The following is a 110,986-nucleotide window of genomic DNA, read 5'->3' on the forward strand; positions in this document are numbered from 1 at the left end:
GTTCGGCGCCGAGCGGGTCAGTCGCTGGTTCGGCCGGGAGTAGACGCCCTAGSTGTACTGATCACGGACGTTAGGTACGGCGTGCCTGCTGGACGATGACGAAGACCTCCGGGTGAGGTGTGGAGCAACCACGCACCCACACCTGAATCACCACGGAGGTCTTCGTGTCCCACGCTAACGCTTGCCTGACCCCGAACGGGCGGCTCCGCTTGGCCCAGCTGATCGTCGACAAGAACTGGCCGCTTCGCCGAGCCGCTGAACGATGGAACTGCTCGGTCACGACCGCGCGCCGCTGGGCCAACCGATACCGGGAGCTGGGCCGCGACGGCCTGGTGGACCGGTCTTCGCGCCCGCACACCTCCCCGCGCCGGACCGCGACCAGACGTGAACGCCGCGTGATCGGGCTGCGGGTCTCACGGCGGTGGGGGCCAGCTCGGATCGCCTACCGGCTCGGCATGGCTGTCTCGACGGTGCACAAGATCCTGACCCGTTTCGGCTGCCCACCCCTGACCTGGACCGATCCCGCCACCGGCACCCGGATCCGTGGCCCCCAGATGAGCCGCCGGGCCACCAACGGCTACGTCCACGACGCTCCCGGTGACCTGATCCACGTCGACGTCAAGAAGCTCGGCCGGATCCCCGATGGCGGCGGCTGGCGCATCCACGGCCGCGGCTCGGCCCAAGACCTCCGCGTCAAGTCCATCCGTGAGAAGGCCGCTCGCGCCGGCGCGGCGGGCTCTCGTGGCTACGCCTACATCCACCACGCGGTCGACGACCACTCGCGCCTGGCCTACTCCGAGATCCACGCCGACGAGCGCAAAGAGACGGCCGTCGGGTTCTGGCGACGAGCCCGCGCCTGGTTCGCCGCCCACGGCATCACCATCAAAGCGGTGCTGACCGACAACGGCTCCTGCTACCGCTCCAAACTATGGGCCAAGACCCTCGCATCGGGCGGGATCAAGCACCGCCGGACCCGTCCTTACCGGCCCCAAACCAACGGGAAGGTCGAACGCTTCAACCGCACCCTGCTCGAAGAATGGGCCTACGCCTGCGAGTACCGCTCCGAGTCCGAACGCGCAGCCGCCTACCCCGCCTGGCTACACACCTACAATCACCACCGCGGCCACACCGCACTCCGCGGCAAGTCACCCATCCAGCTCGTGACCAACCTGCGTGGACAGAACANACCCCGCCTGGCTACACACCTACAATCACCACCGCGGCCACACCGCACTCCGCGGCAAGTCACCCATCCAGCTCGTGACCAACCTGCGTGGACAGAACACCTAGGGCAGCTCCAGGGAGTGGTCGGTGGCGGTGGTGCGCTCCCCCAGCTTCACCCCGACGACGCCGGCCATGATCAGCAGGCCGCCGACCAGCTGGATCGGGCGTGGCAGCTCGTCGAGCAGCAGCCAGGCGAACACGACGGCCGCGACGACCTCGAGCAGGGCCACGAACGACGCCAGGCGCGAGCCGAGGCGCCGACTCGCCGCGACGCCCGTCGTGTACGGCACCGCGGCGGTCACGACGCCCAGGACGACCAGCGGCACCCACCAGTCGACGTCGACGCCGGCGTACGCCACCGCGCTGGTCGAGGCCCTCATCGGCAGCAGGCCGACCAGCCCGGCGATCCCCAGCACGGCGGCCCCGACCAGCAGCCCGCAGGCCGCCAGCACCATGGGCGGCAGGCCGTTGTCCTCGTCGGCCGAGATCACGAAGAAGGTCGCCGCCCCGACCATCGCCGCCAGCGCCCAGGCCACACCGACCGGGTCCAGGCTGGCGCCGGACGCCAGGTCGAGGACCAGCACCAGGCCGACGGCCGCAACCGCCGCGCCCAGGAGGGTCAGCCGACCCGGACGTTGCCCGTGGCGGAGCCACATCCAGCAGACCACCGTCGCGGGCGCCGTGTACTCGATCAGCAGCGCCGGCCCGACCTGCATGTGCGCGACGGCCGAGAAGTAGCAGAACTGCGCGCCCGCGACGGCGAGGACGCCGTACAGCGTCACCAGCGCAGCGTTGCGGCGCAGCAGGTCCCAGCGCCCGCGCAGCGTGACCAGCCCGAACGGGAGCACGACGATCGCCGCGACCGAGATCCGGATCAGCACGATCGCCCCCGGGCTCCACCCGACGTCGAGCAGCGGTCGCGCCAGCGGCCCGGACAGCCCGAAGGTCACTGCGCAGACGATCGCGAAGCCGAGGCCGCTGGCGAGTCGGGAGCCCTGTGACGCGCTCGGCGTCAGGGCAGGCGTGTCGTCGGCGACTTTGCTCACGCTTCATGCTATCGGCGATATCTCTACGGACGTCGACCGGAGCCTGTAATCTGCAACCGTGCTTTTCACGGATGACACCGCGGTGATGCTGCAGGCTGCAGTAGTGCTGGTGAACTCCGCCGTCACGACGGACACGTTGACGACGATCGACGAGCTGGACCTCTGGTACGCCGAGTACATGCACACCAACCACCGCACCTCGGGTCCGGCCGAGCTCGAGAGCGTGCGAGCGGTGCGGCACATCCTCTACGAGCTGATGACGTCCGACCGGGACCGGACCGCCGAGCTGGTCAACGAGCTGCTCGCCTCGGCGGGCACGACGCCCCAGCTGGTCCGCCACGGCGAGTGGGACTGGCACCTGCACGGCGTCTCGGCGGACGCCGACCCGGCGACCCGGATCGTGGTCGACACCGCGATGGCGATGATCGACGTCGTCCGCGACGACCAGCTGTCCCGCTTCGGGATCTGCGCCGACGAGACCTGCACCGGGGTCGTGCTCGACCTCTCCCGCAACCGGTCCCGCCGCTTCTGCTCGACCGCCTGCGGCAACCGCAACGCGGTGGCGGCCTACCGGGCCCGCCAGGCGAAGGACTGACCTCCCTCCCCTGCTCCGCCCCCGGGAAATGCCCCGTGCGGGTCATGCCCGCCCGGTCCGCGACTGGCTAGCGTCTCCTCCGGGGGCACTCGGACCACCGACAGTGGGGATCTCGGAATGGGCGCAGGACCGGTCTACGCGGAACCGGAGCGTGAGCAGCAGCCGTCGCAGGACGTGATCGAGCCCGAGTCCGCCCCGGCCGCGCCGGTGCCGCTCGTCGTCGGTGCCGCGGACGACCGGGCCGAGGTCGACGCCGACCGGCGCGCCGACGACGCCCTCGCCCGCCTCGCACCACACCGCGAGCACGACCACGACCACGCCCACGGCGTACGCCGCTCCGCCCGGGCGCCGAGCGGCGCGATCGGGCTGGCCGGCGGCGCGCTCGACGGCGGCACCGAGCAGCGCCTGACCTCGCGCCTGGGCCGCGGCGGCGCGCTCGACGCCGGTGTCCGCCGGCGCATGGAGGGCGCCTTCGGGTCTTCCTTCGCCCACGTCAACGTGCACACCGACGGCGAGGCGGACGCGCTCTCGCGGCAGATGTCGGCGACTGCGTTCACGGTCGGCAACGACATGTTCTTCTCGCAGGGCGCCTACCGGCCCGGCGACGAGTCCGGCGAGCGGCTGATCGCCCACGAGCTCGCCCACGTCGAGCAGCAGGGCGCCGGTGCCCACCGGATGGTCCACCGCGCCGTCGGGTTCGAGTTCGAGACCAACGTGATCGTGAAGCGCCGACGCAACACCCTGCGCAAGCGCTTCGAGCCGTACGGCAAGACCGCCGTCCTCAAGCAGTACGACGGATTCCGGATGGAGGCCGACGAGCACTCCGACTACGGATCGGCGATCGAGTTCGTGGTCGACCCGCCGCTCGGCGAGGACCAGCGCGACAAGCTCGAGACGATCATGGAGCAGATGGTCGCCGACGTGGAGCGGATGCGCGCTGCGGCCGGGAAGAAGGCCGTGACGAAGGCCGACACGGCGTACAGCCAGGTCTTTCAGGAGAAGCACGACGAGTACCGCGAGGAGGAGAGCCGGCTCCAGGACGAGGGCAAGGACCGCGACGAGATCCTGGACGAGATCGGCACCTTCCAGGTGCCCGACCGCGACCCGAGCGTCGCGATGTCCGACACCGGCGTGAAGGGTGCTGATCCGAAGGCATGGATCCACCCCACGAGGAACGTGATCGCCAACCCGCAGGTCACCGGCGGCGTGGCCTTCGACAAGCTCCTCGACCTGATGGCCGAGATGGGACAGGCGGGCGACAAGACCGGACTGTCGGAGGAGCATGCGACCGGCGCCGAGGACCTGGACAAGGTGAGCGGGTCGACGAAGGGTCCGGCGATCTTCGCCGGGCGGGTCGAGACCGTGCCTGCACCGAAGAACCTCATGGGCACGCCGAGCAAGCAGCTGAAGGCGCTCGTGGCGATCCTCGCGATGTACGTGCACAACGGGAAGTTCGTGAGCACCCAGGACACTCCTCCGCTCAGCTACGCGAAGCTGCTCTCGGGATCCATGCTGATGCGCACCGACTTCGCGTCGATGTTCAACCGTCTCGACCAGATGGAACGCCAGGACGTCCGGATGGACCCCGACGCGTTCGCGGCCTGGGTCCTCGACGTCGCCGACCTCCCGGGCACCGAGGCCGCGAAGGTATACGAGCGAGGAATCCTCAAGGACTACCACGCCGGCCTCCAGGGCGGGATCGAGGACGCACCCGGCCTGCAGATCACCCGGGGGCAGTGGCTGTCGAGCATCGTCTTCGGGCAGGACATGCTTTCCGCCAAGAGCAACCCCGCGATCAAGGACAAGCTCGAGGGTCTGGGCCGGCTCGGCAACAAGTTCGACTCGGTCGGTGAGGGCGGCTTCGGGAAGCCCTCGGGCGTGATCATGGAGTTCCGCAACATGGCCCGAGCGGTCCCGGTCTCGAAGTGGACCGCACTCGCCACCTCGGTCTACGACTACCTGGTGAGCGTCAACGAGCGCGAGAAGGAGCGGGTCTGAGCAGCATCAGACCAGGAAGCGGCGCAGCACCTCGGTGAAGACCGCCGGCTGCTCGGAGTGCACCCAGTGCCCGGCTCCCTTGATCGTCACGCGCCGGTTGCGCGGGAACCAGTGGTCCATCGCGGCCACGAACTTCTCGCGCACGTAGCCCGAGTCCTGACCGTTGACCCACAGCGTCGGCCCGTCGTACGGCGGGGTGCCGGCGAGCTCCTCGTCCGGCCAGCCGCCGAGCCGGTCGATGTCGCGACCGAGCACGTCGAGGTTGGGCTGCCAGGCCCACCTCTCGCCCTCGTGGCGGAGGTTCTGCAGGAGGAAGCTGCGGATCGTCGGGTCCGGGACGGCGTCCTGGAGCGCCGCGTCCGCCTCGGCGCGGCGCTCGAGCCGGGTCAGGTCGACCGCCTGCATCGCCTCGATGTAGCCGGAGAACTCGCTGCGGGTTCGGTAGGCCACCGGCGAGACGTCGACGACACAGAGCCGCTCGACGAGCTCGGGGTGCCGCAGCGCGAGCACCATCGCGGCCTTGCCGCCCATTGAGTGGCCGACCAGCGCGACCGGGTCGTCGGCGCTGAAGAGCTCGGCGACCTGGTCGGCGACGTCGACGTAGTCGAAGCGGTCGCGCCAGGACGAGCGCCCGTGGTTGGGCATGTCGACCAGCAGCACCCGGTGGTCGGCGGCGATCGTCTTGGCGATGGACGTCCAGTTCTTGCCCTGGCCGAAGAGGCCGTGGCAGAAGGCCACCAGCGGCCCGCTCTCCCCGAGCGAGGTCGTGTGCAGGGCCATGCCGCGAGCCTAGATCAGCAGAAGCGGCGCACTCCGGTGGGGCTCAGGTCGCGATCCCGCAGCACGACCGCGAGCCGGTCGCCGTACTGCGCGCACGTGCGGCGGAAGTCGCGTGCGCGGTACTCGATCGCCAGCACGCGGTCGCCGTACGCGCGCACGTAGCTCCCGCACTCGCGGTAGCGGCCGCACTCCTCGGCGACCGCGAAGTCGTAGCCGATCCGCGTCCCGTCGAGGTCGGCGAGGTTCTTCTGCCCCGCCGCGAGGCCGGCTCGGTGCGCTCCTCGGACGAGCAGCCGGGCGTACGCGAGCGCCTGCCGACGCGTCAACAGGCCGCGGCTGCGGGTGAACGAGTCGAGGTTGTCGTACTCCACCGCGTCGTACCCGTCGCGGGCGCAGCCGCGGGTCCACCGTCCGACGATGTCGGCGAGGCGCTGCCGCTTGGGTGCGGTGCGTACGTCGAGCAGCTGCTCGCCCCAGGCCTCGTCGACGACCGGGCGCCCGTGGTCGCGCAGCACCAGGTCGGGGTGCCGCCGCCACAGTGCCCGCTCCCCCGGCTGGGTCTGGAAGCCGTTGACGTAGCAGACGTTGTAGCGACCAGGCACCGGCCGGGCCTCGCGGTCGCGCACCACGATGCCGACGTGCTCCGGCGTGGCGCGGACGCCGCCGAGCTGGTAGTCGACGTCCGTCCCGGTCGGCAGCGGCGGCGGCGGCGCCGCGGTCGAGGGTGCGGCGCCGAGCATCGTGACGACGAGCGTCAGCAGCAGGACCCGTCGCATCTCAGAAGTCGAAGCCGCCGAAGTCGCCGATGCCGTCGCCGAGGTCGCCGATCCCGTCCCCGATCGCGCCCAGGCCGTCGCCCATCATGTCGAAGCCGCCCAGGCCACCGAAGAGCATCCCGGCGAACATGATCTCCATCGGACCGAACGCGCCGAAGTAGCCTGCGGCGTACGGCTGGTAGGCGCGGCCACCCTCGTAGTACGGCACCCGCTGCGCGCCGACCATCACCATCCGGGAGTCGGGGTCGGCACCTGCGCGGACCCGCTCGGCGTCGAGCGCGCACGCGGGTACGTCGCGCGGGACCCCGGCCGGCGGCGACCAGAGGACGTCGGCCACGGACAGCCCGTGGCGCGGGTCGAAGAAGCACGCCGGCCGTCGGGCCGGCAACGGCTGGCCGTCCACCCGGGCACGCACGCAGGCGATCGCGTAGCGACCGTCGTCCAGGATCTGGGTGACGTGGCGGATGTCGTCGGGCTCGGCGATCGCCTCGACCGACGTCTTCGCTGACTCATAGGCGTCCAGCGCGCGCTGGTAGTCGGCGTTCGCGCCGGCATCCAGCTCGTGGCCGGCCAGGTCGCGGTCCAGCTCCTGGAGCTGCTCACCGAGCGCTGTCACGTCCTCGAAGGCCAGCTTGCGCACCGGCGCCAGCTCGGCCTCCGTGCGCTCCAGCTCGCGCTGCTTGGAGCGGCGCTGTGCAACCACCGCCGCAACGACGATGGCGGCCAGGACCAGGAGTACGACGATGCCCGTCATGACCTCAGCCTACGGAGATCGGCCAAGGCTCAGGCCGTCGCTGCCTCGGGCTCGTCGGCGGTCAGCGGCGCGGCGATGTCCTCCAGGGACTTGCCCTCCGCCTTGGTCCCGAGGAACGCCTGGATCACGCCGGCCACCACCATCAGCGCCGCGCCGACGAAGTAGCCGACCGCGATCTTGGTGATGTCGCCGCTCTCGGACGCACGGTCGATCAGCCATCCGAAGAAGAGCGGGCCGCTGATGCCACCCGCGGCCGTGCCGATCGCGTAGAAGAACGCGATGCACAGCGCCCGCGTCTCCATCGGGAAGACCTCGCTCGCGGTGAGGTACGCCGCGCTCGCGCCGGCCGAGGCGAAGAAGAAGATGATCGCGCCCATCAGCGTGAGGGTCACGGCGGTGACGCTGCCGAGGACGAGGCCCGTGGCGCCGAGCAGCACCCCCGAGAGGATGTAGGTGCCGGCGATCATCCGGACCCGGCCGACGGTGTCGAAGAGCCTGCTGAGCAGGAGCGCGCCGGCGAAGTTGCTGACGGCGAAGATCGCGAGGTACCAGCCGGTCTGCTTCACGTCGAGGAAGGTGGTCAGGGTGTCGCCGTACGTGAAGAAGAAGGCGTTGTAGAGGAAGGCCTGCCCGACGAAGAGCGCGAAGCAGACCAGCGTCCGCTTCGGGTAGAGCGTGAAGACGGTGCGGGCGATCTCGCCGATGCCGATCGTCGTGCGCTGGCGGATCGTGATCGTGTCGTGCACCGGGTCGAGGCCGTGGCCGCTCTCCTCCTCCACCGTGTGCTCGATGCTCTGCACGATCCGCTCGCCCTCGTCCTCGCGGCCGTGGATGAAGAGCCAGCGCGGGCTCTCCGGCACGTGCCGCCGCACGATGAGGATGCCGACCGCGAGGACGGCGCCGAGCCCGAAGGCGAGCCGCCAGCCCCAGGCGGGGTCGACGATGGTCGGGTCGAGCAGCGGGATCGTGAGCAGGGAGCCGAGTGCGGCGCCAACCCAGAACGAGCCGTTGATCGCGACGTCGACGCGGCCGCGGTACGTCGCGGGGATCAGCTCGTCGATGGCGGAGTTGATGGCGGCGTACTCACCGCCGATGCCCATGCCGGTCAGGAAGCGGGCGCAGAAGTACCACAGCGGCGTCATCGAGAACGCCGTCAGCACCGTGGCGACGATGTAGACGCCCAGGGTGATCAGGAAGAGCTTCTTGCGGCCGAACCGGTCGGTGAGCTGGCCGAAGAGCAGGGCGCCGATGCAGGCGCCGGCGACGTACACCGCGCCCGCCAGGCCGATGTCGAAGCTGCTCAGCCCGAGGCCGGTGTCGGACGGCTTCAGCGCCTCCGACATCGAGCCGACGATCGTGACCTCGAGCCCGTCGAGGATCCACACGGTCCCGAGGCCGATCACGACCATCCAGTGCCATCGTGCCCACGGCAGCCGGTCCAGGCGTGCCGGGATGTCCGTCGTGATGCGGCCGGTCTCCACTCCCATGCCGGGTGCGTACCCGTGCCAGGATCGGCGCATGCCTGCGACCCGGATCGAGACCTCCCGCACCATCGCGGCGCCCGCGACCGACATCTTCGCGCTGCTGTGCGACCCGCAGGGACACGTGGCGATCGACTCCTCGGGGATGCTGCAGGACGCGGAGGGCGAGCGGGTGGGAGCCGCCGGCGACACCTTCGTCATCCACATGGACCGCGAGTCGCTCAACGACTACCCCGAGATGGGCAGGTACGACGTGACCGTCACGATCCGCGACTTCGAGGCCGACCGCCTGATCTCCTGGACGGTCCTCGGCCGGATCAGGCCGCAGATCGGCCACGTCTACGGCTACCGGCTCGAGCCGGTCGACGACGGCACGCTCGTCACGTCGTTCTACGACTGGTCCGACATCGCCCCGGAGTGGCGCGACGCCGGCATCTTCCCGGTGCTGTCCGAGAACGCCTTGCGCGGCACCCTCGGCATCCTGGACCGGACCGTCCGGCGCGGCTATCCGCGCCCCTGAGCCACGGCACCGATCCGCGCTCAGGCGAGGCCCTCGAACGGCCTGACCTCGACCTTGCCGCGGCACGCCTTCGAACCGGCAGCCGCCAACCGGAGGGCGACGTCGAGGTCAGGCGCGTCGACGACCCAGAAGCCGCCGATGTACTCCTTGGTCTCCAGGTAGGGACCGTCCGTCATCACCGGAGCCTCTCCCTGGCCGTCGACGACGGTCGCCGTGCTCGCCGATCGCAGTCCGCCGCCGAAGACCCAGTAGCCGTCGGCCTTGAGCTGCTCGTTGAACGCGCCGGTCGCCGCGAACGCCTCCTCCATCTCCTCTCGCGATCCGTAGCTGCCGTACTCGCCCAGGTCGGCCGGGCCGTGGACGCTGAGCAGGTAGTGGGCCATCTCGTGCCTCCTTCGTCGCGGACGGTCCCGTCGACCGTCCCATGCCAGCTCCACGAACGGTGGGGCATGGATACGACACCACATGACCGATCCGCGGGCTGATGAGAAAAATCCGGCGGAGGTGTCGTACGGAGTACCTCCCCGTTCGTGGAAGTGGTGAGAGCAGGTCGCACCCCGCGGCCGCCACACAGATGGAGCAGCGACATGTCCACGACGTACTCCCCCACCAGCAGGACCAGCGCCACCCGGGCCACCCGGCGTCCGACCGTCTGGAGGCACGGCCTTGCGGCCTCGGTCGTCGCCTCGGTCGCCACCACCTCGCTCGCGGCGATCGCCTCGGCGGCCGGCGTCTCCTTCGCCGACAGCACCGGCGCGAGCATCCCGCTCGCCGGGTTCGCCCAGCTGACGTTGATGTTCTCGCTCCTCGGCGTCGGCCTCGCCGCCGTGATGGCGCGCCGCGCACGCCGGCCGCGGCGTACGTTCGTGCGCACCGCGATCGCCCTCACCGTGCTGTCCTACGTGCCCGACCTGGTCGTCGGGTTCGACGCCGCGTCCGCGGCGACGCTGATCGGCCTGCACACCGTGGCGGCCTGCATCGTCGTCCCGACCCTCGCGAGCCGGCTCGCGCGGCTATCCGCAGGCAACTGACTGACTGTACAGTTAGCGAATGGCGTCCACGATCCGCAAGACCCTGCCCGGGCCGGCGTACCACTCGGACGAGACGTACGCCGTCGACAAGGAGCGGGTCTTCTACCGCAACTGGGTCTACGTCGGGCGGGCCGAACGGGTCGCCCGGCCCGGGTCGTGGCTGCGCGTCGAGATCGCCGACGAGAGCATCCTCGTGGTCCGCGGCAAGGACGACCGGGTCCGGGGCTTCTACAACGTGTGCCGCCACCGCGGGTCCCGGATCTGCGACGACGAGAGCGGGGAGGTGCGCTCGCACCTGCGGTGCCCGTACCACGCGTGGGGCTACGCACTCGACGGCACGCTCGTCACGACGCCGATGATCGACAAGGACGAGATCGACCGGGAGTCGACCTCGCTGTGGCCGGTCCACGTCGAGGTCTGGGAGGGCTTCGTCTTCGTCAACCTCTCCCGCGAGACGCCGCGATCCCTCCACGACCACCTGGCCGACCAGCAGGACGACCCGCTGGGGCTGGCGAAGTTCGGCCTGTCCGAGCTGCGGATCGGCCACATCTCCGTCAACGACGTCCAGGCGAACTGGAAGATCGTCCTCGAGAACTACAACGAGTGCCTGCACTGCCCGACGATCCACCCCGAGCTGGTCGCCGTCGTGCCGGCGTACAAGAAGGGCAACATCTTCGACAGCGAGCGTGCGGACGGCGGGGTCTCGCTGGCCGACGGTCGCACGGCGATCGTCGACGACCCGCGACTGCGGCTGCCGCTGCTGCCGGGCTTCCACAAGGACGGCGACCCGGCGTCGTACTACGGGGCCGGGGTGTACCCGACGATGTTCCTCGACGTCGACGGGTCCAGCTGCCTGGCGACCGCCGTGTTCCCGACGGGCCCGCAGAGCTGCCGACTGGTGACGGAGTACCTCTTCAGCCCCGAGGCCATCGAGGACCCGGACTTCGACCCGTCGCCGATCCTCGAGTTCAACGAGCGGGTGACGCACCAGGACAACGAGGCGTGCGAGCGGGTCCAGCGCGGCGTGACGTCACGCGCCTTCGACCACGGCGTCTTCCCCGCCAAGGACTCCTGGGTCCACGGCTTCGACCAGCGCTACCTGCGCGACCTCGAGGACTGAGTCAGGGCCGGGGCCGAGGACGACCCGGGCGTCGAGTGCCAGGACTCCGGTCGGACCGGCCAGCACCGGGTTGAGCTCGAGCTCCGCCACCTCGGGGTGCGCGGCGGCCAGCACCGAGACCCGGGCGACCAGTCCGGCGAGCGCGTCCAGGTCGACCGCCGGCCGCCCACGGGCGCCGAGGAGCAGCGGCGCGCCCTGCAGCGACCGCAGCAGCGCGCGGGCAGCGTCGGGCGACACCGGCGCGATCGCGCACGCGGTGTCGGCGAGCACCTCGGCGAAGACCCCGCCGAGGCCGACCATGACGACCGGCCCGAACTTCGGGTCGAGGACGCTGCCCACGATGAGCTCCACGCCCTCGGCGAGATCGGCCATCTCCTCCACGGACACCGCCGGCGGCGCCAGCCGCCTCACCAGCTCGTCGTACGCCGTCCGCGCGGCCTCGCGGTCGGCGAGGCCGAGCACGACTCCCCCGCCGTCGGACTTGTGCAGCCGCCCGGTCGCCTTGAGCACGAGGGGGAAGCGCAGTCCGGACACCGCCGCCTCGAAGCCGGCGGCGTCGACGACGGACACGGCGGTCGGGAAGGCGACGCCGGCATCGGCGAGCAGCGCCCGCGCCGCGGCGTACGACGTGGACGTGACGGCCGGCGCGCGGTCCGGCAGCGGCTCGGCGAGACCGGCCCCGTCACGCTCGAGGAGCCCGGCCAGCACGGCGCAGGCGCGGTCGACGTCGCGGTGCACGGGGATGCCCGCCGCTCGGAGCACCGCAGCCGACGGGCTGTCGGGGTAGATGGTCTGCACGACCAGGGGCTTGCCCTGCGCCACGACCGCAGCCGCCATCTGCGCGGCGGCCGCGAGCTCCGGCCCGGTGAGGTTCGACTGCTCGGTCGAGTAGCCGCCGAAGAAGCCGGTCAGCAGCACGCCGTCGACCTGGTCCGACCCGAGCAGCAGCGCCACGCCGCGCGCGTAGCTCGCCGCGTCCTGCTCCCCCGCGCCGGCCAGGTCGACGGGGTTGGTCACCGTCGCCTGCGCCCACAGCGCCGACTCGAGCTCCGCGACCAGCTGCCCGGTCAGCGCCGGGGCACGCAGGCCGGCGGCCGCGAGCGCGTCGGCGGCCACGGCACCGTGTCCGCCACCGTCGGTCAGGATCGCGACCCGATCGCCGGTGATCCGTCGCGGCTCCCGCAGCGCGACCAGCAGGTCGGCCAGCTGGGTCGGGTGGTCCACCCGCCGCGCGCCGGCGGCCGCACAGGCGGCGTCGACGACCATCGTCGCGGTGGTCATCGAGCCTGTGTGCGACGCCGCGCTGCGGATCGCCGCCTCGGTGCGACCCGGCGCGAGCAGCACGAGCGGCTTGCCGGCGTCGCGCAGCGCCCGGGCCGCGTCGAGGAAGCCGCGACCGTCCACGACGTCCTCGGTGTAGACCGCGACCGCCGCCGTCCCGTCGTGGTCGACGCAGGCCAGCAGGAAGTCGACGAGGCCCAGGTCGGCCTGGTTGCCGAGCGAGACGAACCGCGAGACACCGAGCCCGCGATCGGCCAGCAGCCCGGCGAGGTCGAGCACCAGGTTGCCGCTCTGGCTGAGGACCGCGACGTCCCCCGACGGCAGCACGGCGTGGGCGAGCTGGAGGCCGGTCGAGGTGTCCACCACCCCGAGGCAGTTCGGGCCGAGCAGCACCGCGCCCGCGTCGCGGGCCACCGCCAGCGCCTCGGCCTCGAGCCGTGCCCCCTCGCCGCCCGCCTCGGAGAGTCCGGCGGTGATCCCGACGATCGCACGCGCCCCGGCGGCCACGGCATCGGTGACGGCCGCGACGAACCCGCTCGCCGGCACGCACACCACCGCGAGGTCCACGCGCACGTCGTGCGCGGCTGCGGCGGACTCAGCGGATGCGTACGTCGGGCGCCCGAGCACCTCGCCGCCACGGCGGTTGACGAGCAGCACCGTGCGGTCGCCCGGTGCGGCGAGCGCCCGCTGGCTGAGGACGTGCCCCCACTTGGCGGAGTCGGCGCTGGCGCCGACGATCGCGACGGTCCGGGGCGCGAAGAGGGCGTCCAGCGACCCCCGGGCCGCCGGCCCCGGCGACCCTTGACGCCTCACGCGGCCGACCCTAGCATCTGCTGACTGACTGACCAGTCAATCGAATGGGACCGTAGGTGGGAGGCCGCGTGACGGACAGCGGACGGCGTCCGGCGAACCAGCGCCAGCAGGCGGCGGCGGACGCCCGCGACAAGATCCTGGCCGCGGCTGCGGAGTGCATCGTCCGCGACGGCCTGGCCCAGGTCCGGATGGCCTCGATCGCCCGCACGGCCGGCGTGTCGAGCGGGCTGCTGCACTACCACTTCGACACCAAGGAGCAGCTCTTCGGCGAGGTGCTCACCTACTCCCACGCGGTGTCGGCCGAGCTCAACCAGCACGCCATGGCCAACGCCGGCGACCGGCCCGCGGAGCGGCTGTCGTCGTTCCTCGACCGGTGCCTGCCCAGCGACCACCAGCGAGCGGACGAGTGGCTGCTCTGGCAGGAGCTCGCGCTGCTCTGCATCCGCGACCCCCACCTGGCCAAGGTCGGCGCCGACCTCTACGAGGACCTCTACGGCACCGTGGCCGACATCGTCAGCGACGGGGTCGCCGCGGGCGTCTTCGCCACGGAGCTCGCTCCCCGGTTCGTGGCCGAGACGGCCATCGCCCTCACCGACGGGCTCGGCGCACGGGTCCTGGCGAGGGAGCCGGGCCTCGGCATCGCGGAGGCCCGCGCGGCGATCGCCGTCGCGATCGGCATCCTGGTCGGGCACGACGGGCCGCTGCCGGCCCCGGCGCCCTTCGACGGCCCCGCCGAAGGTGGAGCCGGGGCATGACCCCCCGCCCCGGCCCGGAGCTGCCCCGCCCGACACGGCGGGGCCTCCTGGCCGGCGGCCTGGCGCTGGGTGCATCTCTGGGCGCCTCGATGACGTTGCCCGGCTGCGCCTACATCCGCGACGACGTCCCCACCGACGCTCCCCTGCCCCCGTCGGCGAAGGCCGAGGTCGACGGCGACCTCGTCTACTTCAACTGGGCCGACTACCTGGCACCGAGCGTGCTCAAGGGCTTCCAGAGGGAGTACGGCGTCAAGATCATCGAGTCCAACTTCGACTCGATGGAGGGCATGTACGCCAAGCTCGCGGCCGGCAACCAGTACGACATCGTCTTCCCGATCGCCAAGTGGGTCGTCAAGCTCCGCCAGGAGGGCAAGCTCCGCTCCATCGACCCGGCCGAGCTGCGGAACGCCGACCAGGTCTTCTACTCCGGGTCCTACTTCAACGACCCGTGGTACGACGCCGGGTCGAAGGTCTCGGTCCCGTTCACCGTCTACAAGACCGGGGTCGGCTGGCGCACCGACAAGGTCTCAACGATGACGGACAGCTGGAAGGACCTCTGGAACGACGAGGCACGCGGACGCATCTTCACCCTCGACGACCAGGACGAGGCGCTCGCGATGGCCGCGCTGATCCTCGGCTACGACGTGAACACCGCGAAGCAGTCGGAGCTCGACGACATCAAGGACCTGCTGATCAGCCAGAAGGAGTACCTCCGCGCCTACTCCTCCGACGACATCAACAACATGACCAGCGGCGACGCGTGGATCCACCACATGTGGAGCGGGGACTTCCTCTACCTCCGCCAGGGCCTGGCCGACGACCCCACGCAGTTCGACTTCCAGGCGCCGAGCGAGGGTGTCCCGATCAACTCCGACGCCTACGCGATCCCCACGAACGCCCGGCACCCCGGCACGGCGATGCTCTTCATCGACTACCTGCTGCGGCCCGAGAACGCCGTCAAGAACATGAACTACCTCTACTACCCCTTCCCGGTGAAGGACGCGCTGCCGGCCTTCGCCGAGCTCGCGAAGGACGTGCCCGCCTGCAACGTCGAGATCTCCGACCTGGAGAACGAGAACGTCTTCCGGCTCCTCGGCACCGACGAGGTCCAGCGCCGCTCGGCCGTGTGGACCGAAGTGAAGGCGAGCTGAGATGGCCGTCCAGGAGGTCAGCCAGGAGGTCACCCCGGAGCGCGGCCGGCGGCCGCGATCCGCTCAGCGCACCTCGCTGTGGGGCTGGCTGCTCGCGCTGCCGACCGCCTGGATGGTCGCGTTCTTCGTCTCCAGCATGGCGATCATCGTGCTGCTCTCCTTCGGACGCACCACCAACGACGGCTACCCGGCCTTCGCGACCAGCACCGCCAACTACCGGGCGATCTGGAACGAGGTCTACCTCGAGCTGTTCCTGCGGTCCCTGACGTACGCCGTGGCGACCGTCGTCATCTCCGCCCTGATCGCCTATCCGGTCGCCTACACGATCGCCCTCCACGGCGGGCGCTACAAGAACGCACTCATCGCCGCGATCGTCGTCCCGTTCTTCGCCAGCTACCTGGTGCGGATGTATGCCTGGAAGGCGCTGCTCTCGGACGACGGCCTGGTCAACAGCGGGCTGCGCCGCTCCGGGCTGACCGACGGGATCACGTTCCTCAACACGCCGTACGCCGTGATCGGCGGCCTGGTCTACGGCTTCGTCGTCTTCATGATCCTGCCGGTCTACGCCTCCCTGGAGCGGCTCGACACCTCGCTCATCGAAGCCGGCAAGGACCTCTACCACGGCCCGGTCCGCACGTTCTTCAGCGTGACGCTGCCCGCCACGCGGGCCGGGTTGTACGGCGGGGTGCTGCTGGTGTTCCTTCCCGCACTGGGCGACTTCGTCAGCGCCCAGCTGCTCGGCGGGGCGAACACGTTCATGATGGGCAACCTCGTCCAGCAGCAGTTCGCCGAGGGGCAGAACTGGCCGCTGGGCTCCGCCCTGACCGTGGGCATGATGGCCGCCCTGACCGCCCTCATGGTGGTCTACCTGCGGGCCACGTCGACCCGCCGGCGGGAGGCGTAGCCATGGCCCGCGCCCGGAGGCTCGAGCGGAAGCCGGTGCTCGCCGTCATCGTGACGGCCGTCTTCTTCGCCTGGCTCTACCTGCCGATCCTGGCGGTCGCCCTCTTCAGCCTCAACGACAAGAAGTCGCTGTCGTCGTTCGGCGGCTTCAGCCTGCGCTGGTACGACGACCTGGTCCACAACACGGCGCTGCTCGACTCCCTGGTCGCGAGCCTGAAGATCGCGACGGTCGCCACCCTCGGCTCGCTCGTGCTCGGGACGATGCTCGCGCTCGGGCTCGAGCGGGTGACGTCGCGACGCGGCCGGGTGATCGGCGCCGTGACGCTGCTCCCGCTCGTCACCCCGGAGATCGTCACCGGTGTGGCCGCGCTGCTGCTCTTCACCGGGATCGGTCTCAAGCTGTCGATGACCACGGTCATCCTCGCGGAGATCACGTTCTCGATCGCCTACGTGACCGTCATCGTCCGGGGCCGCCTGGCCGGCATCGCCGGCGAGGTCGAGGAGGCAGCGCGCGACCTGGGCTGCACGCCCTCCCAGGCCGTCCGGCTGGTGACGCTCCCGACCCTGGTGCCGGCGCTGGTCGGCGCGGGACTGCTCGTCTTCGCGCTCGTCTTCGACGACTTCGTGCTCGCGTTCTTCACCACCGGCGTCGACCCGCAGCCGCTGCCGGTGCGCGTCTACTCGTCGATCCGCTTCGGGGTCTCCCCCGCCATCAACGCGATCGGCACCCTGATGCTGCTCGCCTCCGCCCTGCTGATCGTCGCCGCCCTGTGGGTCCCGCGGCTCTTCAACCGCGGCGGTGCGTCCAGCCTCGACCTGATCACCGGAGGTGACCAGCGGTGAGCACGCCCTCCGTCTCGTTGCGCGGCCTGACCAAGGACTTCGCCGGCGCGACCGTCGTCGACCACCTCGACCTCGACATCGCCCGTGGCGAGTTCTTCTCGTTGCTGGGGCCGTCGGGCTGCGGGAAGACCACGACGCTGCGGATGATCGCCGGCTTCAGCGACCCGACGTCCGGCACGATCCTCGTCGACGGCGAGGACGTGACCTGCACGCCGCCGCACAAGCGCGACGTCAACACGGTCTTCCAGAGCTACGCGCTCTTCGAGCACCTCGACGTCCGCGGCAACGTCGGCTTCGGCCTGCGCCGCAAGGGCCTCGACCGGCGCACCATCGACGCGCGCGTCTCCGAGATGCTGGAGCTCGTCGAGCTCGGCGACCGGCACAAGGAGCGGCCCAACCGGCTCTCCGGCGGTCAGCGCCAACGGGTCGCCCTGGCCCGGGCCCTCATCAACCAGCCGAAGGTGCTGCTGCTCGACGAACCGCTCGCGGCGCTCGACCTCAAGCTCCGCCACGCGATGCAGGCCGAGCTCAAGGCGATCCAGCGCGAGGTCGGCATCACCTTCCTCTTCGTCACCCACGACCAGGACGAGGCGCTCAGCATGAGCGACCGGGTCGCGATCATGAACGACGGCGTCATCGAGCAGTGCGGTGCACCCGAGGACGTCTACGAGCGGCCGAGCTCGGTCTTCGCGGCCGGCTTCATCGGCACCAGCAACCTGATGAGCGGCACCTGGACGGCCGGCTGCGTGTCCGTGGCCGACCTGTCGATCCCGGTGCCCGGCCACCAGGGCTCGGCCGAGGGCGACGCCGTCAGCGTGACCGTCCGCCCCGAGAAGATCTGGCTCAGCGAGCTCACCCCGCAGATGTTCCGGGTGAGCGGCACGATCGTCGCCACCAGCTACCACGGCGCGACGACCCAGTACGTCGTCTCGATCGGCCCCGACCTCAGCCTCACCGTGCTGGAGCAGAACCTCCCGCAGATGCGGGCCGACGACCGGTGGCACGCCGGCGACCGCGTCGAGGTCGGCTGGCTGCCCGAGCACACCGTGGTGCTCACGTGACCGACGTCGTCGTCGTCGGCGCCGGCCTCGCCGGGCTCGCCGCGGCCCGCGACCTGGAGGCCGGGGGTGCGCAGGTCACCGTCCTGGAGGCGCGGGCCCGGGTCGGCGGCCGGGTCGAGCAGGTCGAGCTGCCCGACGGCCGGCGCGTCCAGCTCGGTGGCGAGGTCGTCGGCAACGCCCACACCAGCTATCTCGGACTGGTCGCGGAGCTCGGCCTGACCCTCACCGCGTCGTACGTCGCGGAGCCCGGCGAGATCACCCGGCAGGTCCCCGGGTCGGTGGACGTCGGCGACTGGCCGTCCTGGTGCACCGACGCCGACCGGGCGTCGTACGACGAGGTCGAGCAGGCGCTCGCAAAGGTGCTCGCCTCGATCGACCCGGACGACCCGTGGTCGTGCCCCGACCTCGAGCGGCTCGACCGGCTCAGCGTCGGTGACTGGCTGCGGGAGGTGGGTGCGACGCCCGGGGTGCTGCGGCTGTGGGACCTCGTCCACCTCAGCCTGTCCGACGGCTCGATCGAGCGACAGAGCCTCTTCGCCTACGCCCGCAAGACCGTGGTCGGCGGCACGACCGGCAGCTACGACGTCGAGCAGTGGGAGAACCTCCGCGTGGCCGAGGGCTCGGCCACCGTCGCGCTGACGATGGCCGAGGCACTGCGCGACGTGCGCCTGTCGACCCCCGTGCGCCGGATCCGCATCGACCCGGCCGGCAGCGTCGTCACGACGCACACCGGCGAGGAGCTGCGGGCGGACGCCGTGGTCATCGCGGTGCCTGCGGGTCCGGCCCGGGACATCGACATCTCCGGCGTCAGCGACGCGCGGCTGACGTCGTTGCGGCGGCAACGGCACGCCTGGGCGGCCAAGTTCGTCGCGGCGTACGACGAGCCCTTCTGGCGCGCTCGCGGCCAGAACGCGCTCGCCGAGAGCGAGGGAACGCTCGGCTCGACCTGGCCGCAGCAGCACGGCGTCCTCTCGGCGCTGGTGCCACCCGAGCGGTACGCCGCGTTCGCGGCCACGGACCCGGAGACCCGGACCCGCGAGGCGCTCGACCAGGTCGCCGAGCTCTACGGCCCGCAGGCGACGACCCCGCTGCAGACCTGGACCCGGCTGTGGGGCACCGACCCCTGGACCCAGGGCTACGTCACGAACTGGCGTCCCGGCGACGTGTTGGCGGTCGGGCCGCTGCACGGCACCCACGAGCCGCCGTTCTACGTGTGCGGCTCCGACCAGTGGGTCGCCGGCTACATGGAGGGCGCGGTCCGCACCGGCCGGGGTGCGGCGGCGGCCGCACTCGCAGGGAAGTAGAGGGACGACGACATGGACTTCGGCCTGACCGACGAGCAGCGCAGCATCGTCGAGGTGACGCGCGCCTTCGTGGAGCGCGAGCTCTACCCCCACGAGGAGGAGGTCGAGCGCACCGGGGTGCTGCGCCCCGAGCTCGCGGCCCAGATCCGCGCGAAGGCGCTGGCGGCGGGGCTGTACGCCGCCAACATGCCCGAGGAGGTCGGCGGTGCCGGGCTCGACACGGTCACCTGGGTCCTCTACGAGAAGGAGCTCGGCAGGGCGAGCTATGCCCTGCACTACACCGGCGTCGTCCGCCCGTCGAACATCCTGCTCGCCGGCACCGAGGCGCAGCGCGAGCGCTACCTCTACCCGTGCGTGCGCGGCGAGAAGATCGACTGCCTGGCGATGACCGAGCCCGGCGCCGGGTCCGACATGCGCGGGATGCGCACCAAGGCGGTCCGTCAGGGCGACGACTGGGTCATCCGCGGGACCAAGCACTTCATCAGCCACGCCGACGAGGCCGACTTCGTGATCCTGGTAGCCGTCACCGGGGCCGACCACGCGGGGCGGCCGACGATGTCGACGTTCCTGGTCGACCTCGACACCCCCGGCCTGCACGTGCATCCCGGCTACCGGAACGTCTCGCACCGCGGCTACACCAACTCGATCCTCGAGTTCGACGACGTCCGGGTCGGTGCCGACGCGCTGCTGGGCGAGGAGGGCAAGGGCTTCGAGCTGGCGGGCACCTGGCTCGGCTCGACCCGGCTCCAGGTCGCCGCCTCCTGCCTCGGCCGCGCCGAGCGGGCGCTCGAGCTGTCGGTCCGGCAGGCAGCGACACGTGAGCAGTTCGGGCAGCCGATCGGGCGCTTCCAGGGCGTCGGCTTCAAGCTCGCCGACATGGCGACCGAGCTGCGTGCCGCCGAGCTGATGACGCTGCACGCCGCCTGGAAGCACGACCAGGGCACCGTCAACGACGCCGACATCGCCATGGCCAAGCTCAAGGCCACCGAGATGCTCGCGATGGTCTCCGACGAGGCGATCCAGATCCACGGCGGCATGGGGCTCATGGACGAGCTGCCCCTGGAGCGGATCTGGCGCGACGCGCGGATCGAGCGGATCTGGGACGGCACGTCGGAGATCCAGCGCCACATCATCGGCCGGTCGCTGCTGCGGCCGTGGGGAGCCTGACATGAGCGACACCCAGCAGAGCAGCAGCGTGACGACCCGGGTCGAGGACGGCGTCCTCGAGGTCACCCTGGACCGGCCGCCGGCCAACGCCATCGACCTGCCCACCAGCCGCGTGATGGGCGAGGTCTTCGCCGCCTTCCGGGACGACGCCGACCTGCGGGTGGCGATCGTGCGCACCGAGGGTGACAAGTTCTTCTGCGCCGGCTGGGACCTCAAGGCCGCGGCCGAGGGCGCCGCCGTTCAGGGCGAGTACGGCGTCGGCGGGTTCGGCGGGCTCCAGGAGCTGCCCGACCTCAACAAACCGGTGATCGCCGCCGTCCACGGCATGGCGGTCGGCGGTGGCTGGGAGCTGGCGCTGTCGTGCGACCTGGTCTACGCCTCCGAGGCCACCCGGTTCGGACTGCCGGAGATCAACGCCGGCACCCTGGCCGACGCCGCGACCATCAAGCTCCCGAAGCGGATGCCCTACCACGTCGCGATGGAGCTCCTCCTGACCGGACGCTGGATGCCGGCGAGCGAGGCCGCCCGGTGGGGCGTCGTCAACGAGGTGCTGGCCGACGAGGCCGCCGTACGCGCGCGAGCCTGGGAGACCGCGCGGCTGCTGGCCGCGGGGCCGCCGCTCGTCTTCGCCGCGATCAAGGAGACGGCCCGGGCCGCCGAGTCGCTGCGGTTCCAGGAGGCGATGGACCTCGTGACGTCGAGCGGCCTCCCGACCGTGGCGACGCTCTACGACTCCGAGGACGGCGTCGAGGGCTTCCGTGCCTTCGCCGAGAAACGACCGCCGGTCTGGAAGGGCCGCTGATGAAGGAGACACCGTGAACCGCAACGTCATGATCACCTGCGCGCTCACCGGCGCCGGCGACACCGTCGGCCGCTCCGAGCACGTGCCGGTGACCCCGGAGCAGATCGCCGAGTCGGGGATCGCCGCCGCCCGCGCCGGCGCCACGATCGTCCACGTGCACGTCCGCGATCCCGAGACCGGCGTGGGCTCGCGCGAGGTCGCCCTCTACCGCGAGGTGGTGGAGCGGATCCGTGCCTCGGACGTGGACGTCATCATCAACACCACCGCAGGCATGGGCGGCGACCTGGTGCTCGACCCGCACGACCCGACGACCTTCCTCGCGGGCACCGACCTGGTCAGTGGCGTCGACCGACTCCCCCACGTCGAGGAGCTCCTCCCCGACATCTGCACGCTCGACTGCGGCAGCCTCAACTTCGGGGAGGGCAGCCTGGTCTACGTGTCGACGCCCGACATGCTGCGCGAGGGAGCCAAGAAGATCCAGGAGCTCGGCGTGCGCTGCGAGATGGAGATCTTCGACACCGGGCACCTCTGGTTCGCCAAGACCCTGGTCGAGGAGGGCCTCATCGACGCGCCGGCGATGTACCAGCTCTGCATGGGCATCCCGTACGGCGCCCCTGCCGACCCGCAGACCCTGATGGCGATGGTGGCGCAGCTGCCGGAGGACGCCGTGTGGGCGTCGTTCGCCCTCGGCCCGATGCAGATGCCGTGGGTGGCGCAGTCGGTCCTGCTCGGCGGTCACGTGCGCGTCGGCCTGGAGGACAACCTCTACCTGGCCAAGGGCGTGAAGGCGACGAACGCCCAGCTCGTCGAGAGGGCGCGGACGATCGTGGAGTCCATGGGCGCCCACGTGGCCACCCCGGACGAGGGGCGCGAGATCCTCGCGTTGGGCAAGCGATGACCCGCGTCGCGCCGGACCAGGTCAGGACCGTCACCTGCATCGGCGCCGGAGTGATCGGTGGCGGGTGGGCGGCGTACTTCCTGGCCCGCGGGTACGACGTCGTCGCCTGGGACCCGGCCCCCGACGCCGAGGGCCGTCTGCGCCACGTCGTCGACGCGGCCTGGCCGGCCCTGACCGAGCTCGGCCTGGCGGACGGCGCGAGCCGCGACCGGCTCACCTACGAGCCCGACCTGGCGACGGCCCTGGCGGGCGCCGACTTCGTGCAGGAGAGTGCGCCCGAGGACCTCGACCTCAAGATCAGGCTCCTCGCGGACATCGACGCGGTGACGCCCGAGGGCGTCGTCATCTCCTCGTCGACGTCGGGCTACGGCATGAGTGAGATGCAGGGCAGCTGCTCGCACCCTGAGCGCACCGTCGTCGGACATCCGTTCAACCCGCCGTACCTGATCCCGCTGGTCGAGGTCGTCGGCGGCGAGGCCACCGACGCCGACGTCGTCGCGTGGACCGCCGCGTTCTACCGCGTGGCCGGGAAGTCGGTGATCGAGATGGACCGGGAGGTGCCCGGCTTCATCGCCAACCGGCTGCAGGAGGCGCTGTGGCGCGAGGCGCTGCACATGGTCGCCAACGGAGAGGCGACGGTCGAGCAGATCGACCAGTCGATCGTCGACGGCCCGGGCCTGCGCTGGGCGCTCCAGGGACCGATGCTGACCTTCCACCTGGCCGGCGGCCAGGGCGGCATGGCGCACATGCTCGACCACTTCGGACCGTCGCTGCTCTCTCCGTGGACCCGGCTGGAGGCGCCGGAGCTGACCACCGAGCTGCGCAACGAGGTGGTCGACGGCTGCGCGCGCGAGTCCGGCGACCGCACCATCGACGACCTCGTCGCCGAGCGGGACCGCGGTGTCGTCGCGATCCTGAGGATGCAGGGCGACAGGTGACCGCGCTCTGGCGAGAGCCGGTCCTCCCGGAGTGGATCGACTACAACGGCCATCTCTCCGAGGCCTACTACGTGCTCGTGTTCGGCCACGCCACCGATGCGGTGATGGATGCCGTGGGTCTGGGACCGGACTACCGGACGGCCCACGACGCCTCGCTCTACACGCTGGAGGCGCACGTGCGCTACCTCGACGAGGTCTCGCTCGGCGACGACCTCGAGGTGCGCTCGTCGGTCATCGGCGCCACGGGCAAGCTGCTCTGGCTCTGGCACGAGATGTACGCCGGCGGGAGGCTGCGGGCCACCGAGGAGGTCCTCGGCGTGCACGTGGTCGGCCGGGCCTCGGCGCCCTTCCCCGACGACATCGCCGCCCGCGTCAGGGCCGCATGCGTCGAGCCGCCCGACGAGGCCGGCGGCCGGATCCGGCCGCTCCCGCAGGGCTGAGCAGCGCTCGCGTCGCGACCCGACCGTCTAGGAGCAGGACGTGGGTCGCGTGGTGCCCGGGCGCAGGCAGGACTGGACGATCTTGGGCTTCTTGCCCGCGCGGACCGTCAGGGTGGTCGACCGGCCGATGGCCTTCGGCTTGGTCACCAGGACCACGACCTTGCTGCCCTGCCTCAGGCCGCGTGCCTTCCAGAGCTCGTTGCCGAAGGACCGGATCCCCTTCTTTACGCGCTTGACGACCTTCGTCTTGAACAGGCAGCCGCGACCCTGGCAGCGGATCGTGATCGTCTCGCCGCCACCCAGTCGTGACACGCTCACCTGGGTGATGACGGTCGTCGGTCCGCTCCGGTAGCGGAGCTTCGTGCGCGCGGCGAGCCGGGGGCTCCGCGACGCGAAGGTCGTGCCGGTGGTCGTGGTCGTGCCCTCGGCGTTCGTGGCGCGCACCCGCACGTGGTAGGTGGTGCCCGGCTTGAGGCCGGTCAGCCTGACGGCGACGTTCGTGGCGGCGGCGCTCGCGGGCACGACGTACGGGCCGGCGGTGCGTCCGTAGGCCGTCGTCGCGCCGTAGTCGAAGAACACCCGGGTCTCGTTGCCCCGGGGATCCACGACCGAGGACGCGGTCGCCGCCGTGGTGGTCGGGGCCTTCACCGCCGCCGCGGAGGCGCGCGGTGCCGCGTCGACGAACCGGAGCAGGCTCGCGTTGCGCTGGTCGGTCACGTAGAGCTCGCCGTCGGGTCCGTCCACGACCGCGTGCGGCTCGGTCGCGGGCAGGGCCTCGAAGCTGCTGGAGACCCCGTCGGCCGAGATGCGGACCAGGTTCGCGCTCGCCTGTCCCGCGACGTAGATCCTGCCGTCGCCGCTCGCGACGATGCCGTACGGGTTGGCCAGCGTGCCGCCGGTGAGCGGGATCTCCTGCGCCGACCCATTGTTCTGGCTGGCCGGGAAGCGGACCACCTTGCCGGTGTTCCACTCGGTCACCCACAGGTTCCCCGCGCCGTCTGCCGCGATCCCTTCCGGGCCCGAGCCGGTCGCGACCGTGATCGTGCTGTCGACGTTGAACGCGCCATCCAGGGAGAAGCGCCGGACCACGTCGCCCCCGAAGTCGGGCGCGAAGAGCTTGCCACTGGCGACGGCGAGGTCGTAGACCTCACCGCCGCCGGCGCTCACGTTCGTCACGCCGCCCAGGCCCGTGTCGGCCACCGAGCCGAGCTGGCTGCCGCCCCCGTTGCAGGTGCCGTCCGAGGGCAGGGAGTAGTACATGCGTCCGTCGCCACCGGACACCAGGGCCACCGGCCCGCACGTCGAGGGCCCCGTAGCGATGTCGTGGGCCGTCGGCGACGGCGCCGTCGCGTCGAACCAGGTCAGCTTGCGCGAGCCGGTGACGGCGACCCATACCCGCCCGCCCGGCCCGACAGCCACGGTCGACGGGGCGTCCCCGACCGCGAAGCGCTCCAGGAGTGCCCCGCTCGGCGACAGTCGAGCGACGGAGTCGTTGAACTCCTCGGCGACCCACAGGTTGCCGTCCGGCCCGAGAGCGATCCCGCTCCCTGCCGAGAGGAGCGGGAACGACGTCACCGATGCCCCCTGCGCGGGCGCGACGCCGGCGAGGAGCGGCACCACGAGGACGGTCACGACAAGGGCAGCCCACCGACGCATGGAGCGACCGTACGCCGCGGAGGCCGACGGGGATGCGAAAACGCCGCGCACGCGGATGACGGCTCCTATGCTGATCGGGACGGAGGGGCGCTCCCCGCGCCCACCACCTGTGGAGCCTCCATGTCAGACCACAAGCTGCTCCATCAGTCGGTTCCGGGTGCCGAGGCGGTCGAGGCTGCGACCGCGTCGAGTACAGGCCCCGCCGCGCCGGTCCCGCTCCCGGTCGTACGGCGCACCGACGACGATGTCGAGCGCGCGGCCGCGCGTCTGCGTGCTGCCCGAGGCCGGGGCAACGCAGGCCCGGGCGAGCTGGACAACCTGGCCAACTACAAGCTCGCCCCGGACCAGCAGGTGCCGAAGGCCGACGGCAGCAAGCCCGACGAGTACGCGGGCACGCCCAGCGGCAAGTTCTCGCCCGAGTCCAGCGCGACCAAACGGGCCGGGGTGGCGGCGGTCAAGGAGGGCGAGGCTCCGGACAAGAAGGCGCTCCACCAGCCCGTCGCCGACCTGGGCGAGATCTATGCCCACTGCTCCATGCTCGAGGCCGAGTTCAAGTACCAGGTGGAGCAGGTCGCCGCGAAGTCCAAGGGGAAGACCCAGTTCCGGCCCGGCGGGAAGATGAAGTCGCTCGACCGGACGATGGAGAAGGTGACGGCCGACTACAAGGGCGACATGTCGCGCATCGTCGACCTGACCGGCGGCTCGATCTCGTTCGACGATCCCAAGGACCTCGTCAAGTGCTACGGCACCATCGCCAAGAACCCGATGTTCCACCTGGTCCGGGTCAAGAACTCCCTCGTGAACGGCAAGGGCTACGGCGACATCAACCTGTCCATCGAGATGGGCGGCGCCGACATCGACATCTACGACGCTCGCGGGAAGGTCACCGGGAAGGAGCACTACGCCGGCTTCGTCATCGAGCTGCAGCTCCACCTGGCGCCGATCATCGGGGTCAAGGAGGCGGCCCACAAGCAGTACGAGAAGATGCGGACCCTCGACGCCGACAACAAGGTGGCGGGCAAGAAGGAGGACCGGTCCGACTGGAGCCCTGAGGACCGTACGGCGTACGAGGACCTGTTGAGCGAGATGGAAGGGCTCTACGGCAAGGCGTGGGAGACGCTCGGGAGCACCAAGGCGCTCAACCGGAAGCTCAAGGTGATCAAGCCCATGAGCCCGACGTAGCGGCGGTCCACGAACCTCTCACCTCAGCGGGTCGGTGGCCGATCTACGACCATGGCGCCGCGTCTCGGAGGCGTCGTCCACCGACGACCCCACGACGCGATCGATCGCGCCCTTCGAGAGGCCAGCCATGGTTGACACGACGCACCGCTCACCCCGCCCGCTCCAGTGGATCCGCGACCTCCGGCTCCGGACCAAGATCCTGCTGTCGCTCGGTCTCGTCGTCCTGGTGGCCGCGGGCGTCGGCGCCTTCTCGATCAACCGACTCGGCGCCGTGGGACACGACGCCGACGTGCTCTACGACAACGCGGCGGTGCCGCTGGCCGCGCTCGGCGACCTGCGCGACATGGAGGGCGACAACCGGGTCCTGGTCTGGCGCTACGTCGACGCGGCGACGCCGGCGGACCGGAAGGACGCCGCGCAGGAGATCGCGGACACCGACGGCGAGGCCGACGCCGCGGTCGCGGCGTACCTGGCCGCCCACGGCAGCAGCACCGACCGGCGCGCCCGGCTGATGAGTGACTTCCAGGACGCCTGGAGCCAGTGGAAGGACGTCCGCGACAACACCGTCTTCCCCCTGGCGGGGACCGATGCGGGTCGGCGTGCGGTCATCGACGCCCTCGACCCTCTCGACGACAGCTTCGCGGAGCCCCTCGACGAGCTCTACACGCAGGAGACCGCCGCGGCGAAGGCGCTCGCGGACGACGCGGACGCGATGCAGAACCGCTCGCGGACGCTGATCCTCGTGATCCTCGCCGTCGGCCTCGCGCTCGCCGTGAGCCTGAGCCTGTACGTCGCGGGGCTGATCGTCGGACCGCTCCGCCGGGTCTCGGCCGTGCTCGACGCCGTCGCGCAGGGCCGGCTGGACGAGCGGATCGAGGTCGACTCCGCCGACGAGGCCGGCCACATGGCCGAGTCGCTCAACAACGCCCTGGTCAAGCTGTCCGAGGCGATGGGCGCGATGGACCAGAACGCCCACTCCCTGGCCTCCGCCTCCGAGGAGCTCTCGTCCGTGTCCGGCCAGATGAGCGCCTCGGCCGCCCAGTCGTCCTCGCAGGCCGGCGTGGTGTCCGCGGCTGCCGACACGGTCTCGCGCAACGTGCAGACGGTCTCGACCGGCACCGAGGAGATGTCCGCGTCGATCCGGGAGATCGCCCAGAACGCGGCCGACGCGGCCGGGGTCGCGGCGCAGGCGGTGCGCGTCGCCGAGACCACCAACGAGGCCGTCGCCAAGCTCGGCGTCTCCTCGGCCGAGGTCGGCAGCGTCATCAAGGTGATCAACTCGATCGCCGAGCAGACCAACCTCCTGGCCCTCAACGCCACCATCGAGGCAGCCCGCGCCGGCGAGGCCGGCAAGGGCTTCGCCGTGGTCGCCAACGAGGTCAAGGAGCTCGCCCAGGAGACCGGCAAGGCGACCGAGGACATCGCCCGCCGGATCGACGCGATCCAGTCCGACACCGAGGCAGCCGTGTCCGCGATCGCCGAGATCTCTCAGATCATCGGCCAGATCAACGACACCCAGGCCACCATCGCCTCCGCCGTGGAGGAGCAGACCGCGACCACCAACGAGATGCGCCGCAACGTCGGCGACGCGGCGACCGGCTCCCACGACATCGCTGAGAACGTCACCGGCGTGGCGCAGGCCGCCTCGGAGACCCAGGCCGCCGCCGACAGCACCAACGCGGCCGCCGGCGAGCTCGCCGAGATGGCAGCCGAGATGCGCACCCTGGTCGGCCAGTTCAGCTACTGACCGACCGGGAGCGGGTCACCTCGCGCTGTAGTCCCGGAAGCCGCGCTTGGTCTTGCGGCCGAGGTAGCCGGCGGTGACCAGGTGCTCGAGCAGCGGGGCGGGAGCGAAGCCGGGCTCGCGGAACTCCAGGTAGAGCTCGCGCTGGATCGCCAGCGACACGTCGTTCCCGACGACGTCGAGGAGCTCGAACGGGCCCATCGGCAGCGCACAGCCCTGCTTCATCGCGGTGTCGATGTCGTCGGCGGTGGCGTAGTGCGCCTCGAGCATCCGCACCGCGTCGTTCAGGTACGGGAAGAGCAGCGCGTTGACGATGAAGCCCGCCCGGTCGGCGCAGGAGACGCCGACCTTGCCGACCTTCGCGACCAGCGCCTGGGTGGTCTCGGTGACGGCGTCGTCGGTCGAGACGGTGGAGACCACCTCGACCAGCTTCATGATCGGGGCCGGGTTGAAGAAGTGCATCCCGATGACGTCCTGCGGCCGCGACGTCGCCTTCGCGCAGGCGATGATCGGCAGGCTCGAGGTGGTGGTCGCCAGGATGGCTCCCTGCTTGCAGATCTCGTCGAGGTTCTCGAAGAGGGTCGTCTTCACGGCCAGGTCCTCGGCGATGGCCTCGACGACGATGTCGACGTCCTTCAGGTCGTCGAGCGAGGTCGAGCCGGTCAGGCGGGCGAGCACCTCGGCCTTCTTCTCCTCGGTCGAGCGGCCGCGCTGGATCTGCTTGTCGAAGCTCTTGGTGATCGCGCTGACCACGCCGTCGACCTTGTCCTGGCCGCGGCCGACGAAGAGCACGTCGTACCCGCTCTTGGCGAAGACCTCGATGATGCCGGTGGCCATCGTGCCGGTGCCGACCACGCCGACCAGCGTGATGTCGTGGCGCAGCTGCGGCTGCTCGTCGGCGGACGGCGTGCGGTCGTCGGCGACCACGACCGGGCTGTCCGGCGCCTCGTAGGTGTAGAAGCCGCGGCCGGTCTTGCGACCCAGCATCCCGGCGGTGACCATCTGCTTGAGGATCGGCGACGGCGCGTGCAGGCGGTCGCGGCCCTGCCGGTACATCGTCTCGAGGATCTCGTACGCCGTGTCGAGGCCGATCAGGTCCAACAGCGCCAGCGGGCCCATCGGGTAGCCGCAGCCGAAGCGCATGGCGGCGTCGATGTCCTCGCGGGTGGCGTAGCGGCCCTCGTACATCGAGACCGCGTGGTTGAGGTAGCCGAAGAGCAGCGTGTTGGCGATGAAGCCCGCCTTGTCGCCGCAGACGACCGGGGTCTTGCCGAGCGCCGCCATCAGGGCCTGGACGTCCGCGAGCACCTGCTCCTCGGTGACGACCGTGCGCACGATCTCGACGAGCTGCTGGACCGGCGCGGGGTTGAAGAAGTGGACGCCGATGACGCGCCCGGGGCTCGAGTTCGCCGTCGAGATCTCGGTGACCGACAGGCTGGACGTGTTCGTCGCGAGGATCGTGTCGGGACCGACGATCGCGTCGAGCTGGCGGAAGAGCGCCTTCTTGGTCTCCAGGGACTCGACGACCGCCTCGACGACCAGGTCGGCCGACGCGACGTCGTCCATCGACGTGCTGAAGGTGATCCGGCCGAGGAGCTCGGCCTGCTCCGACTCGGTCAGCTTCTCCTTCTTCACGGCGCGGGTCGTCGAGTGCTCGAGGTACTGGCGGCCCCGGTCCAGCGCGTCGGCGTCCTTCTCGACGCCCACCACGGCGTAGCCGTTGCGGGCGAACACCTCGGCGATGCCGGCACCCATGGTGCCCAGGCCGATGACGCCGATCGTGCTGAAGGTGCGGGACTGGGAGTCTGACTCTGCGGGCGAGGTCGTCATGCGGCGCATCGTGGCATGCCCACCGCGTGCTGACTATGGCGTAGTTCACTCACCAGTAACTTAACGATCCAATCGGGCCGCGCCGCTCGGTCCCGGAGCCGGGACCGGTAGATTCCCGGCCCGTGAGACTCGTCGTAGCCCAGTGCCAGGTCGACTACGCCGGGCGGCTGACCGCCCACCTCCCGATGGCCACCCGGGTCCTGATGATCAAGGCCGACGGCTCGGTGCTGGTGCACTCCGACGGCGGCTCCTACAAGCCGCTCAACTGGATGTCGCCGCCGTGCACCCTGCGGGAGGGCACCACCGAGGACGGCCAGGTCGAGTGGACGGTCACCAACCCGAAGACCGACGACACCCTCCGGATCCTGCTCGCCGAGATCTTCAGCGACTCGCAGCACGACCTCGGCGTCGACCCCGGCCTGCAGAAGGACGGTGTCGAGAAGCACCTGCAGGAGCTGCTCGCCGACCACCCCGCGACGCTGGCCCCCGGCCTGACACTGGTACGCCGCGAGTACCCCACCGCCATCGGCCCCGTCGACCTGATGTGCCGCGACGAGGCCGGCGCGTCCGTGGCCGTCGAGATCAAGCGCCGCGGCGACATCGACGGCGTCGAGCAGCTCACCCGCTACCTCGAGCTGCTCAACCGCGACCCGCTGCTCTCCCCCGTCCGCGGCATCTTCGCCGCCCAGGAGATCAAGCCCCAGGCCCGCGTCCTCGCCACCGACCGCGGCATCGCCTGCGCCGTCGTCGACTACGACGCCCTCCGCGGCCTCGACGACCCGAGCCACCGGCTCTTCTAGCCCGCCCGTTCGGGTAGTCCCTGACGAAACGGTCCTCAGGTCGGCCGGGACGGGACCATTCCGTCAGGGACTACACAAACGGACCCCAGCAAACCCCGCCCGCATGGCTCATGCCGTTCGGCCCGTACGGCGCGCAAAGTTAAGACATGGTGCGCACGCTCATCTCGGACGATCTTCGTCCGATGAGTACATCGGTCACGACCGACGTCCTCGGAGGGCACCTTGTGAACACCCGTCAGATCCGCCGCACCGCCGTACGCCTCGCGGGCGTGGTGGTGATCCTCGCCACCGCCGTCGCCGCTGCCGGCCCGGCCCCGGCGGCGGACCGGCGGGTCAACGCCCGCTCAGACTCCCCCACCTGGGCCGCCGGCACCGGGGTGCTGACGCTGGACTGGGGCGACCTCGACAAGACCCCTCAGGCCGCACGGGGCGACGTCGTCGTGATGCAGTCGTGGGAGTACCCCCGCATTCCCGAGCTGCGGCGCCGACACCCCGGCATCACGATCCTGATGTACAAGGACGCCTCGGCCGTGGTGAAGGAGGCCGAGTCCGCGACCGGCCGCTTCCCCGCCGGTATGGGCTACGACTGGGTCGCCGCGCACCACCCGTCCTGGTTCCTGCGCGACCGGGCCGGCCAGCAGCTCGAGTGGTCGGACTGGCGCGGGCTCTACCCGATGGACGTCGCGGACCCCGGCTACCAGCAGACCTGGTCGCAGAACGTGCTCGCTGAGCTGCGCCAGCACCGGTGGGACGGCGTGATGATGGACGACGTCCTCACGATCCTCAGCCACCCGACCGTCGCCGGTCGCGTCTCCACGCGCATCCCCGACGACGCGGCGCAGTACGCCGCCACCGGCTCGTTCCTGGCGCACGTCGCTCCCCAGATCCGTCGCGCCGGCTACCTCGCGGTGCCCAACGTGTCCCTGGAGTGGGACAACTGGCGCACCGCGCTGAGAGACTGGACGCCGTACGTCTCCGGCTGGGAGAACGAGCACTTCACCAACTGGCCCGGCACCTCGGAGCGGTTCGTCGGCGCGGACTGGCGCTGGAAGTTCGACGCCGCCCGCTGGCTGGCCGCCCGGCGCGTGCCGCTGCTCGCGGTCGGCTACGGCCCCGCCGACGACCGGGTCCGGCAGACCTACGAGCGCGCGACCTGGCTGCTGTCCTGGAACGGCCGGACCGGGGCCAGCGTCTACGTGCCCGACGAGACCGACTCCAGCCACTGGCTGCCGGCCTCGACCCGCAGCGTCGGCCGCCCCGCCGGCCCCGCGGTCGAGAACGCCGACGGCACCTGGAGCCGTCGCTTCACCCGCGGGATCGTCGTTGTCAACCCGACCGCCGCGTCCCGCCCGGTCACGCTGCGCACCAGCTACCGCCGCGGCGAGCGCAGCGTGCGCTCCGTGCGGCTGGCCCCGACGACGGCCGCCATCCTCGACAACCGGTAGCCCTCGTCCCGATCAAGCACTCTCGGTATGGGAGAGGATCAGCGGGTGAGGATCTTCCACATCGCGACCCTGGCCGACTGGACCGACGCACAGGCGTCCGGTGCCTACACGACCTCCACCCGCGGGGTGACGCTCGAGGAGGAGGGCTACCTCCACGCCAGTCGCGCCGACCAGTGGGAGGGCGTGCGGGCGGCGTTCTACGCCGACGTGACCGAGCCGCTGGTGCTGCTCGAGATCGAGACCGATCTCCTCGACGTACCCGTCGTCGAGGAGCGGCCCGCTCCGGACGTCACCGAGACGTTCCCGCACGTGTACGGCGCGCTCGACCCGGCCGCTGTCGTCACGGTCACACCGCTGTAGCGCCGCCCTGCGCCTCGTGCGGCAGCGCGACCCGCACGACCGTGCCCACCCCCAGCTCGCTCTGGAGGTCGATCCACCCGCCGTGCGCCTCGACGATCGCGCGCGCGATCGGCAGCCCGAGCCCGGCACCCGGCACCTGGTCGGCGATCGCGCGCGGCGAGCGGTAGAGGCGCTCGAAGAGCCGGTCCTGCTCCTCCGGCGACACCCCGATCCCGGTGTCGCGGACCTCGATGACGCCCATCGCGCCGTGGTCGGTGATGGCGATGTCGACCGTGCCGCCCGCCTTCGTGAACTTCAGGGCGTTGGTCACCACGTTCTCCAGCACCTGGACGACGCGGTGGAGGTCCCCGACGACCGGCGCCGTCTCGCCGCCGACGAACGTCAGCGTCAGGGCCCGCTCGCGCGCCGCGAGCCGCAGGTCGTCGGCCACGCGACGGCAGACCTCGTCGAGGTCGAGCGACTCGCGCAGCATCCGCAGCCGGTCGTCCTCGAGGAACGCCATCGTGAGCAGGTCGTTGACGAGCTGCAGCTCCCGCGAGGCGTTCCGCTCGATCACGTTGAGGAGCTTGCGCGCCCTGCGGCTCAGGTCGCCCTCGTCGAGGTCGGACATCAGCTCGGCGTACCCGATGATCGAGGTCAGCGGGGTGCGCAGCTCGTGCGAGACGGTGGCGATCACGTCGTCGCGCAGCCGCTGCGACTCGGCCTGCATCTGGAGCCGGTCGGTGACGTCGCGCAGCGCGACCGACACCAGCACGCCCTCGTCGGTCTGCAGCGGGGCCATCGACACCTCGACCGGCACGTCGTGGCCGTCGCGGTGGCGGACCGCGGCGCCCTGGTTGGACTGCATCGGGCGCACGTCCGGGGCCTGGAGGTACTCCTGGAACCACGACCCGTCGGAGTCGCGCCGGTCCTCGGGGGCGAGCAGCGTGATCGACTGCCCGACCAGCTCGCCGGCCGGGTAGCCGAACACCTCGGTGACCTGCTTGTTGGCCAGCACGATCGTGGTGGACGAGTCGATGATGACCATCGGGTCCGGCGTCGCCTCGAGCAGGTTGCGGAAGCGCTCCTCGTCCTGGGTGCGGGCGGTGATGTCCCGCACGGTGGCGGACACGTACTTCTCGCCGTCGACGTCGATCGGGGCGAGCGAGATCTCCGCCGGGAACTCGGTGCCGTCGCTGCGAGTGGCCGCCAGCCGGAGCAGCCCCATCGGGCGCGGGTTGGCGGCGGCGCCGTACCCCTCGCGTCGCCGCGGGTGGTTGCCGCGGACGCCGAGCGGCACCAGCACGTCCACCGACTTCCCGACGAGCTCCTCCGGCGGCGACCCGAAGACGGCGAGGCACTGCGGGTTGGCGCGCACGATCACGCCAGCGCTGTCCACGACGACCACGGCGTCGGGCGCTGTCTCGAAGACTCCACGGAAGAGGGCTCCCGCGTCGGGTTCCACGCGCTGAGGGTATCGGCTGGGTGACACTTCAACGACCGATCAGCGAGACCACCTCGTCGGCGACGCCCCAGCTGAGGGTGACGCCGGCGCCGCCGTGCCCGTAGCAGTGGACCACGTCACCGACCCGCTCGAGACGTACGGCGGGCCGCACCGGCCGCAGCCCGACCTTGTGCCGCAGCACCCGCGCGCCGCGCAGCTGCGGCACGAGCGCGGCCGCACGGCCGACGATCTCGGCCGCCGTCGCGGGCGACGGCGTGCGGCTCCAGTCGCCCTCGATGTCCGTGCCCCCGAGGACGATGTCGTGCTCCCTCGGCACGACGTACGTCGGGCCCGCGGAGTCGAGCCACCAGCGCTCGAGCCCCACCTGCTCGACGACCACGACCTGGCCGCGCACCGGCACGACGGTCCGGTCGGCGCCGAGCAGCCGGGCCCCGAGACCGGCGCAGTTCACGACCAGCCCGGTCGCCGGCAGTGCCGCGAGGTTGAGGCGCGTGATCGTGCCGCCGAGCGACTCGACCCGCGCCGCCAGCCACCCGAGGTAGACGCCCATGTCGGCGACCGGCGTCGTGAACGACCACCCGGCCGCCCAGCCCGCCGGGACGTCCCGGGTGTGCTGCAGCGCGGGCACCGCCGAGCACCACCACGGATCGGCCCGGTCGACGACCAGCACCTCGGTGCCCGGCACCATCCGGACCCCGGACTCGGGATCGGTGTCGGCGAGCGCGTCGAAGACGGCGTACGACGTGCGCGCCCACGCCGTGACCCGGTCCTGCGGGAGCGCGCGGTAGGGGTACCAGAGCGCGGCCGCCACGGCCGAGGTCGTCTCCCGCGGGAGGTCGCGGGCGACCACGTCGACCCGCAGGCCCGCCTCGAGCAGCCGGACCGCGCAGGTCAGGCCGACGACTCCCGCGCCGACCACGATCACCCGCTCGGCGAGACCTCCCGGGGCTGGCATGGGGAAAGTGTGGCCCACGGGGCGGCGCGGGCAAGGTCACATTCCGTCCCGGCGCCTTATTGACGTAGGTTCAACAGCGTGAGGCTGACCTTTCTCGGAGTCCTGACCGCACTGCTCTCCCCGGCGCTCGTCGCGGTCGTCGTCCCGACGCCCGCCGACGCCGCTCCCCCGCGGCTCGTGTCGCGCGCCGTCGTCCTCGACGTCGAGAACACCAACGCGACCAGCGCCCTGTGCGTGCCCGACAACCAGTCCTACCGCCTGCGGGCCCGCCTGGTCGGGCCGCCCCGCGCGATCCAGGGCCGCAGCGGACCGCTGCGGGTCAACGTGCTCGTGCACGACGAGGGCACCGGGAGCTGGTTCTGGCACCTGCGTGGGCGGGGCCTGGCCGGCTACGACTACGCCTCCCGCCTCGCCGCGCGCGGCGAGACCTCTCTCGTGATCGACCGGCTGGGGTACGGCGCCAGCGGGCGCCCGACCTCGACCTGCCTGGGCGCGCAGGCCGACATGCTCCACCAGGTCGTCCAGCACCTGCGCTCGGGGCGCTACGACTTCGCCGACGCGCGGCTCGGCAGCACGCCGGCGGCCGCCTCCGTCGTCACGCACGGACTCGGCGTGGGGGCGGCCATCGCCCAGGTCGAGGCGGCCACCTTCGACGACGTCGCCGGTCTGGTCCTGATGTCGTGGACCGACCGGACGGCGACCCAGCTCGCCCAGGAGGAGCTGGCCCGGCAGCGCGCCGCCTGCCTCACCGGATCCGCGACCGCGCCGGCCGCCGGCGCGGCGGAGCTCCGGCACCAGCTCTTCGCGGTGGCGCCCGCCCGCGTGCAACGGGCAGCGGTCGCCCGGCGCGCTGCGGTGCCCTGCGGCGACGTGCTCAGCCGGGCGCCGATGCGGCTGGCCTCCGGGCTCGGCGCCGCCCAGGTCGACGCACCGGTGCTGCTGCTCTACGGCGGCGCGGACGCGCTCACCCGTCCCGAGGCCCGCAGCGCCCAGGCCGCGGCGTACCCGACGAAGGTCACGACGCGCACCTTCGCGGGTGCCGGCAGCGCGCTCCCGCTGGAGCGTCCCGGCCCGGTCGCCGCGACCGTGCTGCGCTGGCTCCGGTAGGACTCAGGCGGTAGGACTCAGGCGCCGGCCTGGCGCGGGGCCGTCGGGTCGGCACCCTCGCCACCCTGCTCGCGGGCGACGTACTCCTCGATGTCCTCGACGTCGTCGAGGTTGCGCTTCACCACGGCCAGCAGGTCGCTCATCGTGGCGACCTCCTCGACCTGCTCCTTGATGAACCACTGCATGAACTGCTCGGAGGCGAAGTCGAACTCCTCGCGAGCGATCCGGAGCAGCGCGTTGATCTGGTCGGTGACCCGCTTCTCCTGGGCCAGCGCGAGCTCGACCGGCCCGACGACGTCCCCGAAGTCGCTGACCGGCGCCTCGACGGCGGGGATGGTCACGTCCGCGTCGGTGTCGAGGAGGTACTGCACCATCATCATCGCGTGGCCGCGCTCCTCGAGCGCCTGCGCGTAGAAGAAGGCGGCCATCTGCGGCATGGTCAGGGCGTCGTAGTAGATCGCGCACGTGAGGTACTGATTGTGCGCGGAGAGCTCGTTGCCGATCTGGACGTTGAGCTGGTCGACGAAACGGGGCGCGGCCACGGGGGCTCCTTGGTCAGAGGGCGGGGTCGGCGATGACGGTCGGTCAGGCTGCCTTCGCAAGCTTCTTCTTGGTGACCTTCTTGCCGTCGACCGTGACGAGCTTGCGCTTCTTGACCGTATACCCGTCGGGCAGGGTGCCTTCCTTCAGCATCCGCAGCGGGCAGCGCCCGCACTTCGACTTCGAGACGCAGCACTCCACCTTGGGGAGCTTGCGCACCTTCGACTTCTTGCCCACGCGCGGAACGGTAACACGGAGATAAGGGCAGGCTTACCTCAACGTGATCGGCGAGACACGTTCGTCGTTCCACCACGGCCACTATTCACTGTGTGTATAGTCCGCCGCATGAGCACCGCCCTCCCCCTCCTCGCCCTCCTCGAGCAGGAGCCGGCCCACGGCTACACCCTCAAGCAGCGCTACGACGACCGCTTCGCCCGCACCCGCCCGCTCGCGTTCGGCCAGGTGTACGCCGCCCTCTCCCGCTTCGAGACCAAGGGCTGGGCCGAGGTGACCGAGGTCGAGGTCGTCGACGGCCCGGAGCGCAAGCGCTACCGGATCACCGAGGACGGGGTCGAGGCGGTCACCGCCTGGGTCTACGCCCCTCATCAACCCACGGAGTTCGCGATGAGCAACCTCTACACGCGGGTCAGCGTGGCCCTGACCTCCGGCCGCTCGGCCGCCGAGGTGCTGGACCGACAGCGGGTGCAGCACCTGGCGCGGATGCGCGAGCTCACCACGCAGCGCAAGGAGGCCGACGCCGTGGCACAGCTCGCGATCACCTACGAGCTGGCGCACCTCGACGCGGACCTGCGCTGGATCGAGGAGGCCGGAGCCCGGCTGGAGGAGCTCCGATGAGGCCCGGACCGGCTGTCCTGGAGGCCCGCGGCCTCACCGTCCGGTACGGCGAGACCACGGCCGTCGACTCCGTCGACCTGGCGATCGCGCCCGGGTCGCGGACGGCGGTCATGGGCCCGTCGGGGTCTGGCAAGTCGACGCTCGTCCACGCCCTGGCCGGCGTGGTGCGGCCCGCCGCCGGTGAGATCTGGTTCGAGGACGTGCGGCTCGACCAGCTGAGCGAGTCCGAGCGCAGCCGACGGAGGCTGTCCCGGATGGGGATGGTCCTGCAGTTCGGCGACCTGGTCCCCGAGCTCACCGTGGTCGAGAACGTGATGCTGCCGCTGCAGGTCCTCGGCGAGCGGGCCCGGCCGGCCCGCGCGCGGGCGCTCGAGCTGCTCGACGCCCTCGGGGTCGCCGACCTGGCCGACCGGCGTACCGGAGCGGTCTCCGGCGGCCAGGTCCAGCGGGCGGCCGTCGCCCGGTCCTTGGTGCACGGCCCGGCCGTGGTGCTGGCTGACGAGCCCACGGGGGCGCTCGACAGCCTGACCGCGGAGCAGGTGCTGGACACGATGGTCTCGGTGACGGCCGCCGCCGGCGCAGCCCTGGTCGTGGTCACCCACGACCACGTGGTCGCCTCGCACCTCGACGACCTCGTCGTCGTCCGCGACGGCCGGGTCGCCGAGCGAGTGGTCGCGTGACGTCGCTGCGGCTCGGGCTGCGGCTCGCGATCACGCCCGCCGCCCGGCTGCGGACCGCGCTGCTGGCGGTCGCCGCGATGCTCGGGGCGGCCATCCTCCTCGTCACGTTCGCCGCCGGCCACCACCAGCTGGTCACCGCGACGACGTACCAGAACGAGATGCCGCGACTGGTCGCCGTGATCATCGCGGTCGTCGGGCTCCCCTGCGCCGTGCTGGTGGCGACGGTCGCCCGGCTCTCGGCCTCGCTGCGCGACCGCCGGCTGGCCAACCTCCGCCTGATCGGGCTGACCGCCAACCAGACCCGGCTGGTCGGGACCGGCGAGGCCGGCGGCGCCGCCCTCGTCGGCGCCGTCCTGGGCTGGGTCGTCTTCTGGCTGGTCCGGCCCCTGCTGCTCGGGCATGCCCCGGCCGGACCTGCCTGGGGCGAGTTCTTCGCGCCCACCCCGCTCGACCAGGTCCTCGTGGTCGTCGGCGTGCCGGCGCTCGCGATCCTCGCCAGCGTGGCGCCGGCGCGGTCCTCGGTCGACGACGCGCTCGCCATCACCCGTCGTGCGGACCGGCGCCCTCCGGGCTGGTGGCGCCTCCTCCCCCTCGTCGCCGGTGTCGCGCTCTGCCTGACGGTCGTGCTGTCCGAGCACCACGGCGACGAGATCTCGGACCAGCAGGTGGTCACCCTCTTCGGCGGCATCGGCCTGACGGCCGTCGGCATGCTCCTGGTGCTGCCGGTGCTCGTCCGGCTGCTGACCCGCCTCACCTCCGGCCGCGCGCTCGGCCCTGCCCAGCGGATCGCCGTGCGCCGGCTCGAGGCGCAGCCGGCGGGGGTCGCGCGCATCATCGCGGCCCTCCTGATCGGCCTGTTCCTCGCGACCGGCGCGCGCTTCGTGCTGGTCGCCTTCGAGAGCACCCCGCAGTACGCGACCCAGGCGCGCGACATCGAGCGCGGCCAGCGCGTCACCGTGCTCGCGTCCCGGGCCGAGGCACCGGACACGGCGGCGCGGCTCGCCGCCGTCGACGGCGTCCACGACGTCATCGACCTGCCGACCCTGTCCGTCGCCGGCACGGGGACCCAGGCGATCGTCGCCACCTGCGCCGACCTCGCCCGGCTCGATGCCGCGCTCAGCGACTGCCGCGACGGCGAGGCGATGTGGCTCGGCATCGACGAGAGCGACTTCATCACCGAGTACGCCGCCGACGCCGTGCGCGGCGGCCAGGTGACCTGGTCGACCGACACCGATGACGCGTCCGACGCCGAGGTCCCGGTCGTGCGGCTGCCGCTCGACCTCCCGACCATGTCGACGACCGGGGCGCACGCGTCCACCGACGCCCTCTCGCCGCTCTACGCCAGCGTGATCATCCCGCCGACGCTGGTGGGCGACCTGCCGAGCAGCACCCAGCACACCTTCCTGGTCGTCGGCGGGCCGGGTCGCGACCTCGGCACGCGCCTGGCCGCTGCCGGCTTCGCGGCCCAGGACGGTGGCTACTACGACGACTACGACTTCGTCGCGACGATGAGCTCGGTCATCTGGATCGTCGCGGGCGTCGTGCTCGCGGTGGGCCTGCTCGCCCTCACGGTGTCCACGATCGACCGCGGCGCCCAGCGTCGCAAGGAGGTCGTCGCGCTCCAGCTGGTCGGGCTCGGCCGGGGTGTGATCCGCCGGGCGCAGGGCCTCGAGACCGCCGTGCCCGTCGTCCTCGGCTCCGTGCTGGCCGTCGGCCTCGGCGCGCTGGCCGGCGCGACGTACCTCAGCCTCGACGAGAGCTCCACGATCCCGTGGGACCAGACGCTCGTCCTGGGACTGGTCGCGATCGCCGGCGGGGTCGGGGTCGCGCTGGTGTCGATGATCGCCTGCGCGCCGCGACTGCGTCCCGAGGAGATCCGCGCGGAGTAGGTGCGGTTTGTGCGGGCCTGCCCCGGGCATCACCCTCCCGTGACCACCTCTCCGGCGCCCGCACCCGCCCGGCCCTCAGCACCGGCGCCGGGCGCGGCCGCCGCAGTCGCCGGTGTCCTCTTCGGCCTCGCGGTCGTCCTCGGCGTGGTCGCCGTGGTCTACCTCGTCCTGGAGCTGTCCGGCGCTCCGGGCTCCACCGTCGTCTGCGGCAACCGGGACACCAGCATGGGCGAGTGCCTGCTCGCGTTGCAGGTGAGCCGCTCCCAGGCGATGCAGACGTGGAGCATCAGCCTCAGCCTGGTCGCCGGCTCCATGGCATCGGCCGGATCCGGCGCGGTCGCCCTGCTGGTCCTCCGGCGCCGCTGACCTCAGTCGAGACCGGCGACCAGCCGCCAGCCGTCGGCGTCCTTCTCCAGCTCGATCACGCCGCAGTTCGCGAGCGAGATCCCGAGACCCCGCGTCCGCGGCAGTCCTACGAGCTGCGGGAGCGTCGCGAGGATCGCGCCGCCGTGGCTGACCACCAGCACCGTCTCGCCCGGATGGGCATCGGCGGCCTCGTCGAGCACCGCGCCGACCCGCCGGACGAAGTCCGAGATCAGCTCTCCGCCGTCGATGCGGGTCGCGTCGTCCCCCGCCGCCCACTGCCGGAAGACGCCGCTGAAGTACTCCTGCTCGCCCGTCGTCGTGCCGGCGAGCGAGCCGACGCCGTACTCACGCAGGCCCTCGCGCACGACGACGTCGACCCCCAGCCCGGAGGCCGCGATCTCGGCCGTCTGGACGGCACGCGAGAGCGAGCTCGTCCAGACGCGCGCGATCCGCTCGCCCTTCAGCCGGTCCGCGAGCTCGGCCGCCTGACCACGGCCGAGCATCGTCAGGCTCCCGCCGTCGTCGGAGCACACCTCGGTCTCGTACTCCGCCTCGCCGTGGCGCGCCACGAGGATGCGCGCGGGGCACTGCAGAGAGGTCATCCGTCGAGACCGTTGGCCTTCCGGATCACGTCGACGATGCCGCCCATGATCTCGGTCAGCCCGTAGTCCTTCGGCGTGTAGACGGCCGCGACCCCGAGCTCGCGCAGCTTGCGGCCGTCGGAGTCCGGGATGATCCCGCCGACGATCACCGGCACGTCGGCCAGACCGGCCTCGCGCAGCCCGTCGAGGACGTCGGGCACCAGCTCCATGTGGGACCCGGAGAGGATCGAGAGGCCGATGCAGTGCACGTCCTCGGCGACGGCGGCGGCCACGATCTGCTCGGGCGTGAGCCGGATGCCCTGGTAGACGACCTCGAAGCCCGCGTCGCGCGCGCGTACGGCGACCTGCTCGGCGCCGTTGGAGTGGCCGTCGAGCCCGGGCTTGCCGACCAGCAGCCGCAGCCGACCGCCCAGCTCGTCGCCCGTCGCCCGGACCCGCTCGCGGACGGCCGTCAGCTCGGCCCCGGCCTCAGCGACGACGGCGCCGCTGACGCCGGTCGGGCCGCGGTACTCGCCGAAGACCTCGCGCAGGGTCGCCGCCCACTCTCCCGTGGTCGCGCCCGAGCGAGCCGCGGCGAGCGTCGGCGCCATCAGGTTGGCCTCGGTCTTGGCGGCGGCAGCGAGCGCGGCCAGCGCCTCGGCCACCTCGGTCTCGTCGCGCTGCGCCTTCCAGGCCTCGACGCTCGCCCGGGCGGTCTTCTCGGCCTCGGGGTCGGCGGCCATGATCGCGCCGTCCAGGTCGGCGGTCAGCGGGGACGGCTCGGTCGTCTCGTACTTGTTGACGCCCACGATGACCTCCTCGCCCGACTCGATCCGGGCCCGGCGGGCGGCGTGCGAGGAGACCAGCTCGGACTTCATGTACTCGACCGCCGCGATCGCACCGCCCATCGCCTGCACGCGGTCGATCTCGGCCTTCGCGCCCTCGACCAGCTCCGCGACCTTGGCCTCGATGACGTGCGAGCCGTCGAAGATGTCGTCGTACTCCAGCAGGTCGGACTCGAAGGCGAGCACCTGCTGCAGGCGCAGCGACCACTGCTGGTCCCACGGACGCGGCAGGCCGAGCGCCTCGTTCCACGCGGGCAGCTGGAGGGCGCGGGCGCGGGCGTTCTTGGAGAGCGTCACGCCGAGCATCTCCAGCACGATGCGCTGCACGTTGTTCTCCGGCTGGGCCTCGGTCAGGCCGAGCGAGTTGACCTGCACGCCGTAGCGGAAGCGGCGCATCTTGGGGTCCTGGACGCCGTACCGCTCGCGCGTGATCTCGTCCCACAGCTGGTCGAAGGCCCGCATCTTGCAGGTCTCCTCGACGAACCGCACGCCGGCGTTGACGAAGAACGAGATCCGGCCGACGACCTTCTCGAAGTCCTCGGCGTCGACCTGTCCGGCGTCCTTGACCTGGTCGAGCACGGCGATCGCGGTGCTCAGCGCGTAGGCGAGCTCCTGTGTCGGCGTCGCACCGGCCTCCTGCAGGTGGTAGCTGCAGATGTTGATCGGGTTCCACTTCGGGATCTGGTGGACCGTGTAGGCGATCATGTCGGCGATCAGCCGCATCGAGGCCTCGGGCGGGAACGCGTAGGTCCCGCGGGACAGGTACTCCTTGATGATGTCGTTCTGGGTGGTGCCGGCCAGCTGGGCGGCGACCTCCTCAGGCGTGCTGTCGGGGTTCTGCTCCTCGGCGACCACCTGGTACATCGCGAGCATCCACATCGCGACGGCGTTGATCGTCATCGAGGTGTTCATCTCGGTGAGCGGGATGTCCTCGAAGAGGCGCCGCATCTCGCCGAGGTGCGGGATCGGCACGCCGACCTTGCCGACCTCGCCGCGCGAGAGCGGGGAGTCGGGGTCGTAGCCGGTCTGCGTGGGCAGGTCGAAGGCGACCGAGAGCCCGGTCTGGCCCTTGGCGAGGTTGGTCCGGTACAGCGCGTTCGAGGCCGCGGCCGTCGAGTGGCCGGAGTAGGTGCGCATCAGCCACGGCCGGTCCTTGGCGTGGCTCGCGGCCGGGTGGGACTGCGGGTCGCTCATGGATCCGAGGGTAGGACGGCGACTACCGATTGGTAACCGCTGGCGCGTGTGGACAATCTGACATTGCGGCTGACATTGCGGCTGACGTTGCGGCCAGACGCTCAGGCCGACGCGGCGACCCGCTCCACCTCGACCATCCGGCTCATCCGGGTGAGCGTGAGCATGCGGCGTACGGACGGACCGCAGCCACGCAGCGTGAGGTGGTGCCCGGAGCGGGATGCCTGCCGGGTGGCGACCGCGAGCACCTTGAGTGCGGTCATGTCGATGGCGGTCACGTCGGTGAGGTCGATGACGACGTCCTCGTCGTGGCCGTGCAGGTGCTCGTAGATCGCGTTGCGGACCTCCCACGTGCTGCGCACGTCGAAGTCACCGCTGAGGAGGATGGTCGGACCGTCGGTCAGGATCTCCATCGGTGTTCCCCGTTTCTCGGGGCCCCCGCCCCGATCAGCCATCGCTTGGCCTGTCACCCACTATGACGCGCACAACACCCGGATGGTTGCCTCTGTTCCTCAACTTTCCCGTCGTGTCGCGTCCGTTGCGGACGTCACCGCCGTGCCCAGCGCGATCAGCAGCATGCCCGCGACCCCCTCGGGCGCGAAGATGTGGCCGATGTGCACGAGCCACGCGCCGGGCAGCAGCACCACCGCGACCGCACCCCGGGCGCCGTGGCGCCGGACCTGGTCGACCACCACGAGCGCGCAGGTGACGAGCAGGGCCCAGGAGCCGATCTCCCCCAGCGGCGTCCCGATCCGGAAGAGCAGGCTGACCGCCTCGGGTCGCGGCACCCCGGGGCCGAGCTCGTGGGTCACGTAGCCGGCGGCGACGCCGCTGATCACGTCGAGCGCGGTGTAGAAGGTGGCATAGACGTACGCCGCCAGCCGGACCGCCCAGGCGAGCGGGTCGGTCCGCCGGCCCATGAGCGCGGCGAGCGCAACACCGACGAGCGGGAAGGCCAGCAGCCCCGGCAGGTGCAGCGTGAACCACCGCCACGACGTGCCGTAGCTCAGGTGGTGGGGGTGCAGGAGCCCTGCCACCGCCAGCAGGAGCGCCGGCAGGGCGAGCAGGAGCGGCTGTGCGAAACGTCGCATGCGCATCGAGGCTACGTCGTACCGCGCGCCACTACCGTGGGCCCATGGTCAACCTCACCCGGATCTACACGCGCACCGGCGACGCCGGGGAGACCCGCCTCGGCGACATGAGCACCACCACCAAGACCGATCCGAGGCTCGCGGCCTACGCCGACGTCGACGAGGCCAACGCGCACCTCGGCCTCGCGCTCGCCCAGGGCGGGCTCGAGCCGGACGTCGTGCAGGTGCTGACCCGGATCCAGAACGACCTCTTCGACGTGGGGGCCGACTTCTGCACGCCGGTGGTCGCCGAGCCGGAGTACCCGCCACTGCGCATCGAGCAGGCGTACATCGACCGGCTCGAGGCGTGGTGCGACCAGTACAACGAGGAGCTGCCGACGTTGCGCTCGTTCATCCTGAACGGCGGCACCGAGGGCGCCGCGCTGCTGCACGTCGCGCGCACCGTCGTACGCCGGGCGGAGCGGTCCGCGTGGGCGGCGTACGAGGTGCACGGCGAGACCATGAACCTGCTCGCCGTGAAGTACCTCAACCGGCTCTCGGACCTGCTCTTCATCCTGGCCCGGCACGCCAACCGCGAGAACGGCGACGTCCTGTGGGTGCCGGGCGGCGAGCGGGACTAGGGGCACGTCTCTCAAGTCGGAGCGCCCGCTGCGCGGGCTTGAGCGATGCGCCCTAGCTGGCGACCTGCTCGACCTCGGGCCGGACCGGGCGGGCCGCGAAGACCGTGAGGGCCGCCGGGACCATCAGGCCGGCGATGACGAGCAGCGTCTCCAGCGTGCCGATGTGGTCGGCGAGCAGGCCGAGCAGCGGCGGCCCGGCGAGGAACGCCGTGTAGCCGATCGTCGAGACCACGCTGACCCGCCGAGCGGCGCGCAGCGGGTCGTCGGCGGCCGCGCTCATCCCGACCGGGAAGCCGAGCGAGGCGCCCAGGCCCCAGACGACGATGCCTGCGCCGACCAGCACCACGCTGTCGCCGAAGACGACCAGCACGATGCCGACGAACGCGGCCGCTGCGGAGCCCCACAGGACCGGCGCGCGGCCGTAGCGGTCGAGGAAGACCGGGCCGACAAGCCGGCCCACGAACATCGAGGACACGAAGAGCGTGAAGCCCGCGACGCCGACCCAGTGCCGGACGTCGTACCCGTCGATGAGCGCGAGCGAGAGCCAGTCGTTGGCGGCGCCCTCGGAGAGCGCGAAGGCCAGCACCATGACGCCGATCGCGAGGGTCCGCGGCTCGCGCCACGGGGAGCACTCCACGGCCTGCCGGTCCTCGTGGGTGACGACCGGCGGCAGGTAGGCACCGGCGGCCCACCAGGTGGCGAGCGCGGCGGCCGCCGCGAAGACCGGCACGTGCAGCAGCAGCGGTGCGTGCAGGGCGGCCATCGGGATGCCGATCGCCGCGCCGGTGAAGGAGCCGATGCTCCAGCCAGCGTGGAAGCGCGGCATCATCGTGCGCGCGAACCGGCGCTCCACCTCTGCTGCCTCGACGTTCATCGAGACGTCCCAGACCGCGATGCCGATGCCGTCGACGAAGAAGCCGACGACGGTCAGCGCCACCACGTCGGTGACGACGCCGGTCATCGCGACCAGCAGCCCGACGGCGACCAGCACCCCGCCGAGCCGGGTCACGGCCGTCGCGCCGATCCGGTCGATCAGGCGGCCCGTGAGCGGCAGCGCGATGACCGAGCCGATCGAGATCGCGAGCAGCAGCAGGCCGAGCGAGCCGTTGTCCAGGTCCAGCCCGCTGCGGATGTCGGGCAACCGCGAGACCATCGTGGCGAAGCAGAACCCGTTGAGCGCGAAGCTCAGGGCGACGGCGTTGCGGGTGTGGATGAGGGACGGCACGGCACCAGAATTCCGGATCGGGCGGCCATCTCCAAAACCCCGTCTTTACCGGTCCAGATCGTGGACAGGCCGGGGTCAGAACTCGTACGTCGTGCGCACCTCGCGCAGCCAGGCGGCGAACAGCGGGATCCGCCACTCCTCGGCCAGCGCGAGCGCCTTGTCCGCGTGGGTCGCGGCCAGGTCGCGCTCCCCCACGGCGGCCGCCGCGAGCGCCAGGTAGGCGTCGATCGGCCCCAGCGCGAGGTCCGAGCCCGCGCAGCAGCTGGTGCCGGCGTACGGCGCGAGCAGGTCGTAGGCGCCGGCGGCCAGGTCGCGCTCGCCGAGGTAGAGCGCCAGCTCGGCGCCGTGGCACCACGAGAGCACCGAGATGTCGTTGACGCGGTCGAGGGGTGCGCCGTGCTCGGCGTGGTAGGAGCGGGCCCGGTCGTGCTCGCCCGCTCGCCACAGGTAGACCGCGAGGCTCGCCGCGAACGGGAACGGCGTCTGCTCGAACTGCTCGAGCACGGGGACCATCTCGATTGAGCGTCCCTGCCACAGCCGCATCGCCAGCAGCGAGCTCAGCACGGACTCGTCGGCGTTGTTGTGCGAGATCTGGCCGGCGATCTGGCGGGTGTGCTCGACGAGCCGGTCGCACTCGTCGAACTCCCCCGCCATGGCGTGCCACGGCACGAGGATGCCGTCGAGGACGGTCTCGCCGAACGCGATCCGGAGCCGCTGGGTCTCCGCGCGCGCCAGGTCGACGGCGGCGAACATCTCCGCCGGGCGGCCCAGCTCGCTGAGCACCGCGGCACGCAGGCAGGCCGAGACGACGAAGCTGCGCTCCCGGCCCGTGCTCCGCGCCAGGTCGAGGGACTCCGTGACGAGCTCGAGGCGCTGGGTCGCCGTCTGCGGCAGCCACAGCGCCACGAAGACCGTCTGGCAGGCGTCCAGCAGCAGGGACGGGTCGTGCAGGCGGCGGGCCATGGCGAGGCCCTCGTCGCACAGCGCCTGCCGCTCGGCGTACGACGCGGTGTCCTGGATCTCGTTCGCGAGGGCGAGCATGGAGCGGCAGCGCAGCTCGCTGTCCTCCGCGGGCAGCCGGTCCAGGCTGCCGCGCAGGGCGCCGACCACCGTGTCGTTGGCGCTGCCGGGCGGGCCGGAGCGCCAGAGCACGTCCTGGGTGGTCGAGATCGCCGCCCGCGCGACCGCCTCGGGGTCGCGCATCAGCTTGCCGACCGCGATCGCCTCCTCGACCGCGCCGACGAGCTCGGGCAGCCGGGCGGCCCAGCGGTACTCCTCGATCAACGCCATCAGCACGGCGTACCGCTCGGCGTGGCCTGCCGTCGGGTCACCGTCGAGCGAGACGAGGGCGCTGCGCAGCAGCTCGGCGGCCTGGTCGTAGGCGTAGTAGCGACGGGCCTCGCCCGCGGCCACGACGGCGGCGCGCCAGGCGCGGTCGGCGTACGACGGCCCCGCGCCACGCCAGTGCCGGGCCGCCTCGCTCTCGCGGCCGGGCACACCGTCCAGCGCCTCGGCGGCCCGGGCGTGGGCGCGGGCCTGCCGGCTGACGCTCAGACCCGCCTGAAGGGTGTCGCGGACCAGCGCGTGCGCGAAGTAGTAGTGGTCGATGCCGTCCTCGCGCACCAGGCCGGCGGCCTGTGCCGGCTCGACCACGTCGATCAGGTCGTCCTCGTCGATGCCGGTGACGGCACCGAGTGTCGGGATGTCGAAGTCGCGGCCCAGCACCGCCGCGGAGCGCAGGGTGCTCACGGTCTGCTCCGGCAGCCGGAGCAGTCGCCGGTTGAGGACGTCGGCGACCGCCGTCGGCACGCCGTCGTCGGGGCCGCCCCCGTCCGGATCACCGCGGCCGGTCCGCTCCCCCGCCAGCCGGGCGATCTCGACGAGGAAGAACGGGTTGCCGTCGGTGCGGGTGTGCAGCTCGTCGGCCTGACCGCCGCTCAGCTCCCGGTGCGTCACCGAGGCGAAGACCTCGGCGGCCTCCGACGCGGGCAGGCCCACGAGCTCGACCCGGAGCGCGTGCATCCGGGCCAGGCCCTCGGCGACGTCGGCGAGCGCCCCGGTCGGCTCCGGGTGGAGGCGCCAGGTGCCGATCACCAGCAGCCGCGCGGTGTCGACGGACTCCGCGAGCAGGCGCAGCACCCGCAGCGTCGAGGTGTCGGCCCAGTGCAGGTCGTCGAGCACCACCAGCAGCGGCTCGTCCTGCGCCGCTGCACGGATCCCGCCGACGATCCGCTCCCAGGCCCGGAACTGGGCACCGTCGTCGGCCGGCTCGCCGCCGTCCTCGGCGAGCACGCTCATGCCGATGCCCTCGAGCACCGCCCGCCACGGCCAGAGGGGCGGCGCGCCGTCGTCCTGCGAGCACCGACCGACCAGCGCCCGTACCCCTCGGCGCCGGGCCTCGGCGACCAGCTCCGCCGCGAGCCGGGACTTGCCGATGCCCGGCTCACCCGTGAGCACGGCGTACGACGGGACGCCGGAGCTCGCCCGCTCCACGAGGGCGACCAGCGCGGCCAGGTCGTCGTCGCGACCGACCATCGGCCAGGGCGCGACCTGCTCGGCGACGGCCTCCTGGGGCGGGCGAGGCGGCTCCGGAGCGAGCGTCGGCGTCGGCGTCGGCGTCGGCGCATCGTCCGCGGGCGCGACCCACTCGAGTGCTCGGTCCTGCCGGAGCACCGCGGTCTGCAGCTCGCGCAGCTCGGCGGACGGCTCCAGGCCGAGCTCCTCGTCGAGGATGGCGCGCACCCGGGCCAGGACCTCGAGGGCGTCGGCCTGCCGCCCGCTGCGGGTGAGGGCGACCGCCCACAGGGCCCACAAGCGCTCGCGCAGCGGGTGGGCGGCGGTCAGCGACTCCAGCTCGGCGGAGATGGTCGCGTGCCGCCCGAGCGCGAGCTCGACGACGGCCCGGTCCTCGAGCGCCACCAGTCGCAGCTCGTCCAGGCGGGCACGCTCGGCGACGGCAGCATCGGCGTCGCCCAGCTCGCTGTACGGCGCACCGCGCCACAGCGCCAGCGCCTCGACGAGCGCCGCGGCCAGGTCCCGCAGCTCGGGTGCCGGGAGCGGCGAGCCGCCCCACGGCGGGTGCGGTTGCAGGGTGCGGTGGACGCGGGCGACGGCCTGCTCGAAGCGGTAGGCGTCCACGGCCTCGTCGGGCACCCGCAGCGCGTATCCGGGCGCCACCGTGACCAGCACGGTCGCCGGCGCCCGCCGTACGCGATCGGGCTCCATCACCCGCCGGAGCTGGGAGACGTAGGCCTGGAGGGTCGCGGTCACGCCGGGCGGCGCGTGGTCCTCCCACAGCAGGTCGACGATGCCATCGACCGAGACCGGCCACCCCCGCGACAGTGCCAGCGCGGCGACCAGCGCCCGCTGCTTGGGGGTGCCGAGGTCGACCGGCGCGCCGGCGAGCGAGACCTCGACCGGGCCCAGGACCGACAGGCCCAGCACCGACACCTCCACGGCGGAAGCGTAGAGCGAGGCGGGCGGGTGGCGCTCCCAGTCGGCTCAAAGTCGACTCCAAGTGGGCGGCGGCATGGTCATCCCACCGACCGAAGAACCCACACAGGAGTCACCACCACCATGACCATCGACGCCAACGCCGACCAGCGCAGCACCACCTCCACCCCCACCGCACTGCCCGCCGCCCACGCCCTCCGCGGCCTCATCGGCGGCCGTGTCCACCTGCCCGGCGACGCCGGGTACGACGCCGCCCGCCTCCCCTGGAACGTCGCCATCGACCAGCGCCCCGCCGCCGTCGCCGTGCCGCGCTCCGCGGCCGAGGTCGCCACGGTCGTCCGGGTCGCCGCCGAGGCGGGCCTCCGGGTCGCTCCGCAGAGCACCGGTCACAACGCCGGCCCGCTCGCCGCGCAGGGCCTCGACGACGTCGTCATCGTCCGCACGTCCGAGATGAACACCGCGATCGCCGACCCGGTCCGCGGGATCGTCCGCGTCGAGGGCGGCGCGATCTGGGAGCCGGCCGTCGACGCGGCCGCCGCCCACGGGCGGGCCGTCCTGCACGGCTCCTCCCCCGATGTCGGGATCGCCGGCTACAGCCTCGGCGGCGGCATCGGGTGGTACGCCCGCAAGCACGGCCTCGCCACCAACAGCATCACCGCCGTCGAGATCGTCCTCGCCGACGGCGAGCTGGTGCGCGCCGACGCCCACACCAACGCCGAGCTCTTCTGGGCCGTGCGCGGCGGTGGCGGCAGCTTCGGCGTCGTGACCGCCCTCGAGTTCAAGATGTTCGACATCGCGACGGCGTACGCCGGCATGATGATGTGGCCGCTCGCCGCCATCGAGCCGGTGCTGCGCGAGTGGGCCGCCTGGGCGCCGGGCGCACCGGACGAGGTCACCACGTCGTTCCGCGCCATGCGGCTGCCCGAGCTGCCCGACCTTCCGGACTTCCTGCGCGGCCAGCAGCTGGCCGTCATCGACGGCGCCGTCCTCGGCTCCGACGAGCGCGGCTGCGAGCTGCTCGCCGGCCTGCGTGCTCTGGACCCGTTCCTCGACACCTTCTCCCGGGTGCCCGCGAAGTCGCTGGTCCGTCTGCACATGGACCCGGAGGGCGGCGCCCCGTTCGCCTCGGACTCCGCGATGCTCGCGTCCTTCCCGGACGCCGCGGTCGACGCGTTCCTGGCCGAGGCCGGCCCGGACGCGCAGACGTCGCTGCTGATGGCCGAGCTGCGCCAGCTCGGCGGCGCGCTCGGCCGCCCGCACCAGGGCGGCGGCGTGCTGTCGCACCTCGACGCCCAGTTCGTCACCTTCGCCGGCGGCATGGCGATCACCCCGGAGATGGGCGCCCAGGCGCACGCCGACGCCGTCCGCTTCACCGAGGCGCTCGCGCCGTTCGCGAACGGCCGCGAGTACCTCAACTTCGCCGAGAACCCGGTCGACACCCGGGCGGCGTACGGCGCGGACGTGTGGACCCAGCTGACCGGCATCCGCAGCGCGGTCGACCCGCACGGCGTCTTCGCGGCCAACCACCCGGTGCCGCGGCTCTTCGAGGACGGGCAAGCGACCAGCGGCGTGCGAGCGTAGCGAGTACGGCGCGTGGGGTCGCGCAGGTTGAGCAAGCGCGTGGCCGAGCCTGCGAGGCCGCGACCGCGCGTCGAAACCCGGTGAGACAAGTAGGGCGGTGACCACGACGGTCACCGCCCTACTTCAGCTCAGAGGACGAGCTCGACCAACGATGCGATCTACGTGCGCGGGCCGCGGGTCCAGTCGGTGCCGGGCGGGCCGGACTCGAGCCAGGACTGGAAGCCCATCAGGGAGGCCGGCGACATGGCCAGCTCGATCGGGCCGCTCGGCGTCGTGCAGGACAGCACGACGTGCTCGGGGTAGAGCGACATCTGCTCGGCACCCTCGGGGGCCCGACTGCCGACGAAGGTGACCTCGGCACGCTGCAGCACCCGCTTGGGGCCCGGCCACAGCGAGAAGTAGCGGAACCACTCGAGCGACTCGCCCGAGTAGCGACCGAGCCCGAGAAGCCAACCGCGCCCGGCATGTTCCTGCCGGACGCGGTAGCTGAGCTCGAAGGTTCCGCCGTGGCGGGAGAGCAGGCGGCGACGGACGATCAGTCCGAGGCCGTAGAACAGGACGAGGACGAGCAGCACACCAGCGGCGTCAAGAAGCCACTGCCACACCGGCATCCATGACCTCCTGCTCGCTCCGTCACCGTGGGGTGCTCACCCTAGCGGCACCCCACAACGGATCGAACGCGGGTCAGGAAGCCTTCTCGGCCGCCAGGATCCGGACCTCGGCGCGCCGGGCCCGCTCCTCGCCGTCCTCGCCCTCGGACTGCGCTGACTCGAGCTCGGCCCGCGCGGCGGCGACGTCGATCTCGTGGGCCAGCGCAGCGAACTGGCTGAGGATCGAGACCCGGTTGTTGGCGACCGAGAGGAACCCGCCGTCGACCGCAGCGAACATCCGCTCGCCGTCGACGGGCTCGATCTCGACGACGCCGTCGACCAGCAGGGAGAGCACCGGCATGTGGTTGCGCAGCACGCCGATGTCGCCCTCTGCGGTCTTGGCGACCACCATCGTGGCCTGACCGGACCACACGGTCCGGTCGGCCGCGACGAGCTCGACCTGCAGCTGGTCGTCTGCCATCAGATGTTCTTCTGGATCTCGGACCACTTCTTCTCGACGTCGTCCAGACCGCCGCACATGAAGAAGGCCTGCTCGGCCACGTGGTCGTACTCGCCGTCAGCGATCTTGTTGAACGCCTCGATGGTCTCGCCGATGGAGACCGTCGAGCCCTCGATGCCGGTGAACTGCTTGGCGACGTAGGTGTTCTGCGACAGGAAGCGCTGGATCCGGCGGGCGCGGGACACGATGATCTTGTCCTCTTCGGACAGCTCGTCGACACCGAGGATCGCGATGATGTCCTGGAGCTCCTTGTTGCGCTGCAGGATCTGCTTGACGCGGATCGCGCAGTCGTAGTGAGCCTGCCCGATGTACTGGGCGTCCAGGATCCGCGACGTCGAGGTCAGCGGGTCCACGGCCGGGTAGATGCCCTGGGACGCGATGTCACGGGACAGCTCGGTCGTCGCGTCGAGGTGCGCGAACGTCGCAGCCGGGGCCGGGTCGGTGTAGTCGTCGGCCGGCACGTAGATCGCCTGCATCGAGGTGATCGAGTGACCACGCGTCGAGGTGATCCGCTCCTGGAGCGTGCCCATCTCGTCGGCGAGGTTGGGCTGGTAGCCCACCGCGGACGGCATCCGGCCCAGCAGGGTCGACACCTCGGAACCGGCCTGCGTGAACCGGAAGATGTTGTCGATGAAGAGCAGCACGTCCTGGCCCTGCACGTCGCGGAAGTACTCCGCCATCGTCAGCGCGGACAGGGCGACCCGCAGGCGGGTGCCCGGCGGCTCGTCCATCTGACCGAACACGAGGGCGGTCTGGCCGATGACGCCGGCCTCCTCCATCTCGACGATCAGGTCGTTGCCCTCACGGGTGCGCTCGCCGACACCGGCGAACACCGACACACCACCGTGGTCCTTCGCGACACGCGCGATCATCTCCTGGATGAGCACGGTCTTGCCGACGCCGGCACCACCGAACAGGCCGATCTTGCCGCCGAGGACGTACGGCGCGAGCAGGTCGATGACCTTGATGCCGGTCTCGAACATCTGGGTCTTGGACTCGAGCTGGTCGAAGGCCGGCGCCTTGCGGTGGATGCCCCACCGCTCCTTGACGTCGAGCGTCTCGCCCTCCTCGAGGTTCAGGCACTCGCCGAGGGTGTTGAACACCTTGCCGAGGGTGCCGTCGCCGACGGGGACCGTGATCGGGCCGCCGGTGTCGGTCACCTGGGCACCGCGGACCAGGCCGTCGGTCGGGCGCAGCGAGATGGCGCGGACCATGCCGTCGCCGATGTGCTGCGCGACCTCGAGCGAGAGCGTGGTGGTCTCGCCACCGAGCTCCAGCTGGGTCTCGAGCTTGTTGTACATCTCGGGCATCGAGTCCACGGGGAACTCGATGTCGACGACCGGGCCGATGACCCGGGCGATGCGGCCGACGCCAGCCGAGCCGGTCTCCGTGGTCTCTTCAACAGTGGCAGTCATGTCTCTCACTCACTCCCGGCGTTGGCGTCGGCCAGCGCGTTGACGCCACCGACGATCTCGCTGATTTCCTGGGTAATACCGGCCTGGCGGGCCTGGTTGGCGATCCGTGTGTACTTCTTGATGAGCTCGTCCGCGTTGTCCGTGGCCGACTTCATCGCCTTCTGACGGGCGGCGAGCTCGGACGCGGCGGCCTGCAGCAGCGCGAAGAAGATGCGGCTCTGGACGTACTGCGGCAGCAGCCCGTCGAGCACCGCCTCCGGCGAGGGCTCGAACTCGTAGAGCGGCAGCACCTCGCCGTTCGACGGCTTCTCCTCGCCCTCGACGACCTCGAGCGGCAGCAGCCGGATGTCGGTCGGCTCCTGGACGAGCATCGACTTGAACCGGGTGAAGACGACATGCACCTCGTCGACACCGCCGTCCTCGTCGAGGAAGGCGTCGATCAGGGTCTGCCCGATCTCGTGCGCGACCTCGAAGCTCGGCTGGTCGGAGAACCCGTTCCACGACTTCTTCACGGGGCGACCACGGAACTTGTAGTACGCCTCGCCCTTGCGACCGGCGATGTAGGTGTCGATCTCCTTGCCCTCGCCCCGGAGCTTCTCGGCGAGCCGCTCCGCCTCCTTGAGCACGCTCGAGGAGTAGGCGCCGGCGAGGCCACGGTCGCTGGTGACGATGAGCACGGCAGCCCGCTTGGACTCCTCGGGCTCACGGGTCAGCGGGTGGTCGACGTTGGAGTACGTCGCCACGGCCGAGACCGCCCTGGTCAGCTCGCGGGCGTACGGCGCTGCCGACTGCGCCCGCTGCTGCGCCTTGATGATCCGGGACGCGGCGATGAGCTCCATGGCGCGGGTGATCTTCTTCATCGACTCCGTCGACTTGATCCGCGCCCGGTACTCGCGCACCGATAGAGCCATGGGTCAGCCCCGCTTCTGCTTGACGATCTGCTCCTGCTCGACGTCCTCGTCCTCCAGGGCCTCGGCCTTCGGCTCGTTGCCGACCTTGATCGAGCCCCCGTCCGAGGTCTCGAACTGGTCCAGGAAGGAGTCGTAGGCACCCTCGAGGTCCGACGCGGTGTCGTCCTCGAACTTCTGGGTCTCCCGGATGGCGGAGAGGATGCCGTCGTGCGAGCGGCGCAGGTAGTCGATGAACTCGCGCTCGAAGCGCAGCACGTCGTCGGCCGGCACGCGGTCGAGGCGACCGGTGGTGCCGATCCACAGCGAGACGGTCATCTCCTCGAGCGGGTACGGCGAGTACGCCGGCTGGCGCAGCAGCGCCATCAGGCGCTGACCGCGGTCCAGCTGCTGGCGCGACGCGGCGTCGAGGTCGGACGCGAACATCGCGAAGGCCTCCATGGCGCGGAACTGCGCCAGGTCGACCTTGAGCGAGCCGGTGACGGCCTTCATCGCCTTGGTCATCGCCGCGCCGCCGACGCGCGACACCGAGATGCCGACGTCGATGGCGGGACGCTGGTTGGAGGCGAACAGGTCCGACTGCAGGAAGATCTGGCCGTCGGTGATCGAGATGACGTTGGTCGGGATGAACGCCGAGACGTCGTTGGCCTTGGTCTCGATGATCGGCAGGCCGGTCATCGAGCCCGCGCCCAGCTCGTCGGAGAGCTTCGCGCACCGCTCGAGCAGCCGGCTGTGCAGGTAGAAGACGTCACCCGGGTAGGCCTCGCGGCCCGGCGGGCGACGCAGCAGCAGCGACACGGCGCGGTAGGCCTCGGCCTGCTTGCTCAGGTCGTCGAAGACGATGAGGACGTGCTTGCCGTCGTACATCCACTGCTGGCCGATGGCCGAGCCGGTGTACGGCGCGAGGTACTTGAAGCCCGCGCTGTCCGAGGCCGGCGAGGCGACGATGGTGGTGTACTCCAGGGCGCCGGCCTCCTCGAGGGCGCCACGCACGGAGGCGATGGTCGAGCCCTTCTGGCCGATGGCGACGTAGATGCAGCGGACCTGCTTGGTCGGGTCGCCCGACTCCCAGTTCTGCTTCTGGTTGATGATCGTGTCGATCGCGATCGTCGTCTTGCCGGTCGCGCGGTCACCGATGATGAGCTGGCGCTGGCCGCGGCCGATCGGGGTCATCGAGTCGATGGCCTTGATGCCGGTGGCGAGCGGCTCGTGCACCGACTTGCGCTGCATCACGGTCGGCGCCTGGAGCTCGAGGGCCCGGCGGGTGTCGGACTCGATGTCGCCGAGGCCGTCGATCGGGTTGCCGAGCGGGTCCACGACGCGACCCATGAAGTTGTCGCCGACGGGGACCGAGAGGATCTCGCCGGTACGGCGGACCGTCTGGCCCTCCTCGATCTTGTCGAAGTCACCGAGGATGACGACGCCGATCTCGCGCGTGTCGAGGTTCAGGGCGATGCCCAGCGTGCCGTCCTCGAACTCCAGCAGCTCGTTGGCCATCGCCGAGGGCAGACCGGTCACCCGAGCAATGCCGTCGCCGGCGGTCGCGACCGTGCCGACCTCTTCCTTGCTCGCAGCCTCGGGCTGGTAGTCGGCGACGTACTTCTGCAGCGCGTCGCGGATCTCCTCCGGACGGATCGAAAGCTCCGTCATCTTCGTCCCTACTCTCTTGGTTCTCTACTGAAGTCTTCGGAATTGGGCGGTGGTCGAGACGGCCGGGCCGTCAGCCGACCAGCTTGCGCCGGGCGTCGTCGAGCCGGCTGGAGACGGTCCCGTCGATGACGTCGTCACCGATCTCGACCCGCATCCCACCGAGCACGCCGGGTTCGACGATCTCGTTGAGGTGGACCTGCTTGCCGTACTGCTGCGACAGGGCCGCGGCCAGCCGCTCCCGGTCCGCGTCGCTCAGCGACTTCACGACCCGCACCGTGGCCACGGCCTCGCCGCTGGCCTCGGCCGCGACCTGGCGGTACGTCGCGAGCGCACCGGTCAAGGTCCCGTAGGTGCCCCTGAGCGCCTGCGTGGCCAGGGCCAGCGTCGCCGGGAGCACCTTGCCGCCGAGCAGCGAGTCGAGCAGCGCGGCCTTGTCCTCGGTCGACCGGGCCGGGTTGGCCAGGCCGTCGCGCAGGTCGGGGTTGGCCACCAGCATCTGACCGAGCGCGAACAGCTCGTCGACCAGCGTGCTGGCGTCCGTGCCGACCGACGTCACCGCGGCGATCTCGCTGAGGCGCTCGACCGCGTTCGCGAGGTCGCGCGCCGACGTCCAGCGCCGTCCCGCCGCGCTGGTGACCAGCGCGAGGGTGGCGTCGTCGAGCTTGCCCGCGAAGACCTGCTGGACCAGACCCTTCTTGGCGTCGGCCGGCAGCGAAGCGTCGGTCGCGAACCGGCGCAGCGCCGGCTCGGACCGGAGCAGCGACGAGACGTTGTAGAGCTCCCGGGACACGCGCTCGGCGTGCTCCCCGGGGCGCAGCGCCTCGCCCAGCTCAGCGGCGAGCTCCCGGAGGGAGTCGGCCGATGCTCCACGCAGATCCATCAGCTGGCGCCTTCCAGCTCCGAGAGGAAGCGGTCGACCACGCGGCTCTGGCGAGCCTCGTCGTCGAGCGACTCCCCGACGATGCGGCCGGCCAGGGTCGTGGCGAGCGTGCCGACCTCACCGCGCAGGGACGCGGCCGCGGACTTGCGGTCGGCCTCGATCTGCGTGTGGGCGTGCTCGACGATCCGGGCCGCCTCGGCCTGGGCCTGCTCCCGCATCTCCGCGATGATCGCGGCGCCCTGCTCGCGGGCCTCCTCGCGGATGCGCGCCGCTTCGTGGCGCGCGTCGGTGATCTGGGCCTTGAACTCCTCCTCGGCCGCGCTGGCCTCGGACTTCGCCTCGTCCAGCTCGGCGAACTGCTCGCGGATCGCGTCCTGGCGAGCGGTCATCGCGCGGTTGATCGGCGGGATGACGTACTTCGCCAGGAGGAACAGCAGCAGCGCGAAAGCGAGGAGCTCGACGAAGAACGTGCCGTTGGGCACGAGGAAGTTGTCCGCCATGGGGGTGACCGCAAGGCTTGCCATCGATTAGTTCCTTTGCTTCTGACAGGTGAGGTGGGGCTCGGAGCCCTTCCTCACGCGCCGAGGACGAAGACGAACAGCGCCATGAAGGCGAGGTTGATGAAGAACATCGCCTCGACCAGGCCGACCGTCAGGAAGAAGATCGTCTGCAGGCGACCCTGCGCCTCGGGCTGGCGAGCCACACCCTCGATGTAGGACGAACCCGCGAGGCCGTCACCGATACCAGCACCGATGGCGCCACCGGCAAGGGCGATGCCACCGCCGACGAAGGCGCCGGCCAGCTTGACTGCGTCGGCGGTTGTCGTTGCGTCTGCCATGTCTCTCCTTGGTTACGCACCGGGGGTCCGGTGCCTCTTTCTTAAACTCTGGTCACGCCCGACCGGGATGGTCAGTGCGCTGGAACGGGAGCGGCCTCGTCGGCCGCGGCTGCGTCGGCAGCCTTCTTCCTGCGCTGCTCGTCCTCGTACTCCTCGTGCGTCTCGTGCTCCTCGTGGCCGGCACCGGCCATCGCGAAGTAGAGGACCGTGAGGAGCGCGAAGATGAAGGCCTGGATGACGCCGATGATCATGTCGAACGCCTTCCACAGGATGTTGGGCGCCCACATCGCGTAGAGCGGGATCAGCCCGATCAGCGCCAGCATGATGCCACCGGCGAAGATGTTGCCGAAGAGTCGCAGCGCGAGCGTGATCGGCTTGATCAGCTCCTCCAGGACGTTCAGCGGCGCGAGCACCGGGAACGGCTCGATGAAGTGCTTGAAGTAGCCCTTCACGCCCTTCTGACGGATGCCGTAGGTCCAGACGCTCACCATCGTCACGGCGGCGAGCGCGTAGGTCAGGTTGGTGTCCGCCGTCGGCGCCGGCAGCAGGTGCACGTCGTGACCGTTGATGGTCAGCTCCGTCGGCAGCAGCTCGAGCCAGTTGCAGAACAGGATGAAGAAGAAGAGCGAGATCGCCAGCGGGGCGACGTAGGGGTGCACGCGGCCCAGGTTGTCGTTGACCTGCTTGTTGACCTCGCCGACGACGAGCTCCCACAGGATCTGCGGCTTCGACGGCACGTGGTCGCTCGTGTCCTTGGTGAGGGCACGGGTGCCCCACCAGCCCAGGAGCAGGACCAGGACGCCGGCCACGATGGTGGAGATGATCGTGTCGATGTTGAACGTCATGCCGAGGAACTCGCGCTGGACGTGGTGGCCGATCTCGATGTCAGCCATCGGCAAGAGGCCGGTCATGGGTTCTTCAGCTCCTTCAGCAGCGGGATCGTGGTCATCACGAGAGCGATGAGCCGGAAGATGGCCAGGCCGAGCAGCAGCCCGATGCCGTCAGGCCAGAAGAGCACAGCGACGCCGACCGCGACCACCGTGAGCACGGTCAGGCGGATGACCGTCGAGACGACCATCTGGTTGCGGGTCGGCTGCGCGCCGGACGAGATCGTCCGGAGCAGCCAGTACTCGGTCGCGAGGTGGTTGACGAGGCCCAGGAAGATGCCGGCCGCGATGCAGACGGCCAGGCGCCACTCGCCCGCCGCGCCGGCGAGCCAGAAGCCGGCGACCATCAGGCCGAGGGCGACCAGCTCGATCTTGCGCTGATCCTTCAGGACCCGCCAGATCGATGCCTGGGTCGGGGGCTGGACGTCACTCATCGAGCTGCTCATCTCCGTCAGGCTCACCGGTGCTCACCCCCGGAGGGCAGCACGCACCCGCGCGACGAACGCGACGCAGCCGGCGAGGATCCCGAGGCCGATGCCGACCAGGACACCGACCGGGGCGCTGTCCGCGGCGTCGTCGACGAGGAGGCCGACGACCAGGCCGACGACGACACAGCCGGCGAGGAGACCACCGAGGCCGATGAGGTCGCGGCCGCGGAGTCCGGCGTCGGGGCCGGCGTCGGAACGCTCATCGACCATCCACCCAAGTCCCATTCCTCGGCACCGCCGGACTGCGCGAAACTACCACAGCCAGACAGGCCGAACCCGGGGGTGATCACCGGGGTCCGGATCGTCGCGGTCGTCATCGTCGGCGGCCGTTCTCTCGTGGCTGGTGCGGGCGGTGCTGGGGGGTGCTTGTGAAAACTAGCACAAGCGATCCGGGCGGTCGAAACCGCCCTTCTCCCGGGCACGAGGAGCAGTCTCTCAGGCGCCTTCGGGGAACGGGTGACCGGGGGTGCCCCCACCGTCCTCGCCGGTCCCGTCCCCGGTCCCTTCCTCCGCCAGCGGGCCGATCTCGGGGGGGTGGTGCAGCTTGGGCAGCAGGAAGGTCAGGGCAATCGTCACGGCGGCCATCGAGCCCACCGCGACCCAGGTCCAGGGCCGGTCGCTGTAGAGGCTCATCAGCACGGTCCCGAAGGCCACCAGGGCGGCCCAGAGGTACATGATCAGCACCGCCCGGCGGTGCGAGTGGCCGATCTCGAGGAGCCGGTGGTGCAGGTGCTGCTTGTCCGGGGCGAACGGCGAGCGCCCGGCGCGGGTACGGCGTACGACCGCGAGGACCAGGTCGGCGAGGGGCACGACCAGGACCAGGACCGGCAGCAGCAGCGGGAGCAGTGTCGGCACCAGGCTGGTCCCGCCCCCGGTGTCGCCGAGCTGGTCGGCGGAGAACTGCCCGGTGAGCGTGACGGCGCTCGCCGACAGCACCAGACCGATCAGCATCGAGCCGCTGTCGCCCATGAAGAGCCGCGCCTGGTGGAAGTTGTGCGGCAGGAAGCCGGCGCACGCACCGGCGAGGGACGCGCTGAGCAGGGCGCCGGTGGTCGCGAGCGTGAGGTCGTTGATGTTCGAGAGCTGGTAGCTGTAGACGAAGAACGCGAGCGCGCCGATGCCGACGATGCCGGCCGCGAGCCCGTCCAGGCCGTCGACGAAGTTGACCGCGTTGACGGTCGCCACCACCACGAAGCCGGTGAGCAGTGCCCCCTGCGCCGAGTCGATCGTGATCTGCACACCCCCGGGACCGGGGAAGAAGATGTACTGGATCCCGAAGGCGATCAGGAATCCGGCCGCCAGCACCTGACCGCCGAGCTTGGTGAGCGCGTCGAGCTCGAAGAGGTCGTCGAGGACGCCGACGGCGCAGATCAGGGCGCCCGCGATCAGCACCACTCCCGCGTCGCGGAAGACGAACGGGCCGCTGCGGGAGAGGAACGGGAGCTCGCGCGCCACGGCGTACGCCGCGACCAGGCCACCGAGCATCGCCAGGCCGCCGAGGTACGGGATCGGGACGGCGTGCACGTCCCGGTCGCGGACCTTCGCGACCGCGCCGGTGCGCAGCGCGATCTCGCGGGCGACGACGGTCAGCAGGTACGTCGTCGCCGCGGCGACGAGGAAGACGAGGAGGTACTCCCGCAAGGGCTCAGTCCTCGGTGGTCAGCGTGGCGCCGAGCGGCTCGAGGACGGCGTTCAGGGCCTCCAGGCTGAGGGCGCCCTGGCGGAGGACCCGGCCCTGCGGGCCGGTCACGTCGATGATCGTCGAGGCCTCGCCGCCCGGGGACGGACCGGCGTCGACCACGACGTCGACGTCCTCGCCCAGCATCTCGATCGCCTGGTCGGCGTCGGTGGCGGCCGGCATGCCGGTCTTGTTGGCGGAGCTGACGGCCAGCGGACCGGTGCGCTCGAGGATCTCGAGGGCGACCGGGTGGTCCGGCATCCGCACCGCGACCGTGCCACGGTTGTCGCCGAGGTCCCACTGGAGCGAGCTCTGCTGGTGGCAGACCAGCGTCAGGGGGCCCGGCCAGAACTCCTCGACCAGCGCCCGGGCGTAGCCGGGGACCCGGACGGCCAGGGCGTCGAGCGTCGTCGCCGAGCTGACCAGCACCGGTGGCGGCATGTCGCGACCGCGGCCCTTGGCGTCGAGCAGGCCCTGGACCGCGGCGGGGTCGAAGGCGTCCGCGCCGAGGCCGTACACGGTGTCGGTGGGCAGCACGACGAGCTCGCCCTGCTGCACCGCGATCGCGGCCGCCTCGACGGCAGCCTCGCGCTCCTCGTCGGTCCCGGTCGGGTAGCGCTCGCTCGTCACAGGCTCATCGTGCCAGTCGCGCGGTGGTGAAGCGTGCTCGACCTGCCAGGTCGGCGTGGTCGCGGACGTCGGTCCACCGGCCGGTCGCCGCGAAGACGGTCGGTGCCGACTCGCCCTGCACGTCGGCGTGCTCGAAGCCCACCACTCCCCCGGGCCGCAGCAGCACCGCCGCCCGCTGAGCCAGTACCCGGATCGCGTCCAGGCCGTCGGCGCCCGAGAAGAGCGCGAGGTGCGGGTCGTGGTCACGCGCCTCGGCCGCCACCGACTCCCACGCCTCGAGCGGGATGTACGGCGGGTTGCAGGTCAGCACGTCCACGGTGCCGGTCAGGTCGTCGAAGGCCGTCGCCATGTCGCCCTGGCGGAGGTCGACGCCGGTGCCGGCCAGGTTGCGCTCGGCCCACCGGTGGGCACCCTCGTCGAGCTCGACGGCGTGGACGGTCGCGCCCGGCACCTCGTCGGCGAGCGCCTTCGCGACGGCGCCTGATCCGGTGCACAGGTCGACGAGCACCGGTCGGTCCAGCGGGAGCGCCTGCTCGATCGCCCAGCCGGCCAGCAGCTCGGTCTCGGGGCGCGGCACGAAGACGCCCGGGCCGACGGCGAGCTCGACGTGGCGGAAGTACGCCGTGCCGGTCAGGTGCTGGAGCGGCTCCCTGGCCGCGCGGCGGGTGACCAGGACGTCGTACGCCCCCAGTGCCTCGGTGGGGACGTCGTCCAGCAGCGGCAGCCGCGACCGGGTCGTGCCGAGGACGTGGGCCAGCAGCTCGGCCGCGTCGTGCTCGGGGCTGGCGACCCCGGCGTCGCGGAGCCGGGCAGCGGCGCCAGCGAGCAGGTCGCGCGGCCTGGTCACTGCTCGAGCGCCTCGAGGCGGGCGGCGAGGTCGGCCTCGATGCACGAGTCGAGGACCGGCTGGAGGTCGCCGTCGAGCACCTGGTCGAGGTTGTAGGCCTTGTAGCCGGTGCGGTGGTCGGAGATCCGGTTCTCCGGGAAGTTGTAGGTGCGGATCCGCTCGGAGCGGTCGACGGTCCGGACCTGGCTGCGGCGGGCCTCGCCGGCCTCGGCGTCGGCCTTCTCCTGGGCCGCTGCGAGGATCCGGGCGCGCAGGATGCGCATCGCCTGCTCGCGGTTCTGGAGCTGGCTCTTCTCGTTCTGGCAGCTCGCCACGATCCCGGTCGGGACGTGCGTGATCCGGACGGCGGAGTCGGTGGTGTTGACGCTCTGCCCGCCGGGACCGCTGCTGCGGTAGACGTCGATGCGCAGGTCGTTCTCGTCGATCTGCACGTCGATCTGCTCGGCCTCCGGGAACACCAGCACCCCGGCCGCACTGGTGTGCACCCGCCCCTGGGACTCGGTCACGGGCACCCGCTGCACCCGGTGCACGCCGCCCTCGAACTTCAGCAGGGCGTACGGCGCGGTGCCGGGCTCCGACGCGCCCTTCGCCTTGACGGCGACGGTGACGGACTTGTAGCCGCCGAGGTCGGACTCGGCGGCGTCGAGGACCTCGACCTTCCAGCCGTGCGCCTCGGCGTACCGCGTGTACATGCGGAGCAGGTCGCCGGCGAACAGCGCCGACTCCTCCCCACCCTCGCCGGACTTCACCTCGAGGAGGGCGTCCTTGTCGTCGGCCTCGTCGCGTGGCACCAGCAGCCGGCGCAGCCGTTCCTCGGCGGCGTGCAGGCGGGGCACCAGCGCCTCGACCTCGTCGGCGAACGCTGCGTCCTCCGACGCGAGCTCACGGGCGGCGCCGAGGTCGTCACCGAGGGTCTGCCACTCCCGCCAGGCCGCGATGATCGAGGACAGCGCGGCGTAGCGCTGGTTGAGCTGCTTCGCGAGCCGGGCGTCGGCGTGCGTCTCGGGCGCGGCGAGCCGCGTCTCGAGCTCCTCGTGCTCGGCGAGCATGCCTTCGACGGCTTCGAACATCGGCTCTCCTGGCGTGGACGGTGGGACGGACAAATGACGAACGCCGGTCCCCGCACGTGGCGGGGACCGGCGCTCGGAGACAGCTACTTCTTGGCGTCAGCAGCCTTCTTGGCGTAGCGAGCCTCGAAGCGGGCGACGCGGCCGCCGGTGTCGAGGATCTTCTGCTTGCCGGTGTAGAACGGGTGGCACTGCGAGCAGACGTCGGCGTGGATCGTGCCGGAGGTCGCGGTGCTGCGGGTGGTGAACTGAGCGCCACAGGTGCAGGTCACCTGGGTCTCGGTGTAATCCGGGTGGATGTCCTTCTTCACGGTGTGTCCTCTCGATAGCCGCCGGGTCGCCTCGCTCCCTGCGAGGAGGCGTGAACCGGAGCCGACAGATGATTGTGTCACGGGTCAGAACGCTTGGGTAATCGACAACATTCCCGCTCAGCGAGCGTGCCGGGAGCGTGCCGGGAGGGGTGGCGGGAGCGTTACGGAGCGGGCTCGTGGGCCGGCTGGTCGCTGACCACGGAGAGCACCGCGGGAGGCGTCACGACGCTCAGCTGCGGAGGCGCGGCCTGCACGGGCAGGCGGACGGTCACCGTGGTGCCGACGCCCTCCTCGGAGTCGATCACGACCGCGCCGGCGTGCCGGTCGACGATGGTCTGCATGATCCGGACGCCGAGCCCGGTGCCGGCGATCTCGTTGGTGACCGCGTTCGACGCCCGGAAGAAGCGGGTGCCGAGCCGCTCGATCTCGCCGGCGGGGATGCCGATGCCGCGATCGGTCACCGCGACCTCGACCTGGCCGCGACCCGTCGTGATCGCGACGTCGACGATGCCGTCGTCGTGGCTGAACTTCACGGCGTTGCTCACCACGTTGAGGAACGCGCGGTGCAGCATCGCCCGGTCGGCCAGCACCGAGACGTCGACCTGGGGCGTCTTCACCCCGATCCGGATGCTGCGGCGGGCGGCGGTGATCTTCACGTCCATCACCACGTCGCGCACCAGGGCCGCGAGGTCGACCGGCTCCATCTGCTGGTTGCTGCCCTCGGCCCGCTGGAGGGTGAGCAGGTCGTCGATCAGCATCTTCAGGCGCGCGACGTTGCGGCGGGTCGCGTCGAGCATCCGCTCGTGCCGCGGCTCCATCTGGCCCTCGAACTCCTCGGCGACCAGCTCGAGGTAGCCGCTGATCGTCGTGAGCGGGGTCCGCAGCTCGTGGGAGACGTTCGCGACGAAGTCGTCCTTCGCGGTGTCGAGCGTGCGCAGCTCGCGCTGGATCCAGATCTCGACCGCGCGCGCCCGCGTCTGCGCGTCCGCGAGGTCGTTGAGGGCCTGGGCGACGGCCTGGACCTCCTTGGGCCCGGTCGCCGCGGCGCGGATGTCGTGGTCACCCCGGGCCATCCGCTGCACGACCTTCTCGAGGGCGAGGAACGGCGTGGACAGCTCGCCCAGCAGGCGCCGGCGCGAGCGGGTCAGGACGACGGCGGCGATCGCGGCGAGCAGCACGACGGCGAGGACCGTGCCCCGCAGCCGCAGCGCGACCCCGTCGCTCGCCGACCGCACGCGCCCGTCGAACGCTTCGGTCGTGGTCTGGTGCGCGGAGCGGATCGCGTCGAAGGCCGCGTTGCCCGCGCGAGCCTCCCGCGGTGTCACGCCGGCGCCGCCCTCGGCGGCCAGCCGTGGCTCGGCGTACCCGTCGATCCAGAGCTCGGCAACGCCCTCCTGGCGCTCGACCGCGGTCTCGAGCGACTTGTCGCCCGCCGCGAAGGAGCGGACCTCCTGCTCGTGCGCGCCGAGGCGGAGGGTGGCCTGCCGGTAGTCGTCGGCGGCGGCGGGCAGGCCCGTGCTCGACCACGACTCGGCGGCCGCCGACATGTCCGTCAGGTCCTGGTAGACGGCCTGGTTGGCGGCGGCGGCCGGCGCGAAGTCGTCGGTGAGGTCGCCGACGGCGACCGCGGAGACGACGACGCCGATCACGGCGACCGCGGTCGAGAGCGCGACGAGCAGGCCGATCCGTGCCAACACGGACGACACCACGCGCGCCACCGGACGACCGGACATGCTCCCGAACACCCCCCAGTGCTCATCTGGGGCGCGCCAAGCACCCCTCCCCGAGGAGCAGGCTACCTCCGCGTCGAGCGTCGGAGGCAGCTAACGGCCGCCCTTGCGACGACCTTGCGGGTACCTTGCGGGACCCCGTGCTCCGGCGTCCGCGTCAGGTGGTCGAGCGCGTGAGCAGCGCCTGGACCCGCGAGGCGAGCTCGCGCGGGCTGAACGGCTTGGTGATGTAGTCGTCGGCACCCGAGTCGAAGCCGGTCTCGACGTCGGACTCCTGCGCGCGCGCAGTGAGCAGGATGACGGGCAGGTCGGCCAGCGCCGGGTCGGCCCGGATCGCGCGGATGGCGTCCAGTCCGGACACACCGGGCATCATCACGTCGAGCACGGCGAGGTCGGGCCGCTCGGCCTGACAGGCCTCGATCGCCGCGGCACCGTCTGCGACGGCCACCACGTCGTGCCCGAGGGTCGAGAGCTTGAACTCGACGAGCTCGCGGATGTCGACGTCGTCGTCCGCGACCAGGATCCGAGCCACGCGGGTCCCCTTCCACTGTCATGTTGCGACCCGCTCGCAACGGCGCCGACTTGCGAGACACACCCTAGGCCACGTGTGCCAAGTCGGTGACGCCTGCTCCGCGGGTCTTCGCATCCGATCTGACTGCGTTGTCGGCGACCCGCCGGGACTCCGTCCCGTCTTCGCACCTCCGCCTTGCCAGATACGGCGCGAAAACCCGCTCGCGACGGCGCCGACTCGGCACACGTACCCTAGCCGCAGGCACGGCCGGATCGAGCATGACGGGCCACTCTCGTCTGGAGCGGCCCGTCTAGCGCCGTGCTCTACTCCTCCCGACCGGACACGGTCGGCGTGGTCTTCTGGACCTGCATGAGGAACTCGATGTTCGTCTGCGACTTCTTCAGGCGCTCGAGCAGCAGCTCCAGCGCCTGCTGCCCGTCGAGCGACGAGAGCACCCGGCGGAGCTTCCAGACGATGGCCAGCTCCTCCTTGCTCAGCAGCAGCTCCTCGCGGCGGGTGCCCGACTGGACGGCGTCGATCGCCGGGAACAGCCGCTTGTCCGCGAACTCGCGGCGCAGGCGGATCTCCATGTTGCCGGTGCCCTTGAACTCCTCGAAGATCACCTCGTCCATCTTCGAGCCGCTCTCGATGAGCGCGGTCGCGAGGATGGTCAGGGAGCCGCCGTTCTCGATGTTGCGCGCGGCGCCGAAGAACTTCTTCGGCGGGTAGAGCGCGGCCGAGTCGACGCCTCCGGAGAGGATCCGCCCGCTCGGGGGCGCGGCCAGGTTGTAGGCCCGGCCCAGGCGGGTGATGCCGTCGAGCAGCACGACGACGTCGTGGCCGAGCTCGACGAGCCGCTTGGCCCGCTCGATCGCCAGCTCCGCGACCGTCGTGTGGTCGGCCGGCGGCCGGTCGAACGTCGAGGAGATGACCTCGCCCTTGACCGAGCGCTCGAAGTCGGTGACCTCCTCGGGCCGCTCGTCCACCAGCACCACCATCAGGTGGCACTCGGGGTTGTTGGTGGTGATCGAGTTCGCGATCGACTGCAGGATCATCGTCTTGCCGGCCTTCGCCGGGGACACGATCAGTCCGCGCTGGCCCTTGCCGATCGGCGCCGCGATGTCGATGACCCGGCCGATCAGGTTGTCCGCGCCCGTCTCGAGGCGGAGCCGCTCGGAGGGGTAGAGCGGGGTCAGCTTGGAGAACTCGACGCGGTTCTTCGCGACCTCCGGGTCGGCGCCGTTGACGGCGTCGATGCGGACCATCGGGTTGAACTTCTCCTTGCGCTCCCCCTCACGGGGCTGGCGCACCTGACCGACGATGGCGTCGCCGCGGCGCAGCCCGAACTTGCGGACCATCGACAGCGACACGTAGACGTCGTCGGAGCTCGCCAGGTAGCCGCTGGTGCGGACGAACGCGTAGTTGTCGAGCACGTCGAGGATGCCGGCGGCCGGCACCAGGACGTCGTCCTCGAGGATCGTGGTGTCCGGCTCGTTGCGCTGGCCCCCGCTCGTGCCCGCGGGGCGCGCCACCCGGTCGCGGCCGCGGCGCCGGCGGTTGCGCCGGGTGCCGTCGCCCTCGCCGTCGTCGTCGCCCTGCTGGTCCTGCTGGTTCCGGTCCTGCTGGTTCCGGTCCTGCTGGTTCCGGTCCTGCTGGTTCCGGTCCTGCTGGTTCCGGTCCTGCTGGTTCTGCTGGTTCCGGTCCTGCTGGTTCTGCTGGTTCCGATCCTGGCGGCCCTGCTGGTTCCGATCCTGGTTGCCCTGCTTGCCCTGCGGCTGCTGGTCCTTCTCGGCCTTCTGGTCCTGCTTGCCCTGCTGGCTCTTGTCCTGCTGGCTCCGGTCCTGCTGGTTCCGGTCCTGCTGGTTGCCCTGCTTGGGCTCCTGCGGCTCGCGGTCCTGCTGGCGGTCCTGCTGGCGGTCCTGAGGCTGGCGGTCGCCCTGCTCCTGGCGGCGCTGCCGGGCCGGCTTGTCCTGCTGCTGCTTGTCCTGGGCCGGCTTGTCCTGCTGCTGCTTGTCCTGGGCCGGCTTGTCCTGCGGCTGCTTGTCCTGGGCCGGCTTGTCCTGGCGGGAGCCGCCGGACTGGTGCGCCTTGATGGCGTCCACGAGCTGGGCCTTCTTCATGGCCCCCGAGCCCGCGATGCCCATGCCGGCGGCCATCGACTTGAGGTCCGCGAGCAGCAGGGAGTTGAGCCCGCCACCGCGCTTCCTGGCGGGGGCCGCGCCTGCGGTGCCCGCGCCGGAGTCGTCAGTGGCTTCGATGGTGTCCGTCACGTGAGGTCCTTCCCACGTTCAGAGCCGATCCGACCTCCGGCCGGCGGCGTACTGGTCAATGCTCCCCCGCCCGCCGTGGCTCTCGGGTACGAAGCCACCGGGCGCTCGGGCGGCAGGAGGCCGCCACATCGCGAGGAAGAGGGTTGCACGGTGCCGGCGTCACGGCCGGCGGTGCCACGCCGAAGAACCCGGCGCGCTCTCAAGATACACCGCTCAGGCGAGGCTCGCGCCCTGGGTCTCGATCGCGAGCCGGTGTCCCGCCCACCCCGCGGGGCAGCGCGTCAGCAGCGCCTGCGCCCCCGCCGCGTCGACGAACGCCAGCACGGTGGGGCCGGCACCGGAGACGAGGGCGGGTACGCCGTCGGCACGCAGCCGGTCGACCAGGTCGAGGGAGGCCGGCATGGCCGGGCGGCGGTACTGCTGGTGCAGGTAGTCGCGGGTCGCGCGCAGCAGGTGCTCCGGCTGGCCCGCGAGGGCGGCGACCAGGAGCGCCGTGCGCCCGGCGTCGGCCGCGGCGTCCGCGTGCGGCACCTCGGCCGGGAGCAGCCCGCGGGCTACCTCGGTCGAGACCGGGTCGGGCGGCACGAAGACCACGGCCTCGACGCGCGGGTCTACCGGGGAGCCGACCGAGTAGAACTCGCCGTCCTCGTCGCGACCCGAGATCGTGAAGCCGCCGAAGAGCGCGGGGGCGACGTTGTCCGGGTGGCCCTCGAGCCGGGCGGCGAGCCGGAACAGGGCATCGTCGTCGGCCAGCAGCGACCCGCCGGCCACCAGACCGCGCGCCAGGACGACCCCGGCGACGATGGCCGCGGAGGAGGAGCCGAGGCCGCGTGCGTGCGGGATGACGTTGGCGCAGGAGAGCCGGAGCCCCGGCGGCTGGGCGCCCATCAGGTCGAACGCCGCCCGCATCGAGCGGACCACGAGGTGGGTCTCGTCGCGGGCGACCTCCTCGGAGCCGGCACCGATCACCTCGACCTCGAGACCGGAGTCGGTCACCTCGGCGACGAGCTCGTCACGCAGCGAGAGCGCGAGGCCCAGCGAGTCGAACCCGGGTCCGAGGTTGGCGGAGGTCGCGGGGACCGAGACCCGCACGGGGCCGTCGACGAAGGTCGGCATGCCGGTCTCAGGCGAGCCCGGCAGCGGCCGCGGCGGCCGCGACGTCGGCGTCGATGACCGTGTCGACGATCGGGCGACCGCTCTCGGCGAGGCCCTCGAGCGCCGTCGCGGTGTCCTTGAGCCCGTGCCCGGTCACGGTGATCGCGACCGTGCTGCCGCGGTACGACGTGCCACCGGCGAGCTCCTGGAGAAGCCCGGCGACGCCCGCTGCGGAGGCGGGCTCGACGAACACGCCGTCGCGGGCGGCGAGCTCGCGCTGGGCGGCGAGGATCTGGTCGTCGGTGACGGAGGCGAAGGCGCCCTCGGACTCGTCGCGCGCCGCCTCGGCGAGCTTCCACGACGCCGGGTTGCCGATCCGGATCGCGGTCGCCCGTGTCTCCGGGTCGGGGAACGGCTCGCCCGTGACCAGCGGCGCCGCGCCCTCGGCCTGGAAGCCGCGCATGACCGGCTTCTTGGTCGCCATCCCGGCGTCGGCGTACTGCGTGTAGCCGAGCCAGTACGCCGAGATGTTGCCGGCGTTGCCGACCGGCAGCAGGTGGTAGTCGGGGGCGTCGCCGAGGAAGTCGACGATCTCGAACGCCGCGGTCTTCTGCCCCTCGAGGCGCACCGGGTTGACCGAGTTCACCAGGGCCACCGGGTAGTCCCACGCGAGGCCCTTGGCGAGGCCCAGGCAGTCGTCGAAGTTGCCCCGCACCATGACGACCTGCGCGCCGTGCAGCAGCGCCTGCGCCATCTTGCCGGCGGCGATCTTGCCCTCGGGCACGAGCACCAGGGGCTTGAGGCCGGCCTTCGCGGCGTACGCCGCCATCGACGCGGACGTGTTGCCCGTCGACGCGCAGACCACGGCCTGGGCGCCGTCGTGCTTGGCCACCGAGATCGCGGCCGTCATGCCGCGGTCCTTGAACGAGCCGGTCGGGTTGTTGCCCTCGACCTTGAGCCAGACCTCGGCGCCGGTCAGGCCGGAGAGCCACTCCGAGAACACCAGCGGCGTGCCGCCCTCACGCAGCGTCACGGCGGGCGTGCCCTCGGGGATGTCGAGCAGCGGGCGGTACTCCTCGATCACGCCGCGCCACTGGTGGGTCGGGGTCGTCCGGGGGGCGTTCACTCGGCGACTCCTTCGACGCGCATGACCGACGTGACCTCGCGGACGATGTCCATCCCCTGCAGGGACGCCACCGTCGCGGCGAGCTGGGCGTCGGTCGACTCGTGCGAGACGACGACCAGCTGGGCGTCGGCGTCGCGGCCCTCCTGGCGGACGGTCTGGATCGAGACGCCGTGCTCGGCGAACGCCGTCGCGACCGCAGCGAGCACGCCGGCGCGGTCGGCGACGTCGATCGCGACGTGGTAGCGGGTGACGGTCTCCCCCATCGGCAGCACCGCGCGGTCGGCGTACGCCGACTCACCCGGTCCGCGCGTGTCCGCCAGGCGGTTGCGGGCGACGGTCACCAGGTCGCCGAGGACGGCGGACGCGGTCGGCGAGCCACCGGCGCCGGGACCGTAGAACATCAGCTGACCGGCGGCTTCGGACTCGACGAACACCGCGTTGTAGGCCTCCCGGACCGACGCCAGCGGGTGCGACCTCGGGATCATCGCCGGGTGCACGCGGACCGCGACGGCGCTCTGGCCGTCCTCGGTCTCGCGCAGCTCGCAGATGGCGAGCAGCTTGACGACGCTGTTCATCTCGCGCGCGGACTGGACGTCGGCCGCGGTGACCTCGGAGATGCCCTCGCGGTGCACGTCGGAGGCGGTGACCCGCGTGTGGAACGCGAGCGAGGCCAGGATGGCGGCCTTCGCGGCGGCATCGAAGCCCTCGACGTCGGCGGTGGGGTCGGCCTCGGCGTAGCCCAGCTCCTGGGCCTCCTCGAGCGCCTCAGCGAAGCCGGCACCGGAGGTGTCCATCTTGTCGAGGATGAAGTTGGTGGTGCCGTTGACGATGCCGAGCACCCGGGTGACCCGGTCGCCGGCCAGCGACTCGCGCAGTGGCCGCAGGATCGGGATGGCGCCGGCCACGGCCGCCTCGTAGTAGAGGTCGCGGCCGGCCTTGTGCGCGGCCTCGAAGAGCGTCGGGCCGTCCTCGGCGAGCAGCGCCTTGTTGGCGGTGACGACGGACTTGCCGTTCTCGAGCGCCGCCAGGATCAGCGACCGGGCCGGCTCGATGCCGCCGATCACCTCGACGACCAGGTCGACGTCCTCGCGGGCGACCAGCGCGGTCGCGTCGGTTGTCAGCAGCCCCTCCGGCACCTCGACGTCGCGCGGCGCGTCCAGCCGGCGTACGGCGACGCCGACCAGCTCCACCGGCGCGCCCACGCGCGCAGCCAGGTCACCGGACTGCTCGTCGAGCAGCCGCACCACCTGGGAGCCGACCGAGCCGCAGCCCAGCACCGCCACCCTGAGCTTGTCGCTCTCCATTACTGATCACCCATGTCCGTCGCCAACAGATCGTCCTCAGTCTCGCGGCGCACGACGACGCGCGCGACCCCGTCCCGCACCGCGACCACCGGGGGGCGCAGCGCGTGGTTGTAGTTGGAGGCCATCGACCGGCAGTACGCACCGGTCCCCGGCACGGCGAGGAGGTCTCCGGGGCGCACGTCGCCGGGGAGGAACTCGTCCTTCACCACGATGTCGCCGGCCTCGCAGTGCTTGCCGACGACCCGCGCCAGCACGGGCGTCGCCTCCGAGGCGCGCGAGGCGACCGTGCAGGAGTAGTCGGCGTCGTACAGCGCGGTGCGGATGTTGTCGCTCATGCCGCCGTCGACGGAGACGTAGGTGCGCACCGCGCCGCCGTCGAGGTGGACCTGCTTCACCGTGCCGACGGTGTAGACGGTGCACATCGCGGGCCCGACGATCGCGCGGCCGGGCTCGATCGACAGCCGCGGCTCCGGGATCCCCAGCGCGCGGCACTCGTGCTCGACGATCTTGCTCATCTCCGTCGCGAGCTGCGCGGGGTCGGCCGGGTCGTCCTGGGTCGTGTACGCGATGCCGAAGCCGCCGCCCAGGTCCATCTCGGGCAGCGTGACGCCGAGCTCAGCGCTGATCCGGGCCTGCAGCGCGAGCACCCGGCGCGCCGCGACCTCGAAGCCGGACGAGTCGAAGATCTGGCTGCCGATGTGGGAGTGCAGGCCGAGCAGCTCGATGCCGGGTGCGGCCTCGATCCGGCGAACCGCCTCGAAGGCGTCGCCGCTGCCGATCGAGAAGCCGAACTTCTGGTCCTCGTGCGCGGTCGCGATGTACTCGTGGGTGTGCGCCTCGACCCCCGCGGTCACGCGCACCATGACCCTCGCGGTCAGGCCGTCGGCGGTGATGGAGAGCAGCCGCTCGATCTCGTCGAACGAGTCGACCACGATCCGGCCGACGCCGACGTCGACCGCGCGGCGCAGCTCCATCAGCGACTTGTTGTTGCCGTGGTAGCCGATCCGCGCCGGGTCGAAGCCGGCCCGCAGCGCAACGCTCAGCTCGCCGTTGGAGCAGACGTCGAGGCTCAGCCCCTCCTCCGCCACCCACGACGCGACCGCGGTGCACAGGAACGCCTTGCCGGCGTAGAACACGTCGTACGCCGAGAACGCGTCGCGGAAGGCCCGGGCGCGGGACCGGAAGTCGGCCTCGTCGAGGACGTACGCCGGCGTGTTCACGTTCGCGACCAGCTCCGGGACGGCCAGGCCGCCGACGTGCAGCTCGCCGTCGACCTTGTGCGCGGTCTGCGACCACAGGTGCGGGACCAGCGCGTTCGGGTCGGCCGGCGGGCTCAGCCAGGCCGGCCCGCGCAGCGCTCCGGGCGCGTGCGCCCAGCCTGCCTCGTGCGACATCCGGTCACATCCGCTCGGGCGCGGAGACGCCGAGCAGGCCGAGACCGTTGGCGAGGACGGTGCGGGCGGCCACGACCAGGACCAGGCGCGCCTCGTTGAGCGCGGTGACCGGCTCGTCGCCCTGCGGGAGCATCCGGCACTCCTTGGTGTCGTACCACCGGTTGAAGATCGCCGTCGTGTCCTCGAGGTAGCGCGCGACCCGGTGCGGCTCGCGCAGCTCGGCGGCGCTGGCGACCACCCGCGGGAACTCGGCGAGCGCCCGGAGCAGCTCGCCCTCCTTCTCGTGCGAGAGCAGCGACGGGTCGAACCCGGTCGCCAGGTCGTCCGGCAGCGACATGCCGAGGTCGGCCGCGTTGGCCATCATCCGGCAGCTGCGGGCGTGGCCGTACTGCACGTAGTAGACGGGGTTGTCGTTGGACTGGCTCGCCCACAGGTCGAGGTCGATGTCGATGTTGGAGTCGGAGCTGTAGCGCGTCAGGGCGTAGCGCGCGGCGTCCACCCCGATCGCGTCGACCAGGTCGTCGATGGTGACGACGGTGCCGGCCCGCTTCGACATACGCATCGGTGCGCCGTCCTTGAGCAGGTTGACCATCTGGCCGATCAGGATCTCGAGGTTCTTGCCCGGCTCGTCGCCGAACGAGGCACACATCGCGTTCATCCGGCCGACGTAGCCGTGGTGGTCGGCGCCGAGCATGATCAGGCACCGGTCGAAGCCGCGCTCGCGCTTGTCGAGGTAGTACGCGAGGTCGCCGGAGAGGTACGCCGGCTCGCCGTTCGAGCGGACGATGACCCGGTCCTTGTCGTCGCCGAACTGCTCGGTGCGCAGCCAGAGCGCGCCGTCCTGCTCGTAGGTGTTGCCCAGCTCCGTCAGCCGGGCGATCGCCCGGTCGACGGCGCCGCTGCGGTGCAGGTTGTTCTCGTGGAAGTAGACGTCGAAGTCGACCCCGAACTCGTGCAGGCTCTTCTTGATCTCCTCGAACATCATCTCGACGCCCTCGGCGCGGAAGACCTCCTGCGCCTCGTCGTCGGTGAGGTCCTTGACCTGCGGCTCCTTGGCCACGACGGCGGCGGCGATCTCGTGGATGTAGTCGCCGCCGTACCCGTCCTCCGGTGCGGGCTCGCCCTTCGCGCTGGCCAGCAGCGACCGGCTGAACCGGTCGATCTGCGCGCCGTGGTCGTTGAAGTAGTACTCCCGGGTGACGTTCGCGCCGGTCGCCGTGAAGATCCGACCCAGGGCGTCGCCGACGGCAGCCCAGCGCACGCCGCCGATGTGGATCGGGCCGGTCGGGTTGGCGGAGACGAACTCGAGGTTGATCTTCTCGCCGGCGAACGCGTCGCTGCCGCCGTACGCCGCGCCGGCGGCCGCGATCTGTGCGGCGACCACACCCTGCGCACCCGCCGAGACGGTGATGTTGAGGAAGCCCGGACCCGCGATCTCGACCCCGGCGATGCCGTCGGTCTGCTCGAGCCGGGCCTGGACGAGGGTGGCGAGGTCGCGCGGGTTGAGCCCGGCCTTCTTGGCCAGCTGGAGCGCCACGTTGGTGGCGTAGTCGCCGTGTCCCTTCTGCCGGGGTCGCTCCACCGTCACCGTCGTGGGGACCCCGTCCGGCAGGGCGAGCGCGCCCTCGTCGGACAGGGTCGTCAGAACGTCGACGATCGCGGTGGAGAGCTGCTCGGGAGTCACCGGCCCAGGGTATCGGCGCGCCGCGTCCGCCCTCGCATCGATATCGGGCGTGGACGCCGCCATCCGGTTTCGCGGGCCGGGTGAGCGACCTGTAGTGTGACGCCGCAGCCCGCGGCCTCGTGCAGCGGGCGCATGCCTCCGTAGCTCAGGGGATAGAGCACCGGTTTCCGGTACCGGGTGCCGCAGGTTCGAATCCTGCCGGGGGCACGCACCAGACCTGGACGACCAGCACGGCCCAGCACGGCTCAGCAGTAGCCCAGCATCTCCGCGAGCGCTCGCCGCTCGCTCCGGTCCGCGGCGAGCGCCCAGTGCGACTTCACCGCGACCCAGCGCTCGGCGTACTCGCACTGGAACGCCTTCCGGGGCCGCCAGGCCGCGGGGTCGTCGTCGCCCTTCGCGGCGTTGGTCGGACCGTCGGCGGCCAGCAGCACGGAGAGGTCGTTGGCGAACCTGTGCCGCCGGGCGCCCGACCACGACGAGGCGCCGGAGCGCCACGCCTCGGCCAGGGGGACGACGTGGTCGATCTGGATCGCCTGCGCCTGGTGGAGGTCCTTGAGGTCGTCGAAGGTCAGGGTCCGGCCCGTGTAGGGATCGACCCACGTGCCGGCGAGGACGTCGTGGTCGCAGGCTCCCTGGCGCGCCACGGTCACCGTGTCCGCGACCACGTCGCGCAGCAGCACGTCGTCGCGCTGGTTGCAGCCGTTGCCGTCGGTGTCGGCCCACGGGGAGCCGAAGGCGTCCCGGTCGTAGGTCGGGACGTCCGGCCTGCGGGACGTCGCGGCCAGGTCGCGCAGCAGGTGGGCGGCCTCGGACGCCGACGGGAGGTCCGGCGTCGCCGGCGGGGCGGGTGGGTCTGTCGCGCCGGTCGAGCAGGCGGCGAGCAGGAGGCAGCCGAGGAGCCCGGCGACCGCCCTCAGCACCGCTCGAGCGTGGCGTCCTTGCGCGCTTCGTCGCCGAGCCGGCGGGCCTGGTCGACGTAGGGCAGGACCACGCTGGCTCCCCCGATGTCGCCGATGCCGCCCTGGACCACGCAGTTGGTGATCTTGCCCGGCTGCACCTGCGCCATCGCCTGGCCGAGCCGGAAGAGCTCGACCGGCGACAGGTCGGTGTGCATGTGCTGGAGGACGCTGAGCACGCCGTGCTCGATGAAGCCCGGCTTGGCAGCGTTGGCCCGCACCTTGGCCTGGATCCCGCGCAGCACCCGCTGCTGGTTGGCCGATCGGTCGAAGTCGCCGCGGATCAGGTCGTGCCGGATCCGGGAGAACGCCATCGCGTCGTACGGCGTGAGGTGGATGCGCCCCTTCGGGAAGCCCTTGGGCTTGAGGAAGTCGTCGCTGAACGCGACCGGGTTGTTGACCTCGATGCCGCCGATCTGGCGGACCATGTCCTCGAAGAAGCGGAACCTGCTGACGAACACGTAGTCGGGCTGGATGCCGACGAGGTTGCCGACCGTCTGTCCGAGGAGCTGCGGGCCGCCGTAGTAGAGGGACGCGTTGATCTTGTCCATGCCGTGCCCGGGGATCGACACGTAGGAATCGCGCGGGACGCCGATCGCGGCCGCGGCGCCGGTCTTGGTGTTCATGCCGACCAGCTGGAGCGCATCGCCGCGGGTGCGGGTCATCTGCTCGCCCGGCCGGGCGTCGGAGCCGACCGCCAGGATCCAGACCACGTCGGGGCTGATGTCGACCGCGTCGGCCTTCTCGACCTTGACCAGCTCGATGTCGGTGCTCTTCACGGCCGAGTCGGGCACCACCAGGGCCGCGAGCGCCAGCACCACACCGACCGTCAGCGTCCGCACCACCCGGGCCCTCATCGGGCGTCCTTCGTGACGTCGTACCCGAAGACCTGCCACCCGTGCGTGCCCTTCGTGAGGTAGAGACGCCCGGCGACCCGGACGTCCTTCGTCGTGTCGCCGCTGGTCGCGAAGCGCACCACCACGTGGGCGGTGACACCGACCGGCTTCTTCCGGACGCTCAGCACGTCGAGGACGACCTGGCGCTTCTCGGGCTCGACGGCGTCGATCGAGGCGCCGATGTCGCGGTTGCTCATCAGGTCGCCGTCGCGGCTGGCCGTGGCCCGCGCGCCGGCCGTGAAGCCCGGCCACGAGTCGCTGAAGTCGGTGCGCGGGTAGTCACCCGCGAGGTACGCCGCGTCGATCCAGCCGTCGACCACCTGCTGGACGTCATCGGCCAGGGCCGCGCGGCGAGCCGTCGGCAGCTTGCCGGCGAGCTTGCCGATGGAGACGTCGGTCACCACCTCGGGAGTCGCCGCGGAGGAGGAGGCCGTCGGGGTCGGGCCGTCCGCGTCAGGCTGGTCGTCGCTGCCGCTGCACCCGCCGGCCGCGAGGCACACCAGGACCACCGCCGCCACGCTCCACGAACCTCGCCTGGACCGTTGCCACATACTTCGAAACTCCCCACCGCCGGTGCCGATCGGAACGAAGTCTGCAACGTCAGGTTGTGGCCCGTGGCACACCACGCCGCAAACCCGCCACGTCGGTCTGCATTTGCTGGGGCGGGGGTCTAGCCTTGACGTCTGACAGTCCCCCGTGCACGTACCGGAAGAGGCGAATCAAACCGTGCCGCAGTCCCCTGGCAGCCAGTCCGAGCTCCCGTCCGCCGACTTCGGCGCCAACGAGTGGCTGGTCGAAGAGATGTACGACCAGTACCAGCGGGATCCGGGCAGCGTCGACCAGACGTGGGTGACCTACTTCAAGGCCAACGGTCACGGCAACGGCGCCAACGGCGCCAACGGCACGGCCACGGAGACCAAGCAGGCCGCGCCGGCGCCGGCGAAGCCCGCCGCGAAGCCGGCCCAGGAGCACGCCCCCGACCCGACCCCGACGCCCGCGCCGGTCGCCAAGCCGCGCCCCGAGAGCAAGGCCGCCGAGCCCGCCAAGGGCACCACCAGCCCGGTGCCGAAGGAGTCCCGCCCGGCCGCGCCCACCCCGGCCAAGGACGAGCCGACCTACACCGTGCTGCGTGGCGCTCCGGCCCGCACGGCCGCCAACATGGACATCTCCCTCACCGTGCCGACCGCGACGTCGGTCCGCTCGGTGCCGGTGAAGCTGCTCTGGGACAACCGGATCGTCATCAACAGCCACCTCGCCCGCGCCCGCGGCGGCAAGGTCTCGTTCACCCACATCATCGGCTACGCGCTGGTCAAGGCGCTGCGCGCGATGCCGTCGATGAACGTGGGCTTCGACACCGTCGACGGCAAGCCCAACCTGATCACCCCGGCCCACATCAACCTGGGCCTGGCCATCGACGTCCCGAAGCCGGACGGCTCGCGCACGCTCCTGGTGCCCAGCATCAAGGCCGCCGAGACGATGGACTTCGCGGCCTTCTGGACGGCGTACGAGGACATCGTCCGCAAGGCGCGCGACAACAAGCTCGGCGTCGAGGACTTCCAGGGCACCACCATCTCGCTGACCAACCCGGGCGGCATCGGCACCAGCCACTCCGTGCCCCGCCTGATGAAGGGCCAGGGCGCCATCATCGGCGTCGGCGCGATGGAGTACCCGCCCGAGTGGCAGGGCGCGTCGGCCGAGGCGATCTCGCGCAACGGCATCAGCAAGGTCATGACGCTGACCTCGACGTACGACCACCGGGTCATCCAGGGTGCGGGGTCGGGCGAGTTCCTCAAGCTCGTCCACGGGCTGCTGCTCGGCCAGGACGACTTCTACGACGAGATCTTCCGCTCGCTGCGGATCCCCTACCAGCCGATCCGCTGGAACGCCGACATCTCGACCTCGCACGACGACGAGATCTCCAAGCAGGCCCGGATCCTCGAGCTCATCCACGCCTACCGGGTGCGCGGCCACATGATGGCCGACACGGACCCCCTCGAGTACCGCCAGCGCAGCCACCCCGACCTCGAGGTCGAGTCGCACGGCCTGACGCTGTGGGACCTGGACCGCGAGTTCGCGACCGGCTCCTTCGGTGGCGAGGGCCGCCGCTTCATGAAGCTGCGCGACATCCTCAAGATCCTGCGTGACTCCTACTGCCGCACGACCGGCATCGAGTACATGCACATCATGGATCCCGACCAGCGTCGCTGGATCCAGGAGCGCGTCGAGCAGCCGCACACCAAGCCGCCCCGCGAGGAGCAGCTGCGGATCCTGCTCAAGCTCAACCAGGCCGAGGCGTTCGAGACCTTCCTGCAGACGAAGTTCGTCGGCCAGAAGCGCTTCTCCCTCGAGGGCGGCGAGACCACGGTCCCGGTCCTCGACGAGATCTGCGAGGCCGCGGCCGCCGCCGGGCTCGACGAGGTCGCGATCGGCATGGCCCACCGCGGCCGGCTCAACGTGCTCGCCAACATCGTCGGCAAGAAGTACAGCCAGATCTTCCGCGAGTTCGAGGGCAACATCGACCCGCGGACCGTCCAGGGCTCCGGCGACGTGAAGTACCACCTCGGCGCCGAGGGCGAGTTCGTCGCCGGCAACGGCGACGAGATCAAGGTCTCCGTCGCCGCGAACCCGTCGCACCTCGAGGCCGTCGACCCGGTGCTCGAGGGCATCGCCCGCGCCAAGCAGGACGTGCTCGACCGCGGCGCCGACTACCCGGTGCTGCCGCTGCTCGTCCACGGCGACGCGGCGTTCGCAGGACAGGGCGTGGTCGCCGAGACGCTCAACCTCTCGCAGCTGCGCGGCTACCGCACCGGCGGCACGATCCACCTGGTCGTCAACAACCAGGTCGGCTTCACGACCTCCCCCGGCTCGTCGCGCTCCTCGCTCTACTGCACCGACGTGGCCCGGATGGTCCAGGCGCCGATCTTCCACGTGAACGGCGACGACCCCGAGGCCTGCATCCGGGTCGCGCAGCTCGCGTTCGAGTACCGCCAGGCGTTCAACAAGGACGTCGTCATCGACCTCGTCTGCTACCGCCGCCGCGGTCACAACGAGGGCGACGACCCGTCGTACACGCAGCCCCTGATGTACGACCTCATCGAGCAGAAGCGCTCGGTCCGCAAGCTCTACACCGAGTCCCTGATCGGTCGTGGCGACATCACGATCGACGAGGCGGAGCAGGTGCTGCGCGACTACCAGCAGCAGCTGGAGCGGGTCTTCACCGAGGTCCGCGAGGCGAGCACGCAGCCGTCGGAGTGGACCACGGTGCCGGACTACCCGGACAAGCCCTCGGGCGAGACGCGGACCGCGGTCTCCGCCGAGGTGATGAAGCGGATCGCCGACGCCTACGTCACGCCGCCGGACGGCTTCACGGTGCACCCGAAGGTGATGCCCCAGCTGCAGCGCCGCTCCGCCGCGATCGCCGACGGCCCGATCGACTGGGGCACCGGCGAGATCCTCGCGTTCGGCTCGCTGCTGATGGACGGCCGCCCGGTCCGCCTGGCCGGCCAGGACTCGCGACGCGGCACCTTCGTGTCGCGCTTCGCGACGATCATCGACCGTCGCAACGCCGACGAGTGGACGCCGCTGAGCAACCTCACCGAGGACCAGGCGAAGTTCTACGTCTACGACTCGCTGCTGTCGGAGTACGCCGCGCTCGGGTTCGAGTACGGCTACTCGGTGGCCCGTCCCGAGGCCCTGGTGCTGTGGGAGGCGCAGTTCGGCGACTTCGTCAACGGCGCGCAGACCGTCATCGACGAGTTCATCAGCTCCGGCGAGAGCAAGTGGAACCAGCAGTCGGGCGTCGTCCTGCTGCTCCCCCACGGCTACGAGGGCCAGGGCGCCGACCACTCGTCGGCGCGCATCGAGCGGTTCATGACGATGGCCGCCGACGAGGCGTTCGTGGTCGCGCAGCCGAGCACCCCCGCGTCGTACTTCCACCTGCTGCGGCAGCACTCGCTCGGCGAGGAGCACAAGCCGATGATCGTCTTCACGCCGAAGTCGATGCTGAAGCGCAAGGAGGCGGCCTCGCAGCCGGCCGACTTCACCGAGGGCACCTTCAAGCCGTTCATCTCGGACGCCGCGGCCGACGCCGAGAAGGTCGACACGCTGCTGATCTGCTCGGGTCGCGTGACCTGGGACCTGATGGTCGAGCGCGCGAAGCGCGAGGACGGCGAGCGGTTCGCCATCGCCCGCGTCGAGCAGCTCTACCCGCGCCCGGAGGCCGAGATCCGCGAGGAGATCGCCCGCTACCCGCACCTGAAGGCGGTGCGCTGGGTGCAGGACGAGCCGCAGAACATGGGCCCGTGGCCGCACTACCAGCTCAACGTCTGGCCGCACGTCGACGCCCAGGTCGAGGTCGTCTCCCGCCCGGAGTCGTCCTCCCCCGCCGTCGGCACGGTCAAGCGGCACACCGAGGAGCAGAAGGACCTCGTGGCGCGAGCCTTCGCGTAGTCGGTCATGTACTTCACCGACCGCGGCATCGAGGAGCTCGAGAAGCGCCGGGGTGACGAGGAGGTCACCCTGGCGTGGCTCGCCGAGCAGCTCCAGGGGTTCGTCGACTCCCACCCGGAGTTCGAGACCGCCGTCGAGCGGTTCGCTACCTGGCTGGCCCGGCTCGACGACCCCGAGGACTGACGCCCGACATCAGCGGCGCTGCATCTCCCAGGCGAGCTCGATGGCCCGGCGTACGGCGGCGGGCTCGGCCTGGCCGAGGTAGGCCTCGACCTTGTGGTGCGCCTCCATCCGGGCGGCACGCCGAACGTGTCGGGGTGCGCGTCGAGCAGTCCCTCCCGCTCGCTGAGCGGGACGCGGATGACTGCCGTGCCGGCGTCGTCCAGCCGGACCACCAGGCGGTCGTGGACGTACCACGCGGGCCGCGCCGTCGTGCCCTTGCGCTTCACGCCGGCCAGGGACTCGGCGTACCGGCCCACCTCGTCCGGGGTCATGGCAGCAGCGTAGGACGTCCGGAGGTCAGGACCTCGGCGGCCAGTCCGGCGCGGTCGCCATCGGCCAGCTCTTCCGGTTCAGCCAGCGGTCGAGGAACGACGTGAGCTCGTCCCCGGTCACCCGCTCGGCGTACCGCTCGAACCCGGCGCGCGTGACGTTCGTGTCCGGGGTGCGCTGCGGCCACTGACGCACGATCCGCCAGAAGTCGCGGTCGCCGACCTTCTTGCGGAGGGTCTCGTACATCAGCGCCGTGCAGAAGTAGACGCAGTCGGTCGCGAACATCTCGGGGTCGTAGGCGCCCGGACCGCCCTGCTCCTCACGGGAGAACGAGTTCGACCCGCGGAACGCCTGGACCCAGTCGCGCCAGGTGATGTCGGTGTGCTCCGACGACCAGCGTGCCTCGAGGTACATCGCCATGCCCTCGTTCATCCAGAGGTCGCGCCAGTCCGAGGGCGTGACCGTGTCGCCCCACCACTGGTGCGCGAGCTCGTGGACCATCGTCTCGCGCGCCTCGATCGGGCGCCCCCAGGTCTGCCGGCCGAAGGTGACCAGGGTCTGCGTCTCCATGGCCGACGCCCCGGGGACGACCACGACACCGGCGCTCTCGAACGGGTACCGGCCGAGCCTGGCCTCCAGCCACCGCAGGTCGTCCGGGAGGTGACGCAGCGCCTTCAGGTAGTGGGCGACCTCGCCGCGTGGGAGCCAGTAGCTGAGCGGCAGGCCGTGCGGGCCGGTCGCGGTCCGGTGGGCGAAGGGACCCACCGCGAGGGTGACCAGGTAGCTCGCCGCCGGGTGCTCCAGGTGGAACCGGGTCGTCGTCTGCTTCGACGTACGCCGCTGCGACACGAGCCGCCCGTTGCTCACCCCGACCCACCCGCGAGGCGCCGTCACCCGGACGTCGTACAGCGCCTTGTCCGAGGGGTGGTCGTTGACGGGGTACCAGGTGAACGCGCCGTACGGCTCCTGCATGGTGCGCAGCTGTCCGTCCGCCGTGACGGCCATACCGATGCTCTGGAAGTCGCCGCGGGTCGTCGGCGCGGGCGTCGGTCGCGGCGTGCCGCGGTAGACGACGCGCACGTCGTAGCGCCGGTCGGCGACGACCGGGGAGTCGATGCGGAGGACGTCGCCGTCGTGGCTCGTCGTCGCCCGCTCACCGTCGACGGTCACCTCTGAGACGTGCAGCGCGCGGCCCAGGTCGAGCTGGAAGGACGGCGCACCGGTCGTCGCCCGGAGCCGGATGTCCGCCACCCCGCTCAGCGTCCGGCTGGCGCGCTGCCACGTCAGGTCGAGCGCGTAGTGCAGGGTGTCGACGCCCGGGTCGCCGTGGTCCGGGTAGTAGCTGTCCTCGCGCGGCGCCGAGAGGCCGGCGTCGTACGACGTGGCGCCAGCAGGCGCACCGAGGAGCGGGAGCACGAGTGCGGCCGCCAGGACGGCGGGCACCCAGCGGGCAGGACGAACAGGCACAGGAGGGCTCCCGAGATCGAGGGTCGGCGGCGATTCTCACACGCCTGCGCCGAGGGCGCGTGCGACTTCGGGGAAAGACCCGGGCGGCCCCCGGACGGCGACGTCCGCCTCAACCTGCGGACGCAGGCCGATCGATCACCAGCGTCGCGAACCCGCGCTCGACGAGGCGGGGCAGCGAGCCGCCCTCGTCGAGCCAGGTGACGGTGGCGGCCCGGAAGACGGCGAACCCGACCGCGGCGAGCGTGCGCGCCGCTGCGTCGCCGCCGAGCTCGCGCGCCACGACGTGCTCCCAGGACGCGAAGGTGTCGTAGAGCCGACCTCGGAGCACCGGCGAGGAGGCGGCGGCGCGCTGGCGCAGCTGCACCCGCTCCCGGTCCGTCTCGAAGCCGCGGGCGAGCCCGACGACCGCCTCCCGTACGACGGCCGGGCCGGTCAGCTCCGAGAGCTCGCGCATCCGGGCGCGCAGCTCGGCCTGGCGCTCCTCGCGCCCCATGTCGAGCACCTCGTCCTTGGTGGCGAAGTAGCGGAAGAACGTGCGCGCCGAGACACCGGCGTCGGCCGCGATCGCCTCGACGGACGTCTCGTCGTACCCGTCCGCCGCGAACCGCCGCAGCGCCGCGTCCGCGAGGGCCTCGCGGGTGCTCCGCTTGTGGACCTCGCGCCGCCCCCCAGCCGTCTCAGTCACCGGCGAGTGCCACCCGCAGCTCGGCACTCGTGTCCGGCCGCTCGCCGGGACGACCGCTGCGCAGCTCCACCCGGGACAGGGTCCCGGTGAACACGAACGGCGCCCGGTAGTCGGCGCAGACCGCGATCCCCCGGTCGCGGCCGACCAGCATGCCGGCCCCGGACGAGCCCAGGTTGGGGAAGAACAGCAGCCCCGGCAGCGGCGACTCCGCCACGTCGGACCCGTCGACGGCGAGCACCAGGCGCGGCTCGCGGCCCGGCTCGTAGCGCACGCTCAGCACGTGCTCCCCCGGCGGCACCGGGTCCGGTGCCGCCAGCCTCGTCGTCCGGTCCAGCATCGCGACGGTGGCGACCAGCCGTCCGTCGAGCAGGTACGTCGCCCAGCCGCCGTGCCGGTCGCCGATCGCCGTGATGACGCCCTCGGCGCCGCCGTCGGGTACGTCGACGTACGCCGTCAGCTCGAAGCCGCCCATCAGGGACGGGAGCTGGCTCTCCTGCACGGGGCCACCGCCCGGCGCGTAGGTCCCGGAGCCGGGCGGCGGGAACTCGCCGGGGTGCATGTGCGCCATCGAGCCCGGGAACTCGAAGAGCGGCAGCACCTGGTTGCGGCCGGCCTCGGCCCACCACAGCCCCTCCATCCGGCGGACCCGGTCGGGCTCCTCCTCGGCCAGGTCCCTAGCCTCGGAGAAGTCCTCGGCCAGGTGGAAGAGCGACCAGCGGTCGGTGTCGTGGTCGAAGCTGCCGGTGAGGTGCGCGCGCTCGTCGAACTGGTTGGCCACGTGGTCGGTGACCGCCATCCAGCCGTCCTCGTAGATCGCCCGGGAGCCGAACATCTCGAAGTACTGCACCAGCCGGTGCTCGGCCGCCTCGGGCTCGGCGAAGCTGGGCAGCAGCGAGGTGCCGTCGACCGGCTGCTGGGTCACCCCGTCGACGGTCTCCGGCACGGTGATGCCGGCGGCGTCGAGGACGGTCGCGTAGAGGTCGACCGCGTGCACGAACTGCTGGCGCACGCCGCCCGGCGCCGCCAGCCGGTCGCCCCAGCGGACCACGAGCGGGGTGCGGACCCCGCCGAGCCAGGCGTACCGCTTCCAGAGCCGCAGGGGCGCGTTGCCGGCCCACGCCCAGCCGTACGGGTAGTGGTTGTAGGCGTCGTGGGTGCCGATCTCGTCGATGCGGGCGATGGACTCCTCGACGTCCTCACCCATGCCGAGCCAGCCGGCCGCCTCGTTGAGCGTGCCCGTCGTGCCGCCCTCGGCGCTCGCGCCGTTGTCGGAGAGCAGCATCACGATCGTGTCGTCGGCGATGCCCCGCTCCTCGAGGTCGGCGAACAGCCGCCCGAGGTGGTGGTCGGTGTGCGTCACGAACCCGGCGAACACCTCCATGTAGCGGGCGAACAGCCGCCGCTGGTCGGCCGGCAGCTCCGCCCAGTCCGGGATCCACGACGGCCGCTCCGGGAGCACGGTGTCGGCCGGGATGATCCCCTCGGCGACCTGACGGTCGAAGGCCCGCTGGCGCCACGCCTCCCAGCCGTCGTCGAACTGCCCGACGTACGGCGTCACCCACTCGTCGGCGACCTGGTGCGGCGCGTGCGCGGCCCCCGGCGCGACGTACAGGAAGAACGGCTTGCGGGACTCCGCCTGCTGCTGGTCCTGGACCATCCGGATGGCCTGGTCGACCAGGTCCTCGGTGAGGTGGTACCCCTCCTCGGGGGTGTACGGCGGGTCGATGTGGGTGTTGTCGCGGACCAGCTCCGGCGCCCACTGGCTGGTCTCGGCGCCGAGGAAGCCGTAGTAGCGCTCGAAGCCCTGCCCGAGGGGCCAGCGGTCGAACGGGCCGGCGGCGGAGTACTCGTTCTTCGGGGCCAGGTGCCACTTGCCGACCGCCAGCGTGTTGTAGCCGTGGTCGCGCAGCACCCGGGCGAGGCTCGCGGCCGACCTCGGGATCCGGCCGGTGTAGCCGGGGAAGCCGAGCGCCGCCTCCTGCGTCACGCCCATGCCGACGGCGTGGTGGTTGCGGCCGGTGAGCAGCGCGGCCCGGGTCGCCGAGCAGACCGAGGTGACGTGGAAGCGGTTGTAGCGCAGCCCCTCGGCCGCGAGCCGGTCGATGTGGGGGGTCACGATCCCCGACCCGAAGCAGCCGAGCTGGGCGAAGCCGATGTCGTCCAGGACCACCATCAGCACGTTCGGGGCGTCGGGGCCGGGCGTCGGGTACGGCACGAACCGGGGCTCGGAGGTCGCGGCACGGGTGGTGATGCGCTGGGTCTGCATGACCGCATACTGTCACTCGACTGACACTTTCGTCTGCAGGTCCGGTACGGCAGGATGCCTCCCATGACGATCGAGTGGGTGGCGTCCCGCGACGCCGAGGTGACCTATCCCGCGGCACCGTGGGACATGGTCGGCCAGCTGTGGCTGTCGATCTTCAACCTGCGGGAGTCCGTCGACAGCCCCGCCGGGATCCGGCCGGCCGGCACGTACGGCGCCGCCTTCGTCTCCTACGAGCAGGGCAGCCCGCTGACCTACTCCGAGCTCCTCGTCGCCCGCCTGGTCGACGCCGGCACGTACGGCCGGTGCGTGTCGATCACCGACATCTGGGTCGACTCCCCCGCCTCGGTCGCCGGCGGGCGCGAGCTGTGGGCGATCCCGAAGGGCCTCTGCGACTTCGACCTCGACTCCAGCCACCGAGGTCCGCTCTCCTCGACCACCTGGTCCGCCTCGGCCGGCCGCCGACCGATCGCCAGCGCGTCGTTCACCGACGTGAGCCGGGCGATGTTCCGCATCCCGTTCAAGGGCACCACCTGGCAGCCCGGCATCGAGGACACCGACGGCGAGGAGCGCACCGCCGTGCTCCAGGGGTCGTCCAAGACGCTCCCGTGCCGCGGGCGCTGGGACTTCGCGGCCGACGGTCCCCTCGGCTGGATGCGCGGCGCCCGGCAGTTCGCGTCGTTCCGCCAGGCCGACTTCACGATGTCCTTCGGCTGAGTGTCGTTCGGCTAGTCGTGGTCCTCCGCATCGAGCCCGACGCAGACGTCGTACGCCGGATCGCCGCGATCGCGACCCGCCTGCCCGAGGTCGTCGAGGAGGACGCCTGGACCGGCGTGCGCTGGCGGGTGCGGACGCACACGTTCGCGCACGTGATGGTCGCCCAGGAGGGCTACGAGTCGGCCTACCGCGACATCACCGGCGACCCGGAGACACGCACCGTGCTCACCTTCCGCGCGAGCGGCGACGAGCTGCTCGCGCTGACCCATGCGGGCCTGCCGTTCTACAAGCCGCCGTGGTCGCCGACCATCGTCGGCATGGTCGTCGACGACGACACCGACTGGGCGGAGGTGGCTGAGCTGGTCACCGAGTCCTACCGCTTCCAGGCACCGCAGAAGCTGGTGCGCCTGCTCGACACCTAGCCTCCGGGCCGGACGGTCAGGTCGGGGATCGTGGCGTCGCGCGGCAGGTCGAGCACGTGCAGGATCGCGTCGGCGACGGTCTCCGGACGGATCCACGCCGCGGCGTCGTACGCCTTGCCCTCCTGCTCGTGCACCTTCTCCTGCATCGGGGTGGCGGTGCGGCCCGGGTAGACGGTCGTGACGCGCACGCCCGTGTCGACCTCCTCACCGCGCAGCGAGTCGGCCAGGGCACGCAGGCCGTGCTTGGAGGCGGCGTACGCCGACCACTGTGGGTGCGCCGTGAGGCCGGCGCCGGAGTTCACGAAGACCACCGTGCCGCGGCCGTGCCGCAGCGCGGGCAGCGCGACCCGGGTCAGGGTCGCCGGCGCGACCAGGTTGACCCGCAGCTGGGTGGCCCAGTCGTCCACGGAGAGCTCCGAGACCGGGCCGAGCTCCACGACGCCAGCGGCGTGCACGACCGAGTCGAGCGTCTCCGGGAGGGTCAGGGACTCGACGGACTCCGGCCGGGCGAGATCGGCGACGAGCACCTCGGCGCCCGGCAGGTCGGCGGCCAGCTCCTCGGCGCGCTCCTCGGACCGGGCGATGACGACGACCTCGTCGCCGCGCTCGAGCAGGCGGTGCGCGAGCACGGCGCCGATGCCCGAGCCCGCCCCCGTGACGAGATGGGTGGCCATCAGAGCGTGAACACGATCTTGCCGAACTGCTCGCCGCCGAGCATCGCCGCGAAGCCGTCGCGCGCCTCGGTCATCGGCAGGGTCCGGTCGATCAGCGGCCGGGCGCCGGTGGCGTCGAGCATGGACACCAGGCCGGCGAGCTCGTCGCTGGTGCCCATCGTCGAGCCGATGACGCTGAGCTGGAGGAAGAAGATGCGGGTCAGCTCGGCGTCGTCGAGGTTCGGCCCGGACGTCGTGCCCGACGTGATGATCCGGCCGCCGGGACGCAGCGCCCGGATGGAGTGCGACCAGGTGGCACGACCGACGGTCTCGATCACGGCGTCGACCTTCACCGGCAGCCGGGCGCCGGACTCGAAGGCGTCGTGCGCACCGAGCTCGAGCGCCCGCGCCCGCTTCGCCTCGTCGCGGCTGGTGACCAGCACCCGCAGGCCGGCGGCCCGCCCGAGCACGATCGCCGCGGTCGCGACGCCACCGCCGGCACCCTGGACGAGCACGGTCTCCCCTGCGCGCAGCTCGCCGCGCGTGAAGAGCATCCGGTACGCCGTGAGCCACGCGGTCGGCAGGCAGGCCGCCTCGGCGAAGGAGAGCGACGCCGGCTTCGGGACCACGTTGCGGCGAGGCACGGCGACCTTGTCGGCGAACGTGCCCTGGTAGCGCTCCGAGAGCAGCGACCGCTTCGGGTCCAGCGTCTCGTCCCCCGTCCACGACGGGTCGCTGATCACCGCGTGCACGACGACCTCGTTGCCGTCCTCGTCGAGACCGGCGGCGTCGCAGCCGAGGATCATCGGCAGGGCCTCCTCCCGGAGGCCGACGCCGCGCAGCGAGAACAGGTCGTGGTGGTTGAGCGACGCAGCCTTCACGCTCACGGTGGTCCACCCGTCGGGGACGTCCGGGTCGGGCCGCTCACCCACCTGGAGCGCGGTGAGCGGGTCGTCCTTCGAGAACTGGTCGGCGTAGACGGCGAACATCCCTCGAACCTACCGAGGACCTATCGGCGAGCGACACCGTCCCGGCGTGCGGCATCCGCCACAGCGCTCGCCACCGCCGGCCCGACGCGCGGGTCGAACGGCGACGGGATGACGTACTCCTCGGTGAGGGCGTCGCCGACCAGCCCCGCGATCGCCTCGGCCGCCGCCAGCTTCATCCCCTCGGTGATCGAGGTGGCGTGCGCGTCGAACGCACCCCGGAAGATGCCGGGGAAGGCGAGCACGTTGTTGATCTGGTTGGGGAAGTCCGAGCGGCCGGTGGCGACGACCCGGGCGTGGCGGTGCGCGACGTCCGGGTGCACCTCGGGGTTCGGGTTGGCCATCGCGAAGATGATCGCGTCCGGGGCCATCCGCGCGACGTCCTCCTCCGGGACGTTGCCGCCGGAGACGCCCAGGTAGGCGTCGGCGCCGTCCAGCACGTCGGCGAGCGTGCCCGTGCGACCCGTCCGGTCGGCCGTCAGCTCGGCCAGCTCGCGCTTGACCGGGGTCAGGTCGTTGCGCCCGGAGTGCACGACGCCCTTGCGGTCGGTGACCGCGAGGTCCTTGATGCCCGCCTCGAGCAGGATCTTGGCGATCGCGACACCGGCCGCACCGGCGCCCGAGATGACGACCCGGGTCGACTCCGGGTTGCGGCCGGTCAGCGCGAGCGCGTTCTTCAGTGCGGCGAGCGCGACGACGGCCGTCCCGTGCTGGTCGTCGTGGAAGACCGGGATGTCGAGGAGCTCCTTGAGGCGGTCCTCGATCTCGAAGCAGCGAGGCGCGGAGATGTCCTCGAGGTTGATGCCGCCGAAGCTGGGCGCGAGGCGGACGACCGTCTCGATGATCTCCTCGACGTCGGTCGTCGCCAGGCAGATCGGCACGCCGTCGACGCCGCCGAACTGCTTGAACAGCACGGCCTTGCCCTCCATCACCGGCATCGCCGCGGCCGGGCCGATGTCGCCCAGGCCCAGGACTGCGGTGCCGTCGGTCACGACGGCGACGGTGTTGGGGACCCAGGTGTAGTGCTGGGTCATCGACGGGTCCTCGGCGATCGCCTCGCAGACCCGGGCGACGCCCGGGGTGTAGGCGAGCGAGAGGTCGTCGGCGCCGGACAGCGCGACCGTCGCGCGTACCTCCATCTTGCCGCCCACGTGCAGGTCGAAGACCGGGTCGCCGGAGAAGGGGTGCGAAGCAGACATGGAGGAGCTTTCGATCGAGACGTGCGGGCAGGCAGCTTGACGTGCGGTGGGGTCCGGATCGGAGCGCGGGGTGGTGCGCGAGTCGATCGACGGGCCTCGGGGGTTCTCCCTCTCCGCCAGTCTGGCACAGCCTCAGAAGCGGCGGGGTCGCGGCCAGACCCTGGCCACGGTGACAGCGATCACGTCCGCGTCGGCGACCGGTCCACGGTGCCGGGAGTCGACGCCCTCGTCCGGGTTGTCGCTCAGCAGCCACCAGGCCGCCGAGCCCGTTCGCGTCGTACGACGCTCGGTGGCGCGCTTCACGGCGACGGTGCCGTCGGGGAGGCGGGCGACCACGAGGTCGCCCGGCACCACCGTCTGCCGGTAGGCGACGAGCAGCCGGTCGCCGTCCTGGAGGGTCGGGGTCATCGATCGCCCAGTGACCAGGGCGAATCCCCACCGCGACATACGGGTAGTGTCGCAGTGCTAGCCCCAGACAACCGAAGAGAAGACGAGAGGACCCGCATGTTCGCGAAGCTGTTCGCCCCCACTCTCGAGGTATCCGCTCACTGCGACCTCCCCTGCGGCGTCTACGACCCCGCGCAGGCCCGCATCGAGGCCGAGTCGATCAAGGCGATCATCGCCAAGGTCGCCGACAACGACGACCCCGACTTCCGCACCCGGGCGATCCTGATCAAGGAGCAGCGCTCCGAGCTGGTCAAGCACCACCTCTGGGTGCTGTGGACCGACTACTTCAAGCCCCCGCACTTCGAGAAGTACCCGCAGCTGCACACCCTCGTCAACGAGGCGACGAAGCTCGCGGGCGCCAGTGGCACCAAGGGCGAGCTGGACGCGGCCAAGGCCGACGAGCTGCTCGCCAAGATCGACGAGATCGCTGAGATCTTCTGGGAGACCAAGAAGGCCTGAGCTCGCTCAGCCCTTCTAGGGCGGCACTCCAGACCGAGTTAGTGGGACCAGTTCCCCGGGTACGAACACCCGCGGGGACTGGTCCCGCTACTGTTTCCGGACCGGTCTCGGACCCCCACCAGACCCGAGCACAAGGACGACACATGGCATCGATCGGCGCGACTTCCGGCCCGAGCGCGAGCGAGGAGGCCAGCAAGGCGGACGTCGAGCTGCGCGTGCCCGCTGACCGGGCCTACGCGTCCGTGCTCCGTACGACGACAGCCGGCCTGGCCGCACGCCTGGACTTCCCGATCGACGACATCGAGGACCTGCGGATCGCCGTCGGCGAGGCGTGCGCGATGGTCCTCGGCGAGGCGGTGGCCGGCACCGACCTGGTGTGCCGCTTCTACCAGCAGCCCGGGGAGCTCACGGTGAGCGTCACCGGCACCGTCGACGGCGCCATCGAGCCCGACGAGGACAGCTTCGCCTGGCAGGTCCTCACGACGCTCGCGACCAGCGCCCGCGCCGACTCGAGCGACTCGACGTTCACCGTCTCCCTGTCCATGGCGTCCTCGGTGGGGGGACCGTGACGTCGCTCCAGGAGCATGGTCACTGACATGACGGTCTCGGACGACGGGCTGGAAGACTCCCTCACCGGGATCGACCTGACCCGACACCGCAGCGCCCAGCTGTTCGTCGCGCTCCGCGACGAGGAGGCGTCCGAGGCGAGCCGCGCCGCAGCGCGCGAGAGCCTGGTGCACCTCCACCTGCCGCTCGTCGAGCACTGCGCCCGCCGGTTCCGCAACCGCGGCGAGCCGCTCGAGGACCTCGTCCAGGTCGGCACCATCGGCCTGATCAAGTCGGTCGACCGCTTCGACACCGACCGCGGCGTCGAGTTCTCGACCTACGCGACGCCGACGATCATCGGTGAGATCAAGCGCTACTTCCGCGACAAGGGCTGGGCGATCCGGGTGCCGCGGCGGCTCCAGGAGCTGCGCATGCAGATCGGTACGGCGAGCGCGGAGCTCACCCAGAGCCTGGGCCGCTCCCCCACGCCGCGCGAGCTCGCCGAGGCGATCGGCTGCACCGTCGAGGAGATCGTCGAGGGCATCGAGTCGAGCAACGCCTACTCCACGCTGTCGCTCGACGCGAGCGACGACAGCGACGACGGCGCCGCCACCATGCTGGACGCGATCGGGGTCGACGACGAGGGCCTCGAGCACGTCGAGATCCGCGAGTCGATCAAGCCGCTGCTGGACCGCCTGGCACCGCGCGAGAAGAAGATCCTGCTCCTGCGCTTCTTCAAGAACATGACGCAGTCGCAGATCGCCGAGGAGATCGGCGTCTCCCAGATGCACGTCTCCCGACTGCTCAACCGGACTCTCGAGCAGCTCCGCACCTCGCTCGAGGAGCAGAGCTAGCGGTCTCTCCCGGTCAGTCCGGGACCGAGTTCTGCTCGCCGTCGTCGGCGAGCGCGGCCAGGCTGGCGGGGTGGATGACGCCGACCAGCACGAGCGCGGCGACCACGGCGATGGCGACGGCCACCCCGGTGGTGTCGCCGCCGCGGAAGCTCCACGCCACGCCGAGGCCGATCAGCTGCGTCAGCACCACCGGGCTCCGCGCCCAGGACTGCCCGCGGACCAGCGACCAGGCGCAGAGCAGCAGCCCCGCGCCGTACGCCGCGAAGAAGATGCTCGTGGTCGCACCCATGGCGACCCGGTCGGCGTCGAGGTTGGCGACCTCCAGGACGGCGAACGCGAGGAGCAGCAGTCCCTCGACGGCGACCAGCGACGCGGCGACGATCAGCGGCGCCGGGCGGTTGGGGGACGGGCGTAGGCTCACCCGTGCAGCCTAGAAGAGCCTGGCAACGACCCCGACGGCAGCCGCCCGCACCACGCGGCTGTGACGGACAAGACCATGTCAAGGGGTTGTTTAACGGTCAAAATGTTGCCAGTCTTGACGCAGTGCTCGACGACGAGCCGGTTTCGTCATGCCCATGGTGCTGACGGCCGCTACCCACTGTCGACCTCCCCTGATCATCGATGAAAGAAGGCCCCCGAGCCATGGATTGGCGCCACCGTTCTGCGTGCCTCGACGAGGATCCGGAACTGTTCTTCCCGATCGGCAACACCGGTCCGGCCATCCTCCAGATCGAGGAGGCCAAGCAGGTGTGCCGACGCTGCGAGGTGCGCGAGCAGTGCCTCGCGTGGGCGCTGGAGGCCGGACAGGACCACGGCGTGTGGGGTGGCCTGAGCGAGGACGAGCGGCGCGCCCTGAAGCGCCGCAACGCCCGCGCCCGCGTGCGCACGGCCTGAGGGACCGACTACCTGAAGGACCGACTACTCGACCGGTAGGTCGAGCGCTGCCCGCGTGCCCGCACCGTCGGGCCGGGGTCCCAGCTCCAGCTGGCCGCCGAGCTCGGACTCGACGAGCGTCCGCACGATCGACAGGCCCAGGCTGCTCGAGTCGTCCAGGTCGAAGCCGTCCGGGAGGCCGCGCCCGTCGTCGTCCACGGTGACGTGCAGGCGACCGACGAGCCGCTGCGCGCTGAGCACGATCTGGCCGCTCAGGTCGGCGACGTCGGGGTCGTAGCCGTGCTCCACGGCGTTCTGGAGCAGCTCGGTCAGCACCATCGCCAGCGCTGTCGCCGACTCGGAGGGCAGCACGCCGAAGGTGCCGGTACGTCGGACCCGCACGCGGCTCCCGAGCGCGCTCACGTCGGTCACCATCCGGCCGAGCGGGTCGATGATGTCGTCGAAGTCCACCTGCTCCTCGACCGCCTGGCTGAGGATCTCGTGGACGATGGCGATCGACCCGACCCGGCGCACCGCCTCCTCCAGGGCGAGCCGGGCCGACTCGTTGTCCATCCGGCGGGCCTGGAGCCGCAGCAGCGCGGCCACGGTCTGGAGGTTGTTCTTCACCCGGTGGTGGATCTCGCGGATCGTGGCGTCCTTGGTGACCAGCTCGCGGTCGCGCCGGCGCAGGTCGGTGACGTCGCGGACGAGCACCAGCGCGCCGATGTGGTCGCCCTGCGGCCGCAGTGGGATGGCCCGCACGATCAGGGACACCCCGTCCGTGCCGATCTCGGTGTCGCGGTGGGCGCGGCCGCCGAGCACGGCACTGAGCGTCTCCTCGTCGGGCCGGCGCCGCGGTGGCACCAGCTCACGGGTCGTCTCCGCGAGGGACAGCCCGGTCAGGTCGCCGGAGAGCCCGAGCCGCCGGAAGACCGAGAGCCCGTTGGGGCTGGCGTAGACGACGCGGCCGGCCGCGTCGACGCGCAGGAACCCGTCGCCGACGCGCGGGGTGTCGGCGTGGTCGCTGCGCTGGCCGGACGCCGGGAAGTAGCCGTGGGCGATCATCTGCGTCAGGTCTGCGGCCGACTGCAGGTAGGACAGCTCCAGGCGGCTGGGGGTGCGTACGCCGAGCAGGTTGGTGTTGCGCGCGACCACCGCGATCACCCGGCCGGCGCGGCGCACCGGGATGGTCTCCACCCGCACCGGCACGTCGTCGCGCCACTCCGGGTCGCCCTCGCGGACCAGCCGCCCCTCGGCGTACGCCGCGTCGATCAGGGGCCGCCGGCCGACCGGGACGAAGGTGCCGATCACGTCGTCGATGTAGGCCGTCGGACCGGTCGTCGGCCGCATCTGCCCGGCCGCCCAGAACCCCTTGCCCTCCCGGTCGGGCAGCCACAGCACCAGGTCGGCGAAGGACAGGTCGGCGATGATCTGCCAGTCCGCCTGGAGCAGCTGGAGCCACGCGACGTCGTCCGCGTCGAGCTCCGTGTGGCTGCGCACCAGGTCAGTGAGGGAGGGCACGGTCGCAAGGGTAGAACCGGCGGGACCGGCACTGGACGTCAGACCAGGCTTTGGCAGGATGGCCCCCATGTCCGGGTCATACTGGCGGAACGTTCACGCCGAGGGTCTCGCGGTCCCCTCCGACCGCCCGCTCCACGAGCTGACCGCTGAGCTCACCCGGATGCTCGGGGACCCCGACCCGGCCCTGCGCGACGGCACGGCGTACCCCGCCCTGATGACCTGGATCGAGCGCGGGGTGTACGACGACCTGCTCGCCGGGCTCGGCGACGGGATGGCCGCCGGGCTGCTGGTGGGCATCGGCGAGCGCGACACCGACAGCGTCTTCCGCCGCAGCTTCTCGGCCCTCGTGCTGGGCGAGTGCATCGCCCGCGACAACCGGCGACCGCTGCTGCCGGGCGGCAAGATCCTGGAGTGGGGCGACCGGCTGACGACCTGGCTGCTGCGCGAGCGGGACCTGCGCGGCTTCGTCCCCGGCAAGGGCTGGGCGCACGCCGTCTCGCACGCGGCCGACACGATGGCGATCCTGGCCCACTCGCCGCACCTGGCCACCCCCGAGCTGACCGTGCTCCTCGACGTCATCGCCGACCGGCTGCTGCTGCCGGTCGACCGTCTCTTCAGCAGCGGAGAGGCCGACCGGCTGGCCTTCGCGACGGTGGCGATCCTGCGCCGCAACGTGGTGCCGCTGCGCGTCCTCGAGCCCTGGATCGCGCGGATCGCCGCAGCCGCCGGCACCCGCTCGACCTACGACGACCGGGACCCCTACCTCGCCGGCGGCAACGCCGAGGCGTTCCTGCGCGCGCTCTACCTGCAGCTGTCGCTGGGTGCCCGCCCGCCTCAGGTGCGCTCCGACCTGCTGCTCGTCGTGGTGGACGCACTCAAGGGCACCAACCACGCCTACCTGGTCACTACTGGGGAGTGACTACGGGTGAGTAACGTTCGGGCATGCCCGAAACCGAACTGACCGGCCACGCCGGCGAGCTCGCCGTCGCCGTCGCCCGCGCCCACGGCGTGGAGACGATGTTCACGCTCTCCGGTGCGCACGTCTTCCCGATGTACGACGGGGCGGTCAAGGCCGCGGACCCGATCACGCTGCTCGACGTACGCCACGAGCAGACGGCGGCCTTCGCCGCCGAGGCGACCGGCAAGCTGACCCGGGTGCCCGGACTGGCCGTGCTGACCGCCGGTCCCGGCGTGACCAACGGTCTGAGCGCGGTCGCACAGGCGCAGTTCGCGGGCTCGCCGATGGTCGTCGTCGGCGGCCGCGCGCCGCAGGGCCGGTGGGGCACCGGCGCCCTCCAGGAGCTCGACCAGCCGCCGATCTTCGCGCCCGTCTCCAAGCTCGCGCGCACCATCCCGACCGCCGGCGAGGTGCTTGACGGCATGCACGACGCGTTCGTCACCGCGGGCTCCTCGCACCGCGGGCCGGTCTTCGTCGACGTCCCCATGGACGAGCTCTTCAACAGCGCCACTGGCACGGTGCCGACAATCGGGCCGCTGCGCGGTGCCGACCCGGACCCCGACGCGGTGACCGCGATCGCCGGGCTGCTCGCCGCGGCGAGCCGGCCGGTGCTGATCCTCGGCACCGACGTGTGGGCCGACCACGCGGAGGAGGCGGCGCTGCGCTTCGTCGAGTCCGCCGGTGTCCCCACGATCACCAACGGCATGGGCCGCGGCGTCGTGCCAGGAGGCCACCCGCTGCTGGTCACCAAGGCGCGCAGCCAGGCGCTGAAGGGCGCCGACCTGGTGGTCGTCGTCGGCACGCCCCTGGACTTCCGGCTCGGGTACGGCGTCTTCGGCGAGGCGCGCGTCGTGCACGTCGCCGACTCCCCCGGCCAGGTGTCGACGCATGCCGAGCTCGCGGGCTCCGTGTCGGGCGACCTGTCCTCGGTCTTCGACGGGCTGCTCGCCGCCCTGGGCGGCCACGACTGGTCGACGTGGGTCGTCGACCTGCAGGCCGGCGTCGCTGCTGCGATCGAGCGCGATGCCGCACTGCTCGGCGCCGAGGCCGACCCGATCCACCCCGCCCGCATCTACGGCGAGCTGCTGCCCCGGCTCGCCGAGGACGCGGTCGTGATCGGCGACGGCGGCGACTTCGTCAGCTTCGCCGGCAAGTTCGTCGAGCCGAAGCGGCCCGGCGGCTGGCTCGACCCCGGGCCCTACGGGTGCCTCGGTGCCGGGCTCGGCGCCGCCATCGCCGCTCGGATCGCCCGACCCTCCTCGCAGGTCGTGCTGCTCCTCGGCGACGGCGCCGCCGGCTTCTCGCTGATGGACGTCGACACCCTGGTCCGGCACAACCTGCCGGTCGTCATGGTGATGGGCAACAACTCCGCCTGGGGCCTGGAGAAGGGCCCGATGCAGATGCTCTACGGCTACGACGTGATCGCCGACCTCGCCCCGCGCACGGCGTACGACGAGGTCGTGCGCGCGCTCGGCGGCGCCGGCGAGACGGTGACCGACCCCCGCCAGATCGGCCCGGCCCTGGACCGCGCCTTCGCCTCGGGCGTGCCCTACCTGGTCAACGTGATCACCGACGTCGAGGCCGTCTACCCGCGGGCCAGCTTCGGTGTCTGAGCGCCACGCCGTCGCGGTCCGGCGCGCCCGGCCCGAGGACCTCGAGGCGGTCGGCGAGATCACGGTGGCGGCGTACGCGGAGTTCACCGAGGGCCCCGAGGACGGCTACATCGCCCTGCTGGGCGACGCCGCCCGGCGCGACCGCGAGGCCGAGCTGTGGGTCGCGGAGATCGACGGCGTCGTGGTCGGCAGCGTGACCATCGCGCCGCTCGGCTCGGCGTGGCGCGAGATCGCCGCGGACGACGAGGGTGAGTTCCGGATGCTGTCGGTCTCCCCGACCGCGCGCAGGCGCGGCGTGGGCGACGCGCTCGCGCGCCTGGTCGACGACCACTTCCGCGACCTCGGGTGTCGCGGCATCGTGCTGTCCAGCCTCGCGCAGATGACCTCGGCGCACCGGATCTACGAGCGGCTGGGCTACCACCGGGTGCCCGAGCGGGACTGGTCACCGGCTCCCGGCGTCGACCTGCTCGCCTTCGCGAAGGAGCTGTAGTGGACGCGACCCTGAGCTTCACGGTCACCGACGAGGACACCGCGATCGCCGTCGGCTCCGGCTCGCTGCCGGTGCTGGGCACGCCGCGGCTGCTGGCGTGGTGCGAGGCGGCGACCTGCGCCGCGATCGAGCCGTCGCTCCCGGCCGGGGCGACGAGCGTCGGCACCCGCGTCGAGCTGGAGCACCTGGCTGCCAGCGCGGTCGGGCAGCAGGTCGAGGTGACCGCCTCCTCGACGTACGTCGACGGACGGCTGCACCGCTTCACCGTCGCCGCCCGCAACCTGGTGGACGGTGCGGGCGGGAAGGTCGTCGCCACCGGCGAGGTCACCCGCGTCGTCGTCGACGTCGAGCGGTTCCTGAGCCGGATTTCACCTCAGCCCTGACGTTTGAGAGGATGGTCGTTGGCCCCCGGGCCAGACTCGTCTCGATCAGGAGGAACACCATGGGCAAGACCGGCCGCAAGCGCCGCGCTCGCAAGAAGAAGGGCGCGAACCACGGCAAGCGCCCCAACGCCTGAGCGCAGCATCATCGACTGATCCCTCGAACCGCCCGGTTCGGGGGATCTTTCGCATCTCCGGGGTGCGACATGGTGGCGCCATGGTGGTCCTCGTCCCTCGACAGATCCGGATGACCGGCATGACCGGGTCGGTCCCCTACTACGGTGGCCGCTTCACGCCCCGCCAGGCGTACGCCGCGTCGCACCCGCCGCCGCGGGCACCGGCCGCACCGCCGCCGGCGGACCCTCAGGCGAGCCTGGCCGCGCTCGACCGGCTGCTGGCCGAGGGTGTCATCACCGCGCAGGAGCACGACGACCTGCGCGCCCGAATCGCAGGCCGATGAGCGCTCCCGTGCAGGTCCTCGTCGTCGGCTTCGAGGAGCCGTCGTTCTCCGGAGCCGTGGTCGCGGAGCTGGACCGGCTGCGCGACGCCGGCGTGGTCCGGCTCGTCGACGTCCTGCTGGTGCGCCGGGACGAGGACGGCACGTTCGACACCCTTCCGGCTCCGGAGGGAGCAGACCCGGGACTCGGCGAGATCGTCGCGAGGGTCCTCGGCACCGAGGACGGCGACACCGTCGACGGCGCGTCCTGGTCGCTCAGTGACGCCGTGCCACCGGGCGGCCTGGCCGCTGTCGCGCTCCTGGAGCACCTGTGGGCGGAGCCGCTGGTCGGCGCGATCAGCGCCGCAGGGGGCCAGCCGCTCGCCGAGCTCTGGCTCCCACCCGAGGACCGGGCTCGTCTCTAGGGATCAGCCCTCGGTGACCTGGATCTGGACCTGGACCTCGCGGATCCGGAAGAGCACCCGCTCGCGCAGGTCGTCGGGCGCCACCTCGGCGCAGGAGCGCGCGACCACCGACTTCACGGTGCGCTGCAGGTCGTACTTCTCCAGGCACGGGTTGCAGGTGTCGAGGTGCACGCGGACCGCGGAGCAGTCCGCCTCGTCGAGCTCGTTGTCGATGAAGTAGACGATCCGGTCGAGGAACTCGGCGCAGTCGGCTGCCGACGGCTCGCTGCCCGTCGGGTGCGGGTGGTCGTGGCTCATGACCCGTTCCCCTCGCGTCCGACGGTGAGCAGGTCGTTGTCGCGCACGTAGTCCGAGAGCAGGTCGCGCAGCTGGCGCCGGCCCCGGTGCAGCCGGGACATGACGGTGCCGATCGGGGTGTCCATGATCTCGGCGATCTCCTTGTAGGCGAAGCCCTCGACGTCGGCGAGGTAGACCGCGAGCCGGAACTCCTCGGGCAAACGCTGCAGCGCGTCCTTCACCTCGGAGTCGGGCAGGTGCTCGAGCGCCTCGGTCTCGGCGGACCGGAGCCCGGTCGAGGCGTGCGACTCGGCGCGGTGGAGCTGCCAGTCCTCGACGTCCTCGGACATCGACTGCTGCGGCTGCCGCTGCTTCTTGCGGTAGTTGTTGATGAACGTGTTGGTCAGGATGCGGTAGAGCCAGGCCTTGAGGTTGGTGCCGGGCCGGAACTGGTGGAAGGAGGAGTACGCCTTGGCGTAGGTCTCCTGCACCAGGTCCTCCGCGTCCGCCGGGTTGCGGGTCATCCGCATGGCGGCGGAGTAGAGCTGGTCGAGGAAGGGCAGCGCCTCCCGCTCGAAGCGAGCAGAGCGGTCGGCCTCGGACTCGGTCGCCACATCGATGGATGCGGGGTCGACCTCGGGGTCCAGGGTGGGTACGACGGCCTCTGGGGTCGTCTCAACAGGGTCAGTCATCGTCTCCCAGACTAGCCCCGTGGGGCGTTCAAGCACGGCCTGCATGGTGGAAGAACGCGACGGGCCCCCTGCTCATTCCCCTCGGGCAGCGCCGCCGGCGACCTCGCGCACGATCCACTCCAGCGTGGACTCGACGATGATCCCCATCGCCTCCGCCTCGGTCAGCCCCGAGCTCTTCGGCACCTTGAAGCCGTGGTCGGCGGCCGGCACGACGGCCAGGTCGAGGTCGGTCGGGAACTCCTCGGGGCGCCCGAACGTGTCCCGCTCCCCCTGGACGACCAGCGTCGGCACCCGGGCTGCGCGCAGCTCGGGCAGCCGCGACTTCTCGGGCTTGCCGGGCGGATGCAGGGGGAACGCCAGCGCGAGGCAGCCCGACGCGCCCAGCTGCTTGGCGCAGCGCGCGGCCGAGCGGGCGCCGGCCGACCGGCCACCCACGACCAGCGGGGTCCGCGTCTTGAGCGCGTTCGCGGCGGCGACCAGCCCCGCGTCGAGCGTCGCCGGCGGCGTGGCCACCTTGCGCCCGGCGACCTTCCACGGCTGCTCCAGCAGCACCACGGTCACGCCGTTGCGGGGCAGGTCCGCGCCGAGCGCGGCCAGGTCGCGGCTGTCGATGCCGCCGCCGGCCCCGTGGCTGAGCAGCAGGGTCGCGACCGCGCCGCGCGCCCGTCGTACGACGAGGCGCGCCTCGCCGTGCGGGGTGTCGATCCGGCGCTCCTCCGCGGTGACCATCAGGACCCTTCCAGCGGCAGGGGCTCGAGCAGCTCCGGCCCGTTGTTGCGGACGTTGCTGACCAGCGTCGAGACCGGGTAGGCCTCGAGCCGCCCGGGCGCCGCCGGGACCAGGAGGCCGACGTCGCCGCCGACCCGGGGGTCGAGCCAGTCGGCCCAGCGGTCCCGCTCGACCATCAGCGGCATCCGGTCGTGGATGTGGCCGACGGAGTCCTCGGCCTCGGTCGTGATCACCGTGCAGGTCCAGCGGAAGCGGTCCGGGTCGTCCTCGGCCTTGTCGGGGTCGCGCCAGATCTCGTACAGCCCGGCCATCGCGAGCACGCCGTGGTCCTGCGGCCGGATGAAGAAGGGCTGCTTGCGCGGCTTGCCCGACTTCGTCAGGTCGTCGGTCGGGTACCACTCGAAGTAGCCGTCGGCCGGGAGCAGGCAGCGCCGGGCAGCGAAGGCCCGCTTGTAGGCCGGCTTCTCGGCCACCGTCTCCATCCGGGCGTTGATCATCCGGTTGCCGATCGAGGCCTCCTTGGCCCACGACGGGATCAGACCCCAGGTCAGGACACGGAGCTGGCGCTGCGGCGGCTCCAGGCTGTCCTTGCTGGGCGGCCTCTCCACGACGGCGTACACCTCCTTGGTGGGCGCCACGTTGTAGTCGGCCTCGAGGGCGTCCTGGATCCGGCTCTCCACGATGTCGAACTCGTCGACGAGGTCCTCCGGGCGCCGACTCGACGCGTAGCGGCCGCACATGCGGGCCACTCTAGAGGGGCCGTCGGACAGCGATGCTCAGATGCGGGTGAGCTCGTCCAGGAGGTCGGCGACGGCGGCGTCGGAGACGGGCAGCCCCTCGATCCAGACCCGGGGCCGCGGCGGGGCGCCGGTCTCCAGCATCCGCATCAACAGGTCCAGGCGCCGGGCCAGGCGGTCGTCGCGGTCGACGAGGACCACCACGCGCCCGGGGGCGACGTGCCCGATGGTCTCCCGGCCGGGGAAGACCCCGCGAACGACAGCCCCGAGCTGCGCGTCCTCCATCGCACGGGCGAGTGGCTCGCCGAGCTGCTCGGCGTCGTGCGCAGCGTCGGCGACCACGACGACCAGGGCGTGCGTCTCGGCCGCAGGACCGGCCCGGTGCACGTCGCCGATGCAGGTCCGCAGGTGCGCGAGGCTGGCCAGCCCGGTCAGCGGGTCGGCGCACCCGAGCCCGTGCACGTAGCCGAGGGTCGCGTCGCTCCAGGCCACCGCGAGCGCCCGGAGCTCGGCGTGCTCCGGCTCGGACCCGCGGACCAGGCGCCACGCGGTGGCGAGGTCGTCCAGGGCCTCGGCGAGCGAGACACCGTCACGGGCGAGCACCCCGCCGAGCACCTCGCAGGCAGGGACCGAACCCGATCCCGAAGCAAGGGCTTCCCCCACTGCCTCGAAGCGCGGCGGCAGTGCCGCTCTCTGCTCCGAGGACAGTTCCCGCCCTGCTTCGGGATCGCCCGTGGTCGAGCTACGCCTGCGCGTTGCCATCCAGTCCACGGTGGCTCCCCCTTGGTTCCGGTCTGCCGGCGATGAGACGCCGGTCACCGGGCGGCATGACGCGGCTTCTCGCGATTCGCAGAAATCTTTTCGGGAGCGGGCGCGTCGCCTTTCGCGCGCTCGCGCGTTGGGCAGACGTGGGCCCCTCCGTCTCGACCCTCGACGAGCGCAGCGACGCCGAGCTGATCTCGGCCGTCCGCGCCGGGGACGTCGCGGCGTACGGCGAGCTCTTCGCCCGCCACGTCGACGCCGCCCGACGGCTGGGCCGCCAGCTCGTGCCGGGCCCCGACGTCGACGACCTGGTCTCCGAGGCCTTCACCAAGGTGCTCGGCGTCCTCCAGCGCGGCGGCGGCCCCGACCTGGCGTTCCGCGCCTACCTGCTGACCGCTGTCCGCCGGGTGCACGTCGACCGGATCCGGGCGGCTTCGCGGCTGCACACGACCGACGACCTGACGCCGTTCGACCCCGGAGTGCCGTTCCGCGACACCGCCGTCGAGGGCTTCGAGAGCGCGGCGGCCGCGCGTGCGTTCGCCTCGCTTCCGGAGCGGTGGCAGCTGGTCCTGTGGCACACCGAGGTGGAGGAGCAGAAGCCGGCCGAGGTCGCGCCCCTGCTGGGCATGACCCCGAACGCCGTCTCGGCCCTCGCCTACCGCGCTCGCGAGGGGCTGCGGCAGGCCTACCTGTCGATGCACGCGGGCGACCTCGACGACGACGCCTGCGAGCGGACCCGCGCCGAGCTCGGCGCCTACGTGCGTGGTGGCCTCTCCCGGCGCGACGCGACGCGCGTCGAGCAGCACCTGCAGGAGTGCCGTGCCTGCACCGCGCTCTACCTCGAGCTCATCGAGGTCAACTCCAACCTCCGCGCCCTGCTGGCCCCGCTCCTGCTGGGCGGTGCCGCGGCGGCGTACGTCGCAGCCGGCGGCGCCACCGCGACGGGCGTCGCTCACGGCGTCCTGCTGCTGCTCGGCCGGGGTCGCGACGCCGTCCTCGCCCACGGCCCCACGGCAGCGGTGGCCGGCGCTGCCGCGGCGGCGGTCGTCGCGGGCTCGGTGATCACGTTCAACCAGGACCGCGACGGCCGACCCAGCGCCGACGACGCCCCGTCGATCAGCGGCCCCTCCGTCGCGGGATCGCCGTCCACCCGACCGGGCGACGACCGGCCGGTGCGCCGCAAGGGTGCCGACACGGGGCAGCCCACCGGCGCGCAGGCGACCCCGAGCGCGCCGGCCGGGAGCGCGGCCCCGGACGCCGCAGCCCCGGACGCCCCGCCCGCCGGTTCGACCGGCGCGCCCACGACCGGTCCCTCGGCCGGGCCCACGGTGGCCCCGGCGCCCCCACCGACCCTGGCCCCCAGCCAGCCGCCGGCCCCGTCGCCGACACAGCCGTCGACGCCGTCGCTGGTCGACCTGACCGCCCGCGTCTCGGCCGGGCCCGACGGTCTCGGGGTCGGCCTCGGCCTCGGGCTGGGGGGCGTCACCGTCGTCCCGGACACCACGGTGGGAGTGCCGTTGCCGCCGGTGGGGTAAACACGAGTCATGACCGTCAGCAGACTCATCGCCCGCCCGATGCTCGCGTCGATCTTCGTGGTCGGCGCCGCGACCGCCCTCAAGAACGCCACCGGAACCGCGGCCAAGGCCGACCCGGTCACCTCCCGTCTCGTGCCGCTGGCAAAGAAGGCCGGGATCCCGCTGCCGGAGGACCCCGAGACCCTCGTCAAGCTCAACGCCGGCGTGCAGATCGCCGCCGGGCTCGCGCTCGCCACCGGTCGCGCTCCGCGGCTCTCGGCGGCCGTGCTCGCCGCGTCGCTCGTCCCCACCACGGCAGCCGGACACCGCTTCTGGGAGTCCGAGGACGACGCCACCCGCACCCAGCAGCGGCTGCACTTCTTCAAGAACGTCTCGCTCGTCGGCGGCCTGATCATCGCCGCGGGCGACACCGAGGGTCGGCCGGGCGTCGCCTGGCGGGCCCGCCACGGCGTCCGCGACGCGCGCCGCGAGGCCAAGCGCCTGGCCCACGACGCCCGCCGTGAGGCGAAGCTGGCCCGGGCCCGCATCGGCTGAGCCCGACGCCACTAGGGTTGCCGGTGTGACCGACGTACGTGACCCCTGGCCGGCGCCGCGCGCCGCCCACCCCGTCGACGCGGTCGTGTCGCTGCCCGGCAGCAAGTCGCTCACCAACCGCGCGCTGGTGCTGGCGTCGGTCGCCGACGGCCCCTCCGTCGTACGACGGGCGCTGCGCTCGCGCGACACGACGCTGATGGCGCAGGCGCTGACCTCGCTCGGCGCCGTCGTCGACACCTCCGGCGACGACTGGGTCGTCACGCCGGCCGCGTTCGCCGGCGACGCCACCGTGGACTGCGGCCTGGCCGGCACCGTCATGCGCTTCGTGCCGCCGGTGGCCGGGCTGTCGACGGGCACGGTCGCCTTCGACGGCGACCCGCACATGCGCACGCGGCCGATCGGCGAGATCCTCGGCGCCCTGCGCACCCTCGGCGTCCAGGTCGACGGCGACGCGCTGCCGTTCGCGGTCCGCGGGTCGGGCGCCGTACGCGGAGGCACGGTCGTGGTCGATGCGTCGTCGTCGTCCCAGTTCATCTCCGCCCTGCTGCTCGCGGGTGCCCGGTACGACGAGGGCGTCGACGTGCGCCACGACGGCAAGCCCGTGCCCTCGCTCCCCCACATCGACATGACGGTCGCGATGCTGCGCGAGCACGGCGTCGAGGTCGACGACGCCGACGCCAACCGCTGGGCGGTCGCTCCCGGCACGATCAAGGCCGTCGACCACCTCATCGAGCCCGACCTCTCGAACGCCGCGCCGTTCCTGGCCCTGGCGGCGGTCTCCGGCGGCACCGTGACGGTGCGCGACTGGCCGCGGTCCACGACGCAGCCCGGGGACTCGCTGCGCGACATCCTGACGACGATGGGCTGCGAGGTCGAGCTGGGCGATGACGGGCTGCGCGTGACGGGCAGCGGCACGCTGCTCGGCATCGACGCCGACCTGCACGACGTCGGTGAGCTGACGCCGGCGATCGCGGCCCTCTGCGCGCTGGCCGACGGGCCCTCCCACCTGCGCGGGATCGCGCACATCCGCGGCCACGAGACCGACCGGCTCGCCGCCCTGGCGACCGAGCTGAGCGGCCTCGGTGCCGACGTCACCGAGCACCCGGACGGCCTGAGCATCGAGCCCGCTCCCCTGCGGTCCGGCGTGTTCCACACCTACGCCGACCACCGGATGGCGCACGCCGGCGTGATCATCGCCGCCGCCGTCGACGGCGTGCTGGTGGAGAACATCGAGACGACCGGCAAGACGTTCCCCGACTTCGCGGGCTTCTGGTCGGGACTCATCACCTCATGACCGGCCGGTACTCCGACCAGGACGTCGAGCACTACGACCGTCCGCGTCGACGTACCCGCCCCCGCACCAAGGACCGGCCCACCTACGACGACGCGGTCGACGCCGTCGTCGTCACTGTCGACCGGGGCCGCTACACGCTGCTCCTCGACGGTCACAAGGTGATGGCGATGAAGGCGCGGCCCCTGGGCCGCAAGGGCGTCGTGGTCGGCGACCGGGTCCGGGTGGTCGGCGACACCACCGGGGACGACGGGTCGCTGGCGCGGATCGTCGAGGTGCACGAGCGCGCGACGACGCTGCGTCGTACGGCGGACGACGACGACCCGGTCGAGCGCGTCATCGTCTCCAACGCCGACCAGCTCGTCGTCGTCACCGCCCTCGCCGACCCCGAGCCCCAGCCCCGGCTGATCGACCGCGCCCTGGTGGCGGCGTACGACGCGGGCATGCAGCCGCTGCTGTGCCTGACGAAGGCCGACCTGGCGGACCCCGAGACCCTGCTGGTGACCTACCGCTCGCTGGGGGTCCCCTGGGTGGTCACGCAGCTCAAGGGGCCGGGCGGCGGCGACCTGGCCGAGCTCCGCGAGCGGCTGGACGGCCGGACCAGCGTGCTCGTGGGCTCCAGCGGCGTCGGCAAGTCCACCCTGGTCAACGCGCTGGTGCCGACCGCCTCCCGCGACGTCGGGCACGTCAACGCGGTGACCGGGCGCGGCCGGCACACGTCGACGTCGGCCTTCATGCTCGAGCTGCCCGGCCAGGACGACGGACCGAGCGCGGGGTGGATCATCGACACGCCCGGCATCCGCTCGTTCGGGCTCGCGCACGTCGAGCCGGAGCACCTGATCGAGGCGTTCCCCGACCTCGACGAGATGACCGAGGACTGCCCGCGCGGCTGCACCCACGGCGCCGACGAGCCCGAGTGCGGGCTCGACGAGGCGGTCGAGGCCGGCACGGCCGACCCGCTGCGGGTGGAGTCGTTCCGGCGGCTGCTGGCCGCCCGGAGCGAGCCCGCCTACTGACACCCGTCCGGGGACGCTCCCGATATCCGGTGGCGGCCGACCGAGGCAGGCGTCAGGGTCGGGGCATGACCGACACCAGCACGGGTCCGAGCAGCGACTACTGGGACGCCGAGACCGCCGCGGCGTACGACGAGAGCTCGGCCTTCATGTTCGAGCCGTCCGTGCTCGACCCGACCGTCGACCTGCTCGCCGCGCTGGCGGGGGGCGGGCGCGCCCTCGAGCTGGCCATCGGGACCGGCCGGGTGGCGCTCCCCCTCATCGACCGCGGCGTCGCGGTGGACGGCATCGAGCTGTCCCAGCCGATGGTGGACGAGCTGCACCGCAAGCGGTCCGACGTGCCCGTCGTGGTCGGCGACATGGCGACCGCCGTCGCACCGGGCGAGGACTACTCCCTCGTCTACGTCGTGTGGAACAGCCTCGGCAACCTGCGCACCCAGGCCGAGCAGGTCGCGTGCTTCCGCAACGCCGCTCGTCACCTCAGGCCGGGCGGGCGCTTCGTGGTCGAGCTCTGGATCCCAGGAATCCGGCGATTCCCGCCCGGCCAGGCCGCCGTCCCGTTCCACGTCGGCGAGCGCCACGTCGGGTTCGACACCTACGACATGGCCACCCAGCAGGGCACGTCGCACCACTACACGCGTCAGCCCGACGGCACCGTGGCCTACGGAGCCAGCAACTTCCGCTACGCCTGGCCGGCCGAGCTCGACCTGATGGCCCAGCTCGCCGGTCTCGAGCCGGAGCGTCGTACGGCGGACTGGGCGGGCGCACCCTTCACGAACGACAGCGAGAGCCACGTGTCGGTGTGGCGCAAGCCCCAGACCGTGGGAGACGTGCCCTAGGGTGCGACTCCTTATCCGGCGCCGTCGCGAGCGGGGTTTCGCGCCGTATCTGGCAAGGCGGAGGTGCGATGGCGGGCCGGAGGCCCGTCGAGTCGCCGACAACGCCGCCAGATCGGATGTGAAAGCCCGCGTAGCAGGCGCTTCCGGATAAGGAGACGTGCCCTAGCCCCACACCGCGCGGGCGCCGGCCTCGCCGGTCAGGAAGACCAGGACCAGCGTCGCGATCGCGGCGACGCCCAGCAGCACGTCGAGCACGACCCGCAGCGCGCCGGTGCGCGTCGCGAACCACCCGGCCGCCAGGGCGATGACGCCGAAGGCGATCGTCACCCAGAGCAGCTGACGGGCGCGGTCCTCGTGGGTCTGGACCTGCGGGCTGGTGCGCAGCTCGGGCTTGTGCTGCAGGAAGTTGTTGCCGGTGAGGTAGGCCGCGACGATCGACGCGGTCGCGACCAGGGCCAGCGCCACCATCGGCCAGCGCAGCTTGACGCGCCACCTCGGCACGAGGAACGCGAGTGCGGTGAGGGCGGCGATCGGGCCGAAGATGACCGCTGCGTGCACCACGAGGGGGTGCAACGGGAGTCCGTTGATCTCCATAGGTGAAGGTTGCACCACGTTCATGAGAGTCGATGAGAATAGTGTGAGGTCGTGCCGACGAATTCCACGGACTACACCGACGACCTGCGCCTCGCGCACGTCCTGGCCGACGACGCCGACTCGATCAGCGAGAGCCGCTTCAAGGCGCTCGACCTGCACGTGATGAGCAAGCCGGACCTCACGCCCGTCACCGACGCCGACCAGGCCGTCGAGGAGAGCATCCGCCGGACGCTGTCCCGGGCCCGCTCACGAGACGCGATCACCGGCGAGGAGCAGGGCTCCACCGGGCACAGCCAGCGGCGCTGGATCATCGACCCGATCGACGGCACCAAGAACTTCGTGCGCGGCGTGCCCGTGTGGGCCACCCTGATCTCCCTCGTCGTCGACGACGAGGTCGTCCTCGGCGTCGTCTCCGCGCCGCTGCTCCAGCGCCGCTGGTGGGCGTCGAAGGGCAACGGCGCCTGGACCGGCCGGTCCCTGCTCAAGGCGACCCGCTGCCAGGTCTCCGACGTACGCCGGCTCGAGGACGCCTCGCTGTCCTACTCCTCCCTCTCGGGCTGGGACGAGCGGGACCGGCTCGACGACTTCGAGTCGCTGATGCGTCGCTGCTGGCGCACCCGGGCGTACGGCGACTTCTGGTCCTACATGCTGCTCGCCGAAGGCGCCGTCGACCTGGCCGCCGAGCCCGAGCTCGAGGTCTACGACATGGCCGCGCTCGACATCATCGTGCGCGAGGCGGGCGGACGGTTCACGTCGCTGGACGGCACCGACGGGCCGTTCGGCGGCAACGCGCTCGCCTCGAACGGACACCTCCACGAGGCCGCGCTGTCCTTCCTCGGCTCGCTCCCCGATGACGACGACGACCCCGACTCGCGCCGGTCGGGGCCGGGCTCGGTGTCCGACCTGCGCGCGCACCGCCGCGACTGAGACCTCTGTACGTGTGACCGGGCTCACGAGTACCGTCGGTGCATGCGGATCGGTGACGTTCTCAGTGCCAAGGCCTCCCAGGAGGTCGTGACGATCAGCCCCGACGCGGGCGTGCGCGAGCTGGTCGCCAAGCTCGCCGAGCACAACGTGGGCGCACTGATCGTCAGCGCCGACGGCGCCGCGCTCGACGGCATCGTCAGCGAGCGCGACGTGGTCCGTCACCTGCACAGCGACGGGACCGTCGTGAACAACACGGTCGCCGCGATTATGACCGCGGTCGTCGCGACGTGCGACAAGGACACCGAGGTCGACGAGCTCATGAAGCTGATGACCGAGCGCCGGATCCGCCACGTCCCCGTGGTCCACGACGACCGCCTGATCGGGATCATCAGCATCGGCGACGTCGTCAAGCACCGCATCGACCAGCTGGAGTTCGAGCGCGACCAGCTCGACAGCTACGTGCACCAGACCTGAGCTGGGAGACGTGAGCCCGGCCGGCGGGCTCAGCCGTCGCGCTCGGCGAGCACCAGCGCGAGGTCGTCGTTCATGCCGCCGGCGTACGCCGTGACGTGGGCGACCAGCCGGTCCACCGCCTCCTGGACGGTGCCGTCCGCGAGCTCGTCGGCGTAGTCGTCGAGCGGGAAGAACTCGCCGCTGTCGTCACGTGCCTCGACCAGGCCGTCGGTGTAGAACAGCATCCGCGCGCCTCGGGGCCACGGGTGCTCGCTGATCGTCGGCAGCGACCCCATGCCCAGCGGCACGGTCGGCTCACCGGTGTCGACCTCGGTCGCCGACCCCTCCCGCACCAGCAGCGGCGGGTGGTGCCCGCAGTTGGCAGCGTGACGCGATCCCCCTGGAACTGCCCGACGATCGCGGTCACGAACTCCTCGTCGTCGAGCATCCGGCCCATGGTCGCGTCGATCTGCCGCGCCATCGCCGCCGGGTCGGGCTCGGTGAACGCCGCCGCCCGGAACGCGCCGAGCACCGCCGTCGCCGTCTGCACGGCCTCGAGCCCCTTGCCACGCACGTCGCCGACGATGACGCGCACGCCGAACGGCGTCTCCGCGACCTCGTACAGGTCGCCCCCGACCATCGCCTCGGCGGTGGCCGAGACGTAGCGAGCGGCGAGGCCGACCGAGCCGATGACGGTCGGGATGCTCCGCAGCACCGCACGCTGCGCGGTCTCCGCGATCACGGTCATCCGCTGGAGCCGGTCCTCGCGGCGCTCGCGGAGGGCGGCGTTCTGCACCGCGACCAGGCCGAGGACCGCGCACAGCAGGATCCTGGTGAACCAGTCGAACGTCCCGCCGTTGCCCAACCAGGTTGCGGACAGGAAGGCGCACGCGACCGCAGCACCGGCGACCACCGCCGTACGCCGCGCGGAGGTCAGCAGGCTCGCGACGATCGCGGAGCCGGCGAAGATCGCGATCAGCTGGGCCGGGGTCGTCATCGAGAGCAGGACCAGGACGGCCAGCACGCCGAACCCGACGACGAGGCCGAGGTCGGAGCCGCGCCGGGGAGAGGTCACCCGCTCATCCTTCCAGGCCGGGCGGCCGATCGGTGACTTCGGGGTGTCCTAGGGTGGTGGTCATGGACAAGCCCGAGATCGAGTTCCCCGACTTCGACCCGCCCGCCGACCTCGTCATCACCGAGATCACCGAGGGCTCCGGCGAGGAGGCTGCGGCCGGCTCGAACGTCTCCGTGCACTACGTCGGCGTCGCCCACTCGACGGGCGAGGAGTTCGACGCGTCGTACAACCGCGGCGCCCCGCTGCAGTTCCGCCTCGGCATCGGTCAGGTCATCGCCGGCTGGGACCAGGGCGTGCAGGGCATGAAGGTCGGCGGTCGTCGTCAGCTCGTGATCCCGCCGCACCTGGGGTACGGCGACCGCGGCGCCGGGGCCGTCATCAAGCCCGGCGAGACGCTG

Annotated in this window: 113 protein-coding genes, 1 tRNA gene and 1 pseudogene (1 of these 115 cut by a window edge); 53 read left to right on the forward strand and 62 right to left on the reverse strand. The window is 71.7% G+C overall.

Annotation, left to right across the window (positions count from 1 at the left end):
• Positions 1–164 precede the first annotated feature (164 nt).
• A partial coding sequence (locus tag ASC77_RS26065; RefSeq protein WP_156391076.1) for an IS481 family transposase occupies positions 165–1,185 on the forward strand: 1,021 nt, incomplete at its 3' end.
• 101 nt (positions 1,186–1,286) lie between these two features.
• Here the strand turns inward: ASC77_RS26065 and ASC77_RS08085 are convergent.
• Positions 1,287–2,270, reverse strand: coding sequence for an EamA family transporter (locus ASC77_RS08085; protein ID WP_056150886.1), 984 nt, complete (start codon positions 2,268–2,270; stop codon positions 1,287–1,289).
• A 58-nt stretch (positions 2,271–2,328) separates the two neighbouring features.
• Between ASC77_RS08085 and ASC77_RS08090 the strand changes: the two genes are divergently transcribed.
• The gene (locus tag ASC77_RS08090; RefSeq protein ID WP_056150888.1) at positions 2,329–2,865 is read left to right on the forward strand and encodes a CGNR zinc finger domain-containing protein; all 537 of its coding nucleotides are present in this window, start codon (positions 2,329–2,331) and stop codon (positions 2,863–2,865) included.
• A 117-nt stretch (positions 2,866–2,982) separates the two neighbouring features.
• Positions 2,983–4,863, forward strand: a complete 1,881-nt coding sequence (locus ASC77_RS08095; RefSeq protein WP_056150890.1) for a DUF4157 domain-containing protein — start codon at positions 2,983–2,985, stop codon at positions 4,861–4,863.
• 6 nt (positions 4,864–4,869) lie between these two features.
• Here the strand turns inward: ASC77_RS08095 and ASC77_RS08100 are convergent, their stop codons facing one another.
• The 4 genes from ASC77_RS08100 to ASC77_RS08115 are packed head-to-tail and all read right to left on the reverse strand — an operon-like array spanning position 4,870 to position 8,660.
• A complete protein-coding gene (locus ASC77_RS08100; RefSeq protein ID WP_056150893.1) occupies positions 4,870–5,643 on the reverse strand; it encodes an alpha/beta fold hydrolase in 774 nt (257 codons plus the stop codon).
• Between the two features lie 14 nt (positions 5,644–5,657).
• On the reverse strand, positions 5,658–6,419 hold the full coding sequence (locus ASC77_RS08105; protein WP_056150894.1) for an endo alpha-1,4 polygalactosaminidase: 762 nt from the start codon (positions 6,417–6,419) through the stop codon (positions 5,658–5,660).
• 1 nt (position 6,420) lies between these two features.
• Entirely contained in the window at positions 6,421–7,173 is a 753-nt protein-coding gene (locus tag ASC77_RS08110) for a hypothetical protein (protein ID WP_056150896.1), read from the reverse strand.
• A 29-nt stretch (positions 7,174–7,202) separates the two neighbouring features.
• The gene (locus ASC77_RS08115; RefSeq protein ID WP_056150899.1) at positions 7,203–8,660 is read right to left on the reverse strand and encodes an MFS transporter; all 1,458 of its coding nucleotides are present in this window, start codon (positions 8,658–8,660) and stop codon (positions 7,203–7,205) included.
• 31 nt (positions 8,661–8,691) lie between these two features.
• Here ASC77_RS08115 and ASC77_RS08120 point away from each other — a divergent pair, with 31 nt between their 5' ends.
• A complete protein-coding gene (locus ASC77_RS08120; protein WP_056150902.1) occupies positions 8,692–9,174 on the forward strand; it encodes an SRPBCC family protein in 483 nt (160 codons plus the stop codon).
• A gap of 20 nt (positions 9,175–9,194) precedes the next feature.
• On the opposite strand, the gene ASC77_RS08125 is transcribed toward ASC77_RS08120, so the two are convergent.
• Positions 9,195–9,557 carry a YciI family protein gene (locus ASC77_RS08125; RefSeq protein ID WP_056150904.1) on the reverse strand — a complete coding sequence of 121 codons (363 nt, stop codon included), beginning with the start codon at positions 9,555–9,557 and terminating at the stop codon, positions 9,195–9,197.
• Positions 9,558–9,761: 204 nt separating this feature from the next.
• Here ASC77_RS08125 and ASC77_RS08130 point away from each other — a divergent pair, with 204 nt between their 5' ends.
• On the forward strand, positions 9,762–10,205 hold the full coding sequence (locus ASC77_RS08130) for a DUF6069 family protein (protein WP_056150906.1): 444 nt from the start codon (positions 9,762–9,764) through the stop codon (positions 10,203–10,205).
• Between the two features lie 19 nt (positions 10,206–10,224).
• Positions 10,225–11,325: an aromatic ring-hydroxylating oxygenase subunit alpha gene (locus ASC77_RS08135; protein ID WP_056150908.1), complete on the forward strand. Its 1,101-nt coding sequence runs from the start codon at positions 10,225–10,227 to the stop codon at positions 11,323–11,325.
• Here the strand turns inward: ASC77_RS08135 and ASC77_RS08140 are convergent.
• On the reverse strand, positions 11,236–13,419 hold the full coding sequence (locus tag ASC77_RS08140; protein WP_056150911.1) for an acetate--CoA ligase family protein: 2,184 nt from the start codon (positions 13,417–13,419) through the stop codon (positions 11,236–11,238). The two genes, ASC77_RS08135 and ASC77_RS08140, sit on opposite strands and share 90 nt — an antisense overlap.
• Positions 13,420–13,487: 68 nt before the next feature.
• On the opposite strand from ASC77_RS08140, the gene ASC77_RS08145 reads away from it, so the two are divergent.
• The 11 genes from ASC77_RS08145 to ASC77_RS08195 are packed head-to-tail and all read left to right on the forward strand — an operon-like array spanning position 13,488 to position 23,681.
• Positions 13,488–14,174, forward strand: coding sequence for a TetR/AcrR family transcriptional regulator (locus ASC77_RS08145; RefSeq protein WP_056150913.1), 687 nt, complete (start codon positions 13,488–13,490; stop codon positions 14,172–14,174).
• Complete coding sequence (locus ASC77_RS08150) at positions 14,171–15,325, forward strand: spermidine/putrescine ABC transporter substrate-binding protein (protein ID WP_082574583.1); 1,155 nt, start codon at positions 14,171–14,173, stop codon at positions 15,323–15,325. The genes ASC77_RS08145 and ASC77_RS08150 overlap by 4 nt, the downstream gene beginning before the upstream one ends.
• A 1-nt stretch (position 15,326) precedes the next feature.
• Entirely contained in the window at positions 15,327–16,229 is a 903-nt protein-coding gene (locus tag ASC77_RS08155; RefSeq protein WP_056150916.1) for an ABC transporter permease, read from the forward strand.
• Positions 16,230–16,231: 2 nt separating this feature from the next.
• Complete coding sequence (locus ASC77_RS08160; RefSeq protein ID WP_056150917.1) at positions 16,232–17,071, forward strand: ABC transporter permease; 840 nt, start codon at positions 16,232–16,234, stop codon at positions 17,069–17,071.
• Complete coding sequence (locus ASC77_RS08165; protein WP_056150919.1) at positions 17,068–18,132, forward strand: ABC transporter ATP-binding protein; 1,065 nt, start codon at positions 17,068–17,070, stop codon at positions 18,130–18,132. The genes ASC77_RS08160 and ASC77_RS08165 overlap by 4 nt, the downstream gene beginning before the upstream one ends.
• Entirely contained in the window at positions 18,129–19,436 is a 1,308-nt protein-coding gene (locus tag ASC77_RS08170) for a flavin monoamine oxidase family protein (protein ID WP_056150921.1), read from the forward strand. Before ASC77_RS08165 ends, ASC77_RS08170 begins: the two co-directional genes overlap by 4 nt.
• 12 nt (positions 19,437–19,448) lie before the next feature.
• Complete coding sequence (locus ASC77_RS08175; protein ID WP_056150923.1) at positions 19,449–20,603, forward strand: acyl-CoA dehydrogenase family protein; 1,155 nt, start codon at positions 19,449–19,451, stop codon at positions 20,601–20,603.
• A 1-nt stretch (position 20,604) separates the two neighbouring features.
• Positions 20,605–21,405, forward strand: a complete 801-nt coding sequence (locus tag ASC77_RS08180; RefSeq protein WP_056150925.1) for an enoyl-CoA hydratase-related protein — start codon at positions 20,605–20,607, stop codon at positions 21,403–21,405.
• A 13-nt stretch (positions 21,406–21,418) separates the two neighbouring features.
• Complete coding sequence (locus tag ASC77_RS08185) at positions 21,419–22,303, forward strand: 3-keto-5-aminohexanoate cleavage protein (protein ID WP_056150927.1); 885 nt, start codon at positions 21,419–21,421, stop codon at positions 22,301–22,303.
• Complete coding sequence (locus ASC77_RS08190; RefSeq protein WP_056150930.1) at positions 22,300–23,241, forward strand: 3-hydroxyacyl-CoA dehydrogenase NAD-binding domain-containing protein; 942 nt, start codon at positions 22,300–22,302, stop codon at positions 23,239–23,241. Before ASC77_RS08185 ends, ASC77_RS08190 begins: the two co-directional genes overlap by 4 nt.
• Positions 23,238–23,681 carry a thioesterase family protein gene (locus ASC77_RS08195; protein ID WP_056150932.1) on the forward strand — a complete coding sequence of 148 codons (444 nt, stop codon included), beginning with the start codon at positions 23,238–23,240 and terminating at the stop codon, positions 23,679–23,681. Before ASC77_RS08190 ends, ASC77_RS08195 begins: the two co-directional genes overlap by 4 nt.
• A gap of 27 nt (positions 23,682–23,708) precedes the next feature.
• Here ASC77_RS08195 and ASC77_RS08200 read toward each other — a convergent pair whose 3' ends face one another.
• Complete coding sequence (locus tag ASC77_RS08200; protein WP_156390998.1) at positions 23,709–25,337, reverse strand: hypothetical protein; 1,629 nt, start codon at positions 25,335–25,337, stop codon at positions 23,709–23,711.
• 120 nt (positions 25,338–25,457) lie between these two features.
• On the opposite strand from ASC77_RS08200, the gene ASC77_RS08205 reads away from it, so the two are divergent.
• Entirely contained in the window at positions 25,458–26,519 is a 1,062-nt protein-coding gene (locus tag ASC77_RS08205) for a hypothetical protein (protein WP_056150936.1), read from the forward strand.
• Positions 26,520–26,646: 127 nt separating this feature from the next.
• A complete protein-coding gene (locus ASC77_RS08210) occupies positions 26,647–28,266 on the forward strand; it encodes a methyl-accepting chemotaxis protein (RefSeq protein WP_056150938.1) in 1,620 nt (539 codons plus the stop codon).
• A 15-nt stretch (positions 28,267–28,281) separates the two neighbouring features.
• Here ASC77_RS08210 and ASC77_RS08215 read toward each other — a convergent pair whose 3' ends face one another.
• A complete protein-coding gene (locus ASC77_RS08215; protein ID WP_235547545.1) occupies positions 28,282–30,093 on the reverse strand; it encodes a 3-hydroxyacyl-CoA dehydrogenase family protein in 1,812 nt (603 codons plus the stop codon).
• 122 nt (positions 30,094–30,215) lie between these two features.
• Here ASC77_RS08215 and nucS point away from each other — a divergent pair, with 122 nt between their 5' ends.
• From nucS to ASC77_RS08230, 3 genes are all read left to right on the forward strand, one after another.
• Complete coding sequence (nucS, locus tag ASC77_RS08220; RefSeq protein WP_056150942.1) at positions 30,216–30,893, forward strand: endonuclease NucS; 678 nt, start codon at positions 30,216–30,218, stop codon at positions 30,891–30,893.
• Between the two features lie 182 nt (positions 30,894–31,075).
• Positions 31,076–32,338 (forward strand): putative glycoside hydrolase, encoded by a 1,263-nt coding sequence (locus ASC77_RS08225; RefSeq protein ID WP_162249808.1) that lies wholly within the window; start codon positions 31,076–31,078, stop codon positions 32,336–32,338.
• A 45-nt stretch (positions 32,339–32,383) separates the two neighbouring features.
• Positions 32,384–32,698, forward strand: a complete 315-nt coding sequence (locus ASC77_RS08230) for a DUF952 domain-containing protein (RefSeq protein ID WP_200944939.1) — start codon at positions 32,384–32,386, stop codon at positions 32,696–32,698.
• On the opposite strand, the gene ASC77_RS08235 is transcribed toward ASC77_RS08230, so the two are convergent.
• Together ASC77_RS08235 and ASC77_RS08240 are read right to left on the reverse strand one after the other, a co-directional pair.
• The gene (locus tag ASC77_RS08235) at positions 32,685–34,142 is read right to left on the reverse strand and encodes a PAS domain S-box protein (protein ID WP_056150948.1); all 1,458 of its coding nucleotides are present in this window, start codon (positions 34,140–34,142) and stop codon (positions 32,685–32,687) included. The two genes, ASC77_RS08230 and ASC77_RS08235, sit on opposite strands and share 14 nt — an antisense overlap.
• A 28-nt stretch (positions 34,143–34,170) precedes the next feature.
• The gene (locus ASC77_RS08240; RefSeq protein ID WP_056150950.1) at positions 34,171–35,097 is read right to left on the reverse strand and encodes an FAD-dependent oxidoreductase; all 927 of its coding nucleotides are present in this window, start codon (positions 35,095–35,097) and stop codon (positions 34,171–34,173) included.
• A gap of 78 nt (positions 35,098–35,175) precedes the next feature.
• Here ASC77_RS08240 and ASC77_RS08245 point away from each other — a divergent pair, with 78 nt between their 5' ends.
• Positions 35,176–36,204, forward strand: coding sequence for an alpha/beta fold hydrolase (locus ASC77_RS08245; protein ID WP_056150952.1), 1,029 nt, complete (start codon positions 35,176–35,178; stop codon positions 36,202–36,204).
• 17 nt (positions 36,205–36,221) lie between these two features.
• On the opposite strand, the gene ASC77_RS08250 is transcribed toward ASC77_RS08245, so the two are convergent.
• The gene (locus tag ASC77_RS08250) at positions 36,222–36,746 is read right to left on the reverse strand and encodes a ferritin (RefSeq protein WP_056150954.1); all 525 of its coding nucleotides are present in this window, start codon (positions 36,744–36,746) and stop codon (positions 36,222–36,224) included.
• Between the two features lie 43 nt (positions 36,747–36,789).
• Positions 36,790–36,981, reverse strand: a complete 192-nt coding sequence (locus tag ASC77_RS08255) for a hypothetical protein (protein WP_056150956.1) — start codon at positions 36,979–36,981, stop codon at positions 36,790–36,792.
• A 108-nt stretch (positions 36,982–37,089) separates the two neighbouring features.
• Here ASC77_RS08255 and ASC77_RS08260 point away from each other — a divergent pair, with 108 nt between their 5' ends.
• Genes ASC77_RS08260 through ASC77_RS08275 form a run of 4 tightly spaced genes read left to right on the forward strand, consistent with a single transcriptional unit; the run spans position 37,090 to position 40,534 of the window.
• On the forward strand, positions 37,090–37,599 hold the full coding sequence (locus ASC77_RS08260; RefSeq protein ID WP_056150958.1) for a PadR family transcriptional regulator: 510 nt from the start codon (positions 37,090–37,092) through the stop codon (positions 37,597–37,599).
• Positions 37,596–38,279 carry an ABC transporter ATP-binding protein gene (locus ASC77_RS08265; protein ID WP_056150960.1) on the forward strand — a complete coding sequence of 228 codons (684 nt, stop codon included), beginning with the start codon at positions 37,596–37,598 and terminating at the stop codon, positions 38,277–38,279. The genes ASC77_RS08260 and ASC77_RS08265 overlap by 4 nt, the downstream gene beginning before the upstream one ends.
• Positions 38,276–40,168 (forward strand): FtsX-like permease family protein, encoded by a 1,893-nt coding sequence (locus ASC77_RS08270; protein WP_056150962.1) that lies wholly within the window; start codon positions 38,276–38,278, stop codon positions 40,166–40,168. The genes ASC77_RS08265 and ASC77_RS08270 overlap by 4 nt, the downstream gene beginning before the upstream one ends.
• A 39-nt stretch (positions 40,169–40,207) precedes the next feature.
• Positions 40,208–40,534: a hypothetical protein gene (locus ASC77_RS08275; protein WP_056150963.1), complete on the forward strand. Its 327-nt coding sequence runs from the start codon at positions 40,208–40,210 to the stop codon at positions 40,532–40,534.
• 2 nt (positions 40,535–40,536) lie between these two features.
• Here the strand turns inward: ASC77_RS08275 and ASC77_RS08280 are convergent, their stop codons facing one another.
• The 4 genes from ASC77_RS08280 to ASC77_RS08295 form a co-directional block, all read right to left on the reverse strand.
• Entirely contained in the window at positions 40,537–41,136 is a 600-nt protein-coding gene (locus ASC77_RS08280) for a histidine phosphatase family protein (protein WP_056150965.1), read from the reverse strand.
• Positions 41,133–43,154: a protein meaA gene (locus ASC77_RS08285; RefSeq protein WP_056150967.1), complete on the reverse strand. Its 2,022-nt coding sequence runs from the start codon at positions 43,152–43,154 to the stop codon at positions 41,133–41,135. Before ASC77_RS08285 ends, ASC77_RS08280 begins: the two co-directional genes overlap by 4 nt.
• A gap of 101 nt (positions 43,155–43,255) precedes the next feature.
• On the reverse strand, positions 43,256–43,564 hold the full coding sequence (locus tag ASC77_RS08290; protein WP_056150969.1) for an STAS domain-containing protein: 309 nt from the start codon (positions 43,562–43,564) through the stop codon (positions 43,256–43,258).
• 99 nt (positions 43,565–43,663) lie between these two features.
• Positions 43,664–44,242, reverse strand: a complete 579-nt coding sequence (locus ASC77_RS08295; protein ID WP_156390999.1) for a hypothetical protein — start codon at positions 44,240–44,242, stop codon at positions 43,664–43,666.
• A gap of 44 nt (positions 44,243–44,286) precedes the next feature.
• Here ASC77_RS08295 and ASC77_RS08300 point away from each other — a divergent pair, with 44 nt between their 5' ends.
• Positions 44,287–44,862, forward strand: coding sequence for a cob(I)yrinic acid a,c-diamide adenosyltransferase (locus ASC77_RS08300; protein WP_056150974.1), 576 nt, complete (start codon positions 44,287–44,289; stop codon positions 44,860–44,862).
• A 52-nt stretch (positions 44,863–44,914) separates the two neighbouring features.
• Here ASC77_RS08300 and ASC77_RS08305 read toward each other — a convergent pair whose 3' ends face one another.
• Both ASC77_RS08305 and ASC77_RS08310 read right to left on the reverse strand, forming a co-directional pair.
• Positions 44,915–46,087, reverse strand: coding sequence for an MFS transporter (locus ASC77_RS08305; protein WP_082574586.1), 1,173 nt, complete (start codon positions 46,085–46,087; stop codon positions 44,915–44,917).
• Positions 46,088–46,162: 75 nt separating this feature from the next.
• Positions 46,163–49,543, reverse strand: coding sequence for a BTAD domain-containing putative transcriptional regulator (locus ASC77_RS08310; RefSeq protein ID WP_056150978.1), 3,381 nt, complete (start codon positions 49,541–49,543; stop codon positions 46,163–46,165).
• A gap of 120 nt (positions 49,544–49,663) precedes the next feature.
• Between ASC77_RS08310 and ASC77_RS08315 the strand changes: the two genes are divergently transcribed.
• The gene (locus tag ASC77_RS08315; RefSeq protein ID WP_056150979.1) at positions 49,664–51,121 is read left to right on the forward strand and encodes an FAD-binding oxidoreductase; all 1,458 of its coding nucleotides are present in this window, start codon (positions 49,664–49,666) and stop codon (positions 51,119–51,121) included.
• Between the two features lie 158 nt (positions 51,122–51,279).
• On the opposite strand, the gene ASC77_RS08320 is transcribed toward ASC77_RS08315, so the two are convergent.
• The 24 genes from ASC77_RS08320 to argS all read right to left on the reverse strand — a co-directional run bounded on the left by ASC77_RS08320 (position 51,280) and on the right by argS (position 74,944).
• Entirely contained in the window at positions 51,280–51,732 is a 453-nt protein-coding gene (locus tag ASC77_RS08320) for a DUF2550 domain-containing protein (RefSeq protein WP_056150981.1), read from the reverse strand.
• A 73-nt stretch (positions 51,733–51,805) separates the two neighbouring features.
• Positions 51,806–52,192: a F0F1 ATP synthase subunit epsilon gene (locus ASC77_RS08325; RefSeq protein WP_056150984.1), complete on the reverse strand. Its 387-nt coding sequence runs from the start codon at positions 52,190–52,192 to the stop codon at positions 51,806–51,808.
• Positions 52,192–53,646 carry a F0F1 ATP synthase subunit beta gene (atpD, locus tag ASC77_RS08330; protein WP_056150986.1) on the reverse strand — a complete coding sequence of 485 codons (1,455 nt, stop codon included), beginning with the start codon at positions 53,644–53,646 and terminating at the stop codon, positions 52,192–52,194. The genes ASC77_RS08325 and atpD overlap by 1 nt, the downstream gene beginning before the upstream one ends.
• A gap of 5 nt (positions 53,647–53,651) precedes the next feature.
• A complete protein-coding gene (locus tag ASC77_RS08335) occupies positions 53,652–54,557 on the reverse strand; it encodes a F0F1 ATP synthase subunit gamma (protein ID WP_056150988.1) in 906 nt (301 codons plus the stop codon).
• A 3-nt stretch (positions 54,558–54,560) separates the two neighbouring features.
• Positions 54,561–56,204 (reverse strand): F0F1 ATP synthase subunit alpha, encoded by a 1,644-nt coding sequence (atpA, locus tag ASC77_RS08340; RefSeq protein WP_056150990.1) that lies wholly within the window; start codon positions 56,202–56,204, stop codon positions 54,561–54,563.
• Positions 56,205–56,274: 70 nt separating this feature from the next.
• Positions 56,275–57,084 carry a F0F1 ATP synthase subunit delta gene (locus tag ASC77_RS08345; protein WP_056150992.1) on the reverse strand — a complete coding sequence of 270 codons (810 nt, stop codon included), beginning with the start codon at positions 57,082–57,084 and terminating at the stop codon, positions 56,275–56,277.
• Positions 57,084–57,608, reverse strand: coding sequence for a F0F1 ATP synthase subunit B (locus tag ASC77_RS08350; RefSeq protein WP_056150995.1), 525 nt, complete (start codon positions 57,606–57,608; stop codon positions 57,084–57,086). Before ASC77_RS08350 ends, ASC77_RS08345 begins: the two co-directional genes overlap by 1 nt.
• Before the next feature lie 50 nt (positions 57,609–57,658).
• Entirely contained in the window at positions 57,659–57,922 is a 264-nt protein-coding gene (locus ASC77_RS08355; protein ID WP_056150997.1) for a F0F1 ATP synthase subunit C, read from the reverse strand.
• Positions 57,923–57,993: 71 nt separating this feature from the next.
• Positions 57,994–58,833: a F0F1 ATP synthase subunit A gene (gene atpB / locus ASC77_RS08360; RefSeq protein ID WP_056150998.1), complete on the reverse strand. Its 840-nt coding sequence runs from the start codon at positions 58,831–58,833 to the stop codon at positions 57,994–57,996.
• Positions 58,830–59,255 (reverse strand): ATP synthase subunit I, encoded by a 426-nt coding sequence (locus ASC77_RS08365; RefSeq protein WP_156391000.1) that lies wholly within the window; start codon positions 59,253–59,255, stop codon positions 58,830–58,832. Before ASC77_RS08365 ends, atpB begins: the two co-directional genes overlap by 4 nt.
• A gap of 21 nt (positions 59,256–59,276) precedes the next feature.
• Positions 59,277–59,507, reverse strand: a complete 231-nt coding sequence (locus ASC77_RS08370; RefSeq protein ID WP_056151001.1) for an AtpZ/AtpI family protein — start codon at positions 59,505–59,507, stop codon at positions 59,277–59,279.
• 225 nt (positions 59,508–59,732) lie between these two features.
• Positions 59,733–60,938 (reverse strand): glycosyltransferase family 4 protein, encoded by a 1,206-nt coding sequence (locus ASC77_RS08375; RefSeq protein ID WP_082574587.1) that lies wholly within the window; start codon positions 60,936–60,938, stop codon positions 59,733–59,735.
• Between the two features lie 4 nt (positions 60,939–60,942).
• Complete coding sequence (locus ASC77_RS08380) at positions 60,943–61,605, reverse strand: L-threonylcarbamoyladenylate synthase (protein WP_056151004.1); 663 nt, start codon at positions 61,603–61,605, stop codon at positions 60,943–60,945.
• 4 nt (positions 61,606–61,609) lie between these two features.
• Positions 61,610–62,452: a peptide chain release factor N(5)-glutamine methyltransferase gene (prmC, locus tag ASC77_RS08385; RefSeq protein ID WP_082574588.1), complete on the reverse strand. Its 843-nt coding sequence runs from the start codon at positions 62,450–62,452 to the stop codon at positions 61,610–61,612.
• Positions 62,449–63,522 carry a peptide chain release factor 1 gene (prfA, locus tag ASC77_RS08390; protein ID WP_056151006.1) on the reverse strand — a complete coding sequence of 358 codons (1,074 nt, stop codon included), beginning with the start codon at positions 63,520–63,522 and terminating at the stop codon, positions 62,449–62,451. The genes prmC and prfA overlap by 4 nt, the downstream gene beginning before the upstream one ends.
• Before the next feature lie 83 nt (positions 63,523–63,605).
• A complete protein-coding gene (rpmE, locus tag ASC77_RS08395) occupies positions 63,606–63,830 on the reverse strand; it encodes a 50S ribosomal protein L31 (protein ID WP_056151008.1) in 225 nt (74 codons plus the stop codon).
• Positions 63,831–63,991: 161 nt separating this feature from the next.
• Positions 63,992–65,527 (reverse strand): sensor histidine kinase, encoded by a 1,536-nt coding sequence (locus ASC77_RS08400; protein WP_156391001.1) that lies wholly within the window; start codon positions 65,525–65,527, stop codon positions 63,992–63,994.
• 190 nt (positions 65,528–65,717) lie between these two features.
• A complete protein-coding gene (locus ASC77_RS08405) occupies positions 65,718–66,092 on the reverse strand; it encodes a response regulator transcription factor (protein WP_056151012.1) in 375 nt (124 codons plus the stop codon).
• A gap of 302 nt (positions 66,093–66,394) precedes the next feature.
• Positions 66,395–68,341 (reverse strand): transcription termination factor Rho, encoded by a 1,947-nt coding sequence (gene rho, locus ASC77_RS08410; protein ID WP_056151014.1) that lies wholly within the window; start codon positions 68,339–68,341, stop codon positions 66,395–66,397.
• A gap of 213 nt (positions 68,342–68,554) precedes the next feature.
• On the reverse strand, positions 68,555–69,457 hold the full coding sequence (thrB, locus tag ASC77_RS08415; RefSeq protein ID WP_056151016.1) for a homoserine kinase: 903 nt from the start codon (positions 69,455–69,457) through the stop codon (positions 68,555–68,557).
• 7 nt (positions 69,458–69,464) lie between these two features.
• Positions 69,465–70,562 (reverse strand): threonine synthase, encoded by a 1,098-nt coding sequence (gene thrC / locus ASC77_RS08420; RefSeq protein ID WP_056151018.1) that lies wholly within the window; start codon positions 70,560–70,562, stop codon positions 69,465–69,467.
• Positions 70,559–71,866 carry a homoserine dehydrogenase gene (locus tag ASC77_RS08425; RefSeq protein WP_056151020.1) on the reverse strand — a complete coding sequence of 436 codons (1,308 nt, stop codon included), beginning with the start codon at positions 71,864–71,866 and terminating at the stop codon, positions 70,559–70,561. The genes thrC and ASC77_RS08425 overlap by 4 nt, the downstream gene beginning before the upstream one ends.
• Complete coding sequence (gene lysA / locus ASC77_RS08430; protein WP_056151021.1) at positions 71,866–73,260, reverse strand: diaminopimelate decarboxylase; 1,395 nt, start codon at positions 73,258–73,260, stop codon at positions 71,866–71,868. The genes ASC77_RS08425 and lysA overlap by 1 nt, the downstream gene beginning before the upstream one ends.
• 4 nt (positions 73,261–73,264) lie before the next feature.
• Complete coding sequence (gene argS, locus ASC77_RS08435) at positions 73,265–74,944, reverse strand: arginine--tRNA ligase (RefSeq protein WP_056151023.1); 1,680 nt, start codon at positions 74,942–74,944, stop codon at positions 73,265–73,267.
• Between the two features lie 134 nt (positions 74,945–75,078).
• Between argS and ASC77_RS08440 the strand changes: the two genes are divergently transcribed.
• A tRNA-Arg gene (locus tag ASC77_RS08440) sits at positions 75,079–75,151 on the forward strand.
• Between the two features lie 38 nt (positions 75,152–75,189).
• On the opposite strand, the gene ASC77_RS08445 is transcribed toward ASC77_RS08440, so the two are convergent.
• From ASC77_RS08445 to ASC77_RS08455, 3 genes are read right to left on the reverse strand one after another with little or no spacing between them, the layout of a single operon-like run.
• Positions 75,190–75,864: an HNH endonuclease family protein gene (locus ASC77_RS08445; RefSeq protein WP_056151024.1), complete on the reverse strand. Its 675-nt coding sequence runs from the start codon at positions 75,862–75,864 to the stop codon at positions 75,190–75,192.
• Positions 75,858–76,757, reverse strand: coding sequence for an LCP family protein (locus ASC77_RS08450; RefSeq protein ID WP_056151026.1), 900 nt, complete (start codon positions 76,755–76,757; stop codon positions 75,858–75,860). The genes ASC77_RS08445 and ASC77_RS08450 overlap by 7 nt, the downstream gene beginning before the upstream one ends.
• Positions 76,754–77,314 (reverse strand): hypothetical protein, encoded by a 561-nt coding sequence (locus ASC77_RS08455; protein ID WP_056151028.1) that lies wholly within the window; start codon positions 77,312–77,314, stop codon positions 76,754–76,756. The genes ASC77_RS08450 and ASC77_RS08455 overlap by 4 nt, the downstream gene beginning before the upstream one ends.
• A gap of 208 nt (positions 77,315–77,522) precedes the next feature.
• Here ASC77_RS08455 and ASC77_RS08460 point away from each other — a divergent pair, with 208 nt between their 5' ends.
• Both ASC77_RS08460 and ASC77_RS27165 read left to right on the forward strand, forming a co-directional pair.
• The gene (locus tag ASC77_RS08460; protein WP_056151031.1) at positions 77,523–81,245 is read left to right on the forward strand and encodes a multifunctional oxoglutarate decarboxylase/oxoglutarate dehydrogenase thiamine pyrophosphate-binding subunit/dihydrolipoyllysine-residue succinyltransferase subunit; all 3,723 of its coding nucleotides are present in this window, start codon (positions 77,523–77,525) and stop codon (positions 81,243–81,245) included.
• A gap of 6 nt (positions 81,246–81,251) precedes the next feature.
• On the forward strand, positions 81,252–81,428 hold the full coding sequence (locus tag ASC77_RS27165; RefSeq protein ID WP_200944940.1) for a DUF6104 family protein: 177 nt from the start codon (positions 81,252–81,254) through the stop codon (positions 81,426–81,428).
• Positions 81,429–81,764: 336 nt separating this feature from the next.
• On the opposite strand, the gene ASC77_RS08465 is transcribed toward ASC77_RS27165, so the two are convergent.
• The 3 genes from ASC77_RS08465 to ASC77_RS08475 form a co-directional block, all read right to left on the reverse strand.
• A complete protein-coding gene (locus tag ASC77_RS08465) occupies positions 81,765–83,204 on the reverse strand; it encodes a M1 family metallopeptidase (protein WP_082574590.1) in 1,440 nt (479 codons plus the stop codon).
• Between the two features lie 109 nt (positions 83,205–83,313).
• On the reverse strand, positions 83,314–83,889 hold the full coding sequence (locus ASC77_RS26950; protein WP_056151034.1) for a TetR family transcriptional regulator: 576 nt from the start codon (positions 83,887–83,889) through the stop codon (positions 83,314–83,316).
• Complete coding sequence (locus ASC77_RS08475; protein ID WP_056151036.1) at positions 83,882–86,155, reverse strand: arylsulfatase; 2,274 nt, start codon at positions 86,153–86,155, stop codon at positions 83,882–83,884. The genes ASC77_RS26950 and ASC77_RS08475 overlap by 8 nt, the downstream gene beginning before the upstream one ends.
• 63 nt (positions 86,156–86,218) lie before the next feature.
• Between ASC77_RS08475 and ASC77_RS08480 the strand changes: the two genes are divergently transcribed.
• A complete protein-coding gene (locus ASC77_RS08480) occupies positions 86,219–86,869 on the forward strand; it encodes an acetoacetate decarboxylase family protein (protein ID WP_056151038.1) in 651 nt (216 codons plus the stop codon).
• A gap of 17 nt (positions 86,870–86,886) precedes the next feature.
• Positions 86,887–87,291, forward strand: coding sequence for an MmcQ/YjbR family DNA-binding protein (locus ASC77_RS08485; RefSeq protein ID WP_056151040.1), 405 nt, complete (start codon positions 86,887–86,889; stop codon positions 87,289–87,291).
• Here the strand turns inward: ASC77_RS08485 and ASC77_RS08490 are convergent.
• The 4 genes from ASC77_RS08490 to ASC77_RS08505 form a co-directional block, all read right to left on the reverse strand.
• Entirely contained in the window at positions 87,288–87,965 is a 678-nt protein-coding gene (locus ASC77_RS08490; RefSeq protein WP_056151042.1) for an SDR family oxidoreductase, read from the reverse strand. The genes ASC77_RS08485 and ASC77_RS08490 overlap by 4 nt on opposite strands.
• The gene (locus ASC77_RS08495; RefSeq protein ID WP_056151044.1) at positions 87,965–88,933 is read right to left on the reverse strand and encodes a zinc-binding dehydrogenase; all 969 of its coding nucleotides are present in this window, start codon (positions 88,931–88,933) and stop codon (positions 87,965–87,967) included. Before ASC77_RS08495 ends, ASC77_RS08490 begins: the two co-directional genes overlap by 1 nt.
• A 20-nt stretch (positions 88,934–88,953) precedes the next feature.
• Positions 88,954–90,129: an NADP-dependent malic enzyme gene (locus ASC77_RS08500; protein WP_056151046.1), complete on the reverse strand. Its 1,176-nt coding sequence runs from the start codon at positions 90,127–90,129 to the stop codon at positions 88,954–88,956.
• Between the two features lie 132 nt (positions 90,130–90,261).
• The gene (locus ASC77_RS08505; protein ID WP_235547546.1) at positions 90,262–90,537 is read right to left on the reverse strand and encodes a S24/S26 family peptidase; all 276 of its coding nucleotides are present in this window, start codon (positions 90,535–90,537) and stop codon (positions 90,262–90,264) included.
• Positions 90,538–90,633: 96 nt separating this feature from the next.
• On the opposite strand from ASC77_RS08505, the gene sodN reads away from it, so the two are divergent.
• From sodN to ASC77_RS08520, 3 genes are all read left to right on the forward strand, one after another.
• The gene (sodN, locus tag ASC77_RS08510; RefSeq protein ID WP_056151050.1) at positions 90,634–91,035 is read left to right on the forward strand and encodes a superoxide dismutase, Ni; all 402 of its coding nucleotides are present in this window, start codon (positions 90,634–90,636) and stop codon (positions 91,033–91,035) included.
• 143 nt (positions 91,036–91,178) lie between these two features.
• Positions 91,179–91,604, forward strand: a complete 426-nt coding sequence (locus ASC77_RS08515) for an anti-sigma factor (RefSeq protein WP_056151052.1) — start codon at positions 91,179–91,181, stop codon at positions 91,602–91,604.
• Positions 91,605–91,631: 27 nt separating this feature from the next.
• A complete protein-coding gene (locus ASC77_RS08520; protein WP_156391002.1) occupies positions 91,632–92,435 on the forward strand; it encodes an RNA polymerase sigma factor SigF in 804 nt (267 codons plus the stop codon).
• A 13-nt stretch (positions 92,436–92,448) separates the two neighbouring features.
• Here ASC77_RS08520 and ASC77_RS08525 read toward each other — a convergent pair whose 3' ends face one another.
• The gene (locus tag ASC77_RS08525) at positions 92,449–92,856 is read right to left on the reverse strand and encodes a hypothetical protein (RefSeq protein WP_056151056.1); all 408 of its coding nucleotides are present in this window, start codon (positions 92,854–92,856) and stop codon (positions 92,449–92,451) included.
• A 221-nt stretch (positions 92,857–93,077) separates the two neighbouring features.
• On the opposite strand from ASC77_RS08525, the gene ASC77_RS08530 reads away from it, so the two are divergent.
• Positions 93,078–93,329, forward strand: coding sequence for a WhiB family transcriptional regulator (locus ASC77_RS08530; RefSeq protein WP_011755173.1), 252 nt, complete (start codon positions 93,078–93,080; stop codon positions 93,327–93,329).
• Positions 93,330–93,353: 24 nt separating this feature from the next.
• On the opposite strand, the gene ASC77_RS08535 is transcribed toward ASC77_RS08530, so the two are convergent.
• Positions 93,354–94,829 (reverse strand): sensor histidine kinase, encoded by a 1,476-nt coding sequence (locus tag ASC77_RS08535; protein WP_056151058.1) that lies wholly within the window; start codon positions 94,827–94,829, stop codon positions 93,354–93,356.
• Between the two features lie 67 nt (positions 94,830–94,896).
• Here ASC77_RS08535 and ASC77_RS08540 point away from each other — a divergent pair, with 67 nt between their 5' ends.
• From ASC77_RS08540 to ASC77_RS08565, 7 genes are all read left to right on the forward strand, one after another.
• On the forward strand, positions 94,897–95,748 hold the full coding sequence (locus ASC77_RS08540) for a DUF2785 domain-containing protein (RefSeq protein ID WP_056151060.1): 852 nt from the start codon (positions 94,897–94,899) through the stop codon (positions 95,746–95,748).
• A 23-nt stretch (positions 95,749–95,771) separates the two neighbouring features.
• Complete coding sequence (locus tag ASC77_RS08545) at positions 95,772–97,400, forward strand: acetolactate synthase (protein ID WP_056151061.1); 1,629 nt, start codon at positions 95,772–95,774, stop codon at positions 97,398–97,400.
• The gene (locus ASC77_RS08550) at positions 97,393–97,890 is read left to right on the forward strand and encodes a GNAT family N-acetyltransferase (RefSeq protein ID WP_056151063.1); all 498 of its coding nucleotides are present in this window, start codon (positions 97,393–97,395) and stop codon (positions 97,888–97,890) included. The genes ASC77_RS08545 and ASC77_RS08550 overlap by 8 nt, the downstream gene beginning before the upstream one ends.
• Entirely contained in the window at positions 97,890–98,273 is a 384-nt protein-coding gene (locus ASC77_RS08555; RefSeq protein ID WP_056151064.1) for a thioesterase family protein, read from the forward strand. The genes ASC77_RS08550 and ASC77_RS08555 overlap by 1 nt, the downstream gene beginning before the upstream one ends.
• 59 nt (positions 98,274–98,332) lie before the next feature.
• Positions 98,333–98,407, forward strand: coding sequence for a 50S ribosomal protein bL37 (locus ASC77_RS27855; protein ID WP_369759046.1), 75 nt, complete (start codon positions 98,333–98,335; stop codon positions 98,405–98,407).
• 80 nt (positions 98,408–98,487) lie between these two features.
• Complete coding sequence (locus ASC77_RS08560) at positions 98,488–98,730, forward strand: hypothetical protein (protein WP_056151066.1); 243 nt, start codon at positions 98,488–98,490, stop codon at positions 98,728–98,730.
• Complete coding sequence (locus ASC77_RS08565) at positions 98,727–99,131, forward strand: DUF6325 family protein (RefSeq protein ID WP_056151068.1); 405 nt, start codon at positions 98,727–98,729, stop codon at positions 99,129–99,131. The genes ASC77_RS08560 and ASC77_RS08565 overlap by 4 nt, the downstream gene beginning before the upstream one ends.
• Before the next feature lie 3 nt (positions 99,132–99,134).
• Here the strand turns inward: ASC77_RS08565 and rsrA are convergent, their stop codons facing one another.
• The 5 genes from rsrA to ASC77_RS08590 all read right to left on the reverse strand — a co-directional run bounded on the left by rsrA (position 99,135) and on the right by ASC77_RS08590 (position 102,168).
• Positions 99,135–99,428 carry a mycothiol system anti-sigma-R factor gene (rsrA, locus tag ASC77_RS08570; protein ID WP_056151069.1) on the reverse strand — a complete coding sequence of 98 codons (294 nt, stop codon included), beginning with the start codon at positions 99,426–99,428 and terminating at the stop codon, positions 99,135–99,137.
• The gene (locus ASC77_RS08575; protein ID WP_082574594.1) at positions 99,425–100,099 is read right to left on the reverse strand and encodes a sigma-70 family RNA polymerase sigma factor; all 675 of its coding nucleotides are present in this window, start codon (positions 100,097–100,099) and stop codon (positions 99,425–99,427) included. The genes rsrA and ASC77_RS08575 overlap by 4 nt, the downstream gene beginning before the upstream one ends.
• 72 nt (positions 100,100–100,171) lie before the next feature.
• Positions 100,172–100,828 (reverse strand): alpha/beta family hydrolase, encoded by a 657-nt coding sequence (locus tag ASC77_RS08580; RefSeq protein ID WP_056151071.1) that lies wholly within the window; start codon positions 100,826–100,828, stop codon positions 100,172–100,174.
• Positions 100,828–101,568, reverse strand: coding sequence for an SOS response-associated peptidase (locus ASC77_RS08585; protein ID WP_056151073.1), 741 nt, complete (start codon positions 101,566–101,568; stop codon positions 100,828–100,830). Before ASC77_RS08585 ends, ASC77_RS08580 begins: the two co-directional genes overlap by 1 nt.
• A 36-nt stretch (positions 101,569–101,604) precedes the next feature.
• Complete coding sequence (locus ASC77_RS08590; RefSeq protein WP_235547547.1) at positions 101,605–102,168, reverse strand: hypothetical protein; 564 nt, start codon at positions 102,166–102,168, stop codon at positions 101,605–101,607.
• A gap of 305 nt (positions 102,169–102,473) precedes the next feature.
• Here ASC77_RS08590 and ASC77_RS26540 point away from each other — a divergent pair, with 305 nt between their 5' ends.
• The 5 genes from ASC77_RS26540 (at position 102,474) to ASC77_RS08615 (ending at position 107,539) form a co-directional block, all read left to right on the forward strand.
• Positions 102,474–103,862, forward strand: a complete 1,389-nt coding sequence (locus tag ASC77_RS26540; protein WP_056151075.1) for a sigma-70 family RNA polymerase sigma factor — start codon at positions 102,474–102,476, stop codon at positions 103,860–103,862.
• A gap of 9 nt (positions 103,863–103,871) precedes the next feature.
• Positions 103,872–104,396 (forward strand): DoxX family protein, encoded by a 525-nt coding sequence (locus ASC77_RS08600; protein WP_056151077.1) that lies wholly within the window; start codon positions 103,872–103,874, stop codon positions 104,394–104,396.
• Between the two features lie 25 nt (positions 104,397–104,421).
• Complete coding sequence (gene aroA / locus ASC77_RS08605; protein ID WP_056151078.1) at positions 104,422–105,690, forward strand: 3-phosphoshikimate 1-carboxyvinyltransferase; 1,269 nt, start codon at positions 104,422–104,424, stop codon at positions 105,688–105,690.
• The gene (gene rsgA / locus ASC77_RS08610; protein WP_056151080.1) at positions 105,687–106,703 is read left to right on the forward strand and encodes a ribosome small subunit-dependent GTPase A; all 1,017 of its coding nucleotides are present in this window, start codon (positions 105,687–105,689) and stop codon (positions 106,701–106,703) included. Before aroA ends, rsgA begins: the two co-directional genes overlap by 4 nt.
• A 65-nt stretch (positions 106,704–106,768) precedes the next feature.
• Positions 106,769–107,539 (forward strand): class I SAM-dependent DNA methyltransferase, encoded by a 771-nt coding sequence (locus ASC77_RS08615; RefSeq protein WP_056151083.1) that lies wholly within the window; start codon positions 106,769–106,771, stop codon positions 107,537–107,539.
• A gap of 162 nt (positions 107,540–107,701) precedes the next feature.
• Here the strand turns inward: ASC77_RS08615 and ASC77_RS08620 are convergent, their stop codons facing one another.
• A complete protein-coding gene (locus tag ASC77_RS08620; RefSeq protein ID WP_056151085.1) occupies positions 107,702–108,133 on the reverse strand; it encodes a DUF2231 domain-containing protein in 432 nt (143 codons plus the stop codon).
• A gap of 51 nt (positions 108,134–108,184) precedes the next feature.
• Between ASC77_RS08620 and hisN the strand changes: the two genes are divergently transcribed.
• Both hisN and ASC77_RS08630 read left to right on the forward strand, forming a co-directional pair.
• Positions 108,185–109,060, forward strand: coding sequence for a histidinol-phosphatase (gene hisN / locus ASC77_RS08625; protein ID WP_056151087.1), 876 nt, complete (start codon positions 108,185–108,187; stop codon positions 109,058–109,060).
• 42 nt (positions 109,061–109,102) lie between these two features.
• On the forward strand, positions 109,103–109,534 hold the full coding sequence (locus tag ASC77_RS08630; protein WP_056151089.1) for a CBS domain-containing protein: 432 nt from the start codon (positions 109,103–109,105) through the stop codon (positions 109,532–109,534).
• 29 nt (positions 109,535–109,563) lie between these two features.
• On the opposite strand, the pseudogene ASC77_RS27405 reads toward ASC77_RS08630, so the two are convergent.
• Positions 109,564–110,510 (reverse strand): annotated as a pseudogene (locus ASC77_RS27405) (PP2C family protein-serine/threonine phosphatase).
• A 140-nt stretch (positions 110,511–110,650) separates the two neighbouring features.
• Between ASC77_RS27405 and ASC77_RS08650 the strand changes: the two are divergent.
• A protein-coding gene (locus ASC77_RS08650; protein ID WP_082574596.1) for an FKBP-type peptidyl-prolyl cis-trans isomerase crosses the window boundary here: on the forward strand, positions 110,651–110,986 show its 5' portion. Its footprint extends 33 nt past the window's final position; 336 of the gene's 369 nt are visible here — the first part of the coding sequence; the start codon lies at positions 110,651–110,653; the stop codon falls past the right edge of the window.

Source organism: Nocardioides sp. Root1257, assembly GCF_001425175.1.
Taxonomy (GTDB): Bacteria; Actinomycetota; Actinomycetes; order Propionibacteriales; family Nocardioidaceae; genus Nocardioides.

What these genes read in the sequence shown, in the direction of transcription:
- ASC77_RS08240 (WP_056150950.1), bottom strand. Translation starts at nt 35,097, where the DNA reads ATGCCAGCCCCGGGAGGTCTCGCCGAGCGGGTGATCGTGGTCGGCGCG.
- thrB (WP_056151016.1), bottom strand. Translation starts at nt 69,457, where the DNA reads ATGCCGACCTTCGTCGACGGCCCCGTGCGGGTCTCGGTCCCCGCGACC.
- ASC77_RS08480 (WP_056151038.1), top strand. Translation starts at nt 86,219, where the DNA reads ATGACGATCGAGTGGGTGGCGTCCCGCGACGCCGAGGTGACCTATCCC.
- atpD (WP_056150986.1), bottom strand. Translation starts at nt 53,646, where the DNA reads ATGACTGCCACTGTTGAAGAGACCACGGAGACCGGCTCGGCTGGCGTC.
- ASC77_RS08475 (WP_056151036.1), bottom strand. Translation starts at nt 86,155, where the DNA reads ATGCAGACCCAGCGCATCACCACCCGTGCCGCGACCTCCGAGCCCCGG.
- ASC77_RS08315 (WP_056150979.1), top strand. Translation starts at nt 49,664, where the DNA reads ATGACCATCGACGCCAACGCCGACCAGCGCAGCACCACCTCCACCCCC.
- ASC77_RS08295 (WP_156390999.1), bottom strand. Translation starts at nt 44,242, where the DNA reads ATGCGACGTTTCGCACAGCCGCTCCTGCTCGCCCTGCCGGCGCTCCTG.
- ASC77_RS08280 (WP_056150965.1), bottom strand. Translation starts at nt 41,136, where the DNA reads ATGACCTCTCTGCAGTGCCCCGCGCGCATCCTCGTGGCGCGCCACGGC.
- ASC77_RS08205 (WP_056150936.1), top strand. Translation starts at nt 25,458, where the DNA reads ATGTCAGACCACAAGCTGCTCCATCAGTCGGTTCCGGGTGCCGAGGCG.
- ASC77_RS08500 (WP_056151046.1), bottom strand. Translation starts at nt 90,129, where the DNA reads ATGTCTGCTTCGCACCCCTTCTCCGGCGACCCGGTCTTCGACCTGCAC.
- ASC77_RS08110 (WP_056150896.1), bottom strand. Translation starts at nt 7,173, where the DNA reads ATGACGGGCATCGTCGTACTCCTGGTCCTGGCCGCCATCGTCGTTGCG.
- rsrA (WP_056151069.1), bottom strand. Translation starts at nt 99,428, where the DNA reads ATGAGCCACGACCACCCGCACCCGACGGGCAGCGAGCCGTCGGCAGCC.
- ASC77_RS08615 (WP_056151083.1), top strand. Translation starts at nt 106,769, where the DNA reads ATGACCGACACCAGCACGGGTCCGAGCAGCGACTACTGGGACGCCGAG.
- ASC77_RS08600 (WP_056151077.1), top strand. Translation starts at nt 103,872, where the DNA reads ATGACCGTCAGCAGACTCATCGCCCGCCCGATGCTCGCGTCGATCTTC.
- ASC77_RS08260 (WP_056150958.1), top strand. Translation starts at nt 37,090, where the DNA reads ATGAGCACCGCCCTCCCCCTCCTCGCCCTCCTCGAGCAGGAGCCGGCC.
- ASC77_RS08160 (WP_056150917.1), top strand. Translation starts at nt 16,232, where the DNA reads ATGGCCCGCGCCCGGAGGCTCGAGCGGAAGCCGGTGCTCGCCGTCATC.
- ASC77_RS08575 (WP_082574594.1), bottom strand. Translation starts at nt 100,099, where the DNA reads ATGACTGACCCTGTTGAGACGACCCCAGAGGCCGTCGTACCCACCCTG.
- atpB (WP_056150998.1), bottom strand. Translation starts at nt 58,833, where the DNA reads ATGACCGGCCTCTTGCCGATGGCTGACATCGAGATCGGCCACCACGTC.
- ASC77_RS08585 (WP_056151073.1), bottom strand. Translation starts at nt 101,568, where the DNA reads ATGTGCGGCCGCTACGCGTCGAGTCGGCGCCCGGAGGACCTCGTCGAC.
- ASC77_RS08200 (WP_156390998.1), bottom strand. Translation starts at nt 25,337, where the DNA reads ATGCGTCGGTGGGCTGCCCTTGTCGTGACCGTCCTCGTGGTGCCGCTC.
- ASC77_RS08135 (WP_056150908.1), top strand. Translation starts at nt 10,225, where the DNA reads ATGGCGTCCACGATCCGCAAGACCCTGCCCGGGCCGGCGTACCACTCG.
- ASC77_RS27165 (WP_200944940.1), top strand. Translation starts at nt 81,252, where the DNA reads ATGTACTTCACCGACCGCGGCATCGAGGAGCTCGAGAAGCGCCGGGGT.
- ASC77_RS08335 (WP_056150988.1), bottom strand. Translation starts at nt 54,557, where the DNA reads ATGGCTCTATCGGTGCGCGAGTACCGGGCGCGGATCAAGTCGACGGAG.
- ASC77_RS08515 (WP_056151052.1), top strand. Translation starts at nt 91,179, where the DNA reads ATGGCATCGATCGGCGCGACTTCCGGCCCGAGCGCGAGCGAGGAGGCC.
- ASC77_RS08505 (WP_235547546.1), bottom strand. Translation starts at nt 90,537, where the DNA reads ATGACCCCGACCCTCCAGGACGGCGACCGGCTGCTCGTCGCCTACCGG.
- ASC77_RS08425 (WP_056151020.1), bottom strand. Translation starts at nt 71,866, where the DNA reads ATGGAGAGCGACAAGCTCAGGGTGGCGGTGCTGGGCTGCGGCTCGGTC.
- ASC77_RS08620 (WP_056151085.1), bottom strand. Translation starts at nt 108,133, where the DNA reads ATGGAGATCAACGGACTCCCGTTGCACCCCCTCGTGGTGCACGCAGCG.
- ASC77_RS08290 (WP_056150969.1), bottom strand. Translation starts at nt 43,564, where the DNA reads ATGGAGATCCTGACCGACGGTCCGACCATCCTCCTCAGCGGTGACTTC.
- ASC77_RS08565 (WP_056151068.1), top strand. Translation starts at nt 98,727, where the DNA reads ATGAGCGCTCCCGTGCAGGTCCTCGTCGTCGGCTTCGAGGAGCCGTCG.
- ASC77_RS08150 (WP_082574583.1), top strand. Translation starts at nt 14,171, where the DNA reads ATGACCCCCCGCCCCGGCCCGGAGCTGCCCCGCCCGACACGGCGGGGC.
- ASC77_RS08180 (WP_056150925.1), top strand. Translation starts at nt 20,605, where the DNA reads ATGAGCGACACCCAGCAGAGCAGCAGCGTGACGACCCGGGTCGAGGAC.
- ASC77_RS08530 (WP_011755173.1), top strand. Translation starts at nt 93,078, where the DNA reads ATGGATTGGCGCCACCGTTCTGCGTGCCTCGACGAGGATCCGGAACTG.
- ASC77_RS08325 (WP_056150984.1), bottom strand. Translation starts at nt 52,192, where the DNA reads ATGGCAGACGACCAGCTGCAGGTCGAGCTCGTCGCGGCCGACCGGACC.
- prfA (WP_056151006.1), bottom strand. Translation starts at nt 63,522, where the DNA reads ATGTTCGAAGCCGTCGAAGGCATGCTCGCCGAGCACGAGGAGCTCGAG.
- ASC77_RS08545 (WP_056151061.1), top strand. Translation starts at nt 95,772, where the DNA reads ATGCCCGAAACCGAACTGACCGGCCACGCCGGCGAGCTCGCCGTCGCC.
- ASC77_RS08350 (WP_056150995.1), bottom strand. Translation starts at nt 57,608, where the DNA reads ATGGCAAGCCTTGCGGTCACCCCCATGGCGGACAACTTCCTCGTGCCC.
- ASC77_RS08490 (WP_056151042.1), bottom strand. Translation starts at nt 87,965, where the DNA reads ATGGCCACCCATCTCGTCACGGGGGCGGGCTCGGGCATCGGCGCCGTG.
- ASC77_RS08495 (WP_056151044.1), bottom strand. Translation starts at nt 88,933, where the DNA reads ATGTTCGCCGTCTACGCCGACCAGTTCTCGAAGGACGACCCGCTCACC.
- ASC77_RS08345 (WP_056150992.1), bottom strand. Translation starts at nt 57,084, where the DNA reads ATGGATCTGCGTGGAGCATCGGCCGACTCCCTCCGGGAGCTCGCCGCT.
- ASC77_RS08370 (WP_056151001.1), bottom strand. Translation starts at nt 59,507, where the DNA reads ATGGTCGATGAGCGTTCCGACGCCGGCCCCGACGCCGGACTCCGCGGC.
- ASC77_RS08210 (WP_056150938.1), top strand. Translation starts at nt 26,647, where the DNA reads ATGGTTGACACGACGCACCGCTCACCCCGCCCGCTCCAGTGGATCCGC.
- ASC77_RS08355 (WP_056150997.1), bottom strand. Translation starts at nt 57,922, where the DNA reads ATGGCAGACGCAACGACAACCGCCGACGCAGTCAAGCTGGCCGGCGCC.
- ASC77_RS08630 (WP_056151089.1), top strand. Translation starts at nt 109,103, where the DNA reads ATGCGGATCGGTGACGTTCTCAGTGCCAAGGCCTCCCAGGAGGTCGTG.
- ASC77_RS08365 (WP_156391000.1), bottom strand. Translation starts at nt 59,255, where the DNA reads ATGAGCAGCTCGATGAGTGACGTCCAGCCCCCGACCCAGGCATCGATC.
- ASC77_RS08125 (WP_056150904.1), bottom strand. Translation starts at nt 9,557, where the DNA reads ATGGCCCACTACCTGCTCAGCGTCCACGGCCCGGCCGACCTGGGCGAG.
- ASC77_RS08130 (WP_056150906.1), top strand. Translation starts at nt 9,762, where the DNA reads ATGTCCACGACGTACTCCCCCACCAGCAGGACCAGCGCCACCCGGGCC.
- ASC77_RS08300 (WP_056150974.1), top strand. Translation starts at nt 44,287, where the DNA reads ATGGTCAACCTCACCCGGATCTACACGCGCACCGGCGACGCCGGGGAG.
- ASC77_RS08120 (WP_056150902.1), top strand. Translation starts at nt 8,692, where the DNA reads ATGCCTGCGACCCGGATCGAGACCTCCCGCACCATCGCGGCGCCCGCG.
- ASC77_RS08580 (WP_056151071.1), bottom strand. Translation starts at nt 100,828, where the DNA reads ATGGTCACCGCGGAGGAGCGCCGGATCGACACCCCGCACGGCGAGGCG.
- ASC77_RS08105 (WP_056150894.1), bottom strand. Translation starts at nt 6,419, where the DNA reads ATGCGACGGGTCCTGCTGCTGACGCTCGTCGTCACGATGCTCGGCGCC.
- ASC77_RS08560 (WP_056151066.1), top strand. Translation starts at nt 98,488, where the DNA reads ATGGTGGTCCTCGTCCCTCGACAGATCCGGATGACCGGCATGACCGGG.
- ASC77_RS08115 (WP_056150899.1), bottom strand. Translation starts at nt 8,660, where the DNA reads ATGGGAGTGGAGACCGGCCGCATCACGACGGACATCCCGGCACGCCTG.
- ASC77_RS08520 (WP_156391002.1), top strand. Translation starts at nt 91,632, where the DNA reads ATGACGGTCTCGGACGACGGGCTGGAAGACTCCCTCACCGGGATCGAC.
- lysA (WP_056151021.1), bottom strand. Translation starts at nt 73,260, where the DNA reads ATGTCGCACGAGGCAGGCTGGGCGCACGCGCCCGGAGCGCTGCGCGGG.
- ASC77_RS08540 (WP_056151060.1), top strand. Translation starts at nt 94,897, where the DNA reads ATGTCCGGGTCATACTGGCGGAACGTTCACGCCGAGGGTCTCGCGGTC.
- ASC77_RS08320 (WP_056150981.1), bottom strand. Translation starts at nt 51,732, where the DNA reads ATGCCGGTGTGGCAGTGGCTTCTTGACGCCGCTGGTGTGCTGCTCGTC.
- atpA (WP_056150990.1), bottom strand. Translation starts at nt 56,204, where the DNA reads ATGACGGAGCTTTCGATCCGTCCGGAGGAGATCCGCGACGCGCTGCAG.
- ASC77_RS08450 (WP_056151026.1), bottom strand. Translation starts at nt 76,757, where the DNA reads ATGAGGGCCCGGGTGGTGCGGACGCTGACGGTCGGTGTGGTGCTGGCG.
- ASC77_RS08225 (WP_162249808.1), top strand. Translation starts at nt 31,076, where the DNA reads ATGAGTACATCGGTCACGACCGACGTCCTCGGAGGGCACCTTGTGAAC.
- ASC77_RS08100 (WP_056150893.1), bottom strand. Translation starts at nt 5,643, where the DNA reads ATGGCCCTGCACACGACCTCGCTCGGGGAGAGCGGGCCGCTGGTGGCC.
- ASC77_RS08285 (WP_056150967.1), bottom strand. Translation starts at nt 43,154, where the DNA reads ATGAGCGACCCGCAGTCCCACCCGGCCGCGAGCCACGCCAAGGACCGG.
- ASC77_RS08095 (WP_056150890.1), top strand. Translation starts at nt 2,983, where the DNA reads ATGGGCGCAGGACCGGTCTACGCGGAACCGGAGCGTGAGCAGCAGCCG.
- ASC77_RS08175 (WP_056150923.1), top strand. Translation starts at nt 19,449, where the DNA reads ATGGACTTCGGCCTGACCGACGAGCAGCGCAGCATCGTCGAGGTGACG.
- rsgA (WP_056151080.1), top strand. Translation starts at nt 105,687, where the DNA reads ATGACCGGCCGGTACTCCGACCAGGACGTCGAGCACTACGACCGTCCG.
- sodN (WP_056151050.1), top strand. Translation starts at nt 90,634, where the DNA reads ATGTTCGCGAAGCTGTTCGCCCCCACTCTCGAGGTATCCGCTCACTGC.
- ASC77_RS08155 (WP_056150916.1), top strand. Translation starts at nt 15,327, where the DNA reads ATGGCCGTCCAGGAGGTCAGCCAGGAGGTCACCCCGGAGCGCGGCCGG.
- ASC77_RS08215 (WP_235547545.1), bottom strand. Translation starts at nt 30,093, where the DNA reads ATGACGACCTCGCCCGCAGAGTCAGACTCCCAGTCCCGCACCTTCAGC.
- ASC77_RS08190 (WP_056150930.1), top strand. Translation starts at nt 22,300, where the DNA reads ATGACCCGCGTCGCGCCGGACCAGGTCAGGACCGTCACCTGCATCGGC.
- ASC77_RS08265 (WP_056150960.1), top strand. Translation starts at nt 37,596, where the DNA reads ATGAGGCCCGGACCGGCTGTCCTGGAGGCCCGCGGCCTCACCGTCCGG.